The following is an 87944-nucleotide window of genomic DNA, read 5'->3' on the forward strand; positions in this document are numbered from 1 at the left end:
GAGGCCGTCCGCGCGAGCGGTCACCGGCTGGAGGTCGTGCCCGTGGGCACTTCGGCGAGCGTGGACAATCTGCGCCGGATCGATCGGGGTTCGGTGGAGCTGGCGCTGGCGATGGCGGATATCGCCGAGGACGCGGTGCACGGGCGGGCGGAGTTCTCCCGGCCGGTTCCGGTCAGGGCGCTGGCCCGGGTCTATGTGAACTACACCCACCTCGTCGTCCCCGCGCACGGGCCGGTGCGAACGGTCCGGGCACTTGCCGGGCGACCGGTCGCCGCGGGCGCGTCAGGGTCGGGAGTGCAGGTGCTGGCGCGGCGGTTGCTGACGGTGGCCGGGCTGACCGGGGACCGAGCGGTGCGCGAGCGGCAGCTCGGCCTCGCCGAGTCGGGGCGGGCCCTGCGCGCGGGCACGGTCGATGCGCTGATCTGGTCCGGAGGCGTGCCGACGCCCGCGCTGTCCGAGCTCGCGCGGACCATGCCGTTGCGCTTCCTGCCGCTGGACGGCTTCGTGGGCCCGCTGCGCGAGCGCTACGGCCCGGTGTACTCGGCGGTCACGCTTCCCGCCGGGGCGTACGGACTGCGGGAGCCCGTGGGCACCATCGGCGTCGGCAACTACCTGGTGGCGCGGTCGGATGTGCCGGAAGGTGCGGTGCGCGAGCTGCTCGAGGTGGTCTTCGACCGGTGGCGCGACCTGCTGCGGGACGTCACGGCGGGGGCGCGGCTGGAGCCCCGCTTCGCCATCTCCACCGGAGGCGTGCCGCTGCACCCGGGCGCGGTCGCCTACTACCGCTCCGCGTACGGATAACCGGCGGCGCGGAACGGCGGCGGGAACCAGGCGGTCATGGGCGGGAACCACTCGGTCATGGTCTCTCCGCGCTCTCCGGCAGCAGCAGCTCCACCGCCAGGCCCCGCGGTGCGTGGTGGCCGACGGAGAGCCGGCCGCCGCTGAGGCGGGCGATCTCGTCGGCGATGGCCAGTCCCAGCCCGCTGCCGGGCGTGTTCTGATGCTGGGCCCCGCGGACGAAGCGGCGCAGCAGTGTGGGCAGTTGGTCCTCGGGCACTCCTGGGCCGTCGTCGGCGACACGTACCACGACAGCGCCGTCCCGCAGCGTGGCGTGCACCTCGACCCGGCCTCCGGGCGGTACGAACTTGGCGGCGTTGTCCAGCAGCGCGTCCAGGATGCGGCCCACCGCGTCGGGCAGGACCCGTCCGTGCAGGCCGTCGGCGACATCGGCGGTCAGCTCGATACCGGCCTTGTGGAAGACGGAGCCCCAGGCTGTCACCCGCTCCTGCACCGCCGCCGACAGATCCTGCTCGGTCAGTTCGGCGGTGCCGGACTCCACCCGGGCCAGTGCGAGCAGCCCGTCGAGCAGTTCCCCCAGCCGTTCGGCCTCGTCGAGTGCGCGGGAGACCTCGGCCCGGCCGGGGCCGGGGCGGAGGTGCGGTTCGATGTTCTCGAGCTGGAGCACGAGGGTGGCCAAGGGGTTGCGCAGCTGGTGGGAGGCGTCGGCGACGAAGTCACGCTGGCGGTTGAGGGAGGCGGTCACCGCCTCCGCCATGCTGTTGAAGTGCTGCCGCAGACGGCGCAGTTCGGGCGGCCCGGTGTCGGAGGCGGCCCGCGCCTGGAGGCTGCCGGCGGCCAGTCCTTCCACGGCCCGGTCCAGGTCACGGACCGGGCGCAGCAGCCACCGGGTGATGCCCACCGCGACCAGGGCCGCCGTGATGAAAGCGGCGAGCGCACCCGCGGCGATGAGCGCGGAGCGCACGGCCACGTCCCGGCGCGCCGCGTCGGTGGGGGCGGCCAGCACCACCGCTCCGCTCACGCGCTCGTCCTGGCCCACGGGCTCGGCCAGCACCACGGTGGACGGGCCCCAAGGCCGTACCGTGGGCAACTGTGCTGTCGGGCGGCCGGTCAGTGCCTGGTTCCGGGCGTCCACCGCCCGGTCGGCCGACGCCGCCCGAGCGCCCGCCCCGGCCCGTGCCACCGCATGTCCTGCCGCGTCCACGACCAGCACACCCGCCCCGTACAGCTCGGCGTACCGGCCGATTTCGGCGGACAGCTCGGCCCGGTCGGTCGGGGTGCGCACCCGGTCGGCGAGATCGGCGAACCGGACCGCGTCGGCCCGCCGTTGGAGCAGCAGGTGCTCCGTCCTGCTCCGGGCGAGGGTGTCGGCCAAGGGAACGGAGAGCAGCAGCACCGCCGCTCCCATGAGCACAATCAGCACCGCCAGCAGCCTGCGTCTCATGGACCGTCCCCCCGGCCCCCGTCACCCAGCTGGTAGCCGAACCCACGCACCGTACGGATCAGGCCCGGCCTGCCGGTCTTGGCGCGGACGCCCGCCACATGGACGTCCAGGGAACGCGAGGCGGCCAGGAACACATCGCCCCAGATGCGGTCCAGGATCTCCTCGCGGGAGTGCACCTCGCCCGGCCGCGCGGCCAGGAACGCCAGCACGTCGTACTCCCGGCGGGTCAGCCGCACCTCCGCCCCCGCCACCCTGACGGTACGGGCCGCCAGGTCGATCTCGACGTCACCGGTGCGGACCGGCTCGCCGCCGTCTCCGTCGTCGGTGTCCCTGCTGCCGGAGGGTGTGTCGGTGCGGCGGCGTACGGCGTCGATGCGGGCCATCAGCTCGGCGGTCCGGAAGGGTTTGACCACGTAGTCGTCGGCGCCCGCACGCAGGCCCTGCACGATGTCGCGCTCCTCGCAGCGGGCGGTGACCACGATGAGGGGGGCGCTGCAGAGGACCCGCAGCCGCCGCAGCAGCTCGAGGCCGTCCAGGTCCGGCAGGCCCAGGTCGAGCAGCACGAACTCGGCCTCGTGCGCATGCTGCAGCGCGTCCGAGGCCCGGCCGACCCTGCGGACGCTGTGCCCGCGCTGTGCGAGGGCCGTGCCCAGGGCGTGGGCCATGCGGTCGTCGTCCTCGACGAGAAGTGCATGCATGCGGGTTTACCTCTGTCATCCCCCTGTCACCTGGGACAGTGTGCCTCCTGGAATATCTCATCGGCAGCCTGCGCGGAAGAGGCGGACCTGACCACACGGTGCGGTCGCAGGCCGGCGCCGAGCCCCGGCCTGCGACCGCAGCCGCGGACGATCAGCCCCTGGCTTCCGCAGGAGCGCCCGGCACCGCGTCCGTTGCAGACTCGGCCTCGGCCTCGGCCTGGCTGAGCGTGGCGTCGCGGGTGTCCGGCATCAGGACGTACGTGACCAGGGAGACCAGCGCACACCCGGACACGTACCAGAAGAACAGGTTCTCGTGGCCCGCGTCCTTGAACCACAGCGCCACGTATTCCGCCGTGCCGCCGAAGAGCGCGTTGGCGATCCCGTAAGGCAGCGCCACACCCAGGGCGCGCACCCCGGTGGGGAACAGCTCCGCCTTCACGGCCGCGTTGATCGAGGTGTACCCGGTGACGATCACCAGCGCGAGCAGCGACAGCCCCAGCGCCGGCCAGTACGACGACGCGGACCGCAGCGCGGTCATGATCGGGTAGGTGCCGACGGTACAGCCGACCGCGAAGGTGATCAGCAGCGGACGCCGGCCGATCCGGTCCGACAGCGCCCCGGCGAAGGGCTGCAGCACGGCGAAGACCGTCAGCGAGGTGAAGCTGACCAGCGTCGCGGTGGACTTCTCCATGCCCGCGCTGCCGATCAGGTACTTGGTCAGATACGTGGTGTACGTGTAATAGGCCACCGTGCCGCCGAGGGTGAGCGCCATGACCAGGAAGGCCTGACGGCGGTGCAGCCACAGCGCCTTCAGCGTGCCGCGGGTGTCCTGGCCCCGGCCGTCGGCCCGGGACACCTCGGTGAACGCCTCGGTCTCCTGCAGCCGGCGCCGCAGCCAGAACACCACCACCGCGAAGAGCGCTCCCAGCACGAACGGGATCCGCCAGCCCCAGCTCGCCAGCTCGTCCTTGCTCAGGGTGTGCTGCAAGGTGATGAGGATGCCCAGACCGAGCAGCTGGCCGCAGGTCATCGACACGTACTGCATCGACGAGCCCAGCCCCCGGCGGCCGCGGGCCGACGCCTCGGTCAGGTAGGTGGCGCTCGCGGCGTACTCGCCGCCGATGCTCATGCCCTGCAACAGCCGCGCCAGCAACAGGACCAGCGCGCCGAAGTAGCCCGCCTGCCCGTAGGTGGGCGCGACGGCGATGAGCAGGGCGGCCACCGACATCATGGCGACGGTGAGGGTGAGCGCGCTCTTGCGTCCGTGACGGTCCGCGGCACGTCCGAGGATCCAGCCGCCGACCGGCCGCATCAGAAAGCCGACGGCGAAGATTCCCGCCGTGTTCATCAGTTGGGCGGTCGGGTTCTCACCCGGGAAGAACGAGTCGGCGAAGTAGATCGCGAAGGTCGCGTAGATGAACCAGTCGTACCACTCGACGAGATTGCCGAGCGACCCGCCGACCAGGGCGAGACGGCGCTTCGCGCGCTCGCCGCCGGGTGGTGTTTCGCGCATGCTGGCGGACGGTGACATGGCGGCTCCTGATGAGAAGACCCCTGGCAGGAGGGGTGATGACGTGCCCAGAGCATGCGCGCGCGGACAGACCGGAACAAGGCTGGATCGCCAGATCTAACATCCCGCTAAGAAAGGAACCGGGGGCGCTGTATGCCCCGCCCCCGGGGGGGAGCCGACACACGCGTAGGCAAGTACGTGGTTCTCCCCCGGGGGACACGTCCCCGTCCAGGATTCTCCTTGCGTCGACCGCAGCTCTCGCATTCCGATACGGAGATCTTGCGGCGGCGTGCGCACGGAGCTACAGCAGGCCCTTGGCCGGGTCTCCGGTCGGGAAGGCGTCCATGACGGCGATGTCGAGGGGCTCGGCGAGTGCATCGGTGATCGCGGTGGCAATCGCGCCGAGGGCCTGGCCCTGGCTGTGGGCGTCCAGGGCGGCCTGGTCGGCCCACTTCTCCACTACCGTGACGCGGTCCGCTCCCACGTGGACGGCGTACAGCTGGCAACCGTTCTCGGCATGAACGGCCGGCGAGTGCTTCTCGAACGCGTTCAGGACCTCATCGCGTCGGCCGGGCTTGGTCTTGATCGTCGCAATGACGACGGGCATACGGTTTCCTCTTCCTCCTGGAATGGGCAGATACGGCCATCCTATCGATCTTCGATCTTGAAGGAGTACCGGTGGAGCCCGATGACCGTCCGGATAGTGCTCGCCGACGACCAGCCGTTGGTGCGGTCCGGTCTGCGCGTGATCATGGCCGACCACCCCGACCTGGAGGTCGTCGGCGAAGCCGCCACCGGCGCCGAGGCGGTCCAACTGGTCAGGGACGTCTGCCCCGACGTCGTGGTGATGGACATCCGGATGCCCGGCATGGACGGGATCGAGGCCACTCGCCTGGTCACCGCCGGTCCGGCAGCGCCCCGCGTCCTCATCCTGACCACCTTCGACGAGGACGACCACGTCTACAGTGCGCTCCGGGCCGGCGCGAGCGGGTTCGTGGTCAAGGACATGGCACTGGACGACATCCTCGCGGCGATCCGCGTGGTCGCTGCCGGCGACGCACTCATCGCACCGGGTGTGACGCGCCGTCTGATCGCGGACTTCGTCCGGCGCCCCGCGACCGCCGCCCCGGAACGCTCGCCACGGCCGGTCGAGGGCATCACCGAGCGGGAACGGGAAGTGCTGACCCTGGTCGGACGAGGCCGGTCGAACACCGAGATCGCCGAGGAGCTCTTCATCACCGTGGCCACCGCCAAGTCGCATCTGTCACGGCTGCTCACCAAGCTGGGCGCCCGGGACCGGGTCCAGCTCGTGATCACCGCCTATGAGATGGGGCTGGTCACGCCGCCTCGCTGAGCGTGTCCGATGGCCCATGGGGGAGTGGGGACGTCGTCCACGATGCCTGAGGCCGTACTGGACGCGCGGCGCCGACCGGGCCGTGGCCGGGCGGTGGCCACGGCGTCCGCGCCCGGCTTCCACCGGGCCGGGCATGACGACGCCCGCCGGGGCTGTGGCAGCCCGGCGTGTAGCCCTGGGGATGCAGCCCAGGGACGTACCACCGCTCGCGATGACATCCCTCAGGTGGTTGGCCGGACCACCGTCGATTCCTAAAGGCTGTCCCGCAAAGCGGGGGACGTCACTTCAGCGCCCCAGCAGGCCCGCCCACCGATTCCGGTTGGCTGCTCCGCTTTGCCCCAGCAGCTGGGCCTGCTCGCTCTTGAGCTGGGCGAACCGGTCACGGATGTACTCCCTGAGCTCCCGTCCGGGGAAGGATATGAGTGAGAGGTGCTCCCCGTAGTTGCCTTGGGCCCAGCGCGCAGCCGTGATCTCGTAGCCCGAGACGTGGGCGCAGAGCTGGAGCAGGGCTTGGGGCATCTCCTCTTCGATGAGGAGGTCGGCCTTGGTGACCACCACGTCGCGCATGGCTTGAATGTTGGGGATGAAGACAGTGCTGGCCCAGGTGCGCCACTCCGCAAGTTCCTGCTCGGTGGGTGGTGTGTCGTGGCGGAAGGGGTCGCGGCCGTCGGGGCGGGCGTACTTGTCCGAGAAGGTGTTGTAGGTGCGGCTGTTGGCTTCCATCAGGGCGAACAGTGGCCCGTAGAAGTCACTCAGCTGCTGGTTGACGCGCGTGAGCCGGGCCTGTCTCTGTGCGAGGCGCAGCCCGTTCAGGTACGTCGCGAGGTAGCCGATGAACGCCAGCCCGACGGTCACGATCACTGTAGCCATGAAAGGCGATGTTATGGGCATGCTCAGCAGCTGCTGAGGGCAAGGTTGTGGAGGCGGGCGATACCGAGCATGGCGTGGTGAACGCCGTCGCCTTTCAAGCGGCAGTCGCGGAGGATCTTCCAGCTCTTCATACGCGCGAAGACGTGCTCGACGCGAGCGCGGACTTTGCGGTGCGATGCGTTGTGTTGCTCCTTCCAAGCCGGCAACTCGATCTGGCCACGACCGCGACGGTGCGGGATGAGCAGGCCGGTTCCCCGGTAGCCGCCGTCAGCGATCACGGTGGTCTTGCCGACGGCGTCCTTCGCACCGGACAGCCCCCACGCCTTGCAGTCGTTGCGATTGCCGGGCACCGGCCGACCGACGGCGACGACGAGCCGGGTATCGGCATCGATGACGACCTGGTGATTGGTGGAGTACCTGTAGTTCTTCGACTGCTCGGCAACCGTGTGATCGCGGGTGGGGACCATAGCGTTTGGGCATCGCGTCACGACGTGGTTGTCGCGACGCGGCCTCGACAGAGAGAGATGTCCATGAGACGCAGATTCCTGACCGGTGCGGTCGCCGCCACGGTCATGGTCGGCACCTTGTCCCCCTTGCTCACCGCGTCCGCCCACGCCGACCGGGCGCCGACGCCGACACCGCCGTCCCCGGTCGCACTGCGCCTGCCCGAGCCCGGCGGTGACCATCAGATAGGCATGACCACGGTGCACCTCACAGACCGGAACCGTGCAGACCCATGGGTGCCCGACGCACAGCGGGAACTGATGGTCTCCCTCTGGTATCCGGCCGAGAATCCCTCCGCAACGCCTTCGCCGTACATGACCACCGCGGAGTCCACGACATACGTCGAGGCCGGCGGAATCCCCGTGCCGCCTGATGTGTTGAGCACCGTGGGCACCCACTCCACCCTCGACGCCGAGCCGGTGAAGACCCCCGCCAAACACCCCCTCGTCGTCCTTTCCCCAGGCTTCGGAATGCCGCGCGCCACACTCACCGGGCTCGCCGAGGAACTGGCCGGCCGCGGCTACGTCGTTGCGGGCATCGGCCACAACCACGAGGCCAACGGCATCACGTTTCCCGACGGGCACACCACCGGCTGCGCGATATGCAAGAACCCGGACTCTGCCAAGGTGGGGGACGTTCGCGCCGCGGACGTGTCCTTCGTCCTCGACGAGCTCACCGGAAAGTCACCGGCGTGGCGGTACGCGGAATGATCGACACCGACCGCGTCGCCATGGTCGGTCACTCGGCCGGCGGCTTCAGCACGATCCCGGCCCTGCTGTCGGACGCACGCCTCAAGGCGGCGGTCAACATGGACGGCAACTTCCGCTATCCCCACCCCAAACCCCTGAATCGTCCGATGCTGATGCTGGGCAAGCCCAGTCACGTACCCGGCGGTCCCGACCCGACGTGGGACGATACCTGGCGTGAACTGACCGGCTGGAAGCGCTGGTTGACCGTCGACAGCACGGAGCACACCTCCTTCACCGATGTGGCGCCGCTGGCCAAGCAACTCAACATCCCGCTCCAAGACCTCGACGGCGACCGCTGCGACGCCCTCACCCGCGCCTACGTCACCGCGTTCGTCGACAGACATCTGCGGCCGCAGAACTAAGGTGTCTTTTATGAACAGTTTGACGATGGTCGAATTTCCTACATCATCGGCTGCACAGTCGGCTCGGTTCCTCCAGGCGGTCTTCGGATGGGGCGCGACCTCGTACGGCCCCGAATACACGGACGTGGACTGCGGCAGCGGTGTCAGCCTCGGCTTTCAGCAGGACCGTTCCGAGGCCCCGGCCGCGCCGTTGGCCGTGATCGAGGTCGAGGACCTTGATGCGACACGGCGGGCCGTGATCGAGGCGGGCGGCACGGTCACGGTCGACGCGTTCGACTTTCCCGGCGGCCGGCGTTTCCACTTCCGTGAGCCGGGCGGGAACGAACTGGCCGCCTGGGTTCCGGTGAGCCAGGGGTAACGCCACGCTGTGGGCCGATCCGCACCACGGACGGATGAATCAGCCCGGCCGCGCGCAGTCCTAGAGGCTGCCGAAGTCGGGGAGGGTGATCGAGCCGTCCTCGGCGAGCGGGATCCCGGGGTTGTGCGCGATCTCCCAGGCGTGGCCGTCCGGATCGACGAAGGCACTGGAGTAGAAGCCAATGGCGTTGACGGCCGCGGGCTTGGTGATGGTGCCGCCGGCCCGCTCCACTGCCGCGAGTAGTGCATCAACCTCCGCCTCGGACCGGACGTTGTGTGCCAGGGCGATCCCGCCGAAGCCGACCGTCGGCCCGGGCTCCAGGCCGCAGTCCTCCGCCAGTTTGTCGCGACTCCACAGGACCAGTCCCAGGCCGCCCGCCTGGAAGAAGACGGTCTCCTCGACTTCTTGTCCCCGCCAGCCCAAGGCTTCGTAAAAGCCCTTGGCTCGAGCGAGATCGGAGACTCCTAGCGTGACGAGAGTGATGCGTTGTTCCATGCGCTCACGGTACTTCGCCCATGTCGTGGCCAACCATGCCTCTCACAGCCACATTTCCAGCACGAGACAGGAGAGAGCTGGAACTCACCGGCCACCCCGTCGACGACCGCGCGGGTGCGGGCGTAGGGGCTATATCTCCTCATCCTTGACCTCCAGCGCTTCGCGCGCCAGGCCGATGAACGTGACGTAGGCTTCCCGGAAATCCCGGTAGGCGTCGGTGTTCGGGCCTGGGCCAGCGCTGCACGGAAGGCCGCCCGCCCGGTGAGATAGCTGGCTGCCAGCGCGGTCAGGCAGTGAGGATGCCGACCCACAGTCCACTGTTCGCCATGGTCCAGGAGTTTGTCAGCCGGGGGCACCATGGAGCCAGCTCGCGAGACGTTCACTGATGAATGGATCTTCCCTTTCGGCGACTGGCAGCGGACCTCGCCGCGCGCTGTACAGCTTGTCGCGCTTGCTGCGCAGATCGCCGGTCGGGAATATCCCTGCCCACCTGGGACTTTGCAGTGACGTCCAACTGGATCAGCAGTCCTGGGGGTAGGAATGAAGAACGAACGCGCGCTGGTCATCGGCGGTGGGGGAGTGGCTGGAATAGCCTGGGCGACGGGCGTGCTGGCCGGTCTCGCCGAGGCCGGGGTCGATGTCACCGCGGCGGACGCCCTGTTCGGCACCTCGGCGGGGTCGGCGGTGGCCGCACAGCTCACCAGCGGTGTAGGGCTGCCGGCGCTGTTCCAGGCACAGGTGAATGCTGCGCTGCAGAAGGAGGAGCTGACGCCACGGGACGGCGCGCTCGTCGAGGCCTTCGAGTTCGGCGAGAAGGTGTACGCCGAGGTCACCGACCCGGTGGAACGTCGGCGTCGGATGGGCGAGATGGCACTGGCCGCCGAGACCGTGACCGAGGCCGAGCGGCGGGCCGTCATCGAGGCCCGGCTGCCGTCCCACAGGTGGCCGGAGCGGAACCTGTCCGTGGTCGCCGTGGACGCCGTCACCGGTGGGACCCGGGTCTTCGACCGTACCTCCGGTGTCGGCCTGGTGGACGCCGTGACCGCGAGTTGCGCCATCCCCGGTGTCTGGCCTGCCGCGACGGTCGGCGACGCCCGCTACATCGACGGCGGTATCCGTTCGCTCACCAACCTCGATCTCGCGACAGGCTACGCCCGCATCCTCGTCATCGCTCCGATGCCCGACCCGGTGCTCGACGCCGACGCTGCCTCGATCGCCGGGCGCGGCGGCCTCATTGAGGTGATCACCCCCGACGAGGCCGCTCTTGCCGCCTTCGGAACCGACCCGCTGTCCCCCGCCAGCAGGACCCCTGCGGGCCACGCCGGTTTCGCCCAGGGCCGGGCGGCCGCACAGGCGGTCGCCGCCCTCTGGAGCAAGGCATAGCCCGGGGCGCGACGGAGGCGGACCCGGCGCCGGAAGGCCGTGCTGCTCGACGGCGCCGCTGACCTGGCGGGTGGTGCTGAAAATGCCCCGGTAGTCGGTGGACCGAGGGTGCCTGGCCATCTGACGGCGTGCCCCCGCTTGACCTTGACACCGTGACAAGGACTTGACTGCAGCCGAGGAGGTGGTCCCGATGACCATGCCGAAAGAGGACACGAACATGATGCGAGCTCTCCAGGGGCTGGAGAGCAGCAGCTCGTCGGTGCGGCTGCAGGCAGCGCTGGCGGTCGGCACGACGCCAGACACGCGGTGCATCGACAAGCTCATCGAACGATGCGCGATCGAGCCCGAATTCTCTGTGCGCGAAATGCTGATGTGGGCACTCACCCGCCACTCATCATCAATGACGGTCCCAGAGCTGCTCCATGAAGTCCGTTCGGAGTGTGCACAGGCACGAAGCCAGGCGTTGCACACGCTGTCCAAGATCGGGGACCGGCAAGCGTGGCCGGCGATCACACGGGCCCTTCTGTCCGACGCCGACGATGAGGTGGCGCGGAGTGCCTGGCGGGCAGCGGTCGTGCTCGTGCCCGAAGGCGAAGAGCCCGAGTTGGCCGCAGTGTTGTCGACGCAGCTCGGGCGCGGCGAACGCGCGATGCAGCTGAGCCTCAGCCGGGCGCTGATCGCGCTCGGCGAGGTGATCATGCCGATCCTGCGCGCGGCGATGACGGATCTCGACCCTCGCGTGCGCGCGCACGCGATCGCCACGGAACGGCTCCTGCGCGACCCGGATGCCGGATTCGAGTTTGCCATCGAGGAGGCGAAGCGCATCGTAGCCCTCGGCAGGACCAGCCAGGAGGAGTGACAGGCAGTGTTGATCGGTGACGTGGCACGACGATCCGGGGTCAGCGCCCGCATGCTCAGGCATTACGACTCGCTCGGCCTGGTGCAGCCAACGGGTCGTACCGACGCCGGCTATCGGGAGTACTCCAGCGAGGACATCCGGCGGATCTTCCATATCGAGAGCCTGCGGTCATTGGGGCTGTCCCTGCGTGACGTCAGGCGCGCGCTCGATGATCCCGGCTTCACGCCCTCAGAGCTCGTCGACGACCTCATCCGCCAGACACGGGAACGCATTGCAGCAGAGACGGAGCTGCTCACGCGACTGTGCCGGATCGATGCCGCGGAACCGGCCGGCTGGGAGGAGGTCCTCCAGACCGTTGCACTCCTCCAGGCGTTGGGGTCAAAGAGCGCCGGGATGCGCCAGCGCGCGGCCTTGTCCTCGGTCGATGAGGTTCCGGTGCCAGTGGAAGCACTGGTCGAGGCGGCGCTGAGCGAGACGGACCCGAACGTCGCCGGAGCCCTGCGTTGGGCTCTGGCGCAATGGGGCGATGGCGGATTGGCGCTGCTCGCGGAGGGCCTCGGCTCACCGGCAGCCGAGGTGCGGAAACGCGCCGTCCAGTCCATCGCCGAGCTTCCGAGCGGTGAGGCGACCGCGCGGTTGCGGGACGCCCTCACGAACTCCGACGTCGTGGTCCGCAGGTGTGCGGCTCTGGCGCTCGGGGCGCGTGGAGTGGCGGACGCGGTCCCGACGCTTGTCGACATGATCGTCGAGGAGACGAACGACGTCGATGCGGCCGATGCACTGGCCGCGCTGGCGCGTGATCCCGCGTTGGCGGATCAGATCGCCACCAGGCTCGTTGATTTCCTCGCCGATGGCACCGTGGAATCGTCAGCACGTCGACGGTTGACACAGGCACTCGCGGATATCCCTGGAATCACCACGTCACGTGCCCTCGCAGATCTGTCACACGACGAGGACCGTGCCGTTGCGCTCACTGCGGCATACATCCTCGGGATCCGCAACGCACGATGACGGCTCTTTCCTGGGGTGCCTGTGCCTGTCCCCGTGCCTGTCCCCGTGCCTGGGGCCCCGGTGTTGTGTTGCTGGTCACCGCCGATCATTTGTCGGGCAAGCCCGGGGCCCACGGGGAGCGGACCGTACGGCACAGGCGGGTCGTGGAATGCCGGGGCGGAATGCCAGGGCGTTCACGGAGGTTGATCACAGCATGACTCAAGGACCAGCCCCTCGTTCCCTGTCCGACGAAGCCCTCTCCGACCTGCTCGCCAAGCAGCAGTTCGGCACCCTCGCCACGGTGAAGCAAAGCGGCCATCCCCACCTGACCACCATGCTCTACAGCTGGGACCCCGAGGCCCGCATCGTGCGGCTGTCCACCACAGCGGACCGCATCAAGGTCAAGCATCTGCAGCGCAACCCGCGTGCGGCGCTGCATGTGCAGGGCGGCGACGTTTGGTCGTTCGCCGTCGTCGAGGGTGCGGCCGAGGTTTCCGAGACCACGACGGTCCCCGGCGACGCGGTGGGACGGGAATTGCTCGCGATGATCCCGGCGGCCGCGAAGCCGGAGGACGAAGACGCGTTTCTTGAGCAGCTGGTCGCCGAGCGGAGGATCGTCATCCGGCTGAGGGCGGATCGGCTGTACGGGACGGCCCTGGATATCAATGGCTAGGTTCGATGCGACCGTGCTGCTCGTGGCCACTCGTTGACGACTGCGACTGGCACGGTCGCGTGGCCTTCCCTCTCGCACTCGGGCGGGTGGGTGGGCCAGGCGTTGCGTTGCCGATCGGTGGGGGAGACCCCCGGCGCTTGAACCCGAACCTTCCTGACGGCATCAGATATCGAGGTGCGTCACACATGAGGGCCTGCGCCGGGCACCCCCGGCGGCAGAGCACAGTTTCGCGACCGGCCCTAGTCCGGAAGGCGGAGTGCAAGATCCGTACGAAGGCCGTTTCGTCGGCGCAGGCGGTGCCGCGAAGGTGAACGGGACCCGCCCGACTCACCTTACGGAGGCCGACATTGGACACGCCGCACCCGACCGCCCGCTCAGCAGCCACGGACGCCGAGGCCACGGCGGACGCAGCGCATCTGATCGAGCAGTCCCTGGGCCACCTGTTCTCCGCGGCGCTGCGGACCGCCGCCGTCCTGCGTCTGGCCGATCACCTGGCGTCGGGACCCCGTTCCCCCGCCGAACTGGCCCGTCTGACCGGTACCGACGCCGTGTCCCTGCGGCGCGCCCTGCGCTACCTCGCCACCCGGAAGGTATTCCGTGAGGGCGACGACGGCGCCTTCCACCTCACCCCCGCAGCGCGACTCCTCCGGACCGACGTGCCCGGTTCGCTGCACCCCGCGGTGATGATGCTGACCGACGATCTGTTCGTGCGGTCCTCGTCGGCGCTCGACGAGACCATACGGACCGGCGAACCGGCGTTCCCCAAGGTCTTCGGCGCCCCCTTCTTCGAGTACGTCACGCAGGAACCCGCCACCCGGGCACTCTTCGACACCGGAATGGCGGCCTTCTCCGAGCCGATGGACGACCTGATCGCCGGTACCTACCCCTTCCCCCGGCAGGGCACGGTCGTCGATGTCGGCGGTGGCCGCGGCGGGCTGCTGCGCCAGGTGCTGCTGCGCCATCCCGGCTTGTCCGGGGTTCTCTTCGACCAGGAGCCCGCGCTGCGTGAACACGCCTTGTCCGAACCGGAGTTGGCCGGACGGTGGCGCGCGGAACCGGGCGACTTCTTCGCATCCGTACCGGAGGGCGGCGACATCTACCTCCTGAAGCATGTGCTGCACGACTGGGACGACGACAGCGCCGTGCGCATCCTGCAGTCGTGCCGCAGGTCCCTGGCGCCCGACGGCCGGGTCCTGGTCGTCGACTCGGTCCCGGCACCGGGCAACGCACCGCATCCGGGAAAGGCCCTGGATCTGGCGATGATGACGATCGTGACGGGCAAGGAACGCGGCCCGGCGGAGCTGGACGCCCTCTTCACCCGGGCCGGACTGCGCCGCACCCGGATCCTTCCCACTCCGACCTTCGCGTCCATTGTCGAGGCGACCGCGGCCCAGGACCGGTAATCGGCTCGCCACATCGCCGGCCAGGGACCGGACCTCGGCGAGCCGCACGAAGACGTCCGGTACGTGCCGCCGCCCGGAAAGCAGGGCCCCTGGCCGACGGTTACCGCAGCGCTTCGCGGATGCGCCGGGCCAGGGCGCGTCCCGCCGGGTTGCCCGGACCTCCGGCTCGCCAGGCGAAGGCCAGGCGTCCGCGCAGTGCGGGACGGTCGATCGGGATCACTCGCAGCCGCTCCGGCCGTGTCTTCGCGAACTCACCGGGCAGGATCGCCGCGCCCAGGCCGCGGGCGGCCAACTGCGCGAGGACGACGGGATCGCTGGCTTCGAAGGCGATCCGGGGAGTGAACCCGGCGGCGGTGCATGCCTCGTCGAGCTGGGAACGCAGGCCCGTGCCGCGGGGCAGGCTGATCAGGTCGCGGTCGCGCAGCGCGGCGAGGGGGACCGCCGCCTGCGCGGCGAATTCATGGGTCTGACCGACTGCGACGACGATCGGCTGCTCGTCCACCACCTGGATCTCGATGCCGTCCGGGGGTGTGCTGCCCACACTGATCAGGGCCATATCGAGTTGCCCCGTACTCAGGGCGTCGACCAGCGGGCCGGTGTCCGCTTCGGTCAGGGTGATCTCGACTGCCGGATGGGCCTGGTGGAAGTCCGCCAGGAGGCCGGGCAGATCGACATCGTGCGAGATCACGGCTCCGAGGGCGAGCCGCCCACGGAGAAGTCCGGTCAGTTCGTCGACGGCGAGCCGGGCTCTGTCCACCGCGGCGAGCGCCGACCGCGCGTGGGGGAGGGCGACCTCGCCCGCCTCGGTCAGCCGCACCGTACGGCCTGAGCGGTCGAGCAGCGTCTCCCCGAACTCCCGCTCAAGACGGCGTATTTGGGCGCTGACCCCGGACTGGGCCACATGGAACCTCTCGGCAGCTCGGGTGAAGCTTCCCTCCTCGGCCACCGCCACGAAGTACGCAAGCTGTCGCAGTTCCATAACCCATCATGCTAGCCACCATGCTCACCATCTCTTGGACATCTGGCACGCGTCGCCTCAGGGTGGAAGGTGTGAGAAAGGGGGCGTTCATGGATACACCCCGTGAACACGCCGTCGTCTGCAACCAGTTGGGCCAACCGCTCGTGCCAGGACTCCAGGGGGAACGATGACCGTACTCATAGCCGGGGCGGGGATCGGCGGGCTGACCGCCGCGCTGAGCCTGCACGCCACGGGCGCTGATGTGCTCGTGGTGGAAAGCGCCCGTGAGATGAGGCCGCTCGGCGTCGGCATCAATCTGTTGCCGCACGCCGTACGAGAACTGACCGAACTCGGCCTCGGTGAAGACCTCGCCGCCCTCGGCGTGGCCACCGCCGAGCATGTGTACAGCGACCGGTTCGGCAACGAGATCTTCAGCGAACCCCGCGGAACGGCGCAGGGCTATCGCTGGCCGCAGTACTCGATTCACCGCGGTGAACTGCAGATGCTGCTCCTCGCGGCGGTCAGGGAACGGCTCGGCGCCGACGCAGTCCGCTCCGGAACGCGTCTGGTGGGCTTCGACGAGTCGGGGGAGGCGGGCACCGTCCGAGCCCACCTCCTGGACCGGGCGACCGGGATCGTCGGGGAGACCGCCGCCGACGCTCTCATCGGGGCGGACGGGCTGCACTCGGCGGTCCGCGCCCGGTTGCATCCCGACGGCGGGCCGCTGCTGTGGTCGGGGATCCGGATGTGGCGGGGCACGGCCGAGGCGGAGCCGTTCCTCACCGGCCGCTCGATGGCGATCGTGCGCGACGGCGACGTGGAACTGGTCGCGTATCCGATCGGTGGTGGCAGGATCAACTGGGTGTGCGGGGTGCGGGTGTCGGAGCCTCAGCCCCTCGCCGAGGACGCCGGCTGGAACCGCAGGGGGCTCCTCGCGGACGTGATGCCGTACTGCCAGGACTGGCAACTCGGCTGGCTCGATGTGCCCGCACTGCTCGCGGGCAGCGGCGAGATCCTCGAGTACCCGATGGTCGACCGGGAACCGCTGCCCGTCTGGGGACGCGGCCGGGTGACCCTCCTCGGTGACGCCGCGCACCCGATGTATCCAGTGGGCGCCAACGGCGGCTCCCAGGCCATCGTCGACGCCCGTGTCCTCGCGCACGAACTCGCGCGGGCCGACGATGTGCCGACCGGCCTCGCGCAGTACGAGAACGCGCGCCGGGACGCGACAGCAGCCGTCGTCCGCGCGAACCGCGACATGAGCCTGGCCGGAGGCCGGACCATGCGGGAACTCGCCCGCATCACCGATGCCTATCGATCCGCAACGGGGAGCGACATGCAGGCACTCAACACGCGCGCTTCCCTGACGCCTTGCTGACAGACCTCAGCGGGGTGTGGTGCCGCCGAAGCGGAACATCGAGCTTCGGCGGCGTCACCAACCAGCCAACCAGCCAGCCAACCAACCTCGTCGGCGCATACGGCGTTGAGGAGGGGGTCAGGTGGTGGCCAGCAGCAGGTCCTCCCCGGTTGTCGGGCGCAGGCCGTCGGTGCGATCGGCGAAGTAGCGCTCGGCGAGCGAAGCTCCCGACACATGTCTGGCGTCTGTGAAGCCGGCTTCGCGGGCCAGTGCGAGCATCTCGGGTGGGGTGTAGAAGCTGATGAACGGTGTTCCGGATGCTTGTGCGCCTTCCTTGCTCCTCTGCAGGCCGGCGCGGTCGGCGTCGTCGAGCAGGTCGGTCGGCAGCAGGAAGGTCATGGCGAGGGTCGAGCCGGGTGCGAGAGCGGTGATCTGGCGCAGGGTGGCTGCGGTGGTGTCTTTGGTGAGGTACATGGTGACGCCGGTGGAGACGATGACCGCCGGGCGGGTGGAGTCGAAACCGGCCGCGGTCAGCTTCGTCAGCCAGTCTTCGTTCGTCTCGAAGTCAACCGGCACCAGGTGGAGCCGGTCGGGGATGCCGTAGCCGAGTGCTTCCAGGCGGTGGCGCTTCCATGCCTGGGTTCCGGGCTGGTCGACCTCGAAGACCTGCAGGCGGGAGGCGGTCTCCGGCCTGCGTTGGGCGAAGGTGTCCAGGCCGGCCCCCAGGATGACATATTGGGTGACGCCGCGGTCGGCCTGCTGGAGGATCAGGTCCTCGATGAAACGGGCGCGGGCCACGATGGCCGCCCTGAATCCTCTGGTGGTCTGCGGGTCCATGTCGGGGCGGCGGCGCCAGTCATCGCCGGGTGCCGCCAGCTGCAGGCCGATCTCGTCCTCGAGTACGTGCGGTGGCGGGTCGGCCTGGACGTGCATGGCCCGCCACAGGGCGGTGCGCACCGCGGTGTTGTCCGGGGCCTGGGTCTGCTGGTCTGCCATGGTGTTCCCCCTTTTTTTGACTGCGGTCAGTTTTGACTGCGGTCGGTTTTGACTGCGGTTAGTTTTTGGCAGGAGTCTGGAGGCTCCACAGACGCCCGTCGGGGTCGCGGACGGTCATCTCCTTGGTCCCGTAATGGGTGTCCTCGAACGGTGTGACCACCTCGACGGCGGGATCGGGACGGAAGGTGTCCGCGTCCGGCACCTTCAGCACGATCTGTGTCTGGGGCTCCTGGTCCTCGGGGACCTCGGCGATGAAGACGTAGGGCCCGTCGCCGTTGCGGAGCCGGCCGGAGTTGTGGTCGGTGGAGAACTCCAGCTCGTAGCCCAGGGACTGGAAGAACTTCGCCGCCTTGCCCCAGTTGTGGGTTGTCAGGAACACGGCCTCGATGCCTTCGGTCGCCATGTCAGGTCTCCTTCTCGGTGGATCGCTGTGTGGGTCCTTGGGTGTCGTCGAGGTAGGCGCGCAGTGCGTCGGCGACCAGCGCCGACAGGGACGTGCCCGACTCGATGGCGCGGTATTTGACCTGCTTGATCAGCCCGATCGGCAGGTACACGTTGAACTGCTTGACTTCCTCATCGCTCACGAAACGTGATGCTAGCATCCTAGCAAGCTAGATCACAGTGTCGGTGTCGACTTTCCGGGCGTGTGTGAACGGGCCGGGAGCCAGACAGCCGCCAGGAAGTCCTGATATCGGCCCTCCGCAAACAGCCGACGAGCGCGCCTCGTTGACCGGCTTCCTCCAGTGCCAGCGCGAGACACTCGCCATGAAGTGCGCCGGGCTGACGGCTGAGCACCTGAGGCAGCGAGCCGTTCCGCCATCCGGCCTGTCGTTGCTCGGCCTGGTCCGGCATCTGGCCGAGGTCGAGCGGAGCTGGTTCCAGGTCGTGTGGAACGGCGAGGACACCCGCGCGTACTGGCCGTGGGAGCGGGTACGGCACATTCGCCGAATTCGATGTCGACTCGGCCGACCCTGACGATGCTTTGACGACCTGGCAGACAGCGTGCGCGCGGTCCCGTGCCATCGTGGACGCCGCCGAATCCCTCGACACCACCGCGCAGTGGGGCGAAGACGTATTCACCCTCCGCTACGTCCTCACCCACATGATCGAGGAATACGCGCGGCACAACGGCCACGCCGACCTGCTCCGCGAGCGGATCGACGGTGCCACCGGAGAGTGATCCCTCACGGGTGGTGCCGGTGCCGCCGAGGGGGCGCGTGCTCGGGGGCCGGTCACCGATCAGACTGTGACCGGGCGGTTCTTCGGCACTCGGTCGGTGTGAAGTGGAACCGGGGCGTTCAGACGCACCCTCACCCCCGGGGGAGACTTTGACCAGAGGTTGCAGAAACGGTGAGAGACAGTTGCTGGACGAGATGGTGTTCCGCAGTGAGGATGTGCCCGCGTCGGACCGGTTCGACTACTGGGTCGACCTGTTGGGCCGCACCCATGCCCCCATGGAGCTGCGCAGCGACTGCGCCGACGACTTCCAGGCGTCCCAGCGCGTGCTGGACCTCGGTGCCGTCACCGTGTGGTCCGCCACGTTCCAGCCGCTGGTCTTCCGGCGCACGCCGGAGCTGATCCGGCAGTCCGACCCCGAGGCCTACCATCTTTCCCTCATCGTACGAGGGGCCGGGGTGGGCGTGTGGCGGCACCGGGAGACCGAGTACAAGCCGAACGACCTGTTCATCAACTCCTCCTCGCTGCCGAACGACGTCCACAGCACCAGCGACCCGGCCCAGACAGTGGCGCTGGAGGTTCCCAAGGCACTGCTGCCGCTGCCTCGCGACACAGCCGGCCGGATAGTCGGGGCACCGGTGTCGGCCCGGGACGGGATGGGTGCCCTGCTGGCGCGGGTCCTCACCCAACTGACCGCGGACACGACCACCTTCCACCCCTGCGACGGACCCCGGCTGGGCGCCGTCCTGACCGATCTGGTCGCCGCCCTCTTCGCCCACATACTCGAAGCGGGCCCGTGCCTCCCCCCGGAGACCCACCGGCGAGCCCTTGCCCTGCGCATCCAGGCGTTCATCCGGGAGCACCTGCACGACCCGCACCTCACCCCGAGCAGCATCGCCGCAGAGCACCACATCTCCACCAGCTATCTGCACCGCCTCTTCCGGGACGAGGACACCACAGTCGCCGCGTGGATCCGCCGCCTCCGCCTGGAGGCTGCCCGCCGCGACCTCACCGACCCCGCGCTCCACGCCATCCCCATCCACGCCATCGCCACACGCTGGGGTTTCCCCCGTGCAGCCGACTTCAGCCGCACCTTCCGCGCCGCCTACGGCACCACGCCCAGGGGCCACCGGCACCAGTCCCTGTACGGCCACGAGTGAACTCATTGCCCATGTCCGTACGGCCGGGCCGCCGGTGTGGGCGCGCGCTACCGCCAGGCCCTGGCGCGCAGCGCACGCCGTGACCACCATCGAAGTGGCGGGAGGCGCATCGATCAACCCGTGGGTGGAGGCGTTTCTCTCCCCGCGGTTCAACCCAGGGGTTGGTGACTGGCGGCTGAGGGCGAAGCAGTCTTGGAGCCGTGAACATCATCGATTACTGCGTCAACGGGATCCTCGTCCTACTCGTCGTGCGCCAGGTGCGTGGCGGTCGCCTGGACCTGATCAACCTGGTGCTCCCGGTCGTACTGGTCAGCGCCACCGCTGTGTACTACCTGCGGTCGGTACCGACTGCCGGCAACGACCTCGTCCTCGAACTGGTGCTGGGCGGCTCGGGAGTGGCGCTCGGGATGCTCTGTGGGCTCACCACGCAGGTTCGGCGTAAGACCGATGGTGTCTACGCCAAGGCGGGGTTCACCGCCGCAGTGTTGTGGGTCTTCGGTATGGCGTTCCGGATGGGTTTCGCTTTCGCTGACGACCATGGCGCTGGTGACGCCATCGCCGACTTCAGCCGTAACCATCAGATCTCTTCGGCCCAGGCGTGGGTTGCGGCCTTCGTCATGATGGCGCTCGCCCAGGCGGTGACCCGGCTGGTGGTGATCCGGTACCGCGCCTACCGGTTGACCTCATCCGCAGACCGTGGCCTGGCGGCGGCGTGAACGGCCTGTACCAGCAGCCGGGCCAGGGCCCTGCACCAAAGGGCAGACACCCACCCGTACGCCGCCCTCAGCAGCGCCTCTGCCTTTCGGTAGAGGCGGGATCGTCCGCAAGGCGCAGGGAGCCCCGGGGGGTGAGGGCCCCGATCATCGGCGGTATGTCATCCGGAGCACCGACCGTCAGCGAGCACCGCCCCGCCGGACGCCTCTTCGCGGGGCCCGGGGAGGGCGGACGGCAGCTGTGGCGGGCCGCGGGTGAGGCGGTTTCTGGCCGGGGCGCTGGTGCTGCTCACCCACCAGGGGGAGACGTGGATCGATGCCACTCTGGTGGGCGCGGTCCCGGCGTTGGCAGTCATCGGCGTCGCGTTGGTGCTGGTGCGGCACCGGTTCCCGGTGGCCAGTGTGGTCGGGCCGGCTGCCCTGATGGGGGTGGCGCCCGCCGCGGCGCTGCTGAACCCCCACGGCGAGCCGATGCCCTGCGGCTTCGTCGGCGTGCTCGACACGAAGTACCCGGTCGTGCAGACCTCGGCAGCGGTGAGGGGCAAGGCGGCGTTCGACTACAAGTACGGGGCCACGGTCGGCCAGGACACCAGCCAGACCAGTGGCTGGTCCGTCGGCGAGGTCCCGGACCGGGTGAACGGCTGGGTCGAGGGCCGCGCCAACGGCGGTGAGTACCTCGGGTACATCGTCTACAAGCTCGACTTCACCGACGGCAGCGGCAACCGGAAGCAGAAGATGGCCCTCATCCCGGCACGTGTCCTGATCCAGGCACCCGGCAACTCGGTTCCGATGACGTTCGTCAAGCGCCAGGGGTAAGCGTCAGGGATAGCAGCACACACCCCCTGAACCACCTGGGGTGGCCCGCGTTCCTGCGACGGATGCACAGGGCGGGGCCACCCTGCGGCGACGCGGGCCGCACGTCCGGAACGGCATGCTGGGGAAGCTCGAGTGATCGTTCGCTGTCCTCCAGGCCGGACCGGGAGGACAGCCGGCCGGGACGGAACGGTTGGTGGCTCTCGCTCCCTTCGGTCGGCGGCCGCAGTCTCATCCGCCTCAACCGCTTCATCCGCCTCAACCGCGCTCGCGGAGGTACGCCTCCAGCTCTGCGGCCCCGGTCAGCATCGCCCGCCCGCGGGCGGACAGCCGACCGTGCCAGTCGCACAGTGCGGCCTCCAGCGGCTCCAGCCCGCCGGCCGCCCGCACCTGGGCGATCAGCGGGGCGATCTGCTCCAGCAGGTAGCCGCCGCGCCTGAGCTGGTGGGCCAGCCGCGCATCCCGTACGTCGGCCTCGTCATAGACGCGGTACCCGGTCTGCGGGTCGCGGCGCGGGCGCACCAGCCCGGCGCGCTCCCATTTGCGCAGCGTCGCAGGCCGGATCCCGAGCTTCCCTGCCAGCGGCCCGATGAACGTGCCGCCGGGCTCGGGCGCCGCGGCCGGCTCGGACCCCGCACCGGGCTCGGGCGCCGCGGTGGGATCCAGGTCGCGCAGGGCGCTCTCCACGGCCTGGAGGGTCACCCGGTCGTCGAGGAGCTGGGCGTGGCTCTCGTCGATGAGGCGGAACGCCTCGTCGACGGCGCCCTGGTTCACGGCCCGCATGATCGACGTCGCCGTCTGGTGGCCGTGGCCGGGCACCAGGGCAAGAAACGCGCGCAGGGCCCCCGCGTGCAGCGAGGTATAGGTGCGGTAGCCGTGGGGTGTGCGACCGGCGGCCGGAAGGATGCCGGCCTCCTCGTAGTTCCTGACCGCCTGCGTGGACAGACCATGCCCGCGCGCCAGATCAACCGGCCTGAGCCGCCCACCGTTTTGAAGGTTTCTCCCCATAGCCCCGACAATATCGCGGAAAAGTTTCCACCGAAGGTTCAACGATACCGTTGAAGGCATGGCTACTGACATCAAGGACACCACCCATGCCGTCGAAGCCGCCGCCGTCATGAAGCTGCTTCGGGCCCGGCCGAGGCTGCTCGCCCTGGGCGAGCCCACCCACGGCGAGGACACTCTCCTCGACCTGCGCAACGAGCTCTTCCGGCAACTCGTCGAACAGGAGGGCTACCGGACGATCGCGATCGAAAGCGACTGCCTGAGGGGCCTGGTCGTGGACGACTACGTCACCTCGGGCACGGGCACCCTCGACGAGGTCATGGAGCACGGATTCAGCCACGGCTGGGGCACCTCCGCGGCCAACCGCGAGCTCGTGCGCTGGATACGCACCTACAACGACGGCCGGCCCGCGTCCGAACAGCTCCGCTTCGCCGGCTTCGACGGCCCGCTGGAGATCACCGGCGCCGCGAGCCCCCGGCAGGCCCTCACCGCACTCCACGGCTACCTCGCGGCCCAGGTGGACGCGGATCTGCTCCCCTGCACCACCCAAACCCTCGACCGCCTGCTCGGCACCGACGACCGGTGGACCGAGCCCGCCGCGATGATGGACCCGACCCGGTCCGTGGGGCAGTCGGCCGATGCCAGGGAACTGCGGCTGCTCGCCGACGACTTGGCGGCGCTGCTCGACGCGCAGACGCCGCACCTGATCACCGCGACCTCACGGCACGACTGGGACTGGGCGCGCCTGTACGGGCGCACCGCCACCGGCCTGCTGCGCTACCACTACTGGATGGCCGACACCGCACCGAACCGGATGGCGCGGCTGTGCGCGCTACGGGACTCGATGATGGCCGCCAACCTCCTCGTCCTCGCCGAACGGGGCCCGGCAATGGTCCACGCCCACAACGCCCATCTCCAACGGGAGAAGAGCACGATGCGCATGTGGGACCAGCCGCTGCTGGAGTGGTGGAGCGCCGGTGCGCTGGTGAGCGCCCACCTGGGCGAGGAGTACGCCTTCGTGGCCACGGCCCTCGGCACGATCCGGCACCAGGGAGTGGACACGCCCCCGCCGGACACCCTCGAAGGACTCCTGTACGCCCTCCCCGAGGACCGCTGCGTCATCGACTCCCCGCGGCTGGCCACCGCCCTCGGCGACACGCTGCCCGCGCCCCGCGTATCCCCCTGGTTCGGCTACTCCCCGCTTGACCCGGCCCACCTGGCGGACAGCGACGGCATCGTGTTCGTCAAGGACGTTCCGCAGAGCTAGCGCCAGCATCAGCCTGTCGCGGCACAGGGCCACCCCGTGTGGGCCGCCGACGCATGGCCATGCGGTGCAGCGCGTCGGGACTGCGTCCCGTCGCAGGTTCAGCTCGGTGTGTGGACCGGTGTCTGGGGCGGGGCGTGTTCCGGCGAGGGGCTGGGGAGGCGGAGGGCGGTTGCCAGTGAGGCCGTCAGGATGCAGGCGATGAGGGCGTAGGCGGCCTGGTAGCCGCCGGTGGTTTCGGTGAGGAGTCCGGTGAGGGAGGGGCCGGCGAAGCCGGCGAGGCTGCCTACTGTGTTGACGCCGGCGAGGGCCGTCGCCGCGCGGGGGCCGGACAGGACGGCGGTGCACCGGCTCCAGAGGACGGGAACGGCGGCCAGGCTGCCTGCCACCGTTACGGCCAGCGCCGCCAGGCCGAGGCCCGGCAGGTGTGAGAGCGCGGCCAGGGCGGCGGCGAGTGCGGCGGCCGCCATGGGCACCGTAAGGAGGTATGTCCTGGAGCCCGTCCGGTCGCCGTGGCGGCTCCAGGCGAGCATGGCGACGGCCGCGACCGCGTAAGGGAGGGCGGCGAGGGCGGAGACGGCGGAGGCGCCGGCATCGGGGAAGAGGGCGGTGGTGGCCTGGGGCAGGAAGAACTGCAGGGCGTACAGGGCGAAGCCCAGGCCGGCGTTCACCAGGCCGAAGTGGGCGGCGCGGCCGAGTGTGGTCCGGCCGGCACCGGGGGTCGGGGGATTCTGGTCCAGGTGGGCCTCGAGCGCGGTGCGTTGGGCCGGGGTCAGCCAGGCGGCCTCGCGCGGGGTATCGGGCAGCAGGCGCAGTGCGGCGGCCCCCAGGACGAGAGCGGGTGCTGCCTCGATCAAGAACATCGACTGCCAGCCGCTGAGACCGAAGATGCCGAAGTGCTCGACCAGCAGGCCCGAGGCGGGCAGCCCGACGATGTTGGATACGGGGATGGCCACCAGGAAGAGGGCCAGAGCGCGGGTGCGCTGTGCCTCCGGGAACCAGGCGGCCAGGTAGGCGACGACGCCGGGGAAGAAACCCGCCTCGGTCAGCCCGAGCGCGAACCGGGCCAGATACAGTCCGTGCGCGTCGGTGACGAGCGCCGTGCAGGCCGAGCAGATTCCCCAGGCAATGACCACGCCGGACAGCCAGCGGCGGGCGCCGAACCGGCCCAGTGCCACCGCCGCCGGGACCTGGAAGAGGACGTACCCGACGAAGAAGATCCCGGCGGCGGTGCCGTAGGCGGTGGCGGTCAGCCGCAGGTCGGCGTTCATGGCCAGCGCGGCCACACCGATGTTCGCGCGGTCGAGGAAGTTGACCACGTACAGCGCGAACAGCAGCGGGAGCAGCCTGCGGGTCACCGTGCGCACCGCCTCCGGTGCGTCCGCCGCCTCCGTTCCGCTTGCTGTCTCCGCTGCGTTCGCCGTCTCCGCTCTGCTCGCCGTCTCCGCCTCTTCTCGCTCGTCCACGTCTCCGTGTACGTACCGCTCCACACCCGCCGTCATCGCCCGCCTCCGCTCTCCCGGTCACGCCGTAGCTCACCCAAGGAACGCGTGGACGACTGGGCAGGATGTGCGGCGCAGGGGAAGGCGGGTACCCGGCAACCCGAACGGGGTGCGCGGCTGCCCCGTTCGGCGTCAGATCACCGGGCTCCCCGCAACGCGATGTGGCTGTGGCGGGCGGCCGGCAGCGGAACGTGTACAAGCCCGTTGCCCGTTGCCCGTTGCCCGTTGCCCATTGCCCATTGGTCACGGGTGTGATGAGGCGGAGCGGGGCTGCCCAGGAGTGACCGTCTCCACGGGGACGTTCATGGCGCGGATGGCCGCGATCTCCCCCTCAGCCGTGGCCGTGTCGGTGACGACCGACGCGTACACGGCCGCCGTGCCGTACGCATACGTGGCGGTCTTGCCGAATTTGGAGTGGTCGGCGAGGAGGACGGCCTTGTTGGCGGAGGCGAGCATGGCTTCCTTGACCTCGGCGTATTCCCGGAGGGGGTGGAAGAGTCGGCCTTCGAGAACGGCGGTGGCGGACATCAGGGCGAGGTCGGCGCGGAGGCGGGAGAGGGCGGCGACGACCTCGGGGCCGGTGCAGGAGTTGAATTCGCTGTGGTAGCGGCCGCCCAGAAGGGTGATCGCGACGCCGGGGGCGGCGCCCAGGCGTTGGGCCAGGCCGATGGAGTTGGTGACGACGGTGAGCTGGGCGATGCCGGAGAGGAGATCGGCCAGGGGGTAGACGGTCGTGGAGTCGTCGATGAAGAGGGTGCTGCCGGGGGTGATGCGGTGGGCCACCGCGGTGCACAGGGCGGTCTTGGCGGCGAGGCCGGCGCCTTCCCGGAAGCGGGTGGCAGTCTCCATCGTCAGGGCGGGGAAGGCGACGGCCCGGCCGCGTTCCTTGCGGAGCAGATGGCGGGCGGCGAGGTCGTCGAGGTCGCGGTGCATGGTCATCAGGCTGACGCCGAAGCGGGCGGCGAGACCGTCGGTGCGGATCTCGCCGCATTCGACGACATGGCGCAGGATGGCCTGCCGCCGCTGTTCCACCTCGGCCTGCGACAGCCGTGTTCTGGCGGGCACACGGTCCTCCTTGCTCGTCATGCCGATGACGTTCCATCCTCCCAGGACCCTGCCCCGGCACCCGCCCCGGCTCCTGCGGTGATCAGTGCGGCTGCGGACGCACCAGCGGCTTGATCGTCGTCCGGTCGCGGGCAGCCGCGGTGAGCCCCTGCTCGGCGTCCTCCAGGGCATACCGGTGGCTGATCAGCCGGTCCAGCGCCACCTCGCCGGAGGCGGCTAGAGCGATCGCGGTCGGCCAGGTGTTGGCGTACCGGAAGGTGCCGGTGACCTCGATCTCGAAGTTCTGCACACGGGCGAGAGGGAGCGGGACGGTGTCGCCGCCCATGCCGACCAGCACGGCGCGGCCGGCCCGGCCGAGGGTGCGGATCGCCTCGTCGATGACGGCAGGGACGCCGGAGCACTCCAGCAGAACGTCCGGCGCGAAGCCGGCGGAGGGGAGGGAAGAGAGGGGGGTGTCGTGGGGGTTCACGGTGGCTGTGGCGCCCAACTCGCTCGCAAGGGCGAGGCGTTGGGGGGAGATGTCGGTGACGATGACCTCGGTGGCGCCGAAGGCGCGGGCGGTCTGGGCGGCGATCAGCCCGATGGGGCCCGCGCCCGTGACCAGCACCCGTGAGCCCGGAGCGACCCGGCCCTTACGGGACGCCCATACGCCCACGGACAGCGGCTCCAGCAGGGCCGCGGTCTCGGCGGTCAGCCCCTCGGGGAGGGGGTGGGCGAAGTTCTCGTCCACCGCGACGTATTCGCACAGGGCGCCGTCGACCGGCGGGGTCGCGTAGAAGGAGACGTCCGGGCAGAGGTTGTAGCGGCCCCGGCGGCATTGCGGGCAGGTGCCGCAGGGGATGCCGGGTTCGAGGGAGACCAGCTGTCCCGGCCGGTGGCGACGTGCGCCGGGGCCGAGGGCGACCACGGTGCCGCCGGGTTCGTGACCGAGGACCATGGGAGCGCGGACGACGAAGTCGCCGATTCTGCCGTGCTCGTAGTAATGGACGTCGGAGCCGCAGATGCCGACCGCTTCGATACGGACCAGGACCTGGCCGGGGCCGGGGCGCGGCACCGGGCGTTCCTGGATCGCCAGCTGCTTGGGGGCGACGAGGACGGCGGCACGCATCGTGGACGGGATGTCCGAGGGAAGGGCGGACGGAAGGGGCGAGGGCGCCCCGCCGCACCCGCTGCGGCGGCGCCCCGCAGAAGGGAGCGGCGGCTGAGGGGGCGTAGGGCGCACAGGGGAGGTGAAGGGCATAGAGGTACGTCCCTTGGGATGCGTCGAGGCAGGCATCGATCGGTTCGATGGGGAGCATTCTTAGCAGAAGACTGCCGCGCTGTTAACGCATCTTGCGTGAAGTTCTCTATGTACTTATCTTTCGAGTGATCCGGTGGGGAGGCGTCGGCGGTACGGGGAGGTTTCCCGTCAGCTGCACTGCCAGGTGAACATCGCGCGGTCGAAACGGCGTTGGGCAAGGTCTTCGGGGCGTATGAGCCAGTAGAGGGCGCCGCCGTCGCCCCACATCATGTCGGCGTCGTCATCCGTGTCGAACTGAGCGAGCAGCACCCAGCGGAGGGCCTCTTCCTTGATGCGGGGGTCGTCCCATGGCGGGCCGCCCAGGGCGCCGCGGGCGACCTCGGTCTCCACCTCGTCCTGCACCGGGGTCGCGTGGCCACCGATGCGGTGCTCCGTGCCCTCGGTGTGGTCCCACAGGGCCTCCTGGAAGTCCTCGTGCCACAGCGGGTGGTCGTCCGGCATCGGCGCGAACTCCCGGTAGACCACCGGGTGCCAGAGATACGGCGCCGTCGCCTCCACCCGTGCGGTCAGCGGCACCTCGGGGTACGGCCGAATCTCCTCCGGCGCCGCCCGCTCGGCGACGGAGACGCAGGCTGGTACGTAGAGCACGCGCGCTCCCGCCCAGCTGTCGGGCTCATCGGGCGCGACCACCGCACAGCCGTCGTCCAGCTGCCCGTCGAAGTGGAAGAAGAGCAGCGTGCCTTCTGTCGGCAGGGTGATGTCGAGGACCGTGGAGGGGAGTTGGGCGCAGTCGAGTGAAGCGACGAAGGAGAGCGGGCCGTGCCCCTGCCATACCGGCCACTCCTCGTCCTCCGGCAGCTCCGGCAGGCCGCCGAGCCGGCCGACGACCGGACCGGCACCCGTGCCGGTGTCCTTCTCCAGGCGCAGGCTCGGCCGCAGCAGGCCGATCCACCGTTCGGCGATCTCTTCGGGCAGGTGCTCGTGGGCGAGCGTGTGCAGCGCGTCGGGAGTGCTCTGTGTCATAGGAACGATGATTCACGAGCCCACTGACAATGGGCCGTCCGCGTCGTGAACCAGCAGACCAGGCACGGGCTGCCGCCTGAGTGCCGCGCCGGGCTACGTACGGGTCCTGGCCCCCGTGATCCCGGCGCGGGCGGCGATGCCGAGTGCCGCCTCCCGGCGCTCGGGCGGTGTCCCGTCGGGGCACGCCGCGTCCAGGAGCTCGACCACCGCCGTCTCGTCGGCGGTGCCGTCCTCCACGCGCTGCCGGAACCGGGTGGTGGCCTCGAAGCGGGCCACACGCCGCTCGGGCGGCAGGCCGTCGGCACCCAGCGCTGCCGCCAGGCTCAGGAACTCCTCCTCCGAACCCACCCAGGGCGCGGCGCCGTCGAGCCCGTCCTCGTCCACTTCATCGGGGTACGGGATCCGGTGCCAGGCATCGTTCTCCCACCAGTAGACGAAGCCGAAGAGGTTGCCCGCCTCGTCCTCGCGCAGCTGGTCCCAGGGCAGCCAGTCCGGGCCGCCCGCCAGGAAGTCGATCTGTCGGCCGCCGACGTGGGTGTGGCTGCCGTCCGGATCCTGGCCGACGAACACGGCGCGCCCGCCGTCGAACACGGTCAGCCGCCACCAGCCGCCCGCGCCGGTCGAGTGGCACCACAGGCCGTGCTCGTCCAGGGCGTGTTCCTTCCAGTGGGTGCACGCCCTTTCCAGCACGGCGAGGGTGAGGGCCCGCGCCCACAGGCGTTCGGGACGCTCGAGGTCTTCGGGCCGGCCAGGCGCGTGCATGGTGACGTTCCCCCTTCGATCGGTACGGGGACAAGCCTCGCACGACCGCCCGGGCAAGCCCCGCGCAACGGCACGGCCGGCTGACGGGTCCTTCCGGCCTCCGCGCGCAGTCAGGTCACGGGCGCAGAGGCGGCTGTGGTTCAAAGGCCTCCACCGCGTCCTGCCATGCCTGGGGGACGGGGATCGAGTGCTCCTCGACGGCGTTGTAGGCGATCATGGCGGACTGTCCGGTGGCGGCCGGGGCGCCGTCGCTCTCGCGCCACACGGCGTAGTCGAAGTCGAACGACTTGCCTCCGAGCCGGGAGATGCGGATGCCCACGCATACCGGCTCGCGGAAGCGCAGCGGCTGGAAATAGGCGAAGGAGATCCGGCCGACCACAAAGCCGCGTCGGCCGTCCACGTCTTCCTTGAGGACGTCTATCTGGTACGTCGCGCGGGCGCTCTCCGCCCACCGCAGATACGCAACGCTGTTGACGTGGCCCAGCATGTCCACGTCGTGGAAGGGGACTTCGAAGCGGGTGACGCAGCGGAAGCGGGACGGGTCGAAGTCGCTCGGGTCGGGCACCGGATCTGTCCTCCGTCTGGGTGTGGTGTCGTGGCGTTGGGTGGTCAGCTCGAGTCTGCGCCACCCGGGTCGGGTGCGGCACCGATGGCGATGGTTTCGGCCACCTGAGCCTGGCGTACGGTCAGTTCGCGTTGTTCGCGCTCCGCCGCTTGGGCCATGTCCTCGTCCCTGGCCATCAGGGTGTCCAGGTCGTACTTCGCGTACTCGATCACGCCCAGCTTCTCGTAGGCCGCCGCCACCGGCTCGCCCCACAGGCCGATATCGCGGAGAGCGGGCACCACACGGCTGAACAGCAGGCTGCGGAAGGCCTTCATCGACGGGGAGTTCTCGATCGCCGTCACACAGTCGGCGTGATCGAGTCCCAGCGCCTGCCACATCTCGTCGCCGCGGAACCTGCGGAACAGCAGCCGGGAACCCTCGATCACGAACTCCTGGCGGTCCTTGCGCTCCGCGCTGGACAGTTCCGCGTACAGCTGCCTCAGCGCCAGTCGGCCGAAAGCCACATGGCGTGCCTCGTCCTGCATCACATACGCCAGCAGCGCGTGCGGCAGGGGAGCGGCGCCGCCCGCCGTGGCATCCCGCAACAGCCCGAAGGCGGCCAGCGCCAAGCCCTCGATCAGTACCTGCATCCCGAGGTACGGCATGTCCCAGCGGGAGTCGGCAAGAGTCTGCTCCAGCAACTCGCGCAAGGCAGGGTTGATCGGGTACATCAGGCCCAGCTTTTCCTGTACGAAGCGGTTGTACGCCTCCAGATGCCGGGCTTCGTCGACGACCTGGGTGCTGGCGTAGAACTTCGACTCCAGATCGGGAACCGTCTCCACGATCCGCGAGGCGCACACCAGGGCGCCCTGCTCACCGTGGAGGAACTGGCTGAACTGCCAGGCGGTGGTGTGCAGAAAGAGATCGGCGACGAACTTCCGGTCGTGGCCGAACCGCTCCCAGGTACGCGAACCATGGATCGGGATCAGTTCCTCGGGCTGGCCGAGCGGGTTCGCGCGGTCGACCTCCAGCTCCCAGGGGATGCGCGTGGCCGCATCCCACTGACGGTCTTTGCCGCGCTGGTAGAGCGCCATCAGCCGTTCGTCCCGCAGGTCGTACTCCCAGGTCATCCGGGCGTCTCCGGAGGCCGGTACCTGGAAGTCGGTGCCCGGGTCGGTCCCGGTGTCCGCGATCTCCACCGCCCGTGGGCCCGCCCCCGTGCCCGTCGCGTACGTCGTGTCCATGGTGTTCATCGTCAACCTCGGCTTCCGGTGGCGCTCATCGGCTGGCTGCGCAGGGCGTCGAGATACGGTTCGGGGTGCTCCCGAAAGCAGAAGTGGCCGCCGGGTACGGCTCGGAGGGTGAAGCCGGCCCTGGTCCACCGCGCCCAGCCCGCCATGGTCTCGCCGGGGCGGAAGGGATCATCGGCCCCGTACAGGCCCACGACGGGGATGCCGAGCACGGGCGGTGTCGCCGTGGCCCCCTGTTCCAGCAGGGCCAGGTCCTGCCGGCCGGCCTCGGCGGCGGCGTCCCAGACAGCGGAATGGTCGGCGCCCGCGGACACGGTGGCCCGCAGTTCCCGGGTGGCCGCCTGCAGCAGCTCCTCCGCGGTGCCGTCCAGCCGGCCGAGCAGATGCGGCGGCGGACAGCCGGAGACCACCAGCAGGGCGGGCGGGCCCGCCGCCGACCTGCTCAGCTCGGCGGCGAGCCGGTGCGCGAGCAGGGCGCCGAAGCTGTGCCCGAGAATGCCGTAGGGGCCGGAAGGAGGCCTGGCGCGCAGCTCTTCCTGTACCTGTCCGGCGAGCGCGGCCACCGCCTGGGGGAGGGCCCGGGCCGGGGGCAGGCTGCGCCGGAGGCCCCGGCCCGGCAGATCGAGCCCGGCCAGCCGCAGCCCGGGCCCGGCCCGGCGGCCGAGCCGGGCATACGCCTGGCCCGTGCCACCGGCGTACGGTACGCAGTACAGGGTGTCGGGGAAGGGTGTGGTCATGCCGCGGCCGCGGGCACTTCGGCGGCGAGCCGGTCGGCCAGTTCGCGCAGGGTGGGCTGGTCGGCGAGGGTCTCTGCGCTGAGGGTGACCCCGATGTCCTCGGCGATGCGGTCGCCGAGCTCCAGGGCGAGCAGCGAGTCGACGCCGACCTCGCCGATGGGCCGGTCGTCCGGTATCGGCTCCTGCTCGTCGAGGTCCAGTCCCTCGCGGACCAGGGCGGTGAGATAGCCGAGCGCGGCGTGCTGGACCGGCGCCCGGTCCGGGGCGTGGGGCCGGGCACGCAGGTCGTCAAGGATTTCCAGCAGTGCAGCAGCGGTCACGTCGTCCTCCGTTGGGTTCCGTCGATCCAGTAGCGACGCTTTTCGAAGGGATAGGACGGGAGCCTGACCCGGTACGGCAGGGGTCCGTTGACCGCACGCAGATCGAGGTCGCCGCCGAGGGTGTAGTAGAGGCAGGCCGCGGTGCAGAGCGCCTCGAAGTCCACCAGGTCCACGGGTACGGGGAGACCGGTGCCGGGCGCGGCGGGGAAGTGGGCGCGCAGGACCGCCCCCTGGCCGGCGGCGTCCTCCTCGGTGACCGGGATGCCCCAGCCGCGCAGGGTCCCGGCCGCGGCCCGCGGGCTGAGCGTCCGTTCCGTGGTGGTGCTGCCGCCGGCGGCGAGTCGCAGTGGGGGTGCCGAGGTCACGGGGACGGTGCGCGGCGGGTCGGTGAGCCATTTGTCGAGTGCGGCCAGCAGTTCGGGCAGGGAAGCGGCATGGAAGGCCGCCCGGTGTGCGAAGCGGGTGCGGTGCTCGGCCAGTGTTCCGGCGACGGCGGTGAGTTCGGGCGCGTCGGAGCGCAGTGCGGCGGCGAGCCGGGCGACGGCCTCGCGCAGTGCGCCGTCGGTCCTGGCCGACACCGGAACGATCACACGGCGGCCCGTGGGCGCCGGGCAGCGCTCGGCGGGTGGGGCCTCCTGCAGGACGACGTGGACGTTCGTACCGCTGAAGCCGAAGGAGCTGACCCCGGCGGCGCGGGCGGTGTCGTCGTGCCGCGGCCAGGGCAGCGGTTCGGCGGCGGCGGCGAGCCGGGCGCCGGACCAGTCGGCCTTCGGGTTGGGGCCGTGCGGCAGCGGCAGGGCCGGGAATGCGGCGTGTTCGAGGGCGAGGACCGTTCTGATCAGTCCGGCGATTCCGGCCGCGGCCTCCAGGTGCCCGAGGGACGACTTGACCGAACCGATGCGCCAGGTGTCCCCGTCCGCCCGGCCGGCGCCGTACACCGCGCCGGTGGACGCCAGCTCGATGGCGTCGCCGAGCGCGGTGGCCGAGCCGTGGGCCTCCACATAACCGATGCTGGAAGGCGCCAGCCCCGCATCGCGCAGGGCGTCGGTCATCACCTCGCGCTGGGCGCTGCCGGAGGGGGCCGTGATGCCGTTGCCGGAGCCGTTGTGGTTGAGGGCGCTGCCGCGGATGAGCGCGCGGACCGGAAGACCCTGGCGGCGCGCGGCGGAGAGCGGCATCAGGACCGCGACCCCGCACCCTTCGCCGCGGACATATCCGTCGGCGGTCTCGTCGAAGGGCCGGCAGCGCCCGCTGGGCGACAGCACCCCCAGCCGCGTCAGCGCCTCGGTCGGCTCATCCGCCAGCACCAGGTTGACCCCGCCGACGACGGCCCGTTCACACTCGCCGTGGCGCAGCGCCCGGACCGCGAGATGGACCGCGGCGAGCGAGGACGAACAGGCGGTGTCCACCGCGAGGCTGGGCCCGCGCAGGCCGAGGTGGTACGAGATCCGCCCGGCTGCGGATGCGGGGCTGGCACCGACCCCGGTGAACCGGGAGATTCGTCCGTGCTCGGCGATCCGTGCGTAGTCCGCCGACGAGATGCCGACATAGACCCCCGTGCGGGAGCCGCGCAGCGACCGCGGATCATGCCCGGACTCCTCCAGCGCGGCCCACGCCGTCTCCAGCAGCAGCCGGTGCTGGGGGTCCATGGCGCGGGCCTCGGGCGCGCTGACCTCCAGAAGCGGCGCGTCGAGGCAGTCGATGTCGTCGAGAGCGCCGAGCCTCATGGACGAGTCGTCACCGGCCGGGAGTCCGGGCAACTCGCGTCGCTCCGGAGGTCTTCCGGTGGTGAGATCGCGGCCATGGCGGGTCAGTTCCCAGAAGGCGTCGGTATCGGCGGCTCCGCCGGGCATCCGGCAGGCGAGGCCGATCACCGCGATCGGCTCGGCGGGCTCCGGCCGCGGTGCCGGGACGTCCGCTCCCGCCCCGGCCGCCGCTTCGCGGCGCGACAGCTCGTCCGCGAGGGCCACCACCGTGGGCTGCTCGAAAAGCAGTCCGACCGGGACGTCCCGTCCGAGCCGCTCCTGGATCGCGGTGGCGGCCTCGACCGTGCCGAGGGAGTCCAGGCCGAGTTCGGTCCACTTGCGGTCGCGCGCCACTTCCTCCACGGGGACGGCGAGCACCTCGGCCACGGCCCGGGCAATCAGCTCCGCCATCGCCTTGCCCGGCCCTGCGGGGCCGTCCGACGGTGCGGATCCGTCGCGGGCCGGTGGCCCGTCCCGGCGCTCCGGCCCCGCACCGGACGCCCGCGCCTCGAAGTCCGTGCGGTGCAGTTCCTCCAACGCGGCCCGGCGCAACAGGTCGCGGCAGAGCGAGCGGCGGACCTTGCCGCTGCTGGTTTTCGGCACGGCTCCGGACGCCACCACGACGGCGAGCCGCACCCCCACTCCACAGGCTGCGGTAACGGCGGCACGCAACCGTCGGGCAACTCCGGCCAGCTGTTCCGCATCCAGGTCGGTGCGGCGGGCCTCGGCCACCAGCGCCACCTCTTCGCCGTGCACCCCGTCCAGGGCGAAGGCGGCGGCGCAGCCGGGCCGGAGTTCGGGAACGGCCCGCCAGGCCGCCTCCTCCAGCTGGGCCGGTGCGATGTTGCGGCCGCGCACGATGATGAGGTCCTTGATGCGGCCGACCACCACCAGGTGCCCGTCCTGCAGATAGCCCAGGTCGCCGGTGCGCAGATACGGGCCGTCGCCGTCGGCCAGACGTGCTCCGAAGGCGGCCTCGCTCTCCTCGGGCCGGTCCCAGTAGCCGGCGGCCACGCTCGGCCCGCGCAGCCAGATCTCCCCCTCCTCGCCGTCGGCCAGGACGCGCCGCTCGTCCGGTGCGACGATACGGACCTCCAGACCGCGCGGTTCTCCACTGGCCACGGCCTTTCGCCCGGGGACGACCAGCGGTTCGCGGTGCCTAGCCGTTCCTGTGGCCATCAGCGTGGATTCGGCCATGCCGTAGCAGGCGAGGAAGGCGCTGCGGCGGAAGCCCGCCGGGGCGAAGGTGTCGGTGAAGGCGTCCAGGGTTTCGGGGCGCAGCATTTCGGCGCCGTTGAACGCCACGTTCCATGCGCTCAGGTCGAGTTCCGCCACGTCCTCGGGGCGCGCCTTGCGGGCGCACAGCGCATAGGCGAAGTCCGGTCCCCCGCTGGTGGTGGCGCCGGTGCGGGAGACGAGCCGCAGCCAGGAGAGAGGATCCTGCAGAAAGGCGAGCGGTGAGGTGAGGTGGACGGGGAAGCCCTGGTGGAGCGGTGTCAGGATGCCGCCGATCAGCCCCATGTCGTGGTAGGGCGGCAGCCAGATGACACCGGTGGAGTCGGCGGTGTGGCCGAACGACGACTCGATCACTTCCAGGTTGGCCAGCAGATTGCGATGCCGGACGACGACGCCTTTGGGGTGCCCGGTGCTGCCGGACGTGTACTGGACGAACGCCGTCGCATCGGCGCCGGGGCGGGCGAGGGCGTCCTCGGCCAGGGGCTCGGTGACGGTGTCGGTGGCGACCGCCCGCACGTCGGCCGCCCCCGCCGCGGCCAGCGCCTCCCGGACGCCCGGTGCCATGGCCTGCGTGGTGCACACGAGTTCCGCCCCGCAGTCGCGGACGATGGCGGCCAGTGCCGCCCACTGGTCCGCGGTGAGCGGAGGGTAGGCGGGCACCGGCAGCACATCGGCGTACATGCAGCCGAGGAACGCGGCGATGTAGTCGGCGGACGGCGGCGGGTACAGCAGAACGGCGCGGCGCCCGCCGGGCGGCCGGTGGCCGTCGAGCAGCGCCGCCGCGACGCACCGGGCCCGGGTGTGCAGCTCGCCGTACGTCAGCTGCTGGTCCTCTTCCCCGCCCCCGGGAGCCGGCAGGTGCAGGTGGTAGCCGACGGTGTCGGGAGCGGACTGCGCCCGTTGTCTGAGCACGTCCACCATGCTGGTCACCGCGGTGCGGCCGCCACTGGTGTGGTCGGGGACACTCCAGTCGCCTTCGTTCACGCGCCCTCCTGGTAGGACGGGTGGAAGGGGGACCAGGAGAACTGGCTCCAATAACTCTCGGCGAGCTGCACCCAGGTCCACAGCTGCTCGGCGGACTCCGTGAAGCGGTGCGGACTGACCATCAGCCAGCTGAACACCGCCTGGCTGTCCCGGCAGGAGGCGCAGTGCCCGCTGGTGCAGCAGAAGTGGACGGTCTCCAGGTCCGCGGCCCAGGTGTTGAACATCGGCAGCACGGGATTGCCGTTGCGGATCCGGGCGTTGTGGGCGGCGTTGGCGGAGCTGACGCTGGGGCAGACGTCGTAGCCGAACTCTCCCCAGTGGCTGCGACCGGTGATCATGACCTCGATGGAGTACGGATGGCTGATCACCGTCTCCGGGTAGGCCGCGCGGACCCGCAGCGCCTCGGTGAGCAGCTCCCGGGTCCGTACGGCGTACAGCGGATCGTCGCTGTCGTAGCTGCTGTAGAAGTTGAAGTGGACACGGTTGCCGTTGTCGCGGATGCGGCGGACGGTGTCGTCGATGTAGTCGATACCGTCCTCGGAGAGGGCGTAGATGAATCCGGCCCGTGGGTCGTCGCGGTAGTTCTCCAGCGCCGTGTCGAACAGGTCGGTGAAGCGCTTGCCGTTGGGGCGGATGGCCCGCAGCTCGTCGTCCAGCGGTCCGCCGCCGAAGAGCGATACGGCCACCGTGATGTCCTCGAAGCCTGCGCGCGGCAGCGGCTTGAGACCGTTGGTGGAGATCGTCACGTACGGCATGGCGTCGCGGTAGACGGCAATACGGTCGGCGAACAGGGTGGGCTCCCCGCCGATGAGCAGGGCGGCGTTGATCCCGCGGGCCGTCTCGGCGGCGACGAACGCCTTCAGGTCCGCGAGGCTGGTGTTCTCCTTCGCCGACTTCTGGAACTCGTAGGTGAAGAACCAGCAGCCCTTGCAGCGGATGTTGCAGGCGTTGGTCAGGTGGTATTCGGAGGAGCGGATCCCCGCCCCGAAGCGCCGTACGGCGTCGAAGCGTGCCTGGAGTTCCGGGTCGGCGGCGAGGAGTTCCCGCAGGCGCCGCCCCCAGCCGGTGAGGCCGGGTGCGGAGCCGTTGCGGGCCGAGGGCAGGGTGATCGTGACGTCCTGCTTCATGCGTGTGTGGGGCCTTCCGGCTGGGCGGGCGCCTGCGGGGCGGGCTGGTCGGGGACCGTCAGCCCCATCCTGTTGAGTTCGGGCACGATCCGGGCGACGAAGAAGTCACGGGCCTCGGCGTTGGTCCGCTGCCGCAGACCCCAGCGCAGATACTCCGGGGAGCGGCGGGACGTGTCGCTGCCGAACAGGCTGAGGACGAAGGGCCACATGGCGTTCAGCGTCTGCTGCACCTCCTCCCGCCCGGCCTCGTCGCGCAGCATCTCGCGGACGATCCGCCGCCCGTGCCCGACATGGACGTGCTCGTCCCGGATGACCTTGCCGAAGGAGTTCGCCCAGGGGCGGTAGCTGGACTTCGCCATTTCCTCGATGTGGTCGAGGACCGCGTTCTCGCCGATGTAGGAGAACAGGGCGCGCTGGGTCCAGGTCTTGATGTTGTGGATGGCGGGGGAGGCGTACAGGCCGCGCTCCAGCAGCTTCTGGTCCAGCATGTGGTCGGTGTTGATGCCCAGGTCGTTCAGGACCGCGGCACCGATCATGTAGTGGTCGATCTCCTCGGCGGCCCGCTCGCAGCACACCTTGCGCTCATAGGCGTTGGGCGCGATGGGGAAGAACACCTGCAAGTAGTCGTCCGCGCCCGACAGTTCGCCTTCGGTGTGGACCATCATCTGGTGGATGGCCAGCTCCTGGTACTCCTCGGGCATCCGCCGGAAGTCCTCGGGGGTCTCCACCACGGGCACGGTCTCGGCTGTCGTCTCGGTCATGTGCGTCATCTCCCTCTGGGCCGGTCAGTGGGCGGAGGCTTCGGCAGCCGGTTCGGCGGTGGCCGGGGCGGCAGGATCGGCGAGGGCCGTCTCGATGCTCTGGTGGAACCAGGCGATGGCCTTTTCGTAACGGCCGAAGGTCAGGGCCGGATGCGCTCCGGAATTCAAGCCCTGCTGGATGGAGAGAAACCTTTCTGCATCCTCGCGCTTCACCTTTTTGACGACCTTCAGGCTCTTTTGCCACTTCTCCTTCTCCGCCTCGGACTCGTAGAGCCGCCGGGCGATCAGGGCGTAGAAGTTCATCGTCGAATGCTCGACGCCGTCCGGGTACACATGCCAGACCGCGGCATGCTCCGGAAGTACGGCGATCATGGTGTTCGGCCACACGACGTAGAGCAGCGTGGACTGCTCGACCAGATCCCATTTGCTCTCGTCGATGTGCCGCAGTTCGGTGATCTCACGCCGGGGGAGCACACAGCGGATATGCGGGCCGAAGGCGTCGAACTTCCCCACGTTCGACAGGAACACCGGGTAGATCGTGGACCGGTGGGTGAATTTGGTGTGGTAGTTCTCCAGGAAAATGTCGAACGGCAGCTTCCAGTTCACCGGATGGCGCACCGTGGACGGCTCCAGGGCCGCGTAGTCGTCCAGAGCCAGGTCCTGCAGGTCCCTGCCGACTTCGTCCAGCCAGTCCACCAGCTGTTGCTCGGGGGTGTTCCCGTCGGCCTGGACGTACACGAAGCCCGCATGGACCTGCGACCAGAGTTCCCGCAGGCCGAACCGGCCCTTGTCGGCCGCCACATCGGGGAATCCGAAGTCGTCGGGGACGTGCCGCAGGCCCCCGTCCTGCCCGAAGGTCCAGGCGTGGTACGGACAGGCGAAGGCGTTGGCCCGCCCGCACTCCCCCTCCACCAGGATCGTGCCGCGGTGCCGGCAGACGTTCACGAAGGCCCTGATCCGGTCGTCCTTGCCCCGGACGACGAGTATGGGGACCTTGCCGACCCGGAGGGTCTTGAACGAGCCGGCTTCGGGAAACTCCGCGACATGCCCCACCGCGAGTGGCCGGCGGTACCAGATGCGGTCCAGCTCCGCCGTCAGCCGGTCCGGGTCGGTATAGGCGGCGACCGGGTTGTAATGCTCGCTTTCCTGGCCGTCCATGTCCGTGGTGCGCTGTTCCTCGAATTCGAGCAATTCCTGGATGATGCGAACTTGAGTGGCGTGGTCCATTGATGCTCCCCTCATGCGGGTATTGAGCAGGACTGAGACGATCTCGCTTGCCGGACAGCACGTGAAGATGTCGGACGCATCGCAGCGGGCATGCGCAGGCACGCCGCCGGACGAGGTCAACAGCGGGCGCACATGGCTGACGGAGAGGAAGGAGAGGGGGTTTGGGAGGAGGGGTTTTCCCGGAGGAGGTCTACGGAGAACGGGTAGACGACTATGAGCCGAGTACGAGCCGATTACGAGCCGTGTCGGAGTTTGCGGGCTGGTTACTGGAGAGTCAACCCTTCGAAAGCCGGATTCGGTCAACTCTGTCAGGCCGCCGCGCCGCGCGCGTCCGACACCGCGGGAACCCCCGCGTGCCTGCGCCGGGGCGGCCGTACCGCACTCCGCCGTCGGCGGCCGGACATGCCGGGCCCCTGGTCGCTTATGACGGCCGCATAGTCGCCACCGGGACGGCAACGCCGCAGATGATCTGGGCTGTCGAACGCCGGCCACGCCGCTTCGGGGCGTGCGCCGGACGCCACGGCGCAAGCTTGTGCGACTGTGGCCGATTCTCGCCCTCGTGGCGCTTCCCCGGCAGTCCCGGCCGCAGCGAACGTCGCGTACCTGGCGGTAACGTGCGGGCCCATGGAGCTCAGAGCCCGGACGCTGTGGCTGCGTACCGAACCCCTTCATGCAGTGATCTACTTCGACGAGCAGTGCCGCGGGATGGGCAGAGCCCTGGGCCTCAAGGGCTTCTGGATGGGCTACTTCGCTGCCCGCACGGCTCCCATGGGACCGGTGGGGCCCTCACTCGCCACCGCAGTTCTCGCCGTCTTCGCACCCGGGATGGTGGAACGCGCCCTGCCCGCCGCTTGGTCGACCGTCAGCCCGGAAGAGATCATCGACACACGGGCCAGGCGGGCCGCAGCGGCGCTGCGGTCGATCGTTCCCGGGATCGACGACCACGCCGCCAAGCTGTCGACACCGCTTGCCGCCATGGTCGAGGACGCGCCGGCGCCCGCCCGGCCGCTGTTCACCGCCAACCGCGCATGCTGCCGCCGCGACGATCCGGTCGAGCGGCTGTGGCAACTGACCACCTGCCTCCGGGAGTTCAGGGGCGATGCGCACGCCGCCGCACTGGCTGACCACGGACTGGACGGCTGCGAGGCCCTGGTGCTCGCCGCCGCCACCGGCCGGGTGCCCCAGGACGGCATCCGGCTCGACCGCGGCTGGAGCGAGGAGGAGTGGGCAGCCGCCGTGGACCGGTTGCGCTCCCGCGGCCTGCTGGACGCGGAGACCCGAGCCACCGCACACGGCCACGAGGAACGGGCCCGTATCGAGGACACCACCGACCGCCTGGCCGCCCGGCTCCTGCAACCCCTCCCCGACCGCGCAGCGGACGCACTGCTCACCGCCCTGGAAGGCCCGGCCCGGCAGGTGGTGGACGCCAAGGTGCTGCCGTTCCCCAACCCCATCGGCCTGCCCCGTCCCTTCTGAACACACCGGAGGCCATGCTCCGAGGCAGGCATCGTCGCACCGGCCCACTTGGTCAGGTCCGGCAGTTCCTGCGCGGCAGGTTGAACAGCAGCCAAAGCGCGAACTCCCGCACCAGGCCGCGTGGTTCGAGCGTGGTCAACCGTCCCGCGACGTGGCCCAAGGCGCCGCCGCCGGTGAGGGGCCCACGGCCGGAGCGACCACCTCGTCGCAGGACCGCACAGCAACCCCGAGGATCCGTCGGCGGGGCGACGCCCGTCCGTGGGAGCCGTCCGTACAGTGGTGGGGAACGACCGCTGAGTCCGCGTTCGCGCAGCAGGAAACGAAGGCGGAGCACGGAGAGCCGAGGCCCATGACATCCCAGCACCCATCGTCCCGCACCTTCCGGGGCAACCTCGTTCTGATCCTGCTAGGCGCCCTGGTGGCGGCCCTGGTGGTCGGCGGAGTGCTCTGGGCGCGGAGCAACACCACGTGGATCAAGGAGAAGGCGGGCGGGAGCGCCTGGTACCTCACCTATGAGGGCAAGTCCGTACGCGGCGAACCCCGGGCCACCGTCGTGCGCTACCGGCACAATCCCGACCGGTACAAACCGGAGAAGCGCGATGAGCGGCTCGGCTCCACCAGGCTTCCCTGGAGTACGAAGGTCGTCGTCAACACCGGCGCGGAGGCCCGCGTGGAGGTGACCCCCGCAGGAGACGGGATCGCGTCCTGCCGCATCCTGCTCGACGGCGTGAGGCTCGTCGCCCAGGGCAGGTCTCCGGGCCCCGGGAAGCCAGCGGTGTGCCATGTGATCACCAGCAGGACACCCGAGAAGTGGCCGCGCTGAGGCCGTAGCCGGCTCCCCTCGGCCGGCGGAGCGGCACCCTGGGCGGACGACCGACCGTCTGCCGTGACGTCCGCGGGGCGTTCAGGTCCCGGCCGCTCTCGCACACAGCCTGGTCGTTCCGTCTGCGCTCAGGGGCGCAGCAGCGGGTAGTGGTGCATGCGCCACAGTTCCCGGCGGCCTTCGATGAAGGACTGCGCCGGGGTGGAGTCGTCTTCGGCCGCCCAGACGCGGGGAGGCGTGGTGGACATGTCGAGGGGCTGCCAGCCAGGGTCGCCGTTGGTGGCGAAGGCGGCCCAGGCGGCCACCATGTTCTGCGAGAGGCGGTGGTCGGATGTGCTGGGCGGGCCGCCGATGAGGAACTCGACACTGGCGGCCGTGATGTTGCCGAACGCGAAGGGTATGTCGGCAGAGTGCCAGGCGTGCACCTCTCCCCGTGGGCCGGTGCGCTGCCTGGCGAAGCGAGACATGAACGCCCGGCCGCCTGCCTGGGCGTGGATGTCGGCGAGGCGGCTGCTGTACTCCCCGAAGAGCATGTCACCGTAGAGGGTGAGGTAGATGTCCTGAACAGGTGCGTGGGGCATGAGCTCGCGGTAGCCAGGCACCAGGTCGTCGGGCAGCCCGAAGTCCTCGGCGAACCGCGCCAGCTGTTCGTCGGTGGTGACTTTCTTGCAGCTGCCGACGGCGTCCATCAGCCAGAACTCCCGCGTGGTGTGGCACACCAGCAGGTCCACCCCGCGTGCGGCTCCCGCGGCGATCGCGGTGAGGGGGTCCGTGGGGAGGACGTCGCCATCGACGACCGGTCCGTAGATGACGGGGTCGTAATGGCGGGCTCCCGAGTCCGGGTCCTGCCGGTAGCCGTCGACAACCCTGTCGGAGGCAGCCACCAGTGCCTCTGGCGACGCGGAGGCCAGCGCTTCGGCAGTGTGGGCAATGCCTGCCGCGGCGGCGACCTTCCTGGTGGTCTCCGCGGCGAGTTCCACGGAATAGCACGGACTGGCGACACTGTGGGCGATGGCGCGGCGGAACAGCCCCCGTGCCCGCTCCATCACCATCAGACAGGCGATCGACGCTGCTCCTGATGACTGGCCGGCCACGGTGACGTTGCCGGGATCGCCTCCGAAGGCGGCGATGTTCTCGCGTACCCACCGCAATGCGGCAATCTGGTCGAGCAGACCCCGGTTCTCCGGATACGGAGATCCTTCGCCGGCGGGAATGCTGCCGAAGCCCTCGAAACCCACTCTGTAGTTGAACGTGACCACCACCAGCCCGGCGCGGGCCAGTGCCGTGCCGTCGAAGTCCGGCTGTGCGGAGGACCCGAAGGTGTACGCACCGCCATGGATCCAGACCAGAACGGGGAGTGAGTCACCAGGCGTTGCCGGTGTCCAGACGTTGACCGTGAGAACGTCCTCGTCGCCGGGCGACCAGGACGGAGCACCGGGCAGACGTGCCGACTGCGGGGAGATGGGGCCGAAGCTCTCGCAGTCCCGGACACCCGTCCAGGGCCGGGCGGGGCGCGGCGCGCGGAACCGGTTGGCACCGAACGGCGCGGCGGCGTAGGGAATGCCGAGGACCGCGGCTACGTCGGAGACTGGACGACGGCCTCGCACCAGTCCGTCCCTCGTCCGGAAAGTGTCCACTGATGTTTCCTCTCATCAGGCATCACAACGTCAGGCATCACATCGTCAGGCATTACAACGTCAGGCATTTCCCGGTAGGCGTACGGGGCTCACAGATCCGCCGGGGACTCGTGCAACACCGGCCACGGTTCGACCGGGTCCGCATCGGCGAACGGCCTGCCCGCGGCGATCTGCTGTGCCCGCTCCAGCCTCTCGCAGTCCAGCAGGTAGAAGCTGGCCCTCCTGCCTGGCGATGGCCTCCGGCCAGGCCTCGGCCGGGAAGGAGTCCCACCTGGCCTGGTTGCCGTAGACCATCGCGACGTACTTCATCCCGGGTGTCCTCCCCAGTCCGCGCACCCCGTTGGCACGCTGTCACCCCTTGGTCGGTGCAGGACACCGGTCCTCGACATCCTGGCGACAACGTTCTTCGGCAATTCTTCCGTGCCGTGCTCGACCAGGCTCCACCGCAGGCAGCGAGGATGATCAACGTACGTCCCGGCCTTCCGCCACGCCACCCGATCCTGAAGAAAGGATCACTCCGCCCGGTCCTGGAGAACGGACCACGCCACCCGTCGTCCGGCTTCTCCGGCGGTGCAGCAGCGCCCTCAGCCGGCCCAGTGCCCCGACAGAAACGTGACGGCGAAGACCGTGGTCACCGGCGCGACGAGGCAGAGGTAGACGTTCTTGATGCGCGGTGTCCGCAGGCTCCATCCGGCGAGGGTGATCCACAGTGGCCACCACAGGAGGGAGGCGCGGGGAATGGACATGTACCAGTAGGAGGTCCCCAGTGCCCACAGGCTGAGGCCGATGTAGAAGGCCTCGGGCCAGCGGCGTTGGCAGATCAGCAGGCCGAGCAGGAACAGCCCGACGAACATGGCGAGGAGTTCGGCCTGGAACATGAAGGCGTAGCCGGTGGTCTGGGAGTGGCCGAAGGCGCTGTGCCAGGTGTGGGCGAACGCTTCCCACGGCGTGTGAAAGGTGCGGAACCAGCCGCGTTCCTGAGCGTGTTTCCAGCTCATCCAGTCGCCGGTATGTGCCTGCAGATACCAGCTGTAGAGGACGGCGGGCAGGGCGGGGAGCGCCAGCCAGGGCAGCGCACGCCAGTCTCGGCGGGTGCGGGCGGTCAGGGTGAAGTGCAGGGCGATGGCGGCCGCGAGGAAGAGGCCGCTGATGCGCACGGACGTGGCCAGGGCGGTCAGGGTTGCGGCGAGGGCCCAGTTGCGTCGTTGGGCGGCGAGCCAGGCGGGCAGGGCGAAGGCGAGGAAGAGCGCTTCGGTGTAGCCGACGGACAGGAAGATCGCGCACGGGGAGAGCAGGAAGAACAAGACGGTGCGCCGGCCTGCGCTCGTATCGGGCACGTACAGCCTGGCGATCCGGGCCAGGGCCAGGACGGCGACGGCCCCCGCGATGAAGGAGATCAGCAGTCCGGCCGGCGTCCAGTAGGGGAGGACCGTGTGGACAACGCGCAGCAGGAGCGGAAATCCCGGAAAGAAGGCTTCGCGGTTGTCCCAGTCGCTCTGCCAGGGGCCGGCCTGCCCGGGAAAGTAGCCGTCACGGGCTATGTGCAGATAGTGCCCCCAGTCCCAGTGCTGAAAGGGAGCCAGGACCGGAGCGGGAGTACGGCTGTCGCCGCCCGAGGGGAACACCCACCGGGTGCAATAGGCCGTTGTCCAGATCCCTATTCGGGTCAGCAGGTACAGCCACAGCACCTCCCGGTCCTCAGGACGCAGCGGGAGAGGCGGGCGTCCGAAGCGGGGCGTTCGGCTGCGGCGTGGACCGGGCGTGCCCACCGGCGGAGCATGCGGGGAGGGCCGTTGCCGGACCACCGAGCGTTGCGGCGGTTCCGGGGCGCGCTCCCGCACCCGGGGTGACGTATCGAAGATTTCGGACTCCTTGGCGTGTGCGTAGGCATGAGGCATGAGGCATGGGGCATGGGGCATGCGGAACCGCCTGGTGGCAGCTCGCCGATTGCGGAACGGGACGAGATCAGGGCGGCGAAGTGCTGGCCATCCCGTCGGTGCCGTTGGTGCCGTTGGTGAGGGACGTGGGCACGCCGCCAGGTGCTCCGGGCGAGGAGGTCTCGGCCGACGGCGGCCGGACCGTACGGGCAGCCGACGGCGGCCGGCTCGTCTCGACCGGCGACGGGGGCCGGGTCGTCGGCGCAGGCGACGGTTGGCGGGGAAAGGGAGTGGTGGCCGGGGGCGTGGAGGGCGGCTTACCCGGGAGGAGCTTGGCCGCGGCCGCACCGCCGCCGGCCAGAACCAGACATGCTCCCGCCACGACCGCGGCGACGCGCCGCCGGTGCATCCGCTTGCCCCGCTCGGCGATGTGCTCGACCGGCGCAGTGATCGCCCGCCGCTGCCCGGAAGCGGCCGCTTGCTGGAACAGGGACCGCAGCGGGTCCTGGGGCTCAGGCACCAGGGTCCTCCTCAATGCGTGGATCCTGAAGGCGATGGGCGAGCGCGGTCCGACCGCGGGCCAGATGCGTCTTGATGGTGCTGGCGGACTGGCCGGTCTCGCCGACGATCTGCTCGACGGTGAGGTCGCACAAGTAGTGCAGGGTCATCGTCCGGCGCTGCTGGGCCGGCAGTTCACGCAGCGCCTCGACCAGCGCCACCTGATCCGGCCCGGGCCCTTCGACATGCGGTGGAGCACCACTGCGCTTCCAGGCATCCGCGGCCCGCCGCCTGAAACGCCATCGGCTCACCGCCAGCCGCCAGGCAACCGTCCGGATCCACGCCTCGGGCCGGCCGTCACTGTCGAGCTGCCGTCGCCGACTCCAGCCCTTGACGAACGCCTCCTGCACAACGTCCTGCGCCTCATGCAGATCGCCGAGCATCACATACAGCTGCCCCGTGAGCCGGGCGACCGTCCGGGCATAGAACTCCTCAAACTCCTCGACGGTCAATCTCCACTCCCGGGTCTCTCGCTTCACCAGGCATACGCCTGGCGCGGGGCATCCGGTCGACACCGGGCACGAAGAAACAGCGTGAGGCTCTTCACGGAACCGAACACGGCGGACACGCGTCGGGGGCGGCTGACCAGCCGCACAGCCCCATCCAGCTGACCGGCCCGGGCCAGGTCCTCCGGATGGTGCCGGACGGCAGCACATGGGGTTCCGAACTCACGCTGCCCGAAGGCGAATCGGGGCCGTGGCATGTCGTCGTTCACGCACGGGGCCGGAACCCGGAGCGTGAGGACGGCGAGTACCACGTCACGGTGTGGCCTGCGGGCTGCTGGGCGGCGTCACGAGAACGGCCCGGCTCCGCGGCACACACCCCGGGCATCATCCCCTTCGCCCTCCCGCACGGTGCTCTCGCCACACAGATCAGGCGGCTACAAGGCTGAGCGTGACAGCCGGCCCGTGCGTGGGAGCCAGGAGTCGCGCGGGCTGCTCACTGCCTGAGCAGCCCGCGCATCACGGTCACGGGCAGCGCCGGGTTGGCGGCGGCGTGCTCGCCCAGTTCCTCGTCGGCGAGGAGGGCGAGCAGCCGCTCGTGCGGCAGGTGGGGATGGCGGGCCGCCCCCGCGCGGACCGTCGTGTTCGGGTCGCGGGTGAGCCGGTCGGCGGTGGCGGGCGCGAGCCCGGGGTCGAGGACGGCCAGGCGCCGCTCGCCGGCTGCGTCCGCGTCCGCGAAGCGTGGCCCCAGTCCCGCGACGGGGAAGCGCGGGTGCTCGATCAGCAGGTCGCGGGCCTTGCCCCGGTGTTCCAGGTAGCTGCGCAGCAGCAGCTCCGGCGGTGGCGCCGGGTGGTTGTGGGCGAGCAGCATCCGTACGCCCGGGTCGTCGTCCCGCGCGAGCAGTGCGACGAGCGCGGCGGGCAGCGCGGGGTCCTGAGCGGCCCGGCGGCGCAGCAGAGGGTGGCGTGAGCGGGCGTACACGGCGGACGCGGCCGGGTCGGGGGCCGGATGGGCGTGGTGTTCGTACGGCCCGAAGTTCTCGTCGGCGTCCACCGTGTAGTCGATGGCCGCCCGCTCGTCCTCGCTCAACCCGGGCCGCAGCGAGATGGCGGTGCGCACCTGTGGGGCGTCGTCGCGCGCGAGGGCCCGCACGAGCTCGGGGGCGAGGTCGCTGCGGCGAGCGAGCTCCAGCCTGACCTTCGGATCGGCGTGTGTGACGAGTCCGGCGACGACGTCCGGGGGAGTGCTGTAGTTGTGGGCGAGGACCCAGGGGTTGTCGGGGTGGGGGTCGCTCAGCAGCCAGTCGACAATGGTCCGCGAGAGGCGGTAGTTCACGAGGATCAGCGCGGTTCCGTGATGGTGCGGCACCGGCAGCGGACCCAGCCTGCGCTCCATCGCCTCTGCGTCGTCCGTCTCCTGCATGCGCTCCGCACTCGCTCGTACCTCCGGGTGCGGGTCCTTCAACAGCGCGGTCCGTTCGCCCGCGGACAGGAGCGTCCAGGTGTGGGTGGCCATCTGCCGTACCGAGGCCAGGGGATGGCGGCAGTACGTGCGCTGGACTCGGTAGGGGATCTGCCGGGAGAAGACCAGCTCCTGCAGGCATTCGTTGTCGTACGTCGTCAGCATCCGGTCGATCACCCAGTCGGGGAGCGGTCGGACAGGCCTCGTCCGGTCCGGCCGGCCGGCGAGGCAGAGCCGGACGAACCAGTCAGGATCGTCCACGAGCAGCCCGCGCACCTCAGGGTCCACGAAGGGGTTGCGGGCCAGGGCGCGTCTGACACGGCGGTGCGGGTGCCTGACGATTGCGGCGGTGACTTCCTCGGGGAAGGAAGCGCGCAGTGCGGCCAGCGCGTGCCAGACGCTCTCGTACTCCGGACCCAGCAGTCGCAGCAGCAGGTCAGTTGGGACGGCAGGATTGACGGCCAGGCCGTCGAGCGGTGCGGTTATGCCACGGCCCTCTTCCCGGCCGCGGACTGCGCCGTATCCGGGCGGTCGCCTTCGTCTGACTCGTCTGACTCGTCGTGCTCGTCGTGCTCGTCGTACTCGGGGAAGGGGACCGGCTCGGCCACCCACCCGGCCGCCATCACCAGACGCGAAGTGCGGTGCACGGTCAGGAAACCGAAGGGACGGTCGAAGACGGCCTCGATGCGGCGGACCGTGTACCGCGGCGGCGGTGGCACCCCGGCGGCCAGCGCCCCGAACGCCGTCACGGAGGCCGATTCGAAGCCCTCGGCGTCGAAGACCGAGAGGCTCGCCTGGCGGGCCGAACCGATTGCCAGGGGCTCCGGGCTGACCTCCGGGAAGTGCCCGCGGCTTCTGTCCATGGCCGCCGACAGGCCGAACAGCGCGGGCCGTTCCAGCAGATCGTGATCTGCCTCGAGACGGAACGGGACGGTGCGGACGTCGAGCACGGGCTCCGGGGTGCGACTGCGCTCGGTCGACACCCGCAGCCCCGGGCCTGCCTCACCAAAGGGAAGACGGTCACCCGGGACCGGGGCGCCGATGGCGGAGAGCGTGCCGATTCCGTTGCACAGGACCTGGGAGGGCGTCATGTCCGGTGTGCCCATGACGAGGTGGACGTCAACGCCGGTGTCGCCGAGCACCTTGAGCACCGTCACAGGTCCGCTCGGGGTTTCCGCCACGGCCACCCGGTCCGGGAGCGAGGTGGTGCGGCACAGCCCGAGGAGGTAACGCCCCTGCCACGGACCGCTGTCGGGGACCATCTCCGTCTCGTGGAACGGCCGTAGCCAGCGGGTCCGCACCGTCTGCGCGGCGGCCAGGACGAGTTCGGTGTCCTCGTCCAGCACGACCGGCATGCTGCGGATCAGGCCGCCTGTGTGACGCTCGGCCCATGCGTCAAGGCATTTACGGTCGGCCGCCGGATCGCCGGTGAAGGTACCGGCCGTTCCGGCGGGCAGCTGTGACGTCCACCGTGCGTGAAGCGGCAGGGCGGCCCTGGTCCACAGTCCAAGCGCGGCACGCGTGCCACGGATGGACCCCAGCGCCTCGAGGAAGCCGCGTGCGGCTCCGGCGGCCTCGGCAGCCGGCAGCCCTGTCGCATCCTCCAGTTCGGCCCGCGCCGGCCCATCGGCAGCGTGCGCGAGAAAGGCAAGAAGCGGCCACAGACTCACAGCCGAGAGGGTGGTCCCGCCGTGCCCCACTCCGGTAGCTGCCCACCGCTCGGTGAGCCTGTTCATGGCGCGTACGGAATGTGCTGTCGGCTGCACGGCATCCCCCCGGTTCCGTAAGGCACCGTGACCGTCGATTCGTCCACAACACGCAACTCACGAGCCTCGTCGCCACCCTAACCGGCCGTGACGGTGGTGTGTAGCTGGTCAGAGGGTGAGGGGCCAGTAGTTCGGCCGTGTGCTCGAAGTGCCTTGCTCACCCCAACAGTTGAGCCCCTCTCGGCAGTCGCCCGGTTGCGGATGGTGCCGGCTGAGCCGTGCGGGACCACTCCTGCCCCACCGGGCAACGCCATGCTCATGCGGCAGGCAAGGGCGCATTTCGCTGACTGATTCACGACTACCTCTGTACGCCAGTGCGACGTTGCGCAATTCTTGTCCCGATGGACGAAAGCGCTGGAACCCACAGCTGATATACGCAGGCAAGTCCGCCAGATGCTCTACCAGGTCCCTGAGGAGCATTACCGTGTCACAAGCCGCGCCATACTGTGAAGATCGGTCATACCGCCTACTTGCTAGCCCGCGATTGATCTTGGGGTCTGTTGGCGCTGTGCCTCGGGCCAACTTCCGTGTGTCGGGGCCTGTGCCACTGCCGAGACGGAATGTTATGACTGCTGTTGGTGGATGCTCGTGCGGCCGCCGGTGAGGCGCTGATGACTTCCGATTTCAGTCTCTCCAACATCGACTTCTACATGCCGTTCCCTCCGTTGGAAGCCAACCCGGCAGTGGAGGAAGCCGGGGCAGCGACTTGGCTCTGGCTCGACGAAGTCGGCATCTGCCCCGCAGCGGCCACTCGACGCTATCTCCGACGGACTCAGCCTGAGTTGGTCACCGCTCTGTACTACCCGCACGCGGCACCCGAAGTCGTTGCCCTGATCTCTCAGTGGACGGCATGGGCGTTCATCCTCGATGACGAGTTCGATGACGGGCCGGCCGGATCGGTGCCGTCCTTGGGCGCTGAGGCGATCGAGGGGATCGCGGCCGTCATGTATGGAGCGAAGCCTGCCAGCCCTCTGGGTGAGGCGCTGCTCGATCTCTGGGACCGGTTAGTCGTCGACCGATCTCCGAGCTGGCGCAGGACTTTCCGAAATGACGTCAGCGCGTGGCTGTGGACGTACTACGCGGAGTCCGTCGACCGGACGAGCGGTCGACTCCCGTCGATCGACGACTATCAGCTGCACCGCCTCTACTCGGTGGGGATGCCCATGTACCTCGACATGTGCGAGATCGCATGCGGCATCGATCTTCCAGAGGCAGTGCGGCGGCTGCCGGCCCTGAAGAAACTTCGCAATGCGGCCTGCCAGAGGATTGGTTTGTACAACGATCTTCTCTCGGCTCGCAAAGAGCGTGCTGCCGCGTACACCCACAACGCGGTCTTCCTCGTGGAGGAAGACACGCAGTGCACAACACAAGAAGCCGTCGAGCGCGTCAACAACCTGGTCACGCAGCATGTCAAACGAGTGATCGCCTTCGAGGAGCAGGTTCCTGACCAACTGGAGGCACTCGGAGCGGATGGCCATCTCCGGTCGGTGGTTTTGAGGTGCGTGGCCGCCTACCGTGAGCTGGTACGAGGCGATCACGATTACGCCACCCGGACCCGGCGTTACATGGAGCCGGAGGAGGACCAGCTGAAAGAAGCCCGGTACGTAGGAAATCTCCTCGGCGCCAAGGCAGAAACCGCCACATGAAGCCATGCCAAAGATGAAGCCTTCTGGAGCGCTGGGAAGCGTTCTCCCCATGAGTCACGGAAGCAAGGTCCACTCGCGACTGCAGTCCCCTGCCTCTACGGGCTCTTGGGGAAGATTCGTACGGGCTGGCGTCGCGCACAGTCCGTCGATCTGTCGGTCGCTGATGAGCGCTGCACGAGTCATGTTCCCCACCACACGACCATGATCGACGATGGAGAGCTCGACGCCTCACCGCCAAGCATGCACAAGCTCGTCAGGTGTTCAACGCACACCATCATCCTGTATTGATGAATAAGTGCATGCCGGGGCACTGAATTACATGCATCAGTGCCCCGGCATGCGACTATTGCAGTTTCGAGAGGCATACAACATGCGCTCCCGTGACAGAGCTATTTTCCTAGCAGCCACCCTTTCAACAGGCCCCACCAGGACGAATGTGCCCTGGGCGTGCGGGCAGAGGGGGCCGCCCTGAGAGTCTCATCTGCGACGTCCGGGTCGTTGGCGCTGGAATGCTGGAGGGCGTGCTTGCTGGGCATATCGTTCCCCCATGTACTGGGTGATGCGGGGTGCTTCTTCTGGGCACCCGCAGTGAACTTCACTGGTAGCGCAGTCAGATGGCGGGCGATCCAATGGGACACCCAGTTCAGATCGCTCTCGGGAACGGCCAGGTCGAGGTCGGGCAACCGCATCAGCAGGACGTCGATTCCTGTGTCGACAATGGCCCGACCGATCTCTTGGCCCGGGCACTCGTGCGGACCGCCGCTGAAGGCGAGGTGGGAGCGGTTGCCATGCATCGGTACGGAGAGATCGGGGCGGATGACAGGGTCGACGTTCCCTGAGGCCAGACCGAGTAGGAGCATGTCGCCGGCCTTGATGGACTGACCGGCCAGTTCCGTGTCGCCGGTGGCCCACCTGGCGGGCGCCACTGTGGTCGGCGGCTCGTCCCACAGCATTTGTTCCAGCGCGTCGGGCAGGGTCATGCTGCCGCCCGTGAGCGATGCCCGGAAGCGGGGATCGGTGAGCACCATGCGCAAGGTATTCGCGGTCAGATTGGTGGTGTTCTCGTTCGCGGCGATGACGACGAGCCGCAGATGCTGCAGGACTTCCTCGTCCGTGAGCTTGGCCGAGTGAGCCATCAGCCATGATGTGAAGTCGGGACCAGGGCTTGCTCGTTTCTTGGCAACGAGCTGCTCCAGAGTCTCCACGAGGTATTCGTTGCTCTTGAAAGCCGTCTCGGTGCCCTTGAGCAGGTCTCGGGTGGCCTCGACCAACCCCGGGCCGGACTCCTCGGGCATTCCAAGGAGCTGCGTCACGACGCGCAAGGGCAATTGCTCCGCAAACTGGGCAACGAGGTCAGCCTCTCCATCAGCGATGAAGTCATCGATCAGCTGATTGGCAGACTGGGTGACACAGCGACGGATCCCGCGGCGGTCGAATCGCGCCATACTCTCAGTGATCGCGGTGCGAAGCCGCTCATGCTCTTCGCCGTCCATGAAGAGGCAGATGGGCTGCCAGGCGAGGGCCGGCATGAGCGGTGAGTCTGCTGCGACCTTGTTCTCCTTGAAGCAATGCCAGATACGCGAGTCGTGGCAGAACCGGGACGGCGTACGCAGTACTTCGAGGTTCTCTCGGTAGCCGAGGACCAGCCAGGCCGGCAGGTCACCGTCCACGAGAACAGGCGCCACGGCGCCGTGCTCGGCGCGAAGTCGTTCGAAAAAGCCCGGCGCATCGTTCACCGCCTCGGGCCCGAAGAGCCGCGCCAGTCCGTCGGTGTTCCCGGCCCGGGCATGAGCGGGACATTCCGGAGGCGGTCCAGATGCGGAGGAGGTGCTGGGCTGGTTTGCGGAAGACGTGGTCACCGGGGCTCCGGGGCTGTGGTGGTAAGGGCGTACAGATAGCGCATGAGGGTCAGCAGGGCATCGCGGCTGGAGGTGCGTTCGCGGGCGTCGCAATCGACCATGGGTACGTCATCGGGGAGATCCATGGCCGCGCGCAGCTCCGACATGGGGTACGAAGGGGCGTCCGGGAAGGCGTTGATGGCGACGACGAAGGGCAGTCCGCGTTCCTCGAGCCGGCCGATCACATCGAAGCTGTCGTCCAGGCGCCGGGTGTCGATCAGGACCACTGCCCCCAGCGCGCCTTCGAAGAGGCCGTTCCACAGGAACCAGAAGCGCTGCTGGCCCGGGGTGCCGAAGAGATACAGCACCAGTTCGTCACTGAGGCTGATCCGGCCGAAGTCCATCGCCACGGTCGTCTCGGTCTTGCGCTCGACTCCGGCGATGTCGTCCACCCCGACACCGGCCTGCGTCATGGTCTCCTCGGTGGTCAGCGGACGGATCTCGCTGACCGATCCGACCAGGGTGGTTTTTCCCACCCCGAAGCCACCGACGATCACTACCTTGACCGCGGTGGAGGCCGAGGCCGGCAGGGTGTCTTCGCTCCGGGGACCAACGACGGGCTCAGAGATTTTGCAGTCCATGCATCACCGCCTCCAAAAGTTCGACATCGGGCAACGACGCGGCCGGGATCGGCGCCCGGGCTTCGACATGGCCACTCCCCAGCAGCTCCGCGAGCAGTACCGTGACCACGCTGATCGGCACATGGACGTATGCGGAGATCTCGGCGACCGACAGCGGGTAGTCGCATATGCGGAGGATGGTGGCCTGCTCGGGCTGCATGCTCGAAGTGGGCCGGTTCCGGGTCACGATCAGCGTGACCATGTCCAGGGGGGCCGGTTCGGCCGGCGCGCTCCGGCCGGACGTAAGGACGTAGAGACGCTCGGGAGCGCCCTCTTCCCAGTTCTGGCGTTTTTCCGGTTTCGAGTCGCTCATGGGACCTGCCGGTCGGCACGCGGCGGACTGGTGAGGTGCTGACCGATCCGGGCGACCAAGTCCCGCATTCCCTGTCCCATGAGGCCGGCGTCCACGTCGTCATCGGCCAGCACCGCCAGATATGCTCCGGCGCCGGCCGCCATCAGATAGAAGAAGCCGCCGTTGACCTCGATGACGACGAGTTTCATCCGCCCGTCCCCGTGCGGGAATTCCGTGGCGATGGCCGCCGACAGGCTCTGCAGACCGGCACAGGCGGCGGCGAGGCGGTCCGCGGTGTCCTCGTCCGTACCGTACTGAGCCATGCACAGACCGTCCGAGGACAGCACCACGACATCACGGGTGTGCGGAACACTGGTCGCCAGGCCCTCAAGCATCCAGTTCATATTGAGCCGCTGCTGTGTCACCACTTACTTACTCATCCTTACCTAATGACTCAGTTACGCTCGGACTCTTTGTCGCTCAGGCCATCGGGACGCTGTTCTGGGGACTCAGCTCGGGGCTCGCCGGAGATGCCCTCCTGGAAGGCGGCCAGCCACATCCCGGCCTGTGGGGGTGGGGCGTCCGACACCGGGGTCCTGGATCCAGTCGTGGTGGGGGCTGCGGGCTTCTGCCGCATGGGCGGAATCACGGCGCGGGTACGGCGCCTGCGCTGCGGGAGGCCGTTGGCGCTAAGCGGAGCGGCGGCGGGCACGGGCTCCTCGGCGGCCACTTCCGGGCGACGCATCGGACCGCCGCGGTGCCGGGGCGGCGGCAGGACAGCGGCCTTGGCCAACGCCCCACCGGGCACCGGAGTCGCGGTGATCAGCTCCGGCGGGACGATCAGAACGACGCGCACACCGCCGTACGCGGAGCGCCGGAAGGAGACCCTGAAGTTGTTCGTACGGGCCAGTCGGCCGACTACGGCCAGGCCGAGCCGCGGTGACTCACCCAGGTCGTCAAGGTCGATTCCCGTGGGGGAGTCCTGTGCCAGGGCCTGCTCTGCGCGCATGCGGGCTTCATCGGTCAGGCCGATCCCGGCGTCCTCCATCTCGATGGCCACACCGGTCTGGATCTCGGTCGCGGTCAGATGGACTCGTGTCTGGGGCGGCGAATAGCGAGTGGCGTTGTCCAGCAGCTCGGACAGGGCGTGGATCAACGGCTCGACCCCGCGTCCGAGAATGCCGACCTCGGCCACGGAGTGCAGATCGACGCGCTGGTAGTCGATGATCCGGGACATTGCACCGCGGAGCACGTTGAACAGCGGGATGGTCTGCTGCCACTGGCGGCCCGGCCGGGCCCCACCGAGGACGGCGATGCTGTCCGCGAGCCGGCCGACCAGCGCGGTGCGGTGGTCCAGCTGCAGCAAGTCGCCGAAGACTTCCGGGTCCTGGCCGTGCTTGTCCTCCATCTCCCGGAGTTCCTGGGCCTGTTGGTGGACAATGGCCTGGACACGTCGGGCGATGTTGACGAAGGCCCGCTGGGCGGAGTCGCGCAGGTCCTCCTCGGCCTCGACGGCCTCGAGTACGTAGCGCAGCACCGCCCGGTGGGCGGTTTCGAACTCGGGGCTGACGCGGGAGACTTGGACGACGTTGTGCAGCACCTCCTCGGCCCGTGCCCCCTGCTGAAGCTGGGCCATGGCCGCGGGCAGGGTCTCCTTGGCCATCCGTACGGTTTCGGCTTCCTGCTCGACCAGGTGGCCCTTCAGGGTGGACTCCCGCTCGGCGTACTGCTTACGCAGTTCCTCGAGCGCACGCCCCCGGCGTGCCGTCGCCCCGGCTGCGACGGCCACTGCCACCGTCGCGATGACGCCGATCCAGGCGACATGGGCACGCGCCATTGACGGCGTCAACGACACGGCCACGGCCGTACACACGGCCACAAGTACGGAGGGCAACAGCCATATCGGGGCGGAGGCGGGCCTCGACCCTTCGGGCGACGAACCAGCACGAACCATCGGCATCCTCAGACCACTAATGGAATGGATAGGGCGACATACATGGCGTATATGGGCACCAGGGGAAGGCCGCCTGAAGAAGATCGACGACCGTGGAATCACGCTCACCAAAATGCTTGGCCGCAGCGCATTCCAAGGCGGCGTTTCCCACGCATGAGACCGGGTCCCAGGACGCCCGAGCCTTTGTGCGATCGGCGGCACCACGACAGCCAGCGGCGACGTATGGAAATCGCCACAACTCGCTGCGCGACAGCGAGCATAGCGGGGTCAGGGTGCTTGTGTGGCGTGAGTGCGTATAACACACAACTGCACGCATGTGCGAAATCCAGAAGAATCGTTTAGCCCGTGGATTCGCCGGGGAGCCAGCGGAATTGAGAAAAGGGTGATCCGCTGCTGCGTCAACGGGAAGGTGTTGTTGACCTGCGAAGACGCGAGGAAGTGAGCATCGAGGTCGTAACTGGTGCAGGGGCGGGGGCGGCGGCTGTCGGTGGAGGCTGTCGGATGGAGGGGGCGGGAAGGGGCTGTAGGGGATGTGGGGGGTTCCGGAGACCTACGAGGTTGACGGATGAGGTTGACGGGTGGGGCGGCCGAACCGGTGTCTGGAGGGCGCTCCGGTTGCTGAGCGCACACGGCTCGCCCGCGCGCCCGCGCCTGGCGATGGATTGGCTGTTTCCTGAGGCCAGTTAGGTGCGTTCGGAAAGGTATGTCGGTCGGTGCAGGGTGGGATCAGCCGGCGAACATCCGGGATATTCGCGCCCGCGGAGGAAGGCGGAATTCCCGTACGTGAGGTCTTCGCTGTTCTGGTGCTGTCGCCCTTTGCAGGCCCCTGCCTTTATGCGGCCTACGCCAAGCAGTTCGGCAAATGGGTCGACGCTCTGGCCGTCGGCACCGGGCCCCGGCGCCGCGCCCCGCCGGAGACCGATGAAAGGATCACTGTGCTTCAGTGAGCAGGCGACCCGGCAGGGCTCGCTCCTTGGCTCTGCTGGCCCCGTCCGGCTCTACCCGGTACAGGTGGGCCCGTGGTGTGCGGGTCACTGTCTCCGTCAGGACGCCGTCGGTGAAGAGAGCGCCGACGCCGTCCTCCAGTGCCCACCCGGCGGGGAGCACGCCGGTTGCCACGGCCGCTTGGTAGGAGGGGCGGCGGCCCGGTTCGCTGTCGTAGTGGGGGCAGACCGAGCCGGGCAGCAGGGCGAGCCCGTCAGGCAGAGACGTCAGTGGTCCGAAGGAGTCGGTGTGCGAGCCTTCGGCCCAGCAATTGGCGCCGGCGCTGATTCCGCACAGCAGTGTTCCAAGGCCGTAAGCCTCGCGCAGCAGCTGATCCACGCCGTGCGTACGCCAGACCGCCAGCAGGTTGGCGGTGTTGCCGCCGCCGACGTAGACGACGTCTTGAGAGAGCAGGAACGTGCGCAGCGTGTCGTCATCGAGCTCCCTGCGGAACAGCGGCAAGACACTGGGCTCACAGTGGCGTGGCTGGAATGCCGTGAGAAATTGCTCGATGTACGCCGGGGCGTCTCCACTGGCCGTGGGGACGAAGCACACCTTGGGCCGAGACGTGCGTGCCTGACCGAGCACCCAGTCGTCCAGCAGCCCGTCGTCGTCGGTGGAGAAGCCGCCCCCCAGCAGAGCCAGACGACGCACGGGAACGACAGCCATGGAGCGCCTCCTCGTCAGATGGGCCCACAAGAGCGGGCGGTGCCTTGAACGATGCCGGACCGTCGATTGCCTCTGCAATCGAAGAGAGCGGGCGCCGCGGGCTGTTGAGGGGCAAGGCCAGAGCCGTAGGCCGGGGGAAGCTCAGCGACCAGCACTTTCCCAACAAAGACCCTGGACCGCCTCCCCCGTGCGGCGGAGGCGGTCGTCGGTGTGGACGAGGCGACGGGGGAGCGGGGCCGGAAAGGTGGTTGCCATGACCATCCGTACCGGCCGTCGCGCCGTCGCCGTTCCGTTTTCCGCCTCCGCCTCCGCCTCCGCTCCCGCCCCGCGCCGAAGAGTCGGCGAGGTGCTGCGATTCACCGCGATCGTTGCCTGCCTCCCGTACCTCTCCCTCAAGGTCGCCTGGGCGGCCGGGAGTCGTATCGGTATTCCCGAGGGCAGCGCGCTGCGCCATGACGGCGACTCGCTGATGGTGCTCAATGGGCTCACTGTGGCGATGGACGGTGTGGTGGTCCTGCTGGCGTTTCTGCTGACGCGGCCCTGGGGGCGGCGGGTGCCGTCCTGGCTGCTGGTGGTGCCGATGTGGTGCGCGTCGGGGCTGCTGGCGCCGGTCGTCGCGGCGTTCCCCGTCCAGACGTTGATTTCGCTCATGCGTGGCGGTGCGGTCACCAGCGGGCGCGCCGATGCGCTGCTCGATCCCTGGGTGTGGTGTGTGGTCTACAGCGGCTTCATCGTGCAGGCCCTGACGCTCGGCGCGCTGTTCGTACGGTACGCCAGGGAGCGCTGGGGTCATCTGTGGCACGGGCGGATAGGGGAGCTGCCGCCCTCCCCCACCGGGTCCGCCCGTCGGCTGAGCGCGGGGATGGCGAGCGCGTTGGCGCTGTTCGCCGGTGCGATGCATCTGGTGTGGGCGGCCGGCGGCACGTTCGGCCTGAGCCCGGGGCGGGCCGCGGCGCAGGACCTCGACGCTCGTGTGAACGACGCGTCTTACGTGCTGTTCGCCGCCCTCACCCTCGCCGGTGGGCTGCTGCTCGCCTATGGTCGCGGGCGCCGTGTCCCCGTGCTGGCGGCGCTGGCCGCCGCCTGGATCGGCTCCGGCGCGCTGGCGGGCTGGGGCGGCTGGCTGACGCTGACCACACTGACCGCCCCTGCTGGTGACCCCCACCTGCCCGCACCGCCGATGAGCCTGACCTACTCGGTGCAGATGATCGTCGGGGTACTGGTGGCCGCTGCCGGTGCCCACTTCTTCGCGGAGCGGGATGCCGCACGGTGCGGGTGAGGCCGGCGTTCCGACCTGGCGAAGCCCCTGGCGGGCGGCCATCGCTGAGAGCGGTCCGCCGGCCAGGGCATGGGTGCAGGCCGTCAGGCGTCCGCACCTTTGGCTCGGGGCCCTCTCGCCTCTGCCCGGGGGTCGGTGCTCGGCGTCCGCCAGTCCGAGTGGGGCACGGACGGGGGGCCGGCCGTAGTGGCCGGCCCCGTGTGCTGAGAGGTCTTCGGGAGTCTCGCGGCCCCCGGATGATCAGTCCTAGGCGACAATGATGACGAATCCGTATGTGCCGTAGTCGTATCCGTAGTCATAGTGGTGGAAGCCGTAATGGCCGCAGTCGTCACAGCAGTCCGAGTAGCGGCCCCAGTCGTCGTCGCAGTACCAGGAGGAAGAATGGGACGGTGCGGCTGCCGGTGCGGTGGCGGGAGCTGCGCTTGCGGCGCCGGCCCCCACCATGACGAGGAAGGGCACTGCGCACAGTGCCGCGGCTATGCGGTGAGTCCTGGTCTTTGCGCGCATGATCGTCCCCTCTCGGAGGGGTGCCTTGCCGGTGTATCGGCGTAACAATGTGGAGTTCTCCTGGCCCCACCGCTGTGCGCCGGGAACGCGCGAGGCCCTGACGCGCCAGGCGGGGGGCGGCTTCGCAGGACTCCGACCTGCTTCGCTGAGATCGTTGCAATCTCAATCAGACATTGGCTTCGAGCGTAGGCACGGCGCCTTGAGAAGGTCAAACATATACTCTCCGTATGGGGTCGGTCACGGTGCGGGGTCGCGGCGTGAGCGGCTGAGGATGTGCGATGAGCACCGCCCGGCGGGTTACGACGGAGCCGGGGGCGAGCGTCGCGGGCGCTGTGACGGCCGCCTCCGACTCTCACCCGCGGACTGAGCTCGCCGAGCAGCCGCGTCGGCCCGGGCGGCGCGAGCGGCCACGGGGTCGGCGTTGTCAGCCCACCCACGCGAACACCCACGGCCGGCCGTCGCGTCTGGTCCCGTCTGCCTTGGCGCCCTCGAGGCGGACCGGCAGGGCGCGCCAGTCCTCGACCGCTGACCCTCAGCTCCCTGCCGCAACCGTAATCACGCATTGGCGATCTGTAACGGTACAGCCTCAAAGCACACTCTGACGTTGTCTCAGGGTGGGCTTGTGGTGCACTTGAGGAACGTGGGTCCGTCTCATGTACGGGGGAATGATGACGCGTTCGGCTACGTGCCCCTTATGCGGTTGGGACACAGTGTCTGGCGCCGCGTTCTGCGGCAGGTGCGGTGCGGCCATGGCGTCCGGCGGGTCCGGCGCAACGCCTGCGCAGTCACCCGGCCAGTCACCTCCTGCGCCGCGCCCGTCCAAGGGATCCACCTTCTCGAGCCCCACCGGCAGTGGCCCCGCCGCGACGCCGCCCAAGGGGTCCACCTTCGCGCCCGCCACCGGAAGCCGTCCCGCCGCGACACCGTCCAAGGGATCCACCTTCGCACCCGGCGCCGCCCGCCGCCCCGCCGCCGTGCCGCGCTGGGGCGGCGGCCGGGATCTGACCCGGTACCTGTGCGCTGCCGCGTATCTCCATCGCGAGTACGCCAAGTCCCTCATCAAGGAGATCGCCGCCGAGCCCCATCTGGGGGTGGCGATGGCACCGGCATGCGACGTCCCCGTCGTCCTGCGGCACGCCTACCTGGCCAACGCTCGCCGCCACAGCCGGGATCTGCTGCTGGCCGTGCTGTTTCTGTTCGCGTACGTCTTCACTTTCTGGGGCGGCCGCGCGGACGTCACCCTGCTGATGCTCCTCGGTGCCTGGGTGACGGTGTTCTCGTTCGAGCTCTCGACGAAGTACGGACGCCACCTGCAGAGCCTCCGCCCGGACCAGTTCGACCCCACTGCGGCGCCCCCACCGCTCAATCCCGAGATCGCGGCGGGTCTGCACCAGATCGGCCAGTACGCCAACGGCAACGTCACGACATACAGCGGCTATTCACCGTTCATCGGGTACGGGACCGAACTCGAATCGTGGTCGCTGGCATTCGACGTCACCACGAGCGGGGCGGGGGTGACGGCGCGGGACTTCGACGTGACGGACCTCTACGCCCATATCACCCAACGCGTCGGCGCGTTGGCCCTGCCCTGTCTGGAAATCGAAGAGCGGCTTTTCGTGGACGGTGCGACCGTCCTGGACGACAAACGTTTTCTGCCGAACCCGCTCGAACGGCCCGTTGCCTCGATCTCATCGGACCGGATGGACGAGCTGAAGCGGGCGCCCGAGGAGGGGGCCCGTCCCTATCTCGTCGTGCATTCCACCGGCTGGGGAGGTGAGTTGGTCACCTCGCTCTTCCTGCGTTTCTTCCGGTCGGACTCCAACCTCTCTGTGGAAGCCGTGCAGACGGTGCTGTGCCCGCTGCTCGACCGCTACCGGATGATCGACACCCTCATGCCCCGCCCACCGGTGCGTGATTTCTTCGAGCTGTGCGCGCAGACGCTGGTCAGCAGCCCGTTCCTGCTGCTGGCCTCGCCCGTGCGCGCGATCGCGGGGTTCTCTCCCGACTACTGGATGTCCTGGCGCCTGCGGCGGCAGTACAAACTCATCACCCAGCTGCGCAAGTTCGACTACGGGGCGCGGCAGAGTGTGCGTCAGAGGGCTGCGGACAGCAAACACCACCGGTATTTCCAGAAGGCCGACAGCGGCATGGTCCTGAAGACCGTCGAAAAGCGGGTCCTGGACGCTCTCGTGGAATTCGCCGTGGCGCATGGCATCGACGTGAGCGAACTGGTCCAGCGTCAGGAAGTCATCATCAACAACGGCATCATTGCGACCCAAGGGGCCAAGGTGGAATCCAGCGCGGTCGCCGCCGGTGAGAAGTCGCGGATCTCGATGGGCATTCTCAAGAAGATCCCCCTGGTAAGACTGGACTGACAACCGAGAAGGGATGAGGAAGAGCGATGCGGAGGAACGACGGGATCATCGCATCCGGCGGCTCGGGCGTCGTCGGCAACGCCGTCGCCAGCGGCAAGAACGCGCAGGCCGAGGTGCACTACGGCGAGCCGGCCCAAGGTGACGGCGGGCGGCAGCCGTCGCCCCAGGAGATCGGTGATCTGCTGTCCCGGCTGATCGACGAGCTCGGCCGGTCCGATCACCCCGACCGCGGCGACCTGATCGAGGCCGCGGAGGATGCGCGCGAGGAGGTCACGGCGGAGGCGCCGCGCAGGGGCAAGCTGAAGCTGTTCGCGAAGGGGCTCGTGGAGGCGGTACCGGGATTCACGGCTCTCGCCTCCCTGGCGGTGACGATCGAAGAGGCGATCCGCGGGATGTAGGCGGCGACGGCGGGGCGGTGCGCATCCGCGACGGTGTGTATCCGCGACGGTGCGGATTCGCGACGGTGCGGATTCGTGACGTTGATCCCAGGTTGCGGGGTGGCGTCCGCGTCCGTGCGGTCGTTGCCGTGGTGAGAGTGACCTCGAGGCCGCGAACGCCGGCCGTCGGCCGCCCCGTCGGCCGCCGGGCCGTCACGCAACAGTTCCTCGCCCCGGCCCAGGGGACCGCCGCAGCACGTGGGCGGACCCGTAGGCGCGGGCGAGGTGATGCTGCAGGCGGGCGTGGCGGAACTGGTAGACCGCGCCCGCCTGGCGGAGTACGCCGCGCTGGTAGGCGTCTTCGAGGAAGGCGACGAGGGACCAGGGCAGCCGGCCGGTCAGCGGCAGCCAGATCCGGGAGAAGACCGCCCACTGGCCCCAGGCGGTCAGACTGAGCGCATAGCCGACGGCGCCGCCGAGCCCGCTGATGACGCCGAGCTTGAGTGCAGCCGTGAGATTCCAGACGACCGGGCCCAGGATCACCGCCATCGGCTGGATCACCGCCAGGGATCCCAAGCCGACCAGGAGGCCGAACGCCGGGGCCCAGACAAGGATTTGGGTGGCGACCGTCCGGCAGTTCGTGCGCAGCAGGCTGACCGGATTGACGGCGGACCGGATGTCCAGAGGGGTTTCGAAGAGGGCCAGGAGGCCGAAGGCGGGGCCGGCCGCCAGCGCGAACACCAGGCCGTAGATGAGACCGTCGCCGAGGCCGACGGCCAGGACGGTCGGGAGGCCGACGTGAGAGAGGACGCCGTTGAGCGCTCCCCGTACGAAGCCGTAGCCGACGCCGAACACGAGCCCGCACAGTAACCCGATCAGCAGTCGGCGGAGGGGGCTCCGCCTGGTTTTCCCTTCCCGGCCGAATATCTTCATGCGCACGCCGGACGGCTCCACAGCCGCGTTCTTGGCCGCGACCATGAACCAGTACGCGATCCCGAACAGGAGCCCGGAGAGGATCCCCGCCGCCAGTCCGTCCGCGAGCTGGTATTCGAGGGAGTCGAAGAGGGTGCCGACGGCACCGTCGACGAGCCCGATGGCCAGACAGATCACCAGCGCGGTCACCAGCGTGCGCGTGGAGCGGCGCAGCCCGCAGCCGAGCCGCCACCACTCCAGGTTGGGGGTGTCGAGCCGGGTCAGGTGGTGGGCCAGGTAGCCGAGCCAGTACTGGGCGCGTTCCGGGTCGACGGCGCGGCGGGGCCCGCTGTCCGGGAGGTGCTGGGGCCGGGGGCGGTACACGGTCGCGGTGAAGTTGTCGAGGAGGTGGTCCTCCAGCTCCTCGGGGCTGGAGAACCGCTGGGTGTCCAGGAGCGAGGCCGGGTCGTTGTCGGGGGTGTCGCTGTAGACGGCGCGGGCGAGCGTGACCATCAGCGGAGTGGTCAGCACCGCGGCGAGGTGGGCGCCGGCCCGGCTGTGCGGCTGCTTGCGCAGCTCGTTCAGTACGGGATCCCAGGCGGTCGTCGGGAGGGCCCCGCCACGGGCCTTGCGCGTGGTGCGCGGCAGATAGTCGGCCAGGTCGCTCAGCGCGAGATCGGTCAGTTCCACCGCGGCGGCGGAGGTGAGCACGTCGGTCTCCGCCACCGCGGCGGCGTACTCGGACGGACGGCTCGTCAGCAGCAGGGGAAGGGTGGTGGCGTTGAGCGCCTCCAGCGCGGGACGGCGCAGGCCGCCGGCGATCTCGTCGAAGCCGTCCAGCACGGGGAGCACCCGGCCGGTCTCGACCAGTGCGGCGGCCAGGCTCGACCCGCCGGGTCCCGGCGCGGCAAGACCGGGGTGATCGCGTGTCAGTTGCGCGGCCAGCCAGTCGCGGAACGTGATGGCGGTCGGATCCCACGAGCCGATGCTGAAGATCACCGGGACGGCCTCGGTGCGGCCCCTCGACTTCAGATAGTCCAGGACGAACCGCACGGTGAGAATCGTCTTCCCGGAGCCCGAGCGGCCCAGCACCACGAGCCGCCCGGACGGGATCCGCCGGTACACACCCACGATCTCGTCCAGCTTCCCGCTCAGGTCCATGGGCCCGTGCGTACCCCCGGCGGGCAGGCGGCGGATGTTGGCCCAGTGGTCGGTCAGCTCCTCGGCAACCGGCTGCCAGCGCACCGGCAGCGGGTAGGGATCGTGGACCTGCCGCTGCTCCTCCTCGCGCTGCCAGCGCGCGGCCACCGTCTGCGCGAGCTGCTCGGCGATGTCGGCCAGGGTTTCGTGCAACGCCGATCCCGGCCGGCCGCCTGCGTCGGGCTCGGGGCGGTCGGATGCGTCTTCCGGCCGGCCCCCGCCCCCGGCTGAGCCCTCGGGCCGACTCTCGTCCCCGGTCGACTCGTCCGGCCGGCTCTCGCCCCCGGCCCGGCGAACGGCAGCCGCCAGCAGATCCTCGCGTTCCTCGGGGCTCAGCCCGAGCGCGTCGGCCAGCAGCCGCACCGTGGTCACCCTGGGGTCGGCGCGCTCGCCGGTCTCCAGCCCGCGGATGGTGCGCACGCCCACTCCCGCGCGCTCCGCCAAGGCCTCCTGAGTCATCCCCGCCTCGCGTCGCAGCCGCCGCAACAGCGCGCTGAACTCACTGGTCACAGGTCACGGCCTTCCCCCGGCATATTGCTTCCCCGTATGTCGATTTCCCCAGGTGAGGGACTCTAGCGCGGTCACCGGCCGGATACGGCCGGTCTGCTGGCCTGTCCGTTTCCCGGCGCCGCGACCAGCGTCGACGTCATCCGCCAGACCGCCCGCCGTCACCAGGGGAGCCGCGATGCCGCCGACCGCGACCATCGGCCAACCGACCGCCACCACGCTCACACACGAGGAGCGCGAGGTGCTCCATGGGGTCGGCTGTGGCCTGAGAGACGCCGAGATCGCCTCCGCTCTCGCCATCCCCAAGGACGCCGTGGCCGGACACCTCGCGCGGATCCTCGCCAAACTCGGGCTGCGCGACCGGGCGGCCGCCATCGTCCACGCCTTCGACTGCGGGCTGGTCGTCCCCGGCCGTGGCCCCCGCAGGCAGGCGCCGAGCCCGGTGTCGCGGGCCGCCATCCGACCGGTGCGGGAACCGAAGCTGCGGATCTCCGTGCTCGGACCGCTGCAGGCATGGCGCGACGGACAGCCCGTGGATCTGGGGCACCTCCGTCAGCAGGCCGTACTGGCCACGGTGGTGCTGTGCCCGGACCGGACGGTCAGCCGGCAGGAACTGCTCGACGGAGTGTGGGGGATGGAGCCGCCGATCACGAACGTGGTCCCGGTGTACATCTACCGACTGCGCAAGACCCTGTGCATCGGGGACGGCCCGGACTCGGTGATCCAGCGCGACCGGTGCGGCTACCGGCTGGCCCCCGGCGCGGCCGAGGTGGACGTGGCGCGCATGGAGGAACTGGTCACCGCCGCCGGGACGGCCGAACGGGCCGGCGAACTGGCCGAGGCGGTCCGCAGCTGCTCCCAGGCGCTGGATCTGTTCCGCGGGGAGCTCCTGGCCGGTCTGCCCGGGCCGTTCGCCGAACTGGAACGGCTGCGGCTCACCGAGCGCCGGATCGCCCTCGTACAGCGGAAGCTGGACTGGCAGCTGCGGCTGGGCCGGCACTCCGCGGCGATCGCCGAGCTGTGGGCCCTGGCGGCGGAACAGCCCCTGAACGAACCGGTCGCCGCGATGCTGATGAATGCGCTGTACCGCAGCGGCCGGCAGGCCGACGCGCTGACCGTGTTCGACCGCACCCGCCGCCGACTTGCCGACGACCTGGGGGTGCCTCCGGGCCCGATGCTGAGGCGGACACACCAGATGATCCTGCGTGGGCAGGACGCCGGCATCGGCCTCACCCGCACCACGCCGTGACCCGGCCGACGCCACCCACCCGCGGTGAGGAACTGCTGCTGGCGAGGATCTCCGCGGCGGCCGGCCGCGAACACCTCGGCAAGCGACGCGCCACCTACGGAGTGGCTGCACACCGGACACCTGCACATGCCGCGCCGGTCCGGGGGATCCGGGCCCTGCTGGCCTTCGTCCGGTACGGCCGGTCTTTCGCGGCGAAGGCGAGGGCGGACGCGCGACTGGACCTGTACGAGCACGGGATGACGGTTGCCGCCAAGGGACGGATCCACGTCGTCCGCTACGACACCACCTCGGTGTTCCAGAAGAGCACCCGTCACCACCCGTACGTCTGGGGCCGAGTCGGTACCACTCGCGCCTACACGCTCACCGACGTCGAGGGGAAGCGGATCGTGCTGTACATCGGGCCGCAGGACAGCGATGGGGAGGACGGCGGTGCGGCGGACTGGTGGCTCGAGATCCGGCGGGCCGTCACCCACGCCCAACTCTCCCCGGCACTGGCCGCGCTCGACGCGGGCGAACGGCTCACCTTCGGTGATGTCTGGCTGACCAGAAGGGAGGTCGGATGGGGAGAGGTGTCCGCGCGGTGGCCGGAGGTGCGGCAGATCGAGATCACCCATGGGGCCATATGCCTTGACACCGGAGGGAGTGGGCACAGGAGGCACACGACAGGGCCAACTGTTTCCGGGATCCCGAATCTCTTCGTCTTCCGTGCACTTGTGGAGCACCTCCGGACAGACGGCGCGCACTCATGAGGATGAGGCGGTCCCGAGCTCGCGCTCATCGTCAATTCATCGCAATTCCAGCGCCGGTGGTTAACGTCAGCCCCGAGCACTTCAGTTGTGCACCACCTCAATGCGTCGAGGAGAAACAGAGCATGACCCTGGCCAGCAGATGGAAGAGGGCGATCGGTGTTGCCGGTACGGCGGCAGCCATGGTGGCCGTCAGCGCCGCCGCACCCACCGTTGCCCACGCCGCTCCGGTGCATCACTACTACCTGGAGGTCGGCGGCACGGGGTCGGCGGCGCCCGCGCCCGACTGCACCTCCACCTACGCATTCGCCAACAAGCACCTCAACGGTGGTATCCCGGTGCCGGTCTGCTATCCGGCGAGCGCCGGACCCTGGCTCAACGGCCACAACGCGCCGGACGTCGGCGCACCGAGCTTCGACGCCAGCGTGCGTGAGGGCTACCGCAATCTGCTGGCCACGGCCGAGGAGACCTACCGTCGCGATCCAGGCGCCCGCTTCACGATCGTCGGCTACTCCCAGGGCGCGCAGGTGGCCGACCAGGTGCTCCAGACGATAGCCAACGGCGGCACCGACATACCCCGCTCGCAGGTGAACGGCATGCTGTACTCCGACCCCATGCAGCCCGACACCGGTATCTGGTCGCGGGTTCCCCAGGGCTGGAGCGCCCTGGGCTTCACTTCCACGGGCGCCGGCCCGGCGAAGTTCGACGGCGTCCCGGTGCAACGCTTCTGCATCCGCACCGACCTGGCATGCGACGCCACCTCGGTCCAGTCCATTCCCGGTTTCCTGAACCAGCACCCCAAGTACTGGCAGGACGGCAACGTCATGGCGCAGACCATCGGCCACGACGGCGGTGACGGCGTCGTGTGGTACGAGCCTGACGGGCGCGTCAAGGCCTCGTAATCGCAGATGCGCACAACGGTCCGGCCGGGGCAGTCCCCGGCCGGACCGTTCATGTGGACGCCTGCTTGTCGTCCGCCCGTACGCCGAGGACCGCGTAGGGGTGAATGTGCAGGGACTGCGTGGTGTTTCAAGGTCAACTCCCGCCAGTCCGCTGCTTGTTGATCTCGCCGTTGATCTCACTACCGATCTCAAGGACTTCCTCTCCTTCATGTCGGGTCGTCAGCGGTCGAGCGCCTATGACTCGCTGCTCACCGAGGCGTGAGCGAGCGCACGGATTGACTGTCGGCCGGCCGGCGAACGCCGCGAGGACTGCGGCGGGATTGTCTGGTCGGCCACCTCTCCGACCCTCTCGGCTCGGCGCTCAGCGCTGGGCGGCCGGGATGAGGCTCGGGGCGAACCTGTGGGAAAGGGATTCCAGCAGGGACTTGCGCTTGGTGTTGTGGAAGGCCGCGATGAGCCACCTCCCGTCGGGCTGCCGGATCAGCGTGTAGGTCTGGACCTTGGTGAGCTTGTGCGGCCGTTTTCCCTTGTAGGTGTCGCCGCGCCCGTTGACGACGGCCACGTCCGGCCCGTGGAAGCGCAGGTCGACGACCTCGTCCGCGAGCTTGGTGCCCTTCAGGAAGGTCGTGAACAGAGTGCGGTGGCTGTCCACGATGTCCTGGCGTCCCTGGTAGAGGGTGCCGACGTAGGTGACATAGGTGGCGTCCTCGGTGAACAGCTCGCCGTAGGCGTCCGCATCGTGTCGCTCCCAGGCGGAGACGAGTGCGTCCAGCGCTGAGGTGACTGCGGCGGTGTCATGGTGGTGGTTGCTGGACATGGCGGGCGACTCCCCAGCTAGTTAGACTAGAGCAGATTCTGAATTTGGGCAGTATCTGCATGTGTGCAGATATATTAGGAGCGGACTCCGGAGATGGCAATCCCCTTGAGCGGCACAGACGAGCATGTGATCTTCCGTCAGTACCTGGATGCGGTAGGACTCCAGGGCCTGGCCAGTGCGGAAGCCGCGGGACTGCACACATCGGAGTGGTACGCGCTCAGCCTGATCGCCCAGGAAGGCAGCCTCTCCTCGGGCGAGCTCGCCACCCGGACCGGGCTCACCACCGGCGCCACCACCCGCCTGATCGACCGCCTCGAGCGGGCCGGGTACGCGCGCCGCACCGCGGACCCCAAGGACCGCAGGCGGGTGATCGTCGAGCCGATCCCGGACGCGCTCGCCGGGATCGAGGAGGTTGTCGCCCCCGCCCGCCGTCATATTGCCGACGTCTTGGCGCGCTACACCCCCGAGCAGCGGGACCTGCTGTTCGACTACTTCGCGCACGCCGCACCGGCGTTTCGCGCGGCCACCGAGGAGATCCGCAAGTCGATGCCCCCCAGGCGCGGCGGGGGCGCCCGGTCCAAGGGCGGCAGCTGACCACAGACACCGCGGATGCGTCGGTGTCACGTTGCCGCAACGCCCGCAGCGCCAGCATGGACATGAACCCTGTCAACCTAGGGGACTTCCGGAAACCGGAAGGTCTTCAGCGGTGGACGGGAAGGGGCCTTGCGTCGGCGCGACGGTGCACTGGTGGACGCGGTGCCGGCAGCGGTCAGGTCCTGGACCTGACCGCTGCCCCGCCTTGGCCCTCGACAGGCAGCCCCCCGTAGCGTCGCGCGTGGCCTGGCCTCCGTTCTGGCACCCGTCCGCCCGGGAGGAGGACGCCATGGCTGCACCCATGACGGCGGACCGCATGCTCACAGCGCTCCGCGACGAGCATCTGACGGTGAAAGAGATACGCGACTGGCGCCACCACAACCGCAACCACAAGGGCCCGTTCAGCAATGTGAACGGGGTGATGATCCACCACACGGTCACTTCCGGCATCGAGGGAACCATCAAACTCTGCTACGACGGTGACTCGAGCCTGCCCGGCCCGCGATGCCACGGTGTCATCGGCAAGGACGGTGTGGTCTACATGGTGGGCAACGGCCGCACGAACCATGCCGGCAAGGGGGACGACGACGTGCTGCAGGCCGTCATCGAGGAGCGGCCGTTGCCTCCGCGCAACGAGCTGAACACGGACGGCAACGCCAGGTTCTACGGGTTCGAGTGCGAGAACCTCGGTGACGGGGACGATCCTTGGCCGGAGGCGCAGCTCGAGGCCATCGAGAAGGCCGCGGCCGCGGTCTGCCGTGTGCACGGATGGCACGCCGCCAGTGTGATCGGCCACCTGGAGTGGCAGATGGGCAAGATCGACCCCAAGGGATTCACGATGGCCGGCATGCGCGAGAGGGTCGGTCGGCGCCTCGCCGGTCCGCCCAGCGGCTGACGGCTCACCGAGGAGCTGACCACCATGACGATCAAAGGAATCGACGTTTCGGGACACCAGTCGGAGAAATACGCCACGGACGGTTTCGACTTCGTCTTCATCAAAATCACCGAGGGTCACACGTTCGTGAACTCCAAGTGGGTCGCGCAGCGAAAGACCGCACGCAACGCCGGACTTGTGACCGGTTTCTATCATTTCGCTCGCCCCGGAGCGTTTGAGCAGCAGGTCGACTTCTTCCTTGACAAGATCAATCTTGTGGAGGGGGACATGCTCGTCCTCGACTGGGAGGACAAAGGCATCTCGAACGCCTGGAAGGACAGCTGGCTCAAGCGCGTGCAGAAGAAGAACCCCGGTCACAAGACGCTGCTCTACTGCAACCAGGATTTCTGGCTGCACCGTGACACCACGTCCTTCGCCGGAGACGGCCTGTGGATCGCCCACTACAACGGCAAACCGGGGAAGCCGGACATCCAGCATCCGTGGGTGTTCCACCAGTTCACGGACCACCCGATCGACACGAACGTCGGAAACTTCAAGGACAAGGCGGCGCTGCAGAGCTGGGCCTGATGAGTTGGCGGGACCCATCACCGTGCGGAGTCAGAGCCCCGCTTCGTTCTCCAGGTTGTGGGTCATCCGTTCCAGGACGGTGACGGCGGTCCGGTACTCGTCATGCGTGATGCCGGCCGTCGACAGCTCGCGGAAGGCGTGGATGCGCTCGGCGACGTTCGCGAGGCGGGTGCGGCCGTGTTCGGTCAGGGTGAGGCGGCCCGGCTCCGGGCGGCCGGCCCAGCCGTCGGCGATGACTGTTTCGATGGCGGCGGTCAGGGTGGCGACGGTGGCGTTGGCGGTCAGGGTGGCCAGAACTTCGGCGTCGGCGGCCTGCGGAGCTTCCTTGACGACGTTGAGGACCTGCCAGGCGGTCCGGGTGAGGCCGAACTCGGCCAGCATGGCGTTCATGTAGCGGGTGAGGGCTTTGTCGGTGCGGTTGAGCCAGTAACCGATGGGCTTCGTGTTGCTGGGTTTCCTGTCGATGGCTTCATGCCGAGGGGGTTGGCCGAGGGGGTGCATTTCCTGCTCCTGAGGGGGTCAGTGATGTCGCGGCCGGGCTTTGCGCGGCAGCAGGCCCACGAGGGCGCAGCAGACGAGGACGGCCGCGGCGACCACGGCGAGACTGTGGACGGCTGCGGTCGTGGCCTCGCCGCGGGTGTGGAAGTAGACGGTGGTGACGCCCGCGGCGCCGATGCTGTTGGCGAGCTGCGCGACGGCGGAGAGCGAACCACTGGCGCTGCCCGACTCCTTGGGGCCGACGTCGCCGAGGGTGACCTCGTAGACGGTGCCGAAGCAGGAGCCGAGCCCCAGGCCGGTGACGAAGACCGGGGCGACGAGCATCCACGCGGTGGGGCTGGTGGCGTGGGCCAGGATGAGCAGCGACAGTGTGCCGGTCAGTGTGAGCAGCAGGCCGATGAGGATGAGCGTGCGGCCGAGGCGGGCCATCAGACGGTGCCCGGCGATCGAGGCGAGGATGATGCCGGCGGCGACCGGGGCGAGGCCGAGCGAGGTCTGGGTCGGGGTGCGATGCAGCCCGTTCTGGAGGAAGAGGGAGAGGACGAGCAGCAGTCCGGCGACCGCCGCGTTGAAGACGAGGCCGAGGATCAGGCCCGAAGTGAAGCCGCGGTTCTTCAGCAGTGAGGGTTCGATGAGCGGGTCGGCGGCGCTTCGCTGACGCAGACAGAACAGCGCGAAGAGCAGGGCGCCGGCGGTGAGGGAGAGGACCGGTACGGGCGTCCAGCCGTGGCCGGAGCCGTCGATCAGGCCGTAGAGCAGGCCGAGCATCGTGGCGGCGAGCAGTCCGGCGCCCGGGGCATCGACGGTGACCGTCCGGTCGCCGCTGTCGCGGGGCAGCAGCCGGGCGGCCAGGGCGATCGCCAGGCCGCCGAGGGCGATGTTGATCAGGAACATGGAGCGCCAGCCGAAGGCGTCGATGAGGACCCCGGCGAGGACCGGGCCGCTGATCGCCGACAGGCCCAGGCAGGGGGCGAAGACGCCGAACGCCTTGCCGATCTCGTGCGGGGGGAAGACCGCGCGGAGGATGCCGAAGCCCTGCGGGATCACGAGGGCGCCGAAGGCTCCCTGGAGCAGGCGGAACCCGATGACCGAGGCGGGTCCTGCGGCCAGGCCGCAGGCGACGGACGCGAGCGTGAAGCCGGTCAGGCCGGTCAGGAACAGGCGGCGGCGGCCGAACTTGTCGCCGAGCCTGCCGCCGACGACCAGCAGAACGCCCATGGCCAGGGCGTAGCCGGCACCCAGCCACTGGACCAGGGCGTCGCCGCCGTGCAGGTCGGTGGCGATGGTCGGGGCGGCGACGTTGGTGATCGTGGCGTCGAGGAGGTCGAGGACTGCGGAGAAGAGGACGACGGCGAGGACGGCCCATCGTCGGCGGTCGGTCTCCGGCTGCGGGGTGGCGGGGGCCTGGGTCAAGGCCGTGGACATGGAATCCCTTGGGTGGAGGGGACGGGCCTCTGTGGTGTGGGCCCGTCCGGATCGGTGGGGGTTGAAGCCGATGGGGGTTGGTTGACGCCGGATCGGTGCCGGGTGGAGCCGGATCGGTGCCGCGTGAAGGCGGATCAGTGCTGGGGGAAGGCGGCGGAGTTCTCGTGGGCCCACTGCCGGAAGGTGCGGGCGGGGCGACCTAGGAGGGTCTGGGTGGTGTCGGCGATGGCTGCCGGACCGTGGTTGGCGGCCTCCCACAGGTCGAGCAGCGAGGCGACCATCGGCGCGGGCATGTGGCGGCCCATCTGCTGCTCGGCCTCGGCGCGGGTGATGTGCTCGACCGGGATCCGGCGGCCGAGGGCGTCCTCGAGGACGGCGAGTTGCTCGCGGAAGGTGAGCGAATCGGGGCCGGTCAGGGTGACCGAGCGGCCGGTGAGGGAGGTGCCGGTCAGCGCCTCGACGGCGATGTCGGCGATGTCCTCGGGGTGGATGGGCGCGATATGCGCGTCCGGGTAGGCGAGCGGGACCGGCATCGACCGGCCGATGAAGTAGGCCCAGCCGAGGGAGTTGCTGGCGAAGGCGTCCGGACGCAGGAACGTGCAGGTGAGGTCCGAGTCGGCGAGGGCGCGTTCGACCTGGAGGCTGTGGCCGGCGAGCGGGTCGTTCTCGGCGTCCGGGCCCAGCACCGAGGAGGACGAGAGCAGGACGACGTGCTCGACGCCGGCGGTCTCGGCGGCCTTGACCAGCTCGTGGATGCCGGCCGGCTCGGGATAGAGGAAGACCTGGCGGACGTCGCGGAGTGCGGAGTCGAAGGTCTCGGGCCGGTCCAGGGCGAGTTCGGCGACCTCGACGCCGTCGGGGACGGTCAGTTCGGCGGGGTGCGCGCTGGCGGCGCGGACGGTGAGACCGGCGGAGTGCAGGCGGTCGGTGATCGCCTGGGCGACCTTGCCGCGGGCGCCGGTGATGAGGATGGTCATGGAATGCTCCGTTCGCTGTGTGACTGCATATGCATGCTTGCATGCACACGTTTGCGAGTCAACACATGCCTTCACGGGGTCATTCATGTCTGTACGATGAAGGGCATGACGAAGCGCGAGACGATGACGGCGGAGGAGCTGCTGGACGCCGTGGGTCCGGCCTTCGGGAAGCTGCGGCGCTCCTCACTCCTGGAGGTCGAGGAGCCGATTTCCCAGAAGGACCTGAGCCGTACGCTGGTGCTCAGAGTCGTCCTGGAGGCCGAACAGGACGCCGCGGAGGGCGAGTCGGCCGACGCGTCGGGCGCCGGTCGGTCCGAGGCCGGCGAGATCACGGTCGGCGCCGTCGCCCGGCACCTGGGCGTGGATCCGTCGGTGGCCAGTCGCATGGTCTCCGACAACATCTCGGCCGGCTATCTGGTCCGCGCGGCCTCCCAGCAGGACGGCCGCCGCACCGTCCTCCACCTCAGCCCCGAGGGCCGTGAGCTGATGGCCCGCTTCGCCCGCCATCAGCGCTCGGCCTTCGAGTGCATCACCGCCGACTGGCCCGAGCGGGAGCGCCTCGAGTTCGCCCGGCTCATGCTCAAGTACGTCGACTCCCAGGATGCGCTCCGCCACCGAATCCCAGGCAAGGACGCTCCGCGCTGAGCCGTCCCCTATGCAGTCGCCGTCGTCTCTGCGGTCGCCCCTGCCCCGGCGACCACGGCCTTGTACGCATCCAGCGCGGGCCGGGGTTCGCGGCCGAGGAGTGTGCGCAGGGCGTTGTCCTCGATCCCGGTGCCGTCCAGGAAGCCTCCGGCGATCGCCGAGTAGGTGCTGACCAGCATCGGAACCTGGTAGGGCAGCGCCTCGCCGGCCGCGGTGATCGCTTCGCGGGTCGCGCCGAGGGGTCCGGGTTCGTAGGAGCCGCCGACCGCGGCCGCCAGCTCGGCGCCGCCCAGAGGCCGTTCGCCGACGAGCTCGTACACCCGCCCCGTGTGCCGTTCCGGCTCGGCCGCCACCCGGGCCGCCACCGCCGCGAGGTCGGCGCGGGCCACCGCGGCCAGACGTCCCTCGCCCAGCGGCGCCGCGATCGTCCCGTCGGGTCCCGGTGCGGCGATGCCGGCGAGGAACTCGGCGTAGAGCCCGTTGCGCAGGACCGTCCACGCCAACGGGCTGCGCCCGAGGCGGCGTTCGGTCCACCGATGGGCGAGCGCATACGTCAGGTGATCGCCGTCGCCGCTGAGGCTGGTGTAGACGAGGTGCCGTACGCCCGTCTTCTCGGCCGCCGATATCGCCGCGTCATGGCGGGCGATGACGACATCGTCCTCGCCGTACCCGGCGGAGATCAGCAGCAGGGTGTCCACGCCGGTGAAGTCGAGCGAGGCCGGATCATCGAAGTCGATGCGCCGCTCCGCGGTGGAGCGGGGGGCGCGGGTGCCGAGCACGACGTCGTCCCGCCCGGCCAGTTCGCCGGCGACCAGCCGTCCGAGCGCGCCGCCTGCACCGGTGATCAGAATCATGAGATCTCCCTCTTGAGCCGTGTGCTTCCATCTTCAAGAGCCAATCCCGATCAGGTAAGGAGGCACTTTGATGTCAGCAGGGCACACCGCGGTAACCACCCCGGCACCGGACGAGCCCGTGATCGTCTGCGAAACGCCGCAGGACGAATGCGGCGTCCGGGACGTGCTGGACCGGCTCGGCGACAAGTGGTCCGTCTACGTGGTGGTGGAACTCGCCTCCGGCATACGGCGGTTCAAGGAGCTGCAGCGCGCCATCCCCGGGAACATCTCGCAGCGCATGCTCACGCTCACCGTCCGGCGCCTGGAGCGCGACGGGCTGGTGAAGCGGACCGTGTACGCCGCCGTCCCGCCCCAGGTCGAGTACGAGCTGACGGAGCTCGGGCACAGCCTGACCCACCTCATCAAGTCCCTCGCGGACTGGTCGATCGCCCACCGGCCGGCCATAGCCGCCTCCCGTACGGCATGGGATGCCAGTCACCCGAAGCCGACCGGCGGCGAGTGAACGGGCCAGGTGCCCGCTCAGGACGCCCGTGCCGCCTTGGAGACCTCCGGCAGCGGGTCGGCGCGGCGGGCAAGATCGAGGAGGATGCGCAGCGGGGGCTCGGCCAGGCCGAGGCGGGGGCGCCACTGGGCGACGATGCTGACGGGGCGGAGGCGCTCGGCGAGCCGGAGCTCCACCAGCTCGCCCTCTGTCAACTCCCGTGCGACCGCCAGCTCCGGCAGCAGCGAGACGCCGTGACCGTGCCCGGTCAGCCGCAGCAGCGCCGACAGCGAGCCCTGGATCATTGCGAGCTGTGCCCCCGCGAGCAGGTCCCGCCCGAACTGGTCCACCAGCATTTCCGAGGTGCAGCCCGCCTCGGCAACCAGGAAGTCGTACGCGAGCAACTGCTCCGGCGTCACCACATCCTGCTGTGCCAGCGGATGGGTGGGCGCCGCCACGAGCACCGTGCGGTCGTGCCCCACCACCGCATGCGGCCCAAGGGCCCGCACCCCGTTGTCGTACTGGAACACCAGATCCAGCTCGCCGGCGCCGAAGGCCCGCTCAAGTCGGCTCCGGTTCGCCACCGTCAGCTCGACGTCGACGCTCGAGGCGGATCCCCCCGCGCCGTACTCCAGCGCCACCAGCAGATCGGGCATCCACACATGTGCCAGTGATTCCTGGGCGCCGATCCGCAGCCTGGGCCGGTCGCCGCGCGTGGCGCGGCGCATCCGCTCCTCCAGCTCCAGTGCCTCGCGCGCGTGCGGCAGCAGCCGTGTCCCGGCCTCGGTGAGCGTCGCGCCCGTCCCGGCACGCACCAGTACGGTGGCGCCCAAGTCCGCCTCGAGGCGCTTGAGCTGGGCGCTCACGCTCGACTGGGCATACCCCAGCCGCTGGGCGGCAGCGGAGATCCCGCCGTGATCGGCGACCGCGACGAAGGCGCGCAGATAGCGAGTGTCCACCTCGCCAGCCTACCGAGGCCCCATCGGACTTTCCGATGGGGCCATCGACGTTACGCCGTCGCCCACCACAGGGCCGCCAGGTCACTCTTCCCGCATGACAACCGAGACGGCCAACGAGATGGCCAACGAGAAGACCGATGAGAAGACCACCGATGCGTCGTCACCAGCCGCGCCTCCCTCATCAGCGCGGTCTCGCCTCACCTTTGCCGGCATCGCGACCGGAAACCTGCTCGTCCTCCTCGACACCTCGATCCTCAACGTCGCCGTCCCCGACCTCGACACGTCCCTCCATCCCTCCGCGGCCACGCTGCCCTGGGCTGTCGACGCCTACACGGTCGTCTTCGCCGGACTGCTTCTCGCCGGTGGGGTGTTCGCCGACCGGTGGGGTGCGCGCCGGGTCTACGGCTCCGCACTCGCCGCCTTTGCCGTGCTGTCCGCGCTGTGCGCCGCCGCGCCGAACGCCGGTGCCCTCATCGTCGGCCGCGCCCTGCTCGGAGCCGCCGGTGCCGGTCTGGTGCCTGCCTCGCTCGCCCTGCTCATCCATCTCCACCCGGACCCCGCCCGCCGCACCCGCGCCGTCGGTGCCTGGACCGCACTGAGCGGCCTCGGTGCCGCGGCCGGTCCCGTCCTCGGCGGCGCACTGGTCGAACTCGGAGGCTGGCAGCTGGTGTTCCTGGTCAACCCGCCCATCGCGCTCGCCGCCCTGCTGCTTGCCCGGCGCCTGCCGAATCCCCGCACCCGCGCCGTACGTGCCCTGGACCGGACCGGCCTGCTGATGTCCACCGCCGCCCTGGGCGCACTCACCTTCGGCCTGGTCGAGGCGGGCATCGAGGGCTGGAACTCACCGTACGCATGCGGCCCGATCGCCGGTGCCCTGCTCGCCTTCGGCGCACTGACCGTGGTGGAACGCCGCGTCGCCGCACCGGTGCTGCCTCCCGCGCTGCTCGCGTTGCCCCGGGTGCGGGCCGCCATGGTGGCCGCGGCGGTGTCCTGCTTCGCCTTCTTCGGCGGTGCGTACCTGCTCGGCGTCTGGCTGCAGCACACCTACGACCTCTCCCCGTTCAAGGCCGGTCTGGCCTCGCTCCCGCTCACCTTCCCGGTCTGCGTGATGCCCTTCTTCACCGGCCGGCTGGTCGCCCGGTACGGGGCGCGGCCGGTGCTGCTGACCGGTATGTCCGCGTCCGTGGTGTCCGGCGTGCTGCTGACCTTCGCGACCGCCCACCACCCCCCGCTCGCCCTGATCATCGCGGCCGAGATCACGCTTGCCGCCACGGGCACCCTCTCCATCCCCAGTGCCGCCGCCGAGATGGCCGTCTCCGCACCGCCCGAGTACGCCGCCACCGGCCAGGGCGCGCTCAACGGAATCCGCCAGGCGGGCTCGGCGCTCGGCGTCGCGGTCCTCGGCACACTCGGTGCCCTGTCGGGGGCGGGATGCGTCCTCATCGGCGTCGGACTGGTCGCGGTCCTGCTCGTCGCCCGTGCCACCGCCAAGTCCGGCAGATGACGGCAGCCGCCTGATCCCCGGACCGCCGACGAGGTTTCCCGGCCGGACCGGCCGGGAGCCCGCTGCTTCGGTTCTTCTCCCCGACTCCCCGGGGCTCGTCCGGCCGGCACCGAGCCGACCGTCTTCGGCGAGGCCACAGCCGTCAACGCGGGCACCGTGGACCGCTTCGTCCTCGATCGTGCCGTCCGGCACACGTTCGCCCACGGCGCCGAACTCCTCCCGGCGCGCTACGAGACGCACTTGGCCGGTCCGTGCCACTCACGCGGGCCGGTCGTGACCTTATGGACCAGTGAGACCGGCGCGCTTTGGCTCTGTCTTACGGACCATAGCCGCGTCAAGGTGAGCGGACCTTGAACTTGCGGAGGGCCCCTTGAGTATTGCGTTCCTGCTGACCACCCTGGTCATGGTGGTCACCCCCGGCACCGGTGTGGTGTACACCCTCGCTGCCGGGCTGTCCCAGGGCCGACGGGCGAGCGTGGTCGCCGCGCTCGGCTGCACCCTTGGCATCGTGCCGCATCTCGTAGCGACGATCAGTGGCCTCGCCGCGTTGCTGGGGACCAGCGCCGTCGCCTACGAGGCGGTGAAGTATCTCGGTGTCGGCTACCTGCTCTACATGGCATGGGCGACGCTGCGCGACAAGGAGGCGCCGGCCGTCGACGAGGAGGCCGAGCCGCGGCCGGCCGCCCGTGTGATCGCCTCCGGGGTGCTGATCAACCTGCTCAACCCGAAACTCACCATGTTCTTCGTCGCGTTTCTCCCGCAGTTCGTCCCGGCCGGTGAGCCCGGCTCGCTCGGCATGATGCTCCGGCTCAGTGCCGTCTTCATGGCGCTGACCTTTGTCGTCTTCTCCGCGTACGGGATGTGCGCCGCCGCCATGCGCCATCGCGTGCTGGCCCGGCCGAAGGTGATGACCGGCATCCGCCGGGTCTTCGCCGTCTGTTTCGTGGGCCTGAGTGTGCGGCTGGCGGTGGCGTGAGCATGCGCTTCCGGCACGCGGACGCCATCTGGTCCGACTACCCCGAACTCGCAGCCGGCGCGCTCCATGCCACCGGCATCGGCTCCGCCGCCGACGTCGGTCCGCGCGTCGCGGAGTACACCGCCCGTGCGGCGGCCCGGCTGGCCGGTGCCAGGGAGGGCGAGTTCCCCGAAGTGCTCGCCTGGCGGCGGGCCTTCGCACGGATGGGGCTCAAGCCGACTCAGTACCGGTGTGCCTCGGAATCGCTGCTGCGGCGATTGCGGAAGGAGGGGGAACTGCCGCGCATCCACCCGGTGGTCGACCTGTGCAACGCGATCTCGGTCGCGTACGCAGTCCCGGTCGCGGTCCTCGACGCCGACCGCATCGCCGGCCCTCTGCTCGAGGTGCGCCATGCCCGCGGTGACGAGCGCTGCACGACCTTCGGCGGCGGCATCGAGCACCCCGCACCCGGCGAGGTGACCTTCGCCGACTCTGCCGGACGGGCGCACGCCCGCCGCTGGACCAACCGGCAGAGCGGCCACTCCGCGGTCGGCGAGCGCACCAGCCGGATCCTCGTGGTGGCGGAGGCCCTGCACGACCGCGGCGCGGAGGTTGTGCCGGAACTGCTGAAGACGGTCGCCGAGGAGTTGGCCGCGCAGTGGCCGGCCGATGTCGCGGCGGCCGTCCTGACCCCTTCGGCACCGGAATTCGCTTTCGGCGCCCAGGCCCTGGTCCAGGCTCAGTCCGACGCGGAGTGATGTGGCCGGGAGCGGTGGCGGGTGCGGCGCGCGACCCCGACGGTACGAGCGCTGAATTGACGTAATGGCTGAGTAAAGCGGCTGATAGTGTCGTCAGCTCGACCATTTCGACCTTTTCGAGGACTGTGCATGACCGTGCCCCCTCCGCCCGATGGCCGGAAGCCCGGAGACCAGGCACCGGAGGACCACAACCCGTGGAGCCCGCCGTCGCCCGGCCCGGCCCCTGCCCACTGGGCGCCGTATCCGAGGGCGCCGATATCGGTGCCACAGCCTCACAACGGCATGGGCATCGCGGCCCTGGTGCTCGGAATCGTCGGCGTGGTCCTCGGTCTGCTCGTCATCTTGTTCTGGATGTCCTGGCTGCCGGCCTTGCTGGCCGTGATCTTCGGCTGCGTCGGGCTGAGCCAGGCACGCAAGGGTCTGGCGACGAACAAGGCGATGGCCGTGGCCGGTGTGGTCCTGGGCGGGGTGGGTCTGCTGACGGCGATCGGCGGCGCAGTCTTCACCGTCGTGGTGGTGAAGAAGGCTGCGGACAAGGCGCGCGCGGAGGTCGGGAAGGTGAAGGCCTCGGCGTCGGCGGCGGACAAGGCCCGGCACCTGTCATTCGGCGAGTCGTACACGTTCGAGGACGGTCTGAAGGTCACGGTCGCCAAGCCGGAGCCGTTCATCCCGGACGCGTACGCCCATGGCCACGCAAAGGGCAACAAGGCCGTCCAGGTGACGGTCACCGTGGTCAACACCGGTACCGAGCGAGTCGAGGTCGAGACCGGGCTGCCCGATGTGAACGACGCCGACGGAGCCTCGGCGGAGCTGGTGATCGACGGGAGCGGGCGGCAGAAGGTCATCACCGGCTATGTCCTCCCCGGCAGGCGGGCCGTCGGGAAGTACGCCTTTTCGCTGCCGCCCGATGCCGCCGACAAGGTTGAGGTCGAGTTCAGCCCGGACGCCATGCGGTGGAAGGACGCGTACTGGAAGGGCCCCACCAACTGAGGCCCCCCACCACCGAGGCCCGTCCCGGCGCGCCGGGACGGGGCGGCGGCGGGTGGTCTCCCACAGTCAACCGGCCATCATGTAGGCGCTGATGGCCAAGGCCATGGGGAGCAGCAGGACCACACCCGCTATGGCCGCCACGAGGAGGACGGCCTTCATCACTCTTTCTGCGGTCCGATGGTCGCGGGCGGGGTGCATAGGGAAGGGGGAATGACTCTCGTCGTGTTCAGCCACGCAGCCATCCTGACGATTGCGAGGGTGGCCGGCCATCCGTAGAAGTACTCACGTGCCACGGTCGCTCGAGTACACCCCGCCCGGTGGCTCGTCAGTACAGCGGTCACTCGGCCCGTGGCATCGACGGCAACGGCTGCTCCGCCCAGATGGTTTTGCCGTTGTGTACGTAGCGGGTGCCCCAGCGTTCGGTGAGTTGGGCGACCAGGAAGAGGCCACGGCCGCCTTCGTCGGTGGTGGCGGCATGGCGCAGGTGGGGGGAGGTGCTGCTGGTGTCCGAGACCTCGCAGATGAGGTGGCGGTCCCGGATGAGCCGGAGGGTGACCGGGCCGCTGCTGTAGCGGTAGGCGTTGGTGACCAGCTCGCTGACGATCAGCTCGGTGGTGAGGGCCATTTCCTCCAGGCCCCAGTCACTGAGCTGGGCCACCGCGAGCGTACGGCCCTCGGCGGCCGCGGTCGGCTCGGCCGACAGCTCCCAGGTGGCCACCTTGTGTGCGGCCAGACAGCGAGTACGGGCGGTGAGCAGCGCGATGTCGTCGCTGGGGCGGTCGGGCAGCAGCGCGTCCTCCACCGCCTTGCACGTGTCTTCCAGCGAGCGGGCCGGATCGCTCAGCGCCCCACGCAAGAGCGCCAGGCCCTCGTCGAGATCACGGCGTTGCGCCGCCAGGAGTCCGTCGGTGTAGAGGGCCAGCAGGGTGCCCTCGGGAAGTTCCAGTTCGGCGGTTTCGAAGGGGAGGCCGCCCAGGCCGAGGGGCGGGCCGGCCGGCAGGTCGGGGAAGTCCACCCGTCCGTCCGGCGTCACCACCGCGGGCGGCGGATGGCCGGCGCGGGCGAGGGCGCAGCGCCGGGAGACCGGGTCGTAGACCGCGTACAGGCAGGTCGCGCCGACGACCTGCGGGGAACTCTCGTCGGTCGCTTCCTGCTCGGCGGCCAGCCGGTCCACGAGGTCGTCCAGGTGGGAGAGCACCTCGTCCGGGGGCAGGTCGAGGTTGGCGAGGGTGTGGACGGCGGTACGCAGCCGGCCCATGGTGGCCGCCGCGTGGATGCCATGGCCGACCACGTCGCCGACGACGAGGGCAACCCGGAGCCCGGAGAGCGGGATGACGTCGAACCAGTCACCGCCGACGCCGGCGGTGGCGTCGGCCGGCAGATACCGGCGGGCGATCTCGACCGCCTGGTGCTCGGGCACCTCGCGCGGGAGCAGACTGCGCTGCAGCGCGACCGCGGCCTGATGCTGCTGGGTGTAGCGCCGGGCGTTGTCGATGCAGACGGCGGCGCGGGCGGCGAACTCCTCGGCCAGCGTCAGGTCGTCCTCCTCGAACGGCTCGGGCCGCCGCCACCGCCACAGGCTCACCACGCCCAGTACGAGGCCGCGCGCCACCAGCGGCGCCACGATCAGCGAGTGGACGCCGAGTTCGAGGACCCGCTCGACCTGGTCCGGGTCGAGGGACGACCAGCCGGGAGAGAACTCCAGGACCGGCTCGAGGACGGGACGCCGCTCGGCCAGGCATCTGGCCTGCGGTGCCTGCGGAGGGAAGTGCATCGTGTGGCCCACCGGATACATCACCGGCGGCGCCTCGGGCGAGACGCTCCGGACGGCCGTCCTGCGCAGGGGCGCCAATGCCTCCTGGCCGGGCTCCTCACCGCGGCTCACCGGTTCTAGCAGGTCGACGGAGGCACAGTCCGCGAGTTCGGGGACCGCCACCCCGGCCAGCTCGCGCGCCGTCCGCTCCACGTCGAGGGTGGTGCCGATACGGGCGCCCGCCTCGTTGAGGAGCGCAAGTCTCCGGCGGGCCCGGTAGCGGTCGGTGACGTCCTCGACCATCTGGGTGACGCCGAGGGTCCGGCCGGAGGAGTCCTGCATCCGGAAGGCCGAGACGGAGACGACCAGCTCCCGGTCGGGGTCGTGGCGCAGTCGGCAGGGCTGCTCGGTGAAGATCAGCGGCTCACCGGTTTCGACCACCCGCCGCAGCCGCGATTCCACCGTTTGCGCGTCCCGGTCGATGACGAAATCTCCGGTGCGCAGCCCCCGGTAGTACTCGGCCGGGATGCCGCCGAACCGCGCGATCGCCCGGTTCACCCGCAGAAGGCTCAGGTCAGGGGCGTGGACGGCGAGACCGATCGGGGACCGGCGGAACATCCCGTCCAGGACCGACCGGTCCGTCTCCCACTGGGCCACCTGCCCCGCGGGCGCGCCCACGAGGAACCACTCGACACCGGCGTCGGACCGCACCACCGCCCGGACCCGGCAGCCCAGCTTCACCCGTGTGCCGCCGCGGTCCCGTACGGGGACGACCCCGAACCAGCCCCCGGAGTCCACACAGGCCGCCACCGCCGCCATGACGACGTCTTCATCGCGCGGGTCGAGCAGGAGCTCGCGCGCCGTCCGGCCCAGCACTTCCTCGGGCGCGTAACCGAGCAGCTCCTCGGCGCGCTCGCTCCAGCCGACGACCCGCCCTTTGCCGTCCAGCACCGCGGAGGCCGAGCGACGCACTGCGAACGGGTCGTCCGGGCCCTCGCTGAACGTCGTCACCGGTGTGTCCATCACCTACCACCCTCGTACCGTCCCAGTGGGACCGCGCGTCGGCGCGCAGGGCGCTGACCGGTCTCCCGCGGTCCGCCGACGTCCGGTGTGACGGAACCCAGTATCGGCCCGGGGAAAGCGCCCCGCGCTCCGTACGGAGACGCAGGGGGTTGTGTACGGAGTCACGACCAGGCGCCGGGCCAGGCGCCAGGCACGGGGCGGCGAGGCCGCTCACCGGCCTCTCGGCAGCCCGGCCTCTCGACGGCCCGCGGACTCCGGGCTCAGTCCCGCGGCTCCCGCTCGTCGAGCGGCTGGCTGCGCTTCTCGGACAGCCGCGAGACCCGGCTGGCCAGGTCATCCGGCACGGGTACCCCCATCCGGCGCGCGGCCCCGATGCGATGCCGGACGAGCCCGAGGATCCAGTCCAGCTGCGGATCACTGCACGCCGCGTATTCCTGGAGCGCCTCAGCCATCAGCTGCTGCCGGTCGATGTTCGCGGCGTCCTCTGTCATGGGCGCTGAACCTACCTGGGCCCTCGGCCGTGGTACATGCGCCGGACGCAGAAGTTATTCGACTGCTATCGGCGGGAAAGGCTCCGGCAACCTGGGCAGCCGGTACCCCAAGGGGGAGTGTCGAGAGGCACCGAGCCGCAGCCCGGGGGGCGGAACAGGGCCAGGCCGTCCTGGCACCGCTCACCGGGCCCGCCGCCCGCGTCACCGCCGTCGCCCGGGACGGCCTCCGCCTGCGGCACCGGATGCCCAGCCGCAAGCCGCCCCGTGCGGGCCCGGTCGGGGATCAGTTCTTGACGGGCCACTCCAGCGGCTTCTTGTAGTAGCCCTGGCTCAGTTCGACCGCGGCGGGCTTCTGGCCCTCGGGAATGAGGAAGGCGGTGCAGATCTTCTCCGACTGCCCCGCACTCAGCTTCTTCTGGGTGTCGGGCGCCGGGCAGTTCGGCCACTTGGCCTCGCCCATGATGACGATGAGGGCCTTGGTGCGCTCGCCCTTGTCCGTCTTGACGATCAGGTCGTCGTCCATGTCGCCGATTTCCATGGCCTTGCCGCTCTGGTGGGTGAGCGTGGACCACACGTACACGGGGACCTTGGGGTCCTTCTGCTTCTCCAGGCCGGAGTTGTCCATGTCGGCCTTCGTCCCGGCCTGCACCTTCGTGGGCGTCACCGTGAACTTGCTGCCCTTGGACTTCTGCATGGTGCTTTCCTGCGGCGGGCTGGCCTCACCCAGGCGGTAGGCCGTCTTACCGTCCGCCGAGTCGGATCCGGAGCCGGACGCGTGGGAGCCGGAGCTGTGCCGACCCTTCCCCGACCCCGAGTGGTTGCAGCCGGTCAGCGCCACCGCCAGCGCCAAGGCGCCCACCGCCGCCGGAACGGCACGAGTCCACGTGCGCATCTCATTCCTCACTTTCCCCGTTGAATCCCCGTTGCCAGGCCGGGAGGCGCGGAGCCCCGCAGCCAGGCCATCGTTCAGGCGCACGATCCTGCCAGAGCGGAACCGTCCGCTCTGGGGAGGGGGGTGTTCCGGAGCGGCCGACGTGCCGTCTGCTAATTCTTGTTCAGGGTTCGGGTCACGCCCGCGACTACGGCTGTGGTGAGCACCCAGCCTGCGGCGATCAGCGCATAGGCCAGCCACTGGGGGCCGCTGTCCGTCCAGTACCAGCCGGCGCGCTGACCGAGACCGCCGATGGGAATCAGCAGGTCGAGGGTGTAGACGAAGGACTGGAACGGGGCGCCCTCTCCCTGCTTCACCGGCGTAGGGGAGTGGTTGGCGAAGACCAGCGTGCCGAGCAGAGCCAGTGCGATGAGCCATAGGCCGGCCAGCCATGGGCGGTAGCCGTAGCCGACGGTGGCATCCAGCAGCTGACCCCATACGCGTCCCGCCGGGTGCAGTGTGCGGCGGCGGTGGCGCTGCTTCGCCAGGAGCACCCGGCGCGCGTCGCTGTCGTGGCCCATCTGCCGGTACCAGCCCGCGAGTTGCTCGTACGGCTGCGGAGCGTAGCCGGGATGGCGACGGATCCACGCCAGGCGGCGCGCCACCTCGTCGCCCGCGGGCGTCTGCTCCCCCGCGGATGCCCTCTCTCCCCCGGGCGTTTCGTCTCCCGCCGCCGGGCCGCCGTCCGCACACGGCGTCTCCCCGAAACGTATGGAGCCGTATGTGAACCCTTCCAACAGCACTTCCTCCGGCCAGCCCCGCTCGCTGTCCTGGCACCAGGAGGCCTGTGCGGACCGGAGATCCACCGTCCCCGAGGGCGGTTCGGCGGGCCGGAAGTCGAAGTCCCCCACCTGCATCGCCGTGCAGACCACGGCGGTGCCGTCCCCGTTCAGATGTGCTCCCTCGAAGGTGAGCAGATCCTCTATGCGAGCGCTTCGCAGCCGTACAGTCCCCTGCGCGGTGAACCCCTGGGAACAGTCCACGGTCGAGGCGGCCACATGGCCTGCGGCGAGTGCGACGCCGCCGGGGTTCTCCAGCCGCGCGCCCTGCAGGAACAGGCCCCTGGGCAGCTGTGCGCCAGGCAGTCGCAGGCCGCCGCGCGTGGTGAGTTGATTGCCGAAGACACCGCCTTCCATGACGAGGCCGCCCGCGAGCACCGCCCACTCTCCGGGGCCCGAGATCCGGGCGCCGGTCAGGACCAGCTCGCCGGCCACCCGGGCGTTGACGAGCGTGAGAGAGCCGCCTTCGAGGGTCGATCGCCGCAGGTCGAGGGCGCCTTCGATCCGTGCAAGCCCGGCGTCGATCCCGGGAGCCCAGCTGTTCGCCAGTCCGACCGTCCGGGTCGTGGCCCCCCACATGCTCACCGCTTCCTCGAACCGGCAGCCGTCGAGCGAGAACGCGTGGCGGATCTCCGCTCCGGACAGGTCCAGACGTCCGGTGATCCGCGCACCGGTGAGCAGCAGGGCGGCGACGGCGCCGGACCGCTCGTCGTTCGCGCCGAGCAGCAGCGCCGCCACGACCTCCGCACGAACCGAGCGTTCGGGGCCCCACTGGGCGCCTGCGGCGGGGTCGTCCGCCTCCGGTGTGCCCGTACGCAGGTCCACTCGACGCCCCTCGGGGAAGGCGTCCCACAACTCACGTTCCGGCGGGGTCAACTCATCGTATGACAGCACCCATGCAGGGTAATGACGTGCTTGTCCTGCCGTCTGGCCCTCTGGCTCGCCAGGCGTGGGACGGGTTCATTCGGTCAATACGCCTTCTGTCGCGTAGCGGTTGTGTGTGCCGGTTGCCGGTTGCCGGTTGCCGGTTGCCGGTTGCCGGTTGCGGGTTGCGCTTTCCGCTGCGTCAACTTCTACGGTCGTGTGTGTGGCCGGAGAGACCGGCCGGCGATGGAAGGGGCGGGGCAATGGCCTGGTCGATCGCGGAAGTGGCCCGGATGTCCGGGGTGACGTCGCGGACGCTGCGGCATTACGACGAGATCGGCCTGCTGCCGCCGGCGTGGATCGGCAGCAACGGGCACCGCTACTACGAGCAGGCCGATCTGCTGCGGCTGCAGCAGATCCTGCTGATGCGGGAACTGGACGTGGGACTGCGCGAGATCCGCGCCGTCCTGGACAGCCAGGCCGACCAGGTGGCCGTACTGCGCGAGCACCACCAGCGACTGCTGGTGGAACGGGACCGACTGGAGACGCTCGCCCGCACGGTGGGACGCACCATCGCCGAACTCGAGGAAGGCAAGGACGACAACGACATGGTGAAGATCAACAGGCCGGAGAACCTGTTCGAGGGTTTCGAGCCCTCCCGCACCGAGGCGGAGGCCGAGGTGCAGGAGCGGTGGCCGGCGGAGTGGGAGCAGTCCCAGCAGGCCCTCGAGTCGATGACCGCCGAGGACACGGAGCGCTGGCAGCGTGAGGTGACCGCGCAGATGATCCGTTTCGCGGAGTTCATGGTGGCCGGCACGCCGGTTGCCGACCCTGCGGTGCAGGCCGAGGTGGACGCGCATTACCAGGGCGTGTGCCGGTTCTGGACCCCGTGCGCGGACGCGTACAAGGGAGTGGGCCAGACCTACGTCGATGACCCGCAGATGCGCGCCAACTTCGACAAGATCGCCGACGGACTGGCGCTCTACCAGCGCGATGCGATGGTCTTCTACGCCGATGCCCGGCTGAGCTGAGCTACGGGCCACACTGCCGGGGGCTGCAGACCCCGGCAACGAGCCCGCACGCTCGGAACACCCGCCTCACCGGACAGCCTCTGGAGGGGGCAGCGTGTGGTGACGCCACCACCGTGGGCTCGTTGGCACGGCATGACCACCACACGCCGAGTACTCACCGGCCTCACTCTGACAGCCGTTCTTCTCTCCCCTGCGGCGGCGCAGGCCGTGGCCGCTCCACAGGACGATCCGACCCCGGTTCAGCCGCACATCAAGGCTCCCCTGAGTGGCCTCCTCACGCGCTCCAGCACACCGGTTGACTGGAGCATTCTCGGGGTCCGCCTCTGACCGACCGGACGCGCCCTGGTGTCTGGCCCGGTCCTTGTGGGGGAGGTCGTGACCGGCCGCCCCGCTCGCACCAGTTGGCCCCGCCCTTTCCGGGCGGGGCTTCCTCGTGTCGGCTTCTTGCCGATGGTGAGGTGTCCGGCAGGGCTTCGCGATCCCGGCGAGGGAGTCGAACGGAGGTTCGTGTTGGTGTGCTCGGATGGGCGGTGCTCGGATGGGCGGTGGGCGGTGGGTGGTCTGTCTCTTATACACATC

At 69.8% G+C, this 87944-nt stretch carries 85 protein-coding genes and 2 pseudogenes (1 of these 87 running past the window's edge); 37 read left to right on the forward strand and 50 right to left on the reverse strand.

Annotated features, from left to right (window positions below; genetic code table 11):
* Positions 1 to 801, forward strand: the 3' portion of a protein-coding gene (locus ADL29_RS07805; protein ID WP_063788414.1) for a TAXI family TRAP transporter solute-binding subunit. It extends 171 nt beyond the left edge of the window; 801 of the gene's 972 nt are visible here — the last part of the coding sequence; its start codon lies off the left edge, out of view; the stop codon is at positions 799 to 801.
* A 55-nt stretch (positions 802 to 856) separates the two neighbouring features.
* Here ADL29_RS07805 and ADL29_RS07810 read toward each other — a convergent pair whose 3' ends face one another.
* The 4 genes from ADL29_RS07810 to ADL29_RS07825 all read right to left on the reverse strand — a co-directional run bounded on the left by ADL29_RS07810 (position 857) and on the right by ADL29_RS07825 (position 5057).
* Positions 857 to 2242 carry a sensor histidine kinase gene (locus ADL29_RS07810; protein ID WP_053922986.1) on the reverse strand — a complete coding sequence of 462 codons (1386 nt, stop codon included), beginning with the start codon at positions 2240 to 2242 and terminating at the stop codon, positions 857 to 859.
* Complete coding sequence (locus ADL29_RS07815; protein WP_053922987.1) at positions 2239 to 2940, reverse strand: response regulator transcription factor; 702 nt, start codon at positions 2938 to 2940, stop codon at positions 2239 to 2241. Before ADL29_RS07815 ends, ADL29_RS07810 begins: the two co-directional genes overlap by 4 nt.
* 151 nt (positions 2941 to 3091) lie before the next feature.
* Positions 3092 to 4453: an MFS transporter gene (locus ADL29_RS07820; RefSeq protein ID WP_245689216.1), complete on the reverse strand. Its 1362-nt coding sequence runs from the start codon at positions 4451 to 4453 to the stop codon at positions 3092 to 3094.
* A gap of 298 nt (positions 4454 to 4751) precedes the next feature.
* Positions 4752 to 5057: a putative quinol monooxygenase gene (locus ADL29_RS07825; RefSeq protein WP_053922989.1), complete on the reverse strand. Its 306-nt coding sequence runs from the start codon at positions 5055 to 5057 to the stop codon at positions 4752 to 4754.
* A gap of 81 nt (positions 5058 to 5138) precedes the next feature.
* Between ADL29_RS07825 and ADL29_RS07830 the strand changes: the two genes are divergently transcribed.
* Positions 5139 to 5804, forward strand: a complete 666-nt coding sequence (locus tag ADL29_RS07830) for a response regulator (RefSeq protein WP_053922990.1) — start codon at positions 5139 to 5141, stop codon at positions 5802 to 5804.
* A gap of 285 nt (positions 5805 to 6089) precedes the next feature.
* On the opposite strand, the gene ADL29_RS07835 is transcribed toward ADL29_RS07830, so the two are convergent.
* Positions 6090 to 6674: a hypothetical protein gene (locus ADL29_RS07835; RefSeq protein WP_053922991.1), complete on the reverse strand. Its 585-nt coding sequence runs from the start codon at positions 6672 to 6674 to the stop codon at positions 6090 to 6092.
* 23 nt (positions 6675 to 6697) lie between these two features.
* Positions 6698 to 7141: pseudogene (locus ADL29_RS07840) on the reverse strand (transposase); the annotation flags it as partial.
* A gap of 63 nt (positions 7142 to 7204) precedes the next feature.
* On the opposite strand from ADL29_RS07840, the gene ADL29_RS07845 reads away from it, so the two are divergent.
* The 3 genes from ADL29_RS07845 to ADL29_RS07855 are packed head-to-tail and all read left to right on the forward strand — an operon-like array spanning position 7205 to position 8647.
* Positions 7205 to 7888: an alpha/beta hydrolase gene (locus ADL29_RS07845; RefSeq protein WP_157878422.1), complete on the forward strand. Its 684-nt coding sequence runs from the start codon at positions 7205 to 7207 to the stop codon at positions 7886 to 7888.
* Entirely contained in the window at positions 7870 to 8289 is a 420-nt protein-coding gene (locus tag ADL29_RS07850) for an alpha/beta hydrolase (protein WP_107094918.1), read from the forward strand. Before ADL29_RS07845 ends, ADL29_RS07850 begins: the two co-directional genes overlap by 19 nt.
* A 10-nt stretch (positions 8290 to 8299) precedes the next feature.
* A complete protein-coding gene (locus ADL29_RS07855) occupies positions 8300 to 8647 on the forward strand; it encodes a VOC family protein (protein WP_053922994.1) in 348 nt (115 codons plus the stop codon).
* Between the two features lie 60 nt (positions 8648 to 8707).
* On the opposite strand, the gene ADL29_RS07860 is transcribed toward ADL29_RS07855, so the two are convergent.
* The gene (locus ADL29_RS07860; protein WP_053922995.1) at positions 8708 to 9142 is read right to left on the reverse strand and encodes a VOC family protein; all 435 of its coding nucleotides are present in this window, start codon (positions 9140 to 9142) and stop codon (positions 8708 to 8710) included.
* Between the two features lie 540 nt (positions 9143 to 9682).
* Between ADL29_RS07860 and ADL29_RS07865 the strand changes: the two genes are divergently transcribed.
* The 5 genes from ADL29_RS07865 (at position 9683) to ADL29_RS07885 (ending at position 14450) form a co-directional block, all read left to right on the forward strand.
* Positions 9683 to 10525 (forward strand): patatin-like phospholipase family protein, encoded by an 843-nt coding sequence (locus tag ADL29_RS07865; RefSeq protein WP_053922996.1) that lies wholly within the window; start codon positions 9683 to 9685, stop codon positions 10523 to 10525.
* A 190-nt stretch (positions 10526 to 10715) separates the two neighbouring features.
* Positions 10716 to 11384, forward strand: a complete 669-nt coding sequence (locus ADL29_RS07870) for a HEAT repeat domain-containing protein (RefSeq protein ID WP_053922997.1) — start codon at positions 10716 to 10718, stop codon at positions 11382 to 11384.
* A 6-nt stretch (positions 11385 to 11390) separates the two neighbouring features.
* Positions 11391 to 12395 (forward strand): HEAT repeat domain-containing protein, encoded by a 1005-nt coding sequence (locus ADL29_RS07875; RefSeq protein WP_053922998.1) that lies wholly within the window; start codon positions 11391 to 11393, stop codon positions 12393 to 12395.
* A gap of 193 nt (positions 12396 to 12588) precedes the next feature.
* Positions 12589 to 13047: a TIGR03618 family F420-dependent PPOX class oxidoreductase gene (locus ADL29_RS07880; RefSeq protein ID WP_053922999.1), complete on the forward strand. Its 459-nt coding sequence runs from the start codon at positions 12589 to 12591 to the stop codon at positions 13045 to 13047.
* Positions 13048 to 13394: 347 nt separating this feature from the next.
* Positions 13395 to 14450 carry a methyltransferase gene (locus ADL29_RS07885; protein WP_078970826.1) on the forward strand — a complete coding sequence of 352 codons (1056 nt, stop codon included), beginning with the start codon at positions 13395 to 13397 and terminating at the stop codon, positions 14448 to 14450.
* Positions 14451 to 14550: 100 nt separating this feature from the next.
* Here the strand turns inward: ADL29_RS07885 and ADL29_RS07890 are convergent, their stop codons facing one another.
* The gene (locus ADL29_RS07890; RefSeq protein ID WP_053923000.1) at positions 14551 to 15429 is read right to left on the reverse strand and encodes a LysR family transcriptional regulator; all 879 of its coding nucleotides are present in this window, start codon (positions 15427 to 15429) and stop codon (positions 14551 to 14553) included.
* A 166-nt stretch (positions 15430 to 15595) separates the two neighbouring features.
* Between ADL29_RS07890 and ADL29_RS07895 the strand changes: the two genes are divergently transcribed.
* Complete coding sequence (locus ADL29_RS07895) at positions 15596 to 16786, forward strand: flavin-dependent oxidoreductase (RefSeq protein ID WP_053923001.1); 1191 nt, start codon at positions 15596 to 15598, stop codon at positions 16784 to 16786.
* Between the two features lie 117 nt (positions 16787 to 16903).
* On the opposite strand, the gene ADL29_RS07900 is transcribed toward ADL29_RS07895, so the two are convergent.
* From ADL29_RS07900 to ADL29_RS07910, 3 genes are read right to left on the reverse strand one after another with little or no spacing between them, the layout of a single operon-like run.
* Complete coding sequence (locus ADL29_RS07900) at positions 16904 to 17761, reverse strand: class I SAM-dependent methyltransferase (RefSeq protein ID WP_053923002.1); 858 nt, start codon at positions 17759 to 17761, stop codon at positions 16904 to 16906.
* 58 nt (positions 17762 to 17819) lie between these two features.
* A complete protein-coding gene (locus ADL29_RS07905; RefSeq protein WP_046925027.1) occupies positions 17820 to 18164 on the reverse strand; it encodes a VOC family protein in 345 nt (114 codons plus the stop codon).
* A 1-nt stretch (position 18165) separates the two neighbouring features.
* Positions 18166 to 18345, reverse strand: coding sequence for a ribbon-helix-helix domain-containing protein (locus tag ADL29_RS07910; RefSeq protein WP_046925026.1), 180 nt, complete (start codon positions 18343 to 18345; stop codon positions 18166 to 18168).
* Between the two features lie 181 nt (positions 18346 to 18526).
* On the opposite strand from ADL29_RS07910, the gene ADL29_RS46225 reads away from it, so the two are divergent.
* From ADL29_RS46225 to ADL29_RS44465, 5 genes are all read left to right on the forward strand, one after another.
* Complete coding sequence (locus ADL29_RS46225; RefSeq protein WP_342671147.1) at positions 18527 to 18736, forward strand: mycothiol transferase; 210 nt, start codon at positions 18527 to 18529, stop codon at positions 18734 to 18736.
* A gap of 7 nt (positions 18737 to 18743) precedes the next feature.
* Entirely contained in the window at positions 18744 to 18941 is a 198-nt protein-coding gene (locus tag ADL29_RS46230; protein WP_342671145.1) for a mycothiol transferase, read from the forward strand.
* A gap of 181 nt (positions 18942 to 19122) precedes the next feature.
* Complete coding sequence (locus tag ADL29_RS07920) at positions 19123 to 20097, forward strand: AraC-like ligand-binding domain-containing protein (RefSeq protein WP_053923003.1); 975 nt, start codon at positions 19123 to 19125, stop codon at positions 20095 to 20097.
* 200 nt (positions 20098 to 20297) lie between these two features.
* Positions 20298 to 20813 (forward strand): hypothetical protein, encoded by a 516-nt coding sequence (locus tag ADL29_RS07925; RefSeq protein ID WP_053923004.1) that lies wholly within the window; start codon positions 20298 to 20300, stop codon positions 20811 to 20813.
* A gap of 252 nt (positions 20814 to 21065) precedes the next feature.
* Positions 21066 to 21626, forward strand: coding sequence for a hypothetical protein (locus ADL29_RS44465; RefSeq protein ID WP_053923005.1), 561 nt, complete (start codon positions 21066 to 21068; stop codon positions 21624 to 21626).
* A gap of 255 nt (positions 21627 to 21881) precedes the next feature.
* Here ADL29_RS44465 and ADL29_RS07935 read toward each other — a convergent pair whose 3' ends face one another.
* A complete protein-coding gene (locus tag ADL29_RS07935) occupies positions 21882 to 22631 on the reverse strand; it encodes a TioE family transcriptional regulator (protein WP_053923006.1) in 750 nt (249 codons plus the stop codon).
* A 58-nt stretch (positions 22632 to 22689) separates the two neighbouring features.
* Here ADL29_RS07935 and ADL29_RS07940 point away from each other — a divergent pair, with 58 nt between their 5' ends.
* The gene (locus tag ADL29_RS07940) at positions 22690 to 23895 is read left to right on the forward strand and encodes an erythromycin esterase family protein (protein ID WP_053923007.1); all 1206 of its coding nucleotides are present in this window, start codon (positions 22690 to 22692) and stop codon (positions 23893 to 23895) included.
* 98 nt (positions 23896 to 23993) lie between these two features.
* On the opposite strand, the gene ADL29_RS07945 is transcribed toward ADL29_RS07940, so the two are convergent.
* From ADL29_RS07945 to ADL29_RS44000, 13 genes are all read right to left on the reverse strand, one after another.
* Positions 23994 to 25394, reverse strand: coding sequence for an MFS transporter (locus ADL29_RS07945; protein ID WP_053923008.1), 1401 nt, complete (start codon positions 25392 to 25394; stop codon positions 23994 to 23996).
* Positions 25395 to 25637: 243 nt separating this feature from the next.
* Positions 25638 to 26459: a DeoR/GlpR family DNA-binding transcription regulator gene (locus ADL29_RS07950; RefSeq protein WP_245689217.1), complete on the reverse strand. Its 822-nt coding sequence runs from the start codon at positions 26457 to 26459 to the stop codon at positions 25638 to 25640.
* Between the two features lie 82 nt (positions 26460 to 26541).
* Positions 26542 to 27567 carry an NAD(P)-dependent alcohol dehydrogenase gene (locus tag ADL29_RS07955; RefSeq protein WP_211274266.1) on the reverse strand — a complete coding sequence of 342 codons (1026 nt, stop codon included), beginning with the start codon at positions 27565 to 27567 and terminating at the stop codon, positions 26542 to 26544.
* A gap of 300 nt (positions 27568 to 27867) precedes the next feature.
* Positions 27868 to 28722, reverse strand: a complete 855-nt coding sequence (locus ADL29_RS07960; protein ID WP_053923010.1) for a YwqG family protein — start codon at positions 28720 to 28722, stop codon at positions 27868 to 27870.
* A 93-nt stretch (positions 28723 to 28815) separates the two neighbouring features.
* A complete protein-coding gene (locus ADL29_RS07965) occupies positions 28816 to 29484 on the reverse strand; it encodes a hypothetical protein (RefSeq protein WP_053923011.1) in 669 nt (222 codons plus the stop codon).
* 115 nt (positions 29485 to 29599) lie between these two features.
* Positions 29600 to 30049 (reverse strand): acyl-CoA thioesterase, encoded by a 450-nt coding sequence (locus ADL29_RS07970; protein ID WP_053923012.1) that lies wholly within the window; start codon positions 30047 to 30049, stop codon positions 29600 to 29602.
* 44 nt (positions 30050 to 30093) lie between these two features.
* The gene (locus ADL29_RS07975) at positions 30094 to 31272 is read right to left on the reverse strand and encodes a ferritin-like domain-containing protein (protein WP_078970833.1); all 1179 of its coding nucleotides are present in this window, start codon (positions 31270 to 31272) and stop codon (positions 30094 to 30096) included.
* Positions 31273 to 31283: 11 nt separating this feature from the next.
* Positions 31284 to 32015 (reverse strand): thioesterase II family protein, encoded by a 732-nt coding sequence (locus tag ADL29_RS07980; RefSeq protein WP_053923013.1) that lies wholly within the window; start codon positions 32013 to 32015, stop codon positions 31284 to 31286.
* Complete coding sequence (locus ADL29_RS43365; protein WP_053923014.1) at positions 32012 to 32335, reverse strand: acyl carrier protein; 324 nt, start codon at positions 32333 to 32335, stop codon at positions 32012 to 32014. The genes ADL29_RS07980 and ADL29_RS43365 overlap by 4 nt, the downstream gene beginning before the upstream one ends.
* The gene (locus ADL29_RS07990; RefSeq protein ID WP_053923015.1) at positions 32332 to 36300 is read right to left on the reverse strand and encodes a beta-ketoacyl synthase N-terminal-like domain-containing protein; all 3969 of its coding nucleotides are present in this window, start codon (positions 36298 to 36300) and stop codon (positions 32332 to 32334) included. Before ADL29_RS07990 ends, ADL29_RS43365 begins: the two co-directional genes overlap by 4 nt.
* The gene (locus ADL29_RS07995) at positions 36297 to 37427 is read right to left on the reverse strand and encodes a radical SAM family protein (RefSeq protein ID WP_078970827.1); all 1131 of its coding nucleotides are present in this window, start codon (positions 37425 to 37427) and stop codon (positions 36297 to 36299) included. Before ADL29_RS07995 ends, ADL29_RS07990 begins: the two co-directional genes overlap by 4 nt.
* The gene (locus ADL29_RS08000; RefSeq protein WP_244318888.1) at positions 37424 to 38188 is read right to left on the reverse strand and encodes a Phenylacetic acid catabolic protein; all 765 of its coding nucleotides are present in this window, start codon (positions 38186 to 38188) and stop codon (positions 37424 to 37426) included. Before ADL29_RS08000 ends, ADL29_RS07995 begins: the two co-directional genes overlap by 4 nt.
* Before the next feature lie 24 nt (positions 38189 to 38212).
* Positions 38213 to 39415, reverse strand: a complete 1203-nt coding sequence (locus ADL29_RS44000; protein WP_053923016.1) for an aromatic ring-hydroxylating oxygenase subunit alpha — start codon at positions 39413 to 39415, stop codon at positions 38213 to 38215.
* A 624-nt stretch (positions 39416 to 40039) separates the two neighbouring features.
* Between ADL29_RS44000 and ADL29_RS08010 the strand changes: the two genes are divergently transcribed.
* Together ADL29_RS08010 and ADL29_RS08015 are read left to right on the forward strand one after the other, a co-directional pair.
* The gene (locus ADL29_RS08010) at positions 40040 to 40891 is read left to right on the forward strand and encodes an SCO6745 family protein (protein ID WP_053923017.1); all 852 of its coding nucleotides are present in this window, start codon (positions 40040 to 40042) and stop codon (positions 40889 to 40891) included.
* A 349-nt stretch (positions 40892 to 41240) separates the two neighbouring features.
* Complete coding sequence (locus ADL29_RS08015; RefSeq protein WP_053923018.1) at positions 41241 to 41714, forward strand: hypothetical protein; 474 nt, start codon at positions 41241 to 41243, stop codon at positions 41712 to 41714.
* A 128-nt stretch (positions 41715 to 41842) separates the two neighbouring features.
* On the opposite strand, the gene ADL29_RS08020 is transcribed toward ADL29_RS08015, so the two are convergent.
* The 6 genes from ADL29_RS08020 to ADL29_RS08045 form a co-directional block, all read right to left on the reverse strand.
* Complete coding sequence (locus ADL29_RS08020) at positions 41843 to 43351, reverse strand: carboxylesterase/lipase family protein (protein WP_053923019.1); 1509 nt, start codon at positions 43349 to 43351, stop codon at positions 41843 to 41845.
* Positions 43352 to 43935: 584 nt separating this feature from the next.
* The gene (locus tag ADL29_RS08025; protein ID WP_053923020.1) at positions 43936 to 45039 is read right to left on the reverse strand and encodes a mannosyltransferase family protein; all 1104 of its coding nucleotides are present in this window, start codon (positions 45037 to 45039) and stop codon (positions 43936 to 43938) included.
* A gap of 277 nt (positions 45040 to 45316) precedes the next feature.
* On the reverse strand, positions 45317 to 45748 hold the full coding sequence (locus tag ADL29_RS08030) for a hypothetical protein (protein WP_053923021.1): 432 nt from the start codon (positions 45746 to 45748) through the stop codon (positions 45317 to 45319).
* Positions 45741 to 46238: a SigE family RNA polymerase sigma factor gene (locus ADL29_RS08035; protein WP_053923022.1), complete on the reverse strand. Its 498-nt coding sequence runs from the start codon at positions 46236 to 46238 to the stop codon at positions 45741 to 45743. The genes ADL29_RS08030 and ADL29_RS08035 overlap by 8 nt, the downstream gene beginning before the upstream one ends.
* A gap of 487 nt (positions 46239 to 46725) precedes the next feature.
* Entirely contained in the window at positions 46726 to 47952 is a 1227-nt protein-coding gene (locus ADL29_RS08040) for a translation initiation factor 2 (protein ID WP_245689218.1), read from the reverse strand.
* Positions 47953 to 48173: 221 nt separating this feature from the next.
* Positions 48174 to 49361, reverse strand: a complete 1188-nt coding sequence (locus tag ADL29_RS08045) for a serpin family protein (RefSeq protein WP_425424209.1) — start codon at positions 49359 to 49361, stop codon at positions 48174 to 48176.
* Between the two features lie 674 nt (positions 49362 to 50035).
* Here ADL29_RS08045 and ADL29_RS08050 point away from each other — a divergent pair.
* Positions 50036 to 51103 carry a terpene synthase family protein gene (locus ADL29_RS08050; RefSeq protein WP_157878423.1) on the forward strand — a complete coding sequence of 356 codons (1068 nt, stop codon included), beginning with the start codon at positions 50036 to 50038 and terminating at the stop codon, positions 51101 to 51103.
* A gap of 389 nt (positions 51104 to 51492) precedes the next feature.
* Here ADL29_RS08050 and ADL29_RS08055 read toward each other — a convergent pair whose 3' ends face one another.
* From ADL29_RS08055 to ADL29_RS08080, 6 genes are all read right to left on the reverse strand, one after another.
* A complete protein-coding gene (locus ADL29_RS08055) occupies positions 51493 to 52962 on the reverse strand; it encodes a cytochrome P450 (protein ID WP_245689221.1) in 1470 nt (489 codons plus the stop codon).
* The gene (locus ADL29_RS08060) at positions 52959 to 53582 is read right to left on the reverse strand and encodes a GTP-binding protein (protein WP_046924998.1); all 624 of its coding nucleotides are present in this window, start codon (positions 53580 to 53582) and stop codon (positions 52959 to 52961) included. Before ADL29_RS08060 ends, ADL29_RS08055 begins: the two co-directional genes overlap by 4 nt.
* Positions 53563 to 53934, reverse strand: coding sequence for a DUF742 domain-containing protein (locus ADL29_RS08065; protein ID WP_053923025.1), 372 nt, complete (start codon positions 53932 to 53934; stop codon positions 53563 to 53565). The genes ADL29_RS08060 and ADL29_RS08065 overlap by 20 nt, the downstream gene beginning before the upstream one ends.
* Positions 53931 to 54317 carry a roadblock/LC7 domain-containing protein gene (locus tag ADL29_RS08070; protein ID WP_046924996.1) on the reverse strand — a complete coding sequence of 129 codons (387 nt, stop codon included), beginning with the start codon at positions 54315 to 54317 and terminating at the stop codon, positions 53931 to 53933. The genes ADL29_RS08065 and ADL29_RS08070 overlap by 4 nt, the downstream gene beginning before the upstream one ends.
* A 50-nt stretch (positions 54318 to 54367) precedes the next feature.
* On the reverse strand, positions 54368 to 55867 hold the full coding sequence (locus tag ADL29_RS08075) for an ATP-binding protein (RefSeq protein WP_053923026.1): 1500 nt from the start codon (positions 55865 to 55867) through the stop codon (positions 54368 to 54370).
* A 930-nt stretch (positions 55868 to 56797) separates the two neighbouring features.
* Complete coding sequence (locus tag ADL29_RS08080; RefSeq protein ID WP_053923027.1) at positions 56798 to 57520, reverse strand: Type 1 glutamine amidotransferase-like domain-containing protein; 723 nt, start codon at positions 57518 to 57520, stop codon at positions 56798 to 56800.
* 253 nt (positions 57521 to 57773) lie between these two features.
* Here ADL29_RS08080 and ADL29_RS08085 point away from each other — a divergent pair, with 253 nt between their 5' ends.
* Positions 57774 to 58799, forward strand: coding sequence for a hypothetical protein (locus ADL29_RS08085; protein ID WP_245689222.1), 1026 nt, complete (start codon positions 57774 to 57776; stop codon positions 58797 to 58799).
* 246 nt (positions 58800 to 59045) lie between these two features.
* Here ADL29_RS08085 and ADL29_RS08090 read toward each other — a convergent pair whose 3' ends face one another.
* Entirely contained in the window at positions 59046 to 59306 is a 261-nt protein-coding gene (locus tag ADL29_RS08090; protein WP_157878424.1) for a hypothetical protein, read from the reverse strand.
* 749 nt (positions 59307 to 60055) lie between these two features.
* Here ADL29_RS08090 and ADL29_RS08095 point away from each other — a divergent pair.
* Both ADL29_RS08095 and ADL29_RS08100 read left to right on the forward strand, forming a co-directional pair.
* Complete coding sequence (locus ADL29_RS08095; protein WP_245689223.1) at positions 60056 to 61681, forward strand: zinc ribbon domain-containing protein; 1626 nt, start codon at positions 60056 to 60058, stop codon at positions 61679 to 61681.
* A 26-nt stretch (positions 61682 to 61707) separates the two neighbouring features.
* Positions 61708 to 62079: a hypothetical protein gene (locus tag ADL29_RS08100; protein WP_046924991.1), complete on the forward strand. Its 372-nt coding sequence runs from the start codon at positions 61708 to 61710 to the stop codon at positions 62077 to 62079.
* Positions 62080 to 62271: 192 nt separating this feature from the next.
* Here ADL29_RS08100 and ADL29_RS08105 read toward each other — a convergent pair whose 3' ends face one another.
* Positions 62272 to 64680 (reverse strand): helix-turn-helix domain-containing protein, encoded by a 2409-nt coding sequence (locus ADL29_RS08105; protein WP_063788416.1) that lies wholly within the window; start codon positions 64678 to 64680, stop codon positions 62272 to 62274.
* Positions 64681 to 64855: 175 nt separating this feature from the next.
* Between ADL29_RS08105 and ADL29_RS08110 the strand changes: the two genes are divergently transcribed.
* The 4 genes from ADL29_RS08110 (at position 64856) to ADL29_RS43370 (ending at position 67836) form a co-directional block, all read left to right on the forward strand.
* Entirely contained in the window at positions 64856 to 65926 is a 1071-nt protein-coding gene (locus tag ADL29_RS08110; protein ID WP_053923029.1) for an AfsR/SARP family transcriptional regulator, read from the forward strand.
* Entirely contained in the window at positions 65923 to 66675 is a 753-nt protein-coding gene (locus ADL29_RS08115; RefSeq protein ID WP_053923030.1) for a DUF6585 family protein, read from the forward strand. Before ADL29_RS08110 ends, ADL29_RS08115 begins: the two co-directional genes overlap by 4 nt.
* A gap of 122 nt (positions 66676 to 66797) precedes the next feature.
* Positions 66798 to 67574, forward strand: a complete 777-nt coding sequence (locus tag ADL29_RS08120) for a PE-PPE domain-containing protein (protein ID WP_053923031.1) — start codon at positions 66798 to 66800, stop codon at positions 67572 to 67574.
* Between the two features lie 100 nt (positions 67575 to 67674).
* Positions 67675 to 67836, forward strand: coding sequence for a hypothetical protein (locus ADL29_RS43370; protein WP_157878425.1), 162 nt, complete (start codon positions 67675 to 67677; stop codon positions 67834 to 67836).
* A 99-nt stretch (positions 67837 to 67935) separates the two neighbouring features.
* Here the strand turns inward: ADL29_RS43370 and ADL29_RS08125 are convergent, their stop codons facing one another.
* Positions 67936 to 68391, reverse strand: a complete 456-nt coding sequence (locus ADL29_RS08125) for an SgcJ/EcaC family oxidoreductase (RefSeq protein ID WP_053923032.1) — start codon at positions 68389 to 68391, stop codon at positions 67936 to 67938.
* A gap of 93 nt (positions 68392 to 68484) precedes the next feature.
* On the opposite strand from ADL29_RS08125, the gene ADL29_RS08130 reads away from it, so the two are divergent.
* From ADL29_RS08130 to ADL29_RS08140, 3 genes and pseudogenes are all read left to right on the forward strand, one after another.
* The gene (locus tag ADL29_RS08130; protein WP_053923033.1) at positions 68485 to 68985 is read left to right on the forward strand and encodes a MarR family winged helix-turn-helix transcriptional regulator; all 501 of its coding nucleotides are present in this window, start codon (positions 68485 to 68487) and stop codon (positions 68983 to 68985) included.
* A gap of 289 nt (positions 68986 to 69274) precedes the next feature.
* A pseudogene (locus tag ADL29_RS08135) lies at positions 69275 to 69877 on the forward strand (N-acetylmuramoyl-L-alanine amidase); the annotation flags it as partial.
* 27 nt (positions 69878 to 69904) lie between these two features.
* Positions 69905 to 70447, forward strand: a complete 543-nt coding sequence (locus tag ADL29_RS08140) for a glycoside hydrolase family 25 protein (protein ID WP_053923035.1) — start codon at positions 69905 to 69907, stop codon at positions 70445 to 70447.
* Positions 70448 to 70477: 30 nt separating this feature from the next.
* Here the strand turns inward: ADL29_RS08140 and ADL29_RS08145 are convergent, their stop codons facing one another.
* The 3 genes from ADL29_RS08145 to ADL29_RS08155 form a co-directional block, all read right to left on the reverse strand.
* Entirely contained in the window at positions 70478 to 70948 is a 471-nt protein-coding gene (locus tag ADL29_RS08145) for a MarR family winged helix-turn-helix transcriptional regulator (RefSeq protein WP_053923036.1), read from the reverse strand.
* A gap of 18 nt (positions 70949 to 70966) precedes the next feature.
* A complete protein-coding gene (locus tag ADL29_RS08150) occupies positions 70967 to 72370 on the reverse strand; it encodes a DHA2 family efflux MFS transporter permease subunit (protein ID WP_053923037.1) in 1404 nt (467 codons plus the stop codon).
* Between the two features lie 134 nt (positions 72371 to 72504).
* Complete coding sequence (locus tag ADL29_RS08155) at positions 72505 to 73347, reverse strand: NAD(P)H-binding protein (protein WP_053923038.1); 843 nt, start codon at positions 73345 to 73347, stop codon at positions 72505 to 72507.
* A gap of 105 nt (positions 73348 to 73452) precedes the next feature.
* On the opposite strand from ADL29_RS08155, the gene ADL29_RS08160 reads away from it, so the two are divergent.
* Positions 73453 to 73992: a MarR family winged helix-turn-helix transcriptional regulator gene (locus ADL29_RS08160; RefSeq protein ID WP_053923039.1), complete on the forward strand. Its 540-nt coding sequence runs from the start codon at positions 73453 to 73455 to the stop codon at positions 73990 to 73992.
* An 8-nt stretch (positions 73993 to 74000) separates the two neighbouring features.
* On the opposite strand, the gene ADL29_RS08165 is transcribed toward ADL29_RS08160, so the two are convergent.
* Positions 74001 to 74846 (reverse strand): NAD(P)H-binding protein, encoded by an 846-nt coding sequence (locus ADL29_RS08165; protein WP_053923040.1) that lies wholly within the window; start codon positions 74844 to 74846, stop codon positions 74001 to 74003.
* A 70-nt stretch (positions 74847 to 74916) separates the two neighbouring features.
* Between ADL29_RS08165 and ADL29_RS08170 the strand changes: the two genes are divergently transcribed.
* Positions 74917 to 75348: a winged helix-turn-helix transcriptional regulator gene (locus ADL29_RS08170; RefSeq protein ID WP_053923041.1), complete on the forward strand. Its 432-nt coding sequence runs from the start codon at positions 74917 to 74919 to the stop codon at positions 75346 to 75348.
* A 17-nt stretch (positions 75349 to 75365) separates the two neighbouring features.
* Here the strand turns inward: ADL29_RS08170 and ADL29_RS08175 are convergent, their stop codons facing one another.
* Positions 75366 to 76286, reverse strand: a complete 921-nt coding sequence (locus ADL29_RS08175; protein ID WP_053923042.1) for a LysR family transcriptional regulator — start codon at positions 76284 to 76286, stop codon at positions 75366 to 75368.
* 94 nt (positions 76287 to 76380) lie between these two features.
* On the opposite strand from ADL29_RS08175, the gene ADL29_RS08180 reads away from it, so the two are divergent.
* The 4 genes from ADL29_RS08180 (at position 76381) to ADL29_RS08195 (ending at position 80493) form a co-directional block, all read left to right on the forward strand.
* A complete protein-coding gene (locus ADL29_RS08180; RefSeq protein WP_245689225.1) occupies positions 76381 to 77790 on the forward strand; it encodes an MFS transporter in 1410 nt (469 codons plus the stop codon).
* Positions 77791 to 78160: 370 nt separating this feature from the next.
* Positions 78161 to 78766, forward strand: coding sequence for a LysE family translocator (locus tag ADL29_RS08185; protein WP_053923043.1), 606 nt, complete (start codon positions 78161 to 78163; stop codon positions 78764 to 78766).
* Positions 78767 to 78768: 2 nt separating this feature from the next.
* A complete protein-coding gene (locus tag ADL29_RS08190; RefSeq protein WP_053923044.1) occupies positions 78769 to 79503 on the forward strand; it encodes a B3/B4 domain-containing protein in 735 nt (244 codons plus the stop codon).
* 261 nt (positions 79504 to 79764) lie between these two features.
* Entirely contained in the window at positions 79765 to 80493 is a 729-nt protein-coding gene (locus ADL29_RS08195; protein WP_245689227.1) for a DUF4190 domain-containing protein, read from the forward strand.
* 66 nt (positions 80494 to 80559) lie between these two features.
* Here ADL29_RS08195 and ADL29_RS43375 read toward each other — a convergent pair whose 3' ends face one another.
* The 5 genes from ADL29_RS43375 to ADL29_RS08215 form a co-directional block, all read right to left on the reverse strand.
* Positions 80560 to 80727 carry a hypothetical protein gene (locus ADL29_RS43375; protein WP_157878426.1) on the reverse strand — a complete coding sequence of 56 codons (168 nt, stop codon included), beginning with the start codon at positions 80725 to 80727 and terminating at the stop codon, positions 80560 to 80562.
* A 103-nt stretch (positions 80728 to 80830) separates the two neighbouring features.
* Positions 80831 to 83269: a SpoIIE family protein phosphatase gene (locus tag ADL29_RS08200; protein WP_053923046.1), complete on the reverse strand. Its 2439-nt coding sequence runs from the start codon at positions 83267 to 83269 to the stop codon at positions 80831 to 80833.
* Positions 83270 to 83529: 260 nt separating this feature from the next.
* A complete protein-coding gene (locus ADL29_RS08205) occupies positions 83530 to 83760 on the reverse strand; it encodes a hypothetical protein (RefSeq protein WP_053923047.1) in 231 nt (76 codons plus the stop codon).
* Between the two features lie 283 nt (positions 83761 to 84043).
* Positions 84044 to 84652: a hypothetical protein gene (locus tag ADL29_RS08210; RefSeq protein WP_053923048.1), complete on the reverse strand. Its 609-nt coding sequence runs from the start codon at positions 84650 to 84652 to the stop codon at positions 84044 to 84046.
* A gap of 152 nt (positions 84653 to 84804) precedes the next feature.
* The gene (locus tag ADL29_RS08215) at positions 84805 to 86364 is read right to left on the reverse strand and encodes a hypothetical protein (RefSeq protein WP_053923049.1); all 1560 of its coding nucleotides are present in this window, start codon (positions 86362 to 86364) and stop codon (positions 84805 to 84807) included.
* 233 nt (positions 86365 to 86597) lie between these two features.
* Here ADL29_RS08215 and ADL29_RS08220 point away from each other — a divergent pair, with 233 nt between their 5' ends.
* Complete coding sequence (locus ADL29_RS08220; RefSeq protein ID WP_053923050.1) at positions 86598 to 87365, forward strand: MerR family transcriptional regulator; 768 nt, start codon at positions 86598 to 86600, stop codon at positions 87363 to 87365.
* The last annotated feature ends 579 nt before the right edge of the window (positions 87366 to 87944 follow it).

Origin of the sequence: Streptomyces chattanoogensis (assembly GCF_001294335.1) — a bacterium.
GTDB classification, from domain to species: Bacteria; Actinomycetota; Actinomycetes; order Streptomycetales; family Streptomycetaceae; genus Streptomyces; species Streptomyces chattanoogensis.

Excerpts from the sequence above, each read along its gene's own strand:
- ADL29_RS07810 (WP_053922986.1), bottom strand. The coding sequence starts at position 2,242 with ATGAGACGCAGGCTGCTGGCGGTGCTGATTGTGCTCATGGGAGCGGCG.
- ADL29_RS07815 (WP_053922987.1), bottom strand. The coding sequence starts at position 2,940 with ATGCATGCACTTCTCGTCGAGGACGACGACCGCATGGCCCACGCCCTG.
- ADL29_RS07820 (WP_245689216.1), bottom strand. The coding sequence starts at position 4,453 with ATGCGCGAAACACCACCCGGCGGCGAGCGCGCGAAGCGCCGTCTCGCC.
- ADL29_RS07825 (WP_053922989.1), bottom strand. The coding sequence starts at position 5,057 with ATGCCCGTCGTCATTGCGACGATCAAGACCAAGCCCGGCCGACGCGAT.
- ADL29_RS07830 (WP_053922990.1), top strand. The coding sequence starts at position 5,139 with ATGACCGTCCGGATAGTGCTCGCCGACGACCAGCCGTTGGTGCGGTCC.
- ADL29_RS07835 (WP_053922991.1), bottom strand. The coding sequence starts at position 6,674 with ATGGCTACAGTGATCGTGACCGTCGGGCTGGCGTTCATCGGCTACCTC.
- ADL29_RS07845 (WP_157878422.1), top strand. The coding sequence starts at position 7,205 with ATGAGACGCAGATTCCTGACCGGTGCGGTCGCCGCCACGGTCATGGTC.
- ADL29_RS07855 (WP_053922994.1), top strand. The coding sequence starts at position 8,300 with ATGAACAGTTTGACGATGGTCGAATTTCCTACATCATCGGCTGCACAG.
- ADL29_RS07860 (WP_053922995.1), bottom strand. The coding sequence starts at position 9,142 with ATGGAACAACGCATCACTCTCGTCACGCTAGGAGTCTCCGATCTCGCT.
- ADL29_RS07865 (WP_053922996.1), top strand. The coding sequence starts at position 9,683 with ATGAAGAACGAACGCGCGCTGGTCATCGGCGGTGGGGGAGTGGCTGGA.
- ADL29_RS07870 (WP_053922997.1), top strand. The coding sequence starts at position 10,716 with ATGACCATGCCGAAAGAGGACACGAACATGATGCGAGCTCTCCAGGGG.
- ADL29_RS07880 (WP_053922999.1), top strand. The coding sequence starts at position 12,589 with ATGACTCAAGGACCAGCCCCTCGTTCCCTGTCCGACGAAGCCCTCTCC.
- ADL29_RS07890 (WP_053923000.1), bottom strand. The coding sequence starts at position 15,429 with ATGGAACTGCGACAGCTTGCGTACTTCGTGGCGGTGGCCGAGGAGGGA.
- ADL29_RS07895 (WP_053923001.1), top strand. The coding sequence starts at position 15,596 with ATGACCGTACTCATAGCCGGGGCGGGGATCGGCGGGCTGACCGCCGCG.
- ADL29_RS07900 (WP_053923002.1), bottom strand. The coding sequence starts at position 17,761 with ATGGCAGACCAGCAGACCCAGGCCCCGGACAACACCGCGGTGCGCACC.
- ADL29_RS07905 (WP_046925027.1), bottom strand. The coding sequence starts at position 18,164 with ATGGCGACCGAAGGCATCGAGGCCGTGTTCCTGACAACCCACAACTGG.
- ADL29_RS46225 (WP_342671147.1), top strand. The coding sequence starts at position 18,527 with ATGAAGTGCGCCGGGCTGACGGCTGAGCACCTGAGGCAGCGAGCCGTT.
- ADL29_RS07935 (WP_053923006.1), bottom strand. The coding sequence starts at position 22,631 with ATGGGGAGAAACCTTCAAAACGGTGGGCGGCTCAGGCCGGTTGATCTG.
- ADL29_RS07940 (WP_053923007.1), top strand. The coding sequence starts at position 22,690 with ATGGCTACTGACATCAAGGACACCACCCATGCCGTCGAAGCCGCCGCC.
- ADL29_RS07945 (WP_053923008.1), bottom strand. The coding sequence starts at position 25,394 with ATGACGGCGGGTGTGGAGCGGTACGTACACGGAGACGTGGACGAGCGA.
- ADL29_RS07955 (WP_211274266.1), bottom strand. The coding sequence starts at position 27,567 with ATGCGTGCCGCCGTCCTCGTCGCCCCCAAGCAGCTGGCGATCCAGGAA.
- ADL29_RS07960 (WP_053923010.1), bottom strand. The coding sequence starts at position 28,722 with ATGACACAGAGCACTCCCGACGCGCTGCACACGCTCGCCCACGAGCAC.
- ADL29_RS07965 (WP_053923011.1), bottom strand. The coding sequence starts at position 29,484 with ATGCACGCGCCTGGCCGGCCCGAAGACCTCGAGCGTCCCGAACGCCTG.
- ADL29_RS07975 (WP_078970833.1), bottom strand. The coding sequence starts at position 31,272 with ATGGACACGACGTACGCGACGGGCACGGGGGCGGGCCCACGGGCGGTG.
- ADL29_RS07980 (WP_053923013.1), bottom strand. The coding sequence starts at position 32,015 with ATGACCACACCCTTCCCCGACACCCTGTACTGCGTACCGTACGCCGGT.
- ADL29_RS07995 (WP_078970827.1), bottom strand. The coding sequence starts at position 37,427 with ATGAAGCAGGACGTCACGATCACCCTGCCCTCGGCCCGCAACGGCTCC.
- ADL29_RS08000 (WP_244318888.1), bottom strand. The coding sequence starts at position 38,188 with ATGACCGAGACGACAGCCGAGACCGTGCCCGTGGTGGAGACCCCCGAG.
- ADL29_RS44000 (WP_053923016.1), bottom strand. The coding sequence starts at position 39,415 with ATGGACCACGCCACTCAAGTTCGCATCATCCAGGAATTGCTCGAATTC.
- ADL29_RS08010 (WP_053923017.1), top strand. The coding sequence starts at position 40,040 with ATGGAGCTCAGAGCCCGGACGCTGTGGCTGCGTACCGAACCCCTTCAT.
- ADL29_RS08015 (WP_053923018.1), top strand. The coding sequence starts at position 41,241 with ATGACATCCCAGCACCCATCGTCCCGCACCTTCCGGGGCAACCTCGTT.
- ADL29_RS08060 (WP_046924998.1), bottom strand. The coding sequence starts at position 53,582 with ATGGACTGCAAAATCTCTGAGCCCGTCGTTGGTCCCCGGAGCGAAGAC.
- ADL29_RS08065 (WP_053923025.1), bottom strand. The coding sequence starts at position 53,934 with ATGAGCGACTCGAAACCGGAAAAACGCCAGAACTGGGAAGAGGGCGCT.
- ADL29_RS08070 (WP_046924996.1), bottom strand. The coding sequence starts at position 54,317 with ATGAACTGGATGCTTGAGGGCCTGGCGACCAGTGTTCCGCACACCCGT.
- ADL29_RS08075 (WP_053923026.1), bottom strand. The coding sequence starts at position 55,867 with ATGGTTCGTGCTGGTTCGTCGCCCGAAGGGTCGAGGCCCGCCTCCGCC.
- ADL29_RS08080 (WP_053923027.1), bottom strand. The coding sequence starts at position 57,520 with ATGGCTGTCGTTCCCGTGCGTCGTCTGGCTCTGCTGGGGGGCGGCTTC.
- ADL29_RS08085 (WP_245689222.1), top strand. The coding sequence starts at position 57,774 with ATGACCATCCGTACCGGCCGTCGCGCCGTCGCCGTTCCGTTTTCCGCC.
- ADL29_RS08090 (WP_157878424.1), bottom strand. The coding sequence starts at position 59,306 with ATGCGCGCAAAGACCAGGACTCACCGCATAGCCGCGGCACTGTGCGCA.
- ADL29_RS08095 (WP_245689223.1), top strand. The coding sequence starts at position 60,056 with ATGGCGTCCGGCGGGTCCGGCGCAACGCCTGCGCAGTCACCCGGCCAG.
- ADL29_RS08100 (WP_046924991.1), top strand. The coding sequence starts at position 61,708 with ATGCGGAGGAACGACGGGATCATCGCATCCGGCGGCTCGGGCGTCGTC.
- ADL29_RS08110 (WP_053923029.1), top strand. The coding sequence starts at position 64,856 with ATGCCGCCGACCGCGACCATCGGCCAACCGACCGCCACCACGCTCACA.
- ADL29_RS08120 (WP_053923031.1), top strand. The coding sequence starts at position 66,798 with ATGACCCTGGCCAGCAGATGGAAGAGGGCGATCGGTGTTGCCGGTACG.
- ADL29_RS08125 (WP_053923032.1), bottom strand. The coding sequence starts at position 68,391 with ATGTCCAGCAACCACCACCATGACACCGCCGCAGTCACCTCAGCGCTG.
- ADL29_RS08130 (WP_053923033.1), top strand. The coding sequence starts at position 68,485 with ATGGCAATCCCCTTGAGCGGCACAGACGAGCATGTGATCTTCCGTCAG.
- ADL29_RS08140 (WP_053923035.1), top strand. The coding sequence starts at position 69,905 with ATGACGATCAAAGGAATCGACGTTTCGGGACACCAGTCGGAGAAATAC.
- ADL29_RS08145 (WP_053923036.1), bottom strand. The coding sequence starts at position 70,948 with ATGCACCCCCTCGGCCAACCCCCTCGGCATGAAGCCATCGACAGGAAA.
- ADL29_RS08150 (WP_053923037.1), bottom strand. The coding sequence starts at position 72,370 with ATGTCCACGGCCTTGACCCAGGCCCCCGCCACCCCGCAGCCGGAGACC.
- ADL29_RS08155 (WP_053923038.1), bottom strand. The coding sequence starts at position 73,347 with ATGACCATCCTCATCACCGGCGCCCGCGGCAAGGTCGCCCAGGCGATC.
- ADL29_RS08160 (WP_053923039.1), top strand. The coding sequence starts at position 73,453 with ATGACGAAGCGCGAGACGATGACGGCGGAGGAGCTGCTGGACGCCGTG.
- ADL29_RS08165 (WP_053923040.1), bottom strand. The coding sequence starts at position 74,846 with ATGATTCTGATCACCGGTGCAGGCGGCGCGCTCGGACGGCTGGTCGCC.
- ADL29_RS08170 (WP_053923041.1), top strand. The coding sequence starts at position 74,917 with ATGTCAGCAGGGCACACCGCGGTAACCACCCCGGCACCGGACGAGCCC.
- ADL29_RS08180 (WP_245689225.1), top strand. The coding sequence starts at position 76,381 with ATGACAACCGAGACGGCCAACGAGATGGCCAACGAGAAGACCGATGAG.
- ADL29_RS08190 (WP_053923044.1), top strand. The coding sequence starts at position 78,769 with ATGCGCTTCCGGCACGCGGACGCCATCTGGTCCGACTACCCCGAACTC.
- ADL29_RS08200 (WP_053923046.1), bottom strand. The coding sequence starts at position 83,269 with ATGGACACACCGGTGACGACGTTCAGCGAGGGCCCGGACGACCCGTTC.
- ADL29_RS08205 (WP_053923047.1), bottom strand. The coding sequence starts at position 83,760 with ATGACAGAGGACGCCGCGAACATCGACCGGCAGCAGCTGATGGCTGAG.
- ADL29_RS08210 (WP_053923048.1), bottom strand. The coding sequence starts at position 84,652 with ATGCGCACGTGGACTCGTGCCGTTCCGGCGGCGGTGGGCGCCTTGGCG.
- ADL29_RS08220 (WP_053923050.1), top strand. The coding sequence starts at position 86,598 with ATGGCCTGGTCGATCGCGGAAGTGGCCCGGATGTCCGGGGTGACGTCG.